General features: G+C 68.1%; 99 protein-coding genes, 1 other RNA gene and 1 pseudogene (2 of these 101 running past the window's edge). 47 read left to right on the forward strand and 54 right to left on the reverse strand.

Annotation, left to right across the window (positions count from 1 at the left end; translation table 11 throughout):
- From edd to AB4850_RS15480, 4 genes are all read left to right on the forward strand, one after another.
- A protein-coding gene (gene edd, locus AB4850_RS15465) for a phosphogluconate dehydratase (protein ID WP_414443913.1) crosses the window boundary here: on the forward strand, positions 1–1,575 show its 3' portion. The gene continues 291 nt to the left of window position 1, outside the view; the window shows 1,575 of its 1,866 coding nt (coding positions 292–1,866); its start codon lies beyond the left edge, outside the window; the stop codon is at positions 1,573–1,575.
- Positions 1,576–1,675: 100 nt separating this feature from the next.
- Positions 1,676–2,302, forward strand: coding sequence for a bifunctional 4-hydroxy-2-oxoglutarate aldolase/2-dehydro-3-deoxy-phosphogluconate aldolase (gene eda, locus AB4850_RS15470; RefSeq protein WP_414443914.1), 627 nt, complete (start codon positions 1,676–1,678; stop codon positions 2,300–2,302).
- Between the two features lie 388 nt (positions 2,303–2,690).
- Positions 2,691–4,055 (forward strand): gluconate:H+ symporter, encoded by a 1,365-nt coding sequence (locus AB4850_RS15475; RefSeq protein ID WP_414443915.1) that lies wholly within the window; start codon positions 2,691–2,693, stop codon positions 4,053–4,055.
- A 19-nt stretch (positions 4,056–4,074) separates the two neighbouring features.
- Positions 4,075–4,578 (forward strand): gluconokinase, encoded by a 504-nt coding sequence (locus AB4850_RS15480; protein WP_414443916.1) that lies wholly within the window; start codon positions 4,075–4,077, stop codon positions 4,576–4,578.
- 139 nt (positions 4,579–4,717) lie between these two features.
- On the opposite strand, the gene purB is transcribed toward AB4850_RS15480, so the two are convergent.
- The gene (gene purB / locus AB4850_RS15485) at positions 4,718–6,106 is read right to left on the reverse strand and encodes an adenylosuccinate lyase (RefSeq protein ID WP_414443917.1); all 1,389 of its coding nucleotides are present in this window, start codon (positions 6,104–6,106) and stop codon (positions 4,718–4,720) included.
- A 354-nt stretch (positions 6,107–6,460) separates the two neighbouring features.
- Positions 6,461–7,852, reverse strand: coding sequence for an MFS transporter (locus AB4850_RS15490; protein ID WP_414443918.1), 1,392 nt, complete (start codon positions 7,850–7,852; stop codon positions 6,461–6,463).
- Between the two features lie 325 nt (positions 7,853–8,177).
- Between AB4850_RS15490 and AB4850_RS15495 the strand changes: the two genes are divergently transcribed.
- The 6 genes from AB4850_RS15495 to AB4850_RS15520 all read left to right on the forward strand — a co-directional run bounded on the left by AB4850_RS15495 (position 8,178) and on the right by AB4850_RS15520 (position 14,007).
- A complete protein-coding gene (locus AB4850_RS15495) occupies positions 8,178–9,134 on the forward strand; it encodes a LysR family transcriptional regulator (protein WP_414443919.1) in 957 nt (318 codons plus the stop codon).
- Positions 9,135–9,346: 212 nt separating this feature from the next.
- Positions 9,347–10,651, forward strand: coding sequence for a Glu/Leu/Phe/Val family dehydrogenase (locus tag AB4850_RS15500; protein WP_414443920.1), 1,305 nt, complete (start codon positions 9,347–9,349; stop codon positions 10,649–10,651).
- A gap of 235 nt (positions 10,652–10,886) precedes the next feature.
- A complete protein-coding gene (locus AB4850_RS15505) occupies positions 10,887–11,780 on the forward strand; it encodes a glutamate/aspartate ABC transporter substrate-binding protein (RefSeq protein ID WP_414443921.1) in 894 nt (297 codons plus the stop codon).
- Between the two features lie 87 nt (positions 11,781–11,867).
- Positions 11,868–12,608, forward strand: a complete 741-nt coding sequence (locus AB4850_RS15510; protein ID WP_414443922.1) for an amino acid ABC transporter permease — start codon at positions 11,868–11,870, stop codon at positions 12,606–12,608.
- The gene (gene gltK, locus AB4850_RS15515; RefSeq protein WP_414443923.1) at positions 12,608–13,285 is read left to right on the forward strand and encodes a glutamate/aspartate ABC transporter permease GltK; all 678 of its coding nucleotides are present in this window, start codon (positions 12,608–12,610) and stop codon (positions 13,283–13,285) included. The genes AB4850_RS15510 and gltK overlap by 1 nt, the downstream gene beginning before the upstream one ends.
- Positions 13,282–14,007 (forward strand): amino acid ABC transporter ATP-binding protein, encoded by a 726-nt coding sequence (locus AB4850_RS15520; protein WP_414443924.1) that lies wholly within the window; start codon positions 13,282–13,284, stop codon positions 14,005–14,007. The genes gltK and AB4850_RS15520 overlap by 4 nt, the downstream gene beginning before the upstream one ends.
- A gap of 107 nt (positions 14,008–14,114) precedes the next feature.
- Here the strand turns inward: AB4850_RS15520 and AB4850_RS15525 are convergent, their stop codons facing one another.
- Positions 14,115–15,050, reverse strand: a complete 936-nt coding sequence (locus AB4850_RS15525; protein WP_414443925.1) for a class II glutamine amidotransferase — start codon at positions 15,048–15,050, stop codon at positions 14,115–14,117.
- 203 nt (positions 15,051–15,253) lie between these two features.
- On the opposite strand from AB4850_RS15525, the gene pyrC reads away from it, so the two are divergent.
- The 3 genes from pyrC (at position 15,254) to rnpB (ending at position 17,713) form a co-directional block, all read left to right on the forward strand.
- Positions 15,254–16,324 carry a dihydroorotase gene (gene pyrC, locus AB4850_RS15530; protein ID WP_414443926.1) on the forward strand — a complete coding sequence of 357 codons (1,071 nt, stop codon included), beginning with the start codon at positions 15,254–15,256 and terminating at the stop codon, positions 16,322–16,324.
- Positions 16,309–17,154 (forward strand): DUF3025 domain-containing protein, encoded by an 846-nt coding sequence (locus AB4850_RS15535; RefSeq protein WP_414445527.1) that lies wholly within the window; start codon positions 16,309–16,311, stop codon positions 17,152–17,154. The genes pyrC and AB4850_RS15535 overlap by 16 nt, the downstream gene beginning before the upstream one ends.
- Before the next feature lie 147 nt (positions 17,155–17,301).
- An RNA gene (gene rnpB / locus AB4850_RS15540) (RNase P RNA component class A) lies at positions 17,302–17,713 on the forward strand.
- Between the two features lie 78 nt (positions 17,714–17,791).
- Here the strand turns inward: rnpB and AB4850_RS15545 are convergent.
- Positions 17,792–18,214: an OsmC family protein gene (locus AB4850_RS15545; protein ID WP_414443927.1), complete on the reverse strand. Its 423-nt coding sequence runs from the start codon at positions 18,212–18,214 to the stop codon at positions 17,792–17,794.
- Positions 18,215–18,560: 346 nt separating this feature from the next.
- Between AB4850_RS15545 and AB4850_RS15550 the strand changes: the two genes are divergently transcribed.
- The 4 genes from AB4850_RS15550 (at position 18,561) to erpA (ending at position 20,266) form a co-directional block, all read left to right on the forward strand.
- Positions 18,561–18,863: a hypothetical protein gene (locus AB4850_RS15550; protein WP_414443928.1), complete on the forward strand. Its 303-nt coding sequence runs from the start codon at positions 18,561–18,563 to the stop codon at positions 18,861–18,863.
- Entirely contained in the window at positions 18,835–19,263 is a 429-nt protein-coding gene (gene rplM, locus AB4850_RS15555; protein WP_414443929.1) for a 50S ribosomal protein L13, read from the forward strand. The genes AB4850_RS15550 and rplM overlap by 29 nt, the downstream gene beginning before the upstream one ends.
- 10 nt (positions 19,264–19,273) lie before the next feature.
- On the forward strand, positions 19,274–19,666 hold the full coding sequence (gene rpsI, locus AB4850_RS15560; protein WP_414443930.1) for a 30S ribosomal protein S9: 393 nt from the start codon (positions 19,274–19,276) through the stop codon (positions 19,664–19,666).
- Positions 19,667–19,891: 225 nt separating this feature from the next.
- Positions 19,892–20,266 carry an iron-sulfur cluster insertion protein ErpA gene (erpA, locus tag AB4850_RS15565; protein ID WP_206129224.1) on the forward strand — a complete coding sequence of 125 codons (375 nt, stop codon included), beginning with the start codon at positions 19,892–19,894 and terminating at the stop codon, positions 20,264–20,266.
- A 138-nt stretch (positions 20,267–20,404) separates the two neighbouring features.
- Here the strand turns inward: erpA and AB4850_RS15570 are convergent, their stop codons facing one another.
- Complete coding sequence (locus tag AB4850_RS15570; RefSeq protein WP_414443931.1) at positions 20,405–21,589, reverse strand: anhydro-N-acetylmuramic acid kinase; 1,185 nt, start codon at positions 21,587–21,589, stop codon at positions 20,405–20,407.
- Between the two features lie 157 nt (positions 21,590–21,746).
- Between AB4850_RS15570 and tyrS the strand changes: the two genes are divergently transcribed.
- The 3 genes from tyrS to AB4850_RS15585 are packed head-to-tail and all read left to right on the forward strand — an operon-like array spanning position 21,747 to position 24,149.
- Positions 21,747–22,988: a tyrosine--tRNA ligase gene (gene tyrS, locus AB4850_RS15575; protein WP_414443932.1), complete on the forward strand. Its 1,242-nt coding sequence runs from the start codon at positions 21,747–21,749 to the stop codon at positions 22,986–22,988.
- On the forward strand, positions 22,985–23,446 hold the full coding sequence (dtd, locus tag AB4850_RS15580; protein ID WP_414443933.1) for a D-aminoacyl-tRNA deacylase: 462 nt from the start codon (positions 22,985–22,987) through the stop codon (positions 23,444–23,446). The genes tyrS and dtd overlap by 4 nt, the downstream gene beginning before the upstream one ends.
- A gap of 40 nt (positions 23,447–23,486) precedes the next feature.
- Positions 23,487–24,149, forward strand: coding sequence for a histidine phosphatase family protein (locus AB4850_RS15585; protein ID WP_414443934.1), 663 nt, complete (start codon positions 23,487–23,489; stop codon positions 24,147–24,149).
- 108 nt (positions 24,150–24,257) lie between these two features.
- Here the strand turns inward: AB4850_RS15585 and AB4850_RS15590 are convergent, their stop codons facing one another.
- The 4 genes and pseudogenes from AB4850_RS15590 to ruvA all read right to left on the reverse strand — a co-directional run bounded on the left by AB4850_RS15590 (position 24,258) and on the right by ruvA (position 28,547).
- Complete coding sequence (locus AB4850_RS15590; RefSeq protein WP_414443935.1) at positions 24,258–25,343, reverse strand: ParB/Srx family N-terminal domain-containing protein; 1,086 nt, start codon at positions 25,341–25,343, stop codon at positions 24,258–24,260.
- Positions 25,344–25,833: 490 nt separating this feature from the next.
- Positions 25,834–26,781: pseudogene (locus AB4850_RS15595) on the reverse strand (oxygenase MpaB family protein); the annotation flags it as partial.
- Positions 26,782–26,797: 16 nt separating this feature from the next.
- Positions 26,798–27,844 (reverse strand): Holliday junction branch migration DNA helicase RuvB, encoded by a 1,047-nt coding sequence (gene ruvB, locus AB4850_RS15600; RefSeq protein WP_414443936.1) that lies wholly within the window; start codon positions 27,842–27,844, stop codon positions 26,798–26,800.
- A 121-nt stretch (positions 27,845–27,965) separates the two neighbouring features.
- The gene (ruvA, locus tag AB4850_RS15605; RefSeq protein WP_414443937.1) at positions 27,966–28,547 is read right to left on the reverse strand and encodes a Holliday junction branch migration protein RuvA; all 582 of its coding nucleotides are present in this window, start codon (positions 28,545–28,547) and stop codon (positions 27,966–27,968) included.
- 139 nt (positions 28,548–28,686) lie between these two features.
- Here ruvA and AB4850_RS15610 point away from each other — a divergent pair, with 139 nt between their 5' ends.
- Entirely contained in the window at positions 28,687–28,920 is a 234-nt protein-coding gene (locus AB4850_RS15610) for an AbrB/MazE/SpoVT family DNA-binding domain-containing protein (protein ID WP_414443938.1), read from the forward strand.
- Positions 28,917–29,321 (forward strand): type II toxin-antitoxin system VapC family toxin, encoded by a 405-nt coding sequence (locus AB4850_RS15615; RefSeq protein WP_414443939.1) that lies wholly within the window; start codon positions 28,917–28,919, stop codon positions 29,319–29,321. Before AB4850_RS15610 ends, AB4850_RS15615 begins: the two co-directional genes overlap by 4 nt.
- 36 nt (positions 29,322–29,357) lie before the next feature.
- On the opposite strand, the gene ruvC is transcribed toward AB4850_RS15615, so the two are convergent.
- The 6 genes from ruvC to AB4850_RS15645 form a co-directional block, all read right to left on the reverse strand.
- Positions 29,358–29,903, reverse strand: a complete 546-nt coding sequence (ruvC, locus tag AB4850_RS15620; RefSeq protein WP_414443940.1) for a crossover junction endodeoxyribonuclease RuvC — start codon at positions 29,901–29,903, stop codon at positions 29,358–29,360.
- Positions 29,904–30,129: 226 nt separating this feature from the next.
- The gene (gene purH / locus AB4850_RS15625; RefSeq protein WP_414443941.1) at positions 30,130–31,695 is read right to left on the reverse strand and encodes a bifunctional phosphoribosylaminoimidazolecarboxamide formyltransferase/IMP cyclohydrolase; all 1,566 of its coding nucleotides are present in this window, start codon (positions 31,693–31,695) and stop codon (positions 30,130–30,132) included.
- A gap of 60 nt (positions 31,696–31,755) precedes the next feature.
- Positions 31,756–31,989, reverse strand: coding sequence for a Fis family transcriptional regulator (locus AB4850_RS15630; RefSeq protein WP_013696668.1), 234 nt, complete (start codon positions 31,987–31,989; stop codon positions 31,756–31,758).
- 4 nt (positions 31,990–31,993) lie between these two features.
- Complete coding sequence (dusB, locus tag AB4850_RS15635) at positions 31,994–33,034, reverse strand: tRNA dihydrouridine synthase DusB (protein ID WP_414443942.1); 1,041 nt, start codon at positions 33,032–33,034, stop codon at positions 31,994–31,996.
- A gap of 255 nt (positions 33,035–33,289) precedes the next feature.
- Complete coding sequence (locus AB4850_RS15640; protein ID WP_414443943.1) at positions 33,290–34,501, reverse strand: UbiH/UbiF/VisC/COQ6 family ubiquinone biosynthesis hydroxylase; 1,212 nt, start codon at positions 34,499–34,501, stop codon at positions 33,290–33,292.
- 19 nt (positions 34,502–34,520) lie between these two features.
- Positions 34,521–35,945: an aminopeptidase P N-terminal domain-containing protein gene (locus AB4850_RS15645; RefSeq protein ID WP_414443944.1), complete on the reverse strand. Its 1,425-nt coding sequence runs from the start codon at positions 35,943–35,945 to the stop codon at positions 34,521–34,523.
- A gap of 219 nt (positions 35,946–36,164) precedes the next feature.
- On the opposite strand from AB4850_RS15645, the gene AB4850_RS15650 reads away from it, so the two are divergent.
- Complete coding sequence (locus AB4850_RS15650; RefSeq protein ID WP_414443945.1) at positions 36,165–36,779, forward strand: glutathione S-transferase family protein; 615 nt, start codon at positions 36,165–36,167, stop codon at positions 36,777–36,779.
- A gap of 102 nt (positions 36,780–36,881) precedes the next feature.
- On the opposite strand, the gene AB4850_RS15655 is transcribed toward AB4850_RS15650, so the two are convergent.
- The 3 genes from AB4850_RS15655 to AB4850_RS15665 form a co-directional block, all read right to left on the reverse strand.
- The gene (locus AB4850_RS15655; RefSeq protein ID WP_414443946.1) at positions 36,882–38,513 is read right to left on the reverse strand and encodes an FMN-binding glutamate synthase family protein; all 1,632 of its coding nucleotides are present in this window, start codon (positions 38,511–38,513) and stop codon (positions 36,882–36,884) included.
- Positions 38,514–38,706: 193 nt separating this feature from the next.
- Positions 38,707–39,879, reverse strand: a complete 1,173-nt coding sequence (gene mnmA, locus AB4850_RS15660) for a tRNA 2-thiouridine(34) synthase MnmA (protein ID WP_414443947.1) — start codon at positions 39,877–39,879, stop codon at positions 38,707–38,709.
- Positions 39,876–40,385 carry an NUDIX hydrolase gene (locus AB4850_RS15665; RefSeq protein WP_414443948.1) on the reverse strand — a complete coding sequence of 170 codons (510 nt, stop codon included), beginning with the start codon at positions 40,383–40,385 and terminating at the stop codon, positions 39,876–39,878. The genes mnmA and AB4850_RS15665 overlap by 4 nt, the downstream gene beginning before the upstream one ends.
- Before the next feature lie 317 nt (positions 40,386–40,702).
- On the opposite strand from AB4850_RS15665, the gene AB4850_RS15670 reads away from it, so the two are divergent.
- The 3 genes from AB4850_RS15670 to AB4850_RS15680 are packed head-to-tail and all read left to right on the forward strand — an operon-like array spanning position 40,703 to position 43,639.
- A complete protein-coding gene (locus AB4850_RS15670) occupies positions 40,703–41,845 on the forward strand; it encodes a Re/Si-specific NAD(P)(+) transhydrogenase subunit alpha (protein WP_414443949.1) in 1,143 nt (380 codons plus the stop codon).
- 13 nt (positions 41,846–41,858) lie between these two features.
- Positions 41,859–42,188 (forward strand): NAD(P) transhydrogenase subunit alpha, encoded by a 330-nt coding sequence (locus tag AB4850_RS15675; protein WP_414443950.1) that lies wholly within the window; start codon positions 41,859–41,861, stop codon positions 42,186–42,188.
- Positions 42,185–43,639 carry an NAD(P)(+) transhydrogenase (Re/Si-specific) subunit beta gene (locus AB4850_RS15680; RefSeq protein ID WP_414443951.1) on the forward strand — a complete coding sequence of 485 codons (1,455 nt, stop codon included), beginning with the start codon at positions 42,185–42,187 and terminating at the stop codon, positions 43,637–43,639. Before AB4850_RS15675 ends, AB4850_RS15680 begins: the two co-directional genes overlap by 4 nt.
- Positions 43,640–43,683: 44 nt before the next feature.
- Here the strand turns inward: AB4850_RS15680 and AB4850_RS15685 are convergent, their stop codons facing one another.
- From AB4850_RS15685 to AB4850_RS15720, 8 genes are all read right to left on the reverse strand, one after another.
- The gene (locus AB4850_RS15685; protein ID WP_414443952.1) at positions 43,684–44,388 is read right to left on the reverse strand and encodes a helix-turn-helix transcriptional regulator; all 705 of its coding nucleotides are present in this window, start codon (positions 44,386–44,388) and stop codon (positions 43,684–43,686) included.
- A gap of 111 nt (positions 44,389–44,499) precedes the next feature.
- Positions 44,500–44,916, reverse strand: coding sequence for a VOC family protein (locus AB4850_RS15690; protein ID WP_414443953.1), 417 nt, complete (start codon positions 44,914–44,916; stop codon positions 44,500–44,502).
- A gap of 213 nt (positions 44,917–45,129) precedes the next feature.
- Complete coding sequence (locus AB4850_RS15695) at positions 45,130–46,428, reverse strand: THUMP domain-containing class I SAM-dependent RNA methyltransferase (RefSeq protein ID WP_414443954.1); 1,299 nt, start codon at positions 46,426–46,428, stop codon at positions 45,130–45,132.
- A gap of 225 nt (positions 46,429–46,653) precedes the next feature.
- Positions 46,654–48,801: a site-specific recombinase gene (locus AB4850_RS15700; protein ID WP_414443955.1), complete on the reverse strand. Its 2,148-nt coding sequence runs from the start codon at positions 48,799–48,801 to the stop codon at positions 46,654–46,656.
- Between the two features lie 331 nt (positions 48,802–49,132).
- Positions 49,133–49,843, reverse strand: a complete 711-nt coding sequence (locus AB4850_RS15705; RefSeq protein WP_414443956.1) for a membrane integrity-associated transporter subunit PqiC — start codon at positions 49,841–49,843, stop codon at positions 49,133–49,135.
- Positions 49,840–51,489 (reverse strand): intermembrane transport protein PqiB, encoded by a 1,650-nt coding sequence (locus AB4850_RS15710; protein ID WP_414443957.1) that lies wholly within the window; start codon positions 51,487–51,489, stop codon positions 49,840–49,842. Before AB4850_RS15710 ends, AB4850_RS15705 begins: the two co-directional genes overlap by 4 nt.
- The gene (locus tag AB4850_RS15715) at positions 51,482–52,123 is read right to left on the reverse strand and encodes a paraquat-inducible protein A (protein ID WP_414443958.1); all 642 of its coding nucleotides are present in this window, start codon (positions 52,121–52,123) and stop codon (positions 51,482–51,484) included. The genes AB4850_RS15710 and AB4850_RS15715 overlap by 8 nt, the downstream gene beginning before the upstream one ends.
- Positions 52,120–52,791, reverse strand: coding sequence for a paraquat-inducible protein A (locus tag AB4850_RS15720; RefSeq protein WP_414443959.1), 672 nt, complete (start codon positions 52,789–52,791; stop codon positions 52,120–52,122). Before AB4850_RS15720 ends, AB4850_RS15715 begins: the two co-directional genes overlap by 4 nt.
- Positions 52,792–53,067: 276 nt before the next feature.
- On the opposite strand from AB4850_RS15720, the gene AB4850_RS15725 reads away from it, so the two are divergent.
- From AB4850_RS15725 to AB4850_RS15735, 3 genes are all read left to right on the forward strand, one after another.
- Entirely contained in the window at positions 53,068–53,628 is a 561-nt protein-coding gene (locus AB4850_RS15725; RefSeq protein ID WP_414443960.1) for a cytochrome b, read from the forward strand.
- 13 nt (positions 53,629–53,641) lie between these two features.
- Entirely contained in the window at positions 53,642–54,202 is a 561-nt protein-coding gene (locus AB4850_RS15730; protein ID WP_414443961.1) for a YceI family protein, read from the forward strand.
- Between the two features lie 69 nt (positions 54,203–54,271).
- The gene (locus tag AB4850_RS15735) at positions 54,272–54,850 is read left to right on the forward strand and encodes a YceI family protein (RefSeq protein ID WP_414443962.1); all 579 of its coding nucleotides are present in this window, start codon (positions 54,272–54,274) and stop codon (positions 54,848–54,850) included.
- Positions 54,851–55,133: 283 nt separating this feature from the next.
- Here the strand turns inward: AB4850_RS15735 and secF are convergent, their stop codons facing one another.
- From secF to queA, 5 genes are all read right to left on the reverse strand, one after another.
- Positions 55,134–56,084 carry a protein translocase subunit SecF gene (secF, locus tag AB4850_RS15740; protein ID WP_414443963.1) on the reverse strand — a complete coding sequence of 317 codons (951 nt, stop codon included), beginning with the start codon at positions 56,082–56,084 and terminating at the stop codon, positions 55,134–55,136.
- A gap of 16 nt (positions 56,085–56,100) precedes the next feature.
- Positions 56,101–58,146 carry a protein translocase subunit SecD gene (gene secD / locus AB4850_RS15745; RefSeq protein WP_414443964.1) on the reverse strand — a complete coding sequence of 682 codons (2,046 nt, stop codon included), beginning with the start codon at positions 58,144–58,146 and terminating at the stop codon, positions 56,101–56,103.
- 108 nt (positions 58,147–58,254) lie between these two features.
- Positions 58,255–58,581, reverse strand: coding sequence for a preprotein translocase subunit YajC (gene yajC / locus AB4850_RS15750; RefSeq protein ID WP_414443965.1), 327 nt, complete (start codon positions 58,579–58,581; stop codon positions 58,255–58,257).
- Between the two features lie 276 nt (positions 58,582–58,857).
- On the reverse strand, positions 58,858–60,048 hold the full coding sequence (gene tgt, locus AB4850_RS15755) for a tRNA guanosine(34) transglycosylase Tgt (protein WP_414443966.1): 1,191 nt from the start codon (positions 60,046–60,048) through the stop codon (positions 58,858–58,860).
- A gap of 95 nt (positions 60,049–60,143) precedes the next feature.
- Positions 60,144–61,196, reverse strand: coding sequence for a tRNA preQ1(34) S-adenosylmethionine ribosyltransferase-isomerase QueA (gene queA / locus AB4850_RS15760; protein WP_414443967.1), 1,053 nt, complete (start codon positions 61,194–61,196; stop codon positions 60,144–60,146).
- A 149-nt stretch (positions 61,197–61,345) separates the two neighbouring features.
- Here queA and recG point away from each other — a divergent pair, with 149 nt between their 5' ends.
- From recG to ubiA, 5 genes are all read left to right on the forward strand, one after another.
- Positions 61,346–63,754, forward strand: coding sequence for an ATP-dependent DNA helicase RecG (gene recG / locus AB4850_RS15765; RefSeq protein WP_414443968.1), 2,409 nt, complete (start codon positions 61,346–61,348; stop codon positions 63,752–63,754).
- Between the two features lie 198 nt (positions 63,755–63,952).
- The gene (locus tag AB4850_RS15770) at positions 63,953–64,912 is read left to right on the forward strand and encodes a hydrogen peroxide-inducible genes activator (RefSeq protein WP_414443969.1); all 960 of its coding nucleotides are present in this window, start codon (positions 63,953–63,955) and stop codon (positions 64,910–64,912) included.
- 380 nt (positions 64,913–65,292) lie between these two features.
- Complete coding sequence (locus AB4850_RS15775; protein ID WP_414443970.1) at positions 65,293–65,454, forward strand: hypothetical protein; 162 nt, start codon at positions 65,293–65,295, stop codon at positions 65,452–65,454.
- Between the two features lie 159 nt (positions 65,455–65,613).
- Complete coding sequence (locus tag AB4850_RS15780; protein ID WP_414443971.1) at positions 65,614–66,102, forward strand: Dps family protein; 489 nt, start codon at positions 65,614–65,616, stop codon at positions 66,100–66,102.
- Between the two features lie 155 nt (positions 66,103–66,257).
- Complete coding sequence (gene ubiA / locus AB4850_RS15785) at positions 66,258–67,121, forward strand: 4-hydroxybenzoate octaprenyltransferase (RefSeq protein ID WP_414443972.1); 864 nt, start codon at positions 66,258–66,260, stop codon at positions 67,119–67,121.
- A gap of 79 nt (positions 67,122–67,200) precedes the next feature.
- Here ubiA and proC read toward each other — a convergent pair whose 3' ends face one another.
- The 6 genes from proC to AB4850_RS15815 all read right to left on the reverse strand — a co-directional run bounded on the left by proC (position 67,201) and on the right by AB4850_RS15815 (position 74,437).
- A complete protein-coding gene (gene proC, locus AB4850_RS15790; RefSeq protein WP_414443973.1) occupies positions 67,201–68,016 on the reverse strand; it encodes a pyrroline-5-carboxylate reductase in 816 nt (271 codons plus the stop codon).
- Positions 68,017–68,047: 31 nt separating this feature from the next.
- Complete coding sequence (locus AB4850_RS15795; RefSeq protein ID WP_414443974.1) at positions 68,048–68,758, reverse strand: YggS family pyridoxal phosphate-dependent enzyme; 711 nt, start codon at positions 68,756–68,758, stop codon at positions 68,048–68,050.
- Between the two features lie 120 nt (positions 68,759–68,878).
- On the reverse strand, positions 68,879–70,105 hold the full coding sequence (gene glcF, locus AB4850_RS15800; protein ID WP_414443975.1) for a glycolate oxidase subunit GlcF: 1,227 nt from the start codon (positions 70,103–70,105) through the stop codon (positions 68,879–68,881).
- A gap of 7 nt (positions 70,106–70,112) precedes the next feature.
- On the reverse strand, positions 70,113–71,201 hold the full coding sequence (glcE, locus tag AB4850_RS15805) for a glycolate oxidase subunit GlcE (RefSeq protein ID WP_414443976.1): 1,089 nt from the start codon (positions 71,199–71,201) through the stop codon (positions 70,113–70,115).
- Positions 71,202–71,390: 189 nt separating this feature from the next.
- Positions 71,391–72,923, reverse strand: coding sequence for an FAD-linked oxidase C-terminal domain-containing protein (locus AB4850_RS15810; RefSeq protein WP_414443977.1), 1,533 nt, complete (start codon positions 72,921–72,923; stop codon positions 71,391–71,393).
- 98 nt (positions 72,924–73,021) lie between these two features.
- Positions 73,022–74,437, reverse strand: coding sequence for an FAD-binding oxidoreductase (locus AB4850_RS15815; RefSeq protein WP_414443978.1), 1,416 nt, complete (start codon positions 74,435–74,437; stop codon positions 73,022–73,024).
- A gap of 244 nt (positions 74,438–74,681) precedes the next feature.
- On the opposite strand from AB4850_RS15815, the gene AB4850_RS15820 reads away from it, so the two are divergent.
- A complete protein-coding gene (locus AB4850_RS15820) occupies positions 74,682–75,233 on the forward strand; it encodes a cob(I)yrinic acid a,c-diamide adenosyltransferase (RefSeq protein ID WP_414443979.1) in 552 nt (183 codons plus the stop codon).
- A gap of 122 nt (positions 75,234–75,355) precedes the next feature.
- Complete coding sequence (hmpA, locus tag AB4850_RS15825) at positions 75,356–76,576, forward strand: NO-inducible flavohemoprotein (protein ID WP_414443980.1); 1,221 nt, start codon at positions 75,356–75,358, stop codon at positions 76,574–76,576.
- A gap of 146 nt (positions 76,577–76,722) precedes the next feature.
- On the opposite strand, the gene aroG is transcribed toward hmpA, so the two are convergent.
- The 4 genes from aroG to AB4850_RS15845 all read right to left on the reverse strand — a co-directional run bounded on the left by aroG (position 76,723) and on the right by AB4850_RS15845 (position 84,913).
- Positions 76,723–77,796, reverse strand: a complete 1,074-nt coding sequence (gene aroG, locus AB4850_RS15830; RefSeq protein ID WP_414443981.1) for a 3-deoxy-7-phosphoheptulonate synthase AroG — start codon at positions 77,794–77,796, stop codon at positions 76,723–76,725.
- 419 nt (positions 77,797–78,215) lie between these two features.
- Positions 78,216–79,682, reverse strand: a complete 1,467-nt coding sequence (tldD, locus tag AB4850_RS15835) for a metalloprotease TldD (protein WP_414443982.1) — start codon at positions 79,680–79,682, stop codon at positions 78,216–78,218.
- A gap of 58 nt (positions 79,683–79,740) precedes the next feature.
- Positions 79,741–80,568, reverse strand: coding sequence for a carbon-nitrogen hydrolase family protein (locus AB4850_RS15840; RefSeq protein ID WP_414443983.1), 828 nt, complete (start codon positions 80,566–80,568; stop codon positions 79,741–79,743).
- Between the two features lie 55 nt (positions 80,569–80,623).
- Entirely contained in the window at positions 80,624–84,913 is a 4,290-nt protein-coding gene (locus tag AB4850_RS15845; RefSeq protein ID WP_414443984.1) for a YhdP family protein, read from the reverse strand.
- Positions 84,914–85,139: 226 nt separating this feature from the next.
- On the opposite strand from AB4850_RS15845, the gene glnE reads away from it, so the two are divergent.
- Positions 85,140–87,971: a bifunctional [glutamate--ammonia ligase]-adenylyl-L-tyrosine phosphorylase/[glutamate--ammonia-ligase] adenylyltransferase gene (gene glnE / locus AB4850_RS15850; protein WP_414443985.1), complete on the forward strand. Its 2,832-nt coding sequence runs from the start codon at positions 85,140–85,142 to the stop codon at positions 87,969–87,971.
- A 158-nt stretch (positions 87,972–88,129) separates the two neighbouring features.
- Positions 88,130–88,987 (forward strand): hypothetical protein, encoded by an 858-nt coding sequence (locus AB4850_RS15855; RefSeq protein WP_414443986.1) that lies wholly within the window; start codon positions 88,130–88,132, stop codon positions 88,985–88,987.
- A 76-nt stretch (positions 88,988–89,063) separates the two neighbouring features.
- Here AB4850_RS15855 and recN read toward each other — a convergent pair whose 3' ends face one another.
- Both recN and AB4850_RS15865 read right to left on the reverse strand, forming a co-directional pair.
- Complete coding sequence (recN, locus tag AB4850_RS15860) at positions 89,064–90,713, reverse strand: DNA repair protein RecN (RefSeq protein ID WP_414443987.1); 1,650 nt, start codon at positions 90,711–90,713, stop codon at positions 89,064–89,066.
- Positions 90,714–90,732: 19 nt separating this feature from the next.
- Positions 90,733–91,635: an NAD kinase gene (locus tag AB4850_RS15865; protein WP_414443988.1), complete on the reverse strand. Its 903-nt coding sequence runs from the start codon at positions 91,633–91,635 to the stop codon at positions 90,733–90,735.
- Between the two features lie 111 nt (positions 91,636–91,746).
- Between AB4850_RS15865 and hrcA the strand changes: the two genes are divergently transcribed.
- From hrcA to AB4850_RS15880, 3 genes are all read left to right on the forward strand, one after another.
- A complete protein-coding gene (gene hrcA / locus AB4850_RS15870) occupies positions 91,747–92,772 on the forward strand; it encodes a heat-inducible transcriptional repressor HrcA (protein WP_414443989.1) in 1,026 nt (341 codons plus the stop codon).
- A 116-nt stretch (positions 92,773–92,888) separates the two neighbouring features.
- Positions 92,889–93,956, forward strand: coding sequence for a ferrochelatase (hemH, locus tag AB4850_RS15875; RefSeq protein ID WP_414443990.1), 1,068 nt, complete (start codon positions 92,889–92,891; stop codon positions 93,954–93,956).
- Between the two features lie 48 nt (positions 93,957–94,004).
- Positions 94,005–94,412: an RNA-binding S4 domain-containing protein gene (locus AB4850_RS15880; protein ID WP_414443991.1), complete on the forward strand. Its 408-nt coding sequence runs from the start codon at positions 94,005–94,007 to the stop codon at positions 94,410–94,412.
- Here AB4850_RS15880 and AB4850_RS15885 read toward each other — a convergent pair.
- Positions 94,384–94,545, reverse strand: coding sequence for a hypothetical protein (locus tag AB4850_RS15885; protein WP_414443992.1), 162 nt, complete (start codon positions 94,543–94,545; stop codon positions 94,384–94,386). The genes AB4850_RS15880 and AB4850_RS15885 overlap by 29 nt on opposite strands.
- 365 nt (positions 94,546–94,910) lie before the next feature.
- Between AB4850_RS15885 and grpE the strand changes: the two genes are divergently transcribed.
- The 4 genes from grpE to pabB all read left to right on the forward strand — a co-directional run bounded on the left by grpE (position 94,911) and on the right by pabB (position 101,066).
- Positions 94,911–95,465 carry a nucleotide exchange factor GrpE gene (grpE, locus tag AB4850_RS15890; RefSeq protein WP_414443993.1) on the forward strand — a complete coding sequence of 185 codons (555 nt, stop codon included), beginning with the start codon at positions 94,911–94,913 and terminating at the stop codon, positions 95,463–95,465.
- A gap of 401 nt (positions 95,466–95,866) precedes the next feature.
- The gene (dnaK, locus tag AB4850_RS15895) at positions 95,867–97,819 is read left to right on the forward strand and encodes a molecular chaperone DnaK (protein ID WP_414443994.1); all 1,953 of its coding nucleotides are present in this window, start codon (positions 95,867–95,869) and stop codon (positions 97,817–97,819) included.
- Between the two features lie 214 nt (positions 97,820–98,033).
- Complete coding sequence (gene dnaJ / locus AB4850_RS15900) at positions 98,034–99,170, forward strand: molecular chaperone DnaJ (RefSeq protein ID WP_414443995.1); 1,137 nt, start codon at positions 98,034–98,036, stop codon at positions 99,168–99,170.
- Positions 99,171–99,203: 33 nt separating this feature from the next.
- Positions 99,204–101,066, forward strand: coding sequence for an aminodeoxychorismate synthase component I (pabB, locus tag AB4850_RS15905; protein WP_414443996.1), 1,863 nt, complete (start codon positions 99,204–99,206; stop codon positions 101,064–101,066).
- 86 nt (positions 101,067–101,152) lie between these two features.
- On the opposite strand, the gene panB is transcribed toward pabB, so the two are convergent.
- Genes panB through hda form a run of 6 tightly spaced genes read right to left on the reverse strand, consistent with a single transcriptional unit; the run spans position 101,153 to position 106,292 of the window.
- A complete protein-coding gene (panB, locus tag AB4850_RS15910; RefSeq protein WP_414443997.1) occupies positions 101,153–101,968 on the reverse strand; it encodes a 3-methyl-2-oxobutanoate hydroxymethyltransferase in 816 nt (271 codons plus the stop codon).
- A 46-nt stretch (positions 101,969–102,014) separates the two neighbouring features.
- Positions 102,015–102,713, reverse strand: coding sequence for a deoxynucleoside kinase (locus tag AB4850_RS15915; RefSeq protein ID WP_414443998.1), 699 nt, complete (start codon positions 102,711–102,713; stop codon positions 102,015–102,017).
- Positions 102,710–103,243 (reverse strand): 2-amino-4-hydroxy-6-hydroxymethyldihydropteridine diphosphokinase, encoded by a 534-nt coding sequence (folK, locus tag AB4850_RS15920; protein WP_414443999.1) that lies wholly within the window; start codon positions 103,241–103,243, stop codon positions 102,710–102,712. The genes AB4850_RS15915 and folK overlap by 4 nt, the downstream gene beginning before the upstream one ends.
- A 29-nt stretch (positions 103,244–103,272) precedes the next feature.
- Positions 103,273–104,850: a polynucleotide adenylyltransferase PcnB gene (gene pcnB, locus AB4850_RS15925; RefSeq protein WP_414444000.1), complete on the reverse strand. Its 1,578-nt coding sequence runs from the start codon at positions 104,848–104,850 to the stop codon at positions 103,273–103,275.
- Complete coding sequence (locus AB4850_RS15930; protein WP_414444001.1) at positions 104,847–105,533, reverse strand: HAD family hydrolase; 687 nt, start codon at positions 105,531–105,533, stop codon at positions 104,847–104,849. Before AB4850_RS15930 ends, pcnB begins: the two co-directional genes overlap by 4 nt.
- 21 nt (positions 105,534–105,554) lie before the next feature.
- Positions 105,555–106,292 carry a DnaA regulatory inactivator Hda gene (gene hda, locus AB4850_RS15935; protein ID WP_414444002.1) on the reverse strand — a complete coding sequence of 246 codons (738 nt, stop codon included), beginning with the start codon at positions 106,290–106,292 and terminating at the stop codon, positions 105,555–105,557.
- Between the two features lie 300 nt (positions 106,293–106,592).
- Here hda and purM point away from each other — a divergent pair, with 300 nt between their 5' ends.
- Entirely contained in the window at positions 106,593–107,648 is a 1,056-nt protein-coding gene (purM, locus tag AB4850_RS15940) for a phosphoribosylformylglycinamidine cyclo-ligase (RefSeq protein WP_414444003.1), read from the forward strand.
- 98 nt (positions 107,649–107,746) lie between these two features.
- Here purM and miaA read toward each other — a convergent pair whose 3' ends face one another.
- The gene (miaA, locus tag AB4850_RS15945) at positions 107,747–108,724 is read right to left on the reverse strand and encodes a tRNA (adenosine(37)-N6)-dimethylallyltransferase MiaA (protein ID WP_414444004.1); all 978 of its coding nucleotides are present in this window, start codon (positions 108,722–108,724) and stop codon (positions 107,747–107,749) included.
- Positions 108,721–110,775: a DNA mismatch repair endonuclease MutL gene (gene mutL / locus AB4850_RS15950; RefSeq protein ID WP_414444005.1), complete on the reverse strand. Its 2,055-nt coding sequence runs from the start codon at positions 110,773–110,775 to the stop codon at positions 108,721–108,723. Before mutL ends, miaA begins: the two co-directional genes overlap by 4 nt.
- 192 nt (positions 110,776–110,967) lie before the next feature.
- On the opposite strand from mutL, the gene AB4850_RS15955 reads away from it, so the two are divergent.
- Entirely contained in the window at positions 110,968–111,654 is a 687-nt protein-coding gene (locus tag AB4850_RS15955) for a VTT domain-containing protein (RefSeq protein ID WP_414444006.1), read from the forward strand.
- A 105-nt stretch (positions 111,655–111,759) separates the two neighbouring features.
- On the opposite strand, the gene AB4850_RS15960 is transcribed toward AB4850_RS15955, so the two are convergent.
- Both AB4850_RS15960 and AB4850_RS15965 read right to left on the reverse strand, forming a co-directional pair.
- Positions 111,760–112,575 (reverse strand): mechanosensitive ion channel family protein, encoded by an 816-nt coding sequence (locus AB4850_RS15960; protein WP_414444007.1) that lies wholly within the window; start codon positions 112,573–112,575, stop codon positions 111,760–111,762.
- A 104-nt stretch (positions 112,576–112,679) separates the two neighbouring features.
- On the reverse strand, positions 112,680–113,406 hold the 3' portion of the coding sequence (locus AB4850_RS15965) for a class II glutamine amidotransferase (protein ID WP_414444008.1). Its footprint extends 125 nt past the window's final position; 727 of the gene's 852 nt are visible here — the last part of the coding sequence; the start codon falls outside the window, past its right edge; the stop codon is at positions 112,680–112,682.

Below are 113,406 nucleotides of genomic sequence, written 5' to 3' on the forward strand. Positions count from 1 at the left end.
GCGCGCGAGAACGGCGGCGTCGCGCAGTTCGCGGGCGGCGTGCCGGCCATGTGCGATGGCGTCACGCAGGGCAACCCGGGCATGGAGCTGTCGCTGTTCTCGCGCGAGACGATCGCGATGAGCACCGCGATCGCGCTGACGCACAACATGTTCGACGCGGCGCTGTGCCTCGGCATCTGCGACAAGATCGTGCCGGGCCTGCTGATCGGCGCGTTGCAATTCGGCCATCTGCCGACCATCTTCGTGCCGGCCGGCCCGATGACGAGCGGCCTGTCGAACGACGACAAGGCCAAGATCCGCCAGCAGTTCGCCACCGGCCAGGTGGGCCGCGACGCGCTGCTCGAAGCCGAATCGGCCGCCTATCACGGCCACGGCACCTGCACGTTCTACGGCACCGCCAACAGCAACCAGATGCTGATGGAAGTGATGGGTCTGCATCTGCCGGGCTCGGCGTTCGTGCATCCGCACACGCCGCTGCGCGACGCGCTGACGGCCGCGGCCGCGCACCGCGTGCTCGACCTGACGGTCGAGCGCGGCAGCTACACGCCGATCGGCCATGTAGTCGACGAGAAGGCGGTGATCAACGGCATCGTCGCGCTGCTCGCGACGGGCGGCTCGACCAACCACACGATGCACCTGGTGGCGATCGCGCGCGCGGCCGGCATCCTGATCGACTGGGACGATTTCGACCAGTTGTCGGCCGTGGTGCCGCTGCTCGCCAAGATCTACCCGAACGGCAAGGCCGACGTGAACCATTTCCACGCGGCCGGCGGCGTGGCGTTCCTGGTGCGCAACCTGCTCGAAGGCGGCCTGCTGCACGAGGACGTCACGACCGTGGCCGGCAAGGGTCTGTCGCACTACACGCATGAGCCGAAGCTGATCGACGGCAAGCTCGAATGGGTGCCGGGCGTGGCCGAGAGCCAGGACCCCAAGGTGCTGCGCCCGATCGCCGAGCCGTTCCAGGCCGATGGCGGCCTGCGGTTGATGCAGGGTCGTCTCGGCCGCGGCGTGATCAAGATTTCGGCCGTCGCGCCCGAGCACCGCAAGGTGGTCGCGCCGGCCATCGTGTTCGAATCGCAGGAGGCCGTGCAGGCCGCGTTCGACGCTGGCGAACTGAAGCGCGATTTCGTGGCGGTGGTGCGCTTCCAGGGCGCGCGCGCCAACGGCATGCCCGAGCTGCACCGTTTGACGCCGCTGCTCGGCGTGCTGCAGGATCAGGGCTTCCACGTCGCGCTGGTGACCGACGGGCGCATGTCGGGTGCGTCGGGCAAGGTGCCGGCGGTGATCCACGTCTCGCCCGAGGCGCTGCTCGACGGCCCGCTGGCCAAGGTGCGCACCGGCGACACGATCGTGATCGATGCGCAGGCCGGCATCCTCGACGTCGACGTGGACGCCCAGGCCTGGGCGGCGCGCGAACTGGTGCGCCCGATGCATCAGGCCGACAACGAAGTGGGCTTCGGCCGCGAACTGTTCGGCGTGTTCCGCGCGGCGGCGATGCCGGCCGAGGCGGGCGCCTCGGTGTTCGGCGCGCTGGTGGGCGAAACCGCCCGCGCCGGCGTGACGAGCGCGCACTGAGGCCTGCACCGAAGCCCGCATCGAGGCCCTATCGCCCACACAGCTCGCATCGCGGGCATCGAACCCGGCGAGATCCATCCCGTTACAGGAGAAGCAGCAGATGAAAACCATCCACGACATCGTGAAACTCGGCCCGGTGATTCCGGTCCTCGCGTTCGAGACGGTCGAGCAGGGCGAGCATGTCTCGCGCGCGCTGCACGCGGGCGGCGTGAAGGTGCTGGAAATCACGTTGCGCACCGAAGCCGGCCTCAAGGCGATCGAGCGCGCGAGCCAACTGGCCGACGACATCGTGGTCGGCGTGGGCACCATCACGAAGCCCGAGCACTGCGCGCTCGCCAAGAAGGCCGGCGCGCAGTTCGGCGTGTCGCCGGGCCTGACCCGCGCGATGCACGAGGCCGCCCAGGACGCGGGCCTGCCGCTGCTGCCGGGCGTCATGACGCCGACCGATATCATCGCCGCGCTCGAACTCGGCTATGAATTGGTCAAGTTCTTCCCGGCCCAGCAAGCCGGCGGCATTCCGATGCTGCAGGCGTTCCACGGCCCGTTCCCGACGCTGAAGTTCTGCCCGACGGGCGGCATCAGCGCGCAGTCGGCGCCCGATTTCCTCAAGCAGCCGAACGTGGTGTGCGTCGGCGGCTCGTGGCTCACGCCGAAGGCGGCGCTGGCCGCGCAGGACTGGGCCGAAGTCACGCGCCTCGCGCAGGCGGCCAGCCAACTGACGCGCTAAGGCGCGCCGGCTCGCTTCTGAAGTCGAGCGGGACCGATGGTTGCATCCGCGACCATCGGTCCCGCCGCGCTGTGGCCGCGCCCGCCGCCTCTGCCTCCCGAGCCTCGCATTCGCGAGGCGAAACCGGCCGCCATCCCCTATAGTTGAGCCGCGAGATTGCGACATGACGCCGCACTTCCGAGGCGCGGCGCAACTCGCCCGATTCTTCAGACTTTCGGCCTTTTTCTAGGGGTTTATGCGCATGGAACCGGTTCTATCGCGCCGATTAAAACGAAAGTAGAATTCAGCGTCCTGTCGGGCGCGTCAGGTTCGCGCGCGCAGGCCCATAGAAGAATGGCCGGGTGTCGTGGTGCGTCGGCCCGGTTCCAATAATCGCTAGGAGGAGTTCATGGGTGCTGTTCAAGGCAGCGGGCTGCTGTGGTGCACGGTGATCGCGATCGTATTGCTGATCGTGATGATCGCACGCTTCAAGATCTATCCGTTTCTGGTCCTGATCATCGTGTCGCTCGGCCTGGGCGCCGTGGTCGGCATGCCGATGGACAAGATCGTCAAATCGTTCGAAACCGGCAACGGCGGCACGCTGGGTCACATCGCGATCGTGGTCGGCCTCGGCACCATGCTCGGCAAGATGATGGCCGAATCGGGCGGCGCCGAACGGATCGCCGTCACGCTGATCGGCTGGTTCGGCGAGAAGAACATTCACTGGGCGATGATGTGCGTGGCCATCATCATCGGCTTGCCGGTGTTCTTCGAAGTGGGCTTCGTGCTGCTGATCCCGATCGCGTTCAACGTCGCCAAGCGCACCAATAAATCGCTGCTGCTGGTCGGCCTGCCGATGGTGGCCGGCCTGTCGGTCGTGCACGGGCTGATCCCGCCGCACCCGGCCGCGCTGCTCGCGGTGCAGGCGTTCCACGCCGACATCGGCAAGACCATCGCCTACGGCCTGATGGTCGGTGTTCCCACCGCCATCGTCGCCGGCCCGCTGTTCGCGCTGCTGATCCACAAGCACGTCAAGCTGCCGGCGAACAACCCGCTGGCCTCGCAGTTCGTCGATTCGGGCGACCAGGCCAAGCACGACCGCCAACTGCCGGGCTTCGGCATCACGTTGTTTACGATCCTGCTGCCGGTGGTGCTGATGCTGGTCGGCAGTTGGGCCGATCTGGTGTTCGAGCCGAAGACGGTGCCGAACAACCTGCTGCGCTTCGCCGGCAACTCCGACGTGGCGCTGCTGATCGCCGTGCTGGTCAGCTTCTGGACGTTCGGCGCGAAGCAGGGCTTCAACCGTGATCAGATCCAGAAGTTCTGCAGCGAGTGCCTGGCGCCGATCGCCGGCATCACGCTGATCGTCGGCGCGGGCGGCGGCTTCGGCGGCATCCTGCGCGACAGCGGCATCTCCACCCAGATCGTCGAAACGGCCAAGGCCGCGCACCTGTCGCCGCTGCTGCTCGGCTGGTTCGCCGCCGCGCTGATGCGCCTGGCAACCGGCTCCGCCACCGTGGCGATGACGACGGCCTGCGGCATCGTCGCGCCGATCGCCGCGGCCTCGGCCTCGACGGTCAAGCCGGAACTGCTGGTGCTGGCCACCGGCTCGGGTTCGCTGATCTTCTCGCACGTCAATGACGGCGGGTTCTGGCTGATCAAGGAATATTTCGGAATGACGGTCGGTCAGACGTTCAAGACCTGGTCCCTGCTCGAAACCATCATTTCGCTGATGGGCCTGGGTCTGACGATGGCGCTGGCCACCGTCCTGTAACAGCAACAAGGGGTAGTCAATGATTTTGATCGCAATGGGCGTCTCGGGCGCCGGCAAGTCGCGCATCGGCGAGCTGCTGGCGGAGCGTCTCGGATGTACGTTCACCGACGGCGACGCGTTTCACAGCGCCGCCAACAAGGAGAAGATGCATCAGGGCATTCCGCTGACCGACGACGACCGCTGGCCGTGGCTGAAGTCGATCCGCACGGCGATCGAGGCGAAGCAGCAGGCCGGCGAAACGGCCGTGTTCACCTGCTCGTCGCTCAAGCGGGCGTATCGCGACGTGCTGCGCGGTGGCGACCGCGACGTGCGCTTCGTCTATCTGCACGGCAGCTTCGAGGTGCTGACCGAGCGACTGAAGACGCGCACCGGCCACTTCTTCGATCCGAAGCTGCTGAAAAGCCAGCTCGATACGCTCGAAGTGCCGGGCGACGACGAAGCGGTGCAGGTCAGCATCGAGCAGACGCCCGAGCAGATGGTAGACGAGGTGCTGAAAAAGCTCGGCCTTTCCGCGCAATCCTGAGCGTTCCGGCGATCGGAATCGGCGTGGCCCATCGCGGGCCGCGCTCATGAAAAAAGCGCCCGGCGGCGAAAGCCCCGGGCGCTTTGTCTTTGGCGCGAACGGCGTGCGGCCCGGCCGGCGACGGCGGGCCGCGCCGGTGTTACGCGATGCGCTTGGCCAGTTCGACGGCCTTGCCGATGTACGAGCCGGGCGTCATGGCCAGCAGCAGGTCCTTGGCGTCTTGCGGGATCGCCAGGCCGCCGACGAATTCCTGCAGCGCTTCGCGTGTGATGCCCTTGCCGCGCGTCAGTTCCTTCAGTTGCTCGTACGGGTTCTCGATGCCGTAGCGGCGCATGACCGTCTGCACCGGCTCGGCCAGCACTTCCCAGCAGTTGTCGAGATCTTCGTTCAGGCGCGAGGGGTTCACCTCGAGCTTGTCGAGGCCGCGCGTCAGCGCGTCGTAGGCGAGCAGCGAGTAGCCGAACGCGACGCCGATGTTGCGCAGCACCGTCGAATCGGTCAGGTCGCGCTGCCAGCGCGACACCGGCAGCTTCTCGGACAGATGGCGCAGCGTGGCGTTGGCTAGGCCCAGGTTGCCTTCCGAGTTCTCGAAATCGATCGGGTTGACCTTGTGCGGCATGGTCGACGAGCCGATTTCGCCGGCCTTGGTGCGCTGCTTGAAGTAGCCGAGCGCGATGTAGCCCCACACGTCGCGGTCGAGGTCGAGCAGGATCGTGTTGGCGCGCGCCACGGCGTCGAACAGCTCGGCCATGTAGTCGTGCGGTTCGATCTGGATCGTGTACGGGTTGAAGCTGAGCTTCAGGCGGTTTTCGACCACGTCCTTCGAGAACGCTTCCCAGTCGAACGTCGGGTAGGCCGACAGGTGCGCGTTGAAGTTGCCGACCGCGCCGTTCATCTTGCCGAGCAGCTCGACCTTGGCGATGCGATCGATGGCGCGCGCCAGGCGGGCCGCGACGTTGGCGATTTCCTTGCCGAGCGTGGTCGGGCTGGCCGGCTGGCCGTGGGTGCGCGACAGCATCGGCTGTTCGGCCTGGGCGTGCGCGAGCGCGACGAGGCGCTGATGCACGGTGCGCAGCGCCGGGACGATCACGTTGTCGCGCGCGCCGGCGAGCATCATGCCGTGCGAGGTGTTGTTGATGTCTTCCGAGGTGCAGGCGAAGTGGATGAATTCGCTGGCGCGCTCCAGCTCCGGCTGGCCCTTGACCGATTCCTTGAGCCAGTATTCGACGGCCTTCACGTCATGGTTCGTGACGCGCTCGATATCCTTGATGCGCGCCGCGTCGTGGGCCGTGAAGCGCTCGACCAGTTGCAGCAGGAATTGCTCGGACGCTTCCGAGAAGCGCGGCACTTCGGCGAAACCGGCGCGCGACAGCGCGATCAGCCAATGGACCTCGACGGTCACGCGATGGCGCATGAACGCCGCTTCGGAGAGCCAGTCGCGCAGGGCTTCCGTCTTGCTGGCGTAGCGGCCGTCGAGCGGCGACAGCGCGGTGAGGGCGAAAAGGGTGTCGGGGCGGGTGTCGGACATGATGGGGCGGCCGGTCGGGCGTGGAGAAGGTAACCCGGAATTTTACCATCGGCGGGGGGCGGGTCCGGCGGCGCATCATGCGGGCTGCCCGGTGGGGGGCGGTTGTTGGCGCGGGGAAGGCTGCCGGGGCGTGGCTTGATCGGAGCCGGGTGGCAGTCGGAAGGCGGCCGGGTCGTGGCTCGGTCGGAGTCGGGTGGCAGTTGGAAGGCGGTCGGGTCGTGGCTCGGCCGCGGTCGGTTGTCAGTTGGGCGGCGGCTGGTTGATGGCTCGGTCATGGCCGGTTGATGGCCTCGCCCACAAAAATGCGGACAGGCCCCCTCGCCGCAGCCAACCGGCCGCCTTCCCCGGCGAGGCCTACTCGGTCGCGTGCGCCGTATGCAGCGCGCCGCCGGCCGCGCCGCTCGACGCCGTGCTGGCCCAGCCGAGCCATTGCGTGCGCAGCATCACCACCAGCCCGCAGGCGACGGTGGCCAGCGCGCCGAACGTCGCGAAGCCGAGCTGGTAGCTGCCGGTGCTTTCCTTGGCGATGCCCATGATGACGGGCAGATAGAAGCCGCCGATGCCGCCGGCCGCGCCGACGATCCCCGACAGCAGCCCGGTGCGGCCGCGCCAGCGGTGCGGCACGAGCTGGAACGTCGAGCCGTTGCCGAGCCCGAAGGCCAGATACAGGCACACCAGCAGCGCGATGCCCCCCGCGAGCGGCGGCATCCAGGCGGCGAACGCGAAATCGGCCGCCGCGATCGCGGCCAGCAGCACGATCAGCGCGCGCACGCCCGTCACGCGGTCGGCCAGATAGCCGCCGAACGGCCGCACGATCGCGCCGAGAAACGCCAGCAGCGACATGAACAGGCCCGCTTCGATCTTCGGCATCTGATAGAGGTTGGTCAGCAGCAGCGTGACGTACGAGGACATGCCGACGAAGCCGCCGAACGTGATGCTGTAGACCAGCATCACGACCCACGTATCGCGTTCGGCCAGCACCTTGCGGTAATGCGCGGGCAGCACCAGGATCGCCAGCAGCGCGCCGAGCACCGGCAACAGCAGCACGCCCGTCTTGCCCGCGCCGAACAACCCGGCGTGAACCGCCAGCACCAGCGCCAGCAGGCCGGCCAGCGAGATCGCGAACGCCGCGAGCGCGCGCGGCGTGCTGCCGCTTTTCTCGCCGCGATCCTCGGCCCACGCGAACAGCGCGAAGCCGGCGATCGCCAGCAGCGGCAGCGCGGCGGCGGTCGACATCTTCCAGCCGAGCGCGGCGGCCAGATGCGGGAACAGGAAACCGTCGAGCACCGCGCCGATGTTGCCGGCCGCGGCCAGCCCGAGCACCAGCCCCTGCACCTTCGGCGGATAGCTGCTGCCCGCCATCGGCAGCGCCACCGCGAAGCTCGCGCCGCCGATGCCGAGGAACACGCCGAGCACCAGCAGCAGCGTGTAGGACGGCGCGCCCGGCACGAACGGCAGCACCACGGCCGGGATCGCCGACAGCAGCACGCCCATCAGCGCGATGCGTCGGCCGTCGGTCGACTGATAGAGGTTGCCGAGCGTGACGCGCAGGATCGCCGCCGCCAGCACCGGCACCGCGACCAGGAAGCCCTGCTGGGCCGCCGTCATCGTGAGGTCCTTGCCGATGAACGGCGCGAGCGGGCCGTACAGCACCCAGACCGTGAAGCCCGTGTCGAAATACAGGAAGCAGGCCAGCAGGGAGCGCCAGTTGCCGCTCGCGAGCGAAGCGCGGAGGGAAGTCGTCATCGGGGGCCTCTGAAATGGGCGGTCGGTCGATGGGCGGATCGGCGAAACCGGACGCCGCTGCCCGAGGCCGCTATCCGCAAGCTTCATGCCATTGGCGTGCATGTTTCGAGGGGTCGGTGCGGGATCGCGCGCGGGGGGCGGATTACGGCCCGGACAGCGAGGCGGGCCGGGATACGCGCGGCCGTTGCGGCGCCCGCTTCGCGCACCATGCCCGCCGGGTGGCTGCGCGAACCTGGCGCGCGTGCGGCACCGCACCAGTGCAGCCGGATCGCTTCGGTGCGCGGCTACAATGCGGGCTCCACACTCGTCGCGCAGCAAGGTCCGCATGGAACTGAAATGGCTGGAAGACTTCGTCTCGCTCGCGGAGACGCGCAGCTTCAGCCGGTCGGCGGAGCTGCGGCACGTCTCGCAGCCGGCGTTCTCGCGGCGCATCCAGGCGCTCGAAGCCTGGCTCGGCACCGAGCTGATCGACCGTTCCGTCTATCCCACGCGGCTCACGCAGGCCGGCCAGGTGTTTCTCGAACAGGCGCTGACCATGCTGTCGCAGGCGCACGAGGCGCGCACGCTGCTGCGCGGGCACGCGGTGGCGCCGGTGCCGACCATCGAGTTCGCGGTGCCGCACACGCTCTCGCTGACCTATTTCCCGTTCTGGCTGCAGCGCATCGAGGCCAAGCTCGGGCCGGTGCATACGCGGCTGCGCGCGCTGAACGTGCACGATGCGGTGCTGTCGCTGGTGGAAGGCGGCTGCGACCTGGTGATGGGCTATCACCATCCGAGCCACCCGGTCGCGCTCGACCCGGCGCGCTACGACATGCTCACGCTCGGCATGGAGCCGATCAGCCCGTTCTCGGCGCCGCTGCGCGCCGGGCGGCCGCGCTACACGCTGCCCGGCGACGCCGATGCGCCGGTGCCGTACCTCTCCTACACGCCGAACGCCTATCTGGGCCGGATGACCGAGGTGATCATCGCCAATGCGCGCGAGCCGCTGTATCTCGATCGTGTTTATGAGACGGACATGGCCGAAGGGCTGAAGGCGATGGCGCTGGCCGGGCACGGCGTGGCGTTCCTGCCGCACAGCGCGGTGGAGGATGCCGTGGCGGGCGGCGCGCTGATCCGGCTCGATCGGCCGGCCCGCGCCGGCGCCGCGCAGCCGTTCACGCTGAACATGGAGATCCGGCTCTACCGCGACAAGCTCGCCGCGCAAGGCGACGATGCCCGCCACGCGCTGGTGCGCGCGCTGTGGGATGCCGTGAGCGAGGAACTGGCGCAGCGCGCGCGCTGAATCCCGCGCGGCCGGTGAGGTTACTCGGCGCGCACCGCCCGCGTGCGTCGGTTCGAAGGCATGCGGATTGCTGGCGTTCATGCCGGGAACACGCGCTTTGCCCAGCAATAGCGCGATCATGCAAAAAACGCATAATCGAATAAGCAAACGGCATTGGATTTCGAAAATGCGTTTTTCGACAATGGCGTCATTCGCTGACCGTTGGAGAATCCATGTCTTCGCAACCGCAGTCCCCGTCCCCCGTGCAATCCGTGCCGTCCTACCTGAACGCCGAGGCGTTGGGCCCGTGGGGCAACTACCTGCAGCAGGTCGATCGCGTCGCGCCGTACCTCGGCTCGCTGTCGCGCTGGCTCGAAACGCTGAAGCGCCCGAAGCGCATCCTGATCGTCGACGTGCCGATCGAACTCGATAACGGCACGGTGGCCCACTTCGAGGGCTATCGCGTGCAGCACAACGTGTCGCGCGGCCCGGGCAAGGGCGGCATCCGTTATCACCAGGACGTGACGCTGTCGGAAGTGATGGCACTGTCGGCGTGGATGTCGGTCAAGAATGCGGCCGTCAACGTGCCGTACGGCGGTGCGAAGGGCGGCATCCGCGTCGACCCGCGCAAGCTCTCGCGCGGCGAGCTCGAACGCATGACGCGCCGCTACACCAGCGAGATCGGCATCATCATCGGGCCGAACACGGACATTCCGGCGCCCGACGTCAACACCAATGAACAGGTGATGGCGTGGATGATGGACACCTACTCGATGAACCAGGGCCAAACCGCCACCGGCGTCGTGACCGGCAAGCCGATCACGCTGGGCGGCTCGCTCGGCCGTCGTGAAGCGACCGGCCGCGGCGTGTTCGTGGTCGGCTGCGAAGCGGCCAAGAAGAAGGGCGTCGCCATCGAAGGCGCGCGCATCGCCGTGCAGGGCTTCGGCAACGTCGGCGGGATCGCCGGCCGGCTGTTCCAGGAAGCGGGCGCGAAGGTCATCACGGTGCAGGATCACACCGGCACGATCTATCAGCCGGCCGGCCTCGACGCGTACAAGCTGCTCGATCATGTGGCGCGTACCGGCGGCGTGGCGGGCTTCGGAGGCGCCGAATCGATTCCGAACGACGAGTTCTGGACCATCGAAACCGAAATCCTGATCCCGGCCGCGCTGGAAAACCAGATCACCGAGAAGAACGCCGGCAAGATCCGCACGAAGATCGTCGTGGAAGGCGCGAACGGCCCGACCACCACGGCGGCCGACGACATCCTGGCGGCCAACGGCACGCTGGTGATCCCCGACGTGATCGCCAACGCCGGCGGCGTGACCGTGTCGTACTTCGAATGGGTGCAGGATTTCTCGAGCTTCTTCTGGACCGAGGACGAGATCAACCTGCGTCTCGAACGCATCATGCGCGAAGCGTTCGGCGGCGTCTGGGCGGTGTCGGAAGAGCACGGCGTGACGGTGCGTACGGCCGCCTTCATCGTGGCGTGCAAACGCATCCTGCAAGCGCGCGAAATGCGCGGTCTCTACCCCTGATCGACGCCTTCGGGCGACGATCCACCCGGTGCCGCGGCTACCCGCCGAGGCACCTTCTCGAAGCGGGCAGCGCCGAATCCGGCGCTGCCCGCTTCGGCGCATCTATATGGCCGACTTGGGCGCATTTCACGCGGCTGCGAACGGTCGTTGCACAATAAAAACAGTGGTTAACAATAATTACTTTCAAAAAAATTACTTTGCTAGACTGGCGCCGGTTAGCCCAAGGAGATACCAGATGAATTTCAAAAAAGCGCTGCTGATGGCCGCCGCTCTCGCCACGTTCGCGGGTGGGGCCGTGGCGCAAGAAACCGGGACGCTGAAGAAGATCAAGGACACCGGCGTGATCGCTCTCGGCCACCGCGAGTCGTCGATCCCGTTTTCGTACTACGACCAAAGCCAGAACGTGATCGGGTACGCGCGTGACTTCCAGATGAAGATCGTCGACGCCGTGAAGAAGAAGCTGAGCCTGCCGAACCTGCAGGTGAAGAACATTCCGGTCACGTCGCAGAACCGCATTCCGCTGGTGCAGAACGGCACCGTCGACATCGAATGCGGCTCGACCACCAACAACCTCGACCGCCAGAAGCAGGCCGCCTTCTCGACCACTTACTTCGTGATCGGCACGCGCCTGATGACCTCGAAGGATTCGGGCGTGAAGGACTTCGCCGACCTGAAGGGCAAGACCGTCGTGACGACTGCCGGCACCACGTCGGAACGCCTGCTGCGCGCGATGAACAACGACAAGCAGATGGGCATGAACATCATCAGCGCGAAGGATCACGGCGAATCGTTCCAGACGCTGGAAACGGGTCGCGCCGTGGCGTTCATGATGGACGACGCGCTGCTGGCAGGCGAACGCGCCAAGGCCAAGAAGCCGGACAACTGGGTGATCGTCGGCACGCCGCAATCGGAAGAAGCCTACGGCTGCATGATGCGCAAGGACGATCCGGCGTTCAAGAAGGTGGTCGACGATTCGATCACCGAACTCGAGAAGTCGGGCGACGCCGCCAAGCTCTACACGAAGTGGTTCGAGAATCCGATTCCGCCGAAGGGCCTGAATCTGAACTTCCCGCTGTCGGATTCGATGAAGAAGCTGTACGCGAACCCGAACGACAAGGCGCTCGACTAAACCCGAGCCGGTTTCACACCTTGCTCTGACGCAACGGAAGAGGCGCTCCGCTTCTTCCGTTTTCTTTTTGCTGGAGTCTTGTCCATCATGTCTTACCACTGGAACTGGGGCATTTTCCTGAGTCCCGTTTCGACGGGCGAGCCGACCACTTACCTCGGCTGGCTGCTGTCGGGCTTCGGGGTGACGATCAAGGTCTCGCTCGCGGCCTGGGTGGTCGCGCTGATCGTCGGCTCGCTGTTCGGCGTGCTGCGTACCGTGCCCGACCGGCGGCTGTCCGCGATCGGCACGCTGTACGTGTCGATCTTCCGCAACATCCCGCTGATCGTGCAGTTCTTCGTCTGGTATCTGGTCATACCCGAGTTGCTGCCGGCATCGATCGGCACCTGGATCAAGCAGCTGCCGCCGAGCACGCAGTTCTTCACGGCGTCGATCGTCTGTCTGGGCCTGTTCACCGGCGCGCGCGTTTGCGAGCAGGTGCGCTCGGGCATCAACGCGCTGCCGAAGGGCCAGCGCGGGGCCGGCCTGGCGATGGGCTTCACCGAATGGCAGACCTACCGCTACGTGCTGCTGCCGGTGGCGTATCGCATCATCGTGCCGCCGCTCACCTCCGAGTTCCTGAACATCTTCAAGAACTCGGCCGTGGCCTCGACGATCGGCCTGCTCGATCTGTCGGCCCAGGCGCGCCAGCTCGTCGACTACACCGCGCAAACCTACGAGTCGTTCATCGCGGTCACGCTCGCGTACGTGATCATCAACCTGGTCGTGATGGCCTTGATGCGCTGGATTGAGGCGAAAACGCGCCTGCCCGGCTATATCGGAGGCAAGTGATGCACGATTTCGACTGGAGCGGTATTCCGGGCGCGCTGCCCGCGCTGTGGACAGGCGCCATCGTCACGTTGCAGATCACCGTGCTGGCGATCGTGGTCGGCATCGTGTGGGGCACGCTGCTCGCGCTGATGCGGCTGTCCGGCGTGAAGCCGCTGCAATGGTTCTCGCGGCTCTACGTCACGGTGTTCCGTTCGATCCCGCTGGTGATGGTGCTGCTGTGGTTCTTCCTGATCGTGCCGCAGGTGTTGCAGGGCGTGCTCGGGCTGTCGCCGACCATCGATATCCGGCTTGCCTCGGCGATGATCGCGTTTTCGTTGTTCGAAGCCGCGTATTATTCCGAGATCATCCGCGCCGGCATTCAGGCGGTGTCGCGCGGCCAGGTGAACGCGGCGTTCGCGCTCGGCATGAGCTACGCGCAGGCGATGCGTCTCGTGATCCTGCCGCAGGCGTTCCGCGCCATGGTGCCGCTGCTGCTGACGCAGGCGATCGTGTTGTTCCAGGACACCTCGCTCGTCTACGTGATCAGCCTCGCGGATTTCTTCCGTACCGCCAGCAACATCGGCGATCGTGACGGCACCACCGTCGAGATGGTCCTGTTCGCCGGCGCCTGCTATTTCGTCGTGTGCGTGATCGCCTCCGCACTCGTCAAGGGTCTTCAGAAAAAGGTCACAAGATGATTTCCATCAAGAACGTTTCGAAGTGGTACGGCCAGTTCCAGGTGCTGACCGACTGCACGACGGAAGTGAAGAAGGGCGAAGTGGTGGTGGTGTGCGGGCCGTCGGGCTCGGGCAAATCCACGCTGATCAAGACGGTGAACGGCCTCGAACCGTTCCAGCAGGGCGAGATCCTCGTCAACGGCGATTCGGTGGGCGACAAGCGCACCAATCTGTCGAAGCTGCGCTCGAAGGTCGGCATGGTGTTCCAGCACTTCGAACTGTTTCCGCATCTGTCGATCACGGAAAATCTGACGCTCGCGCAGATCAAGGTGCTCGGCCGCAGCAAGGACGAAGCCAACGAAAAGGGCCTGCGCCTGCTCGACCGCGTGGGCCTGAAGGCCCATGCGCACAAGTTCCCGGGGCAGCTTTCGGGCGGTCAGCAGCAGCGTGTGGCGATTGCGCGCGCGCTGTCGATGGATCCGATCGCGATGCTGTTCGACGAGCCCACCTCGGCGCTCGATCCCGAGATGATCAACGAGGTGCTCGACGTGATGGTCGAGCTGGCGCAGGAAGGCATGACGATGATGTGCGTGACGCACGAAATGGGCTTCGCGAAGAAGGTGGCCCATCGCGTGATCTTCATGGACAAGGGCGCCATCGTCGAGGACGACCGCAAGGACGAATTCTTCGCGAATCCGAAGTCGGATCGCGCCAAGGATTTCCTCGCGAAGATCCTGCACTGAGTGTCGCGCCGAGCCGCGCTTGCGCGGCGGCAGCGTTCCAATGAAAAACGCCCGGCATCGCGCCGGGCGTTTTTCATTGCAGCGGGGAATGTGTTGCGTGCGCCGCCTCAGAAATCGACGGGATCGTCGCCGGTGGCCATCGCAGCGGCTGCCGCGGCGAGCGTGGTGTCGCCGGCAGTGGCGGCGGTGCGGCGGCAGTTTTGCGAGGACGACGGGTCGAGCGACGGATTGCGCAGCTTCTCGAGCACGATCTCGGGCACCTTCACGCGCGTTTGCGCGGCCACGTCGCCGCACTGGAACATCATCAGCTCGCCCGGCTCGAACGCGGTCCAGACTTCGTCGTCGGTCAGCGGCTGGGTGGCGATCACGGCGACGCGATCCTCGGGCGTGGTGTACTTCGCGAAATCGATCGAGAGATCCTCGTCGATCAGGTGCGCGGTGGAGAACGGCCAGCGGCGCACCAGATAGTGCAGCCGCGTCGAGCAGTGCGCGAACAGCGCCTGGCCGTTCGACAGCAGGAAGTTGAACACGCCGTAGGCGGTGATCGCCTCGGTCAGCTCGGCGAGCCGCTCGAACAGTTCGGGCAGCGGCGGCTGCGCGCCGGGGAACGTGTCGCGCAGGCCTTGCATCAGCATGCAGAACGCCTGCTCGCTGTCGGTCGTGCCGACCGGTTGATACACGCCGTCGCTCAGTTCGGGCGCATAGCCGGGCAGGTCGCCGTTATGCGCGAAGATCCAGTGGCGCCCCCACAGCTCGCGCATGAACGGATGGCTGTTCTCGAGCAGGATGGCGCCCTGGGTGGCCTTGCGGATATGGGCGATCGTGTTCTTCGACTTGATCGGATAGCGCTTCACCATTTCGGCGATCGGCGAGGTGGCCGACGACTGGTGATCGAGGAACAGGCGGCAGGCTTTATCTTCGAAGAAGGCGATGCCCCAACCGTCCGCGTGATGATCGGTCAGCCCGCCGCGGGCCGCGAAACCGGTAAACGAGAAGGTCACGTCCGTCGGCTCGGCGCAGTTCATTCCGAAGAGTTGGCACATAGATGTTGCGGCAGGTCTGGCGGGTAGGGACACCGGGCGGAACCGGTACAATAGTGGTTTCAAGCATACACCCAGCCCCGGGCGGCCAAAAGCGGAACCGCGCGCACACGACACCGTGTTGCGGTTTTCCGTCACTTGGCGCCGCGGGGCGCGGCTGCAGCAGCCATCTCGCTGCTGGTTGCCCGCCTTACCCCTACGACGCCATGACCGCCCAGAACGCCGCCTCCGCTCCCGTCTCCTCGCTGACTCTCGCCCGTCCCGACGATTGGCACCTTCACGTGCGCGACGGCGCGATGCTGGCGGCCGTGCTGCCGCACACCGCGCGCCAGTTCGGCCGCGCGATCATCATGCCGAACCTGAAGCCGCCCGTGACCACCACGGCGCAGGCCGAAGCCTATCGCGCGCGCATCCTGGCCGCGCTGCCGGCCGGCATGACGTTCGAGCCGCTGATGACGCTCTACCTGACCGACAACACGCCCGGCGACGAGATCCGCCGCGCCAAGGCGAGCGGCTTCGTGCACGGCGTGAAGCTGTATCCGGCGGGCGCCACCACCAATTCGGACGCGGGCGTGACCGACCTGCGCAAATGCGCGAGCGCGCTCGAGGCGATGCAGGACGTGGGCATGCCGCTGCTCGTGCACGGGGAGGTGACCAATGCCGATATCGATCTGTTCGATCGCGAGAAGGTCTTCATCGACCGCGTGATGACGCCGCTGCGCCGCGATTTCCCGGCGCTGAAGGTGGTGTTCGAGCACATCACCACCAAGGACGCGGCCGACTACGTGCGCGACGCCGATGCCGCACCGGGCACGCTCGGCGCGACGATCACGGCGCATCACCTGCTCTACAACCGCAACGCCATCTTTACCGGCGGGATTCGTCCGCATTACTACTGCCTGCCGGTGCTCAAGCGCGAGACGCACCGCGTCGCGCTGGTCGAAGCCGCCACCTCGGGCAACGCGCGCTTCTTCCTCGGCACCGACAGCGCGCCGCACGAGAAGGACGCGAAGGAAGCCGCCTGCGGCTGCGCGGGCTGCTATACGGCGCTGCATGCGCTCGAACTGTATGCCGAGGCGTTCGATCAAGCCGGCGCACTCGACAAGCTCGAAGGCTTCGCGAGCTTCTTCGGCGCCGATTTCTACGGCCTGCCGCGCGCCACCGACACCGTCACGCTGCTGCGCGACACCTGGCAACTGCCGGCCACGGTGCAAGCGGGCGACACCTCGGTGGTGCCGCTGCGCGGCGGCGAATCGATCGGCTGGCGTCTCGCGTGACATCGGCGGCCGGCGGCCCGCGCGCGGCCGGATTCGACTCGATCGACTGGGCCGCGCCGTGGCTGGCGCCGTTCGCGGCGCGCGGCCCGCGCTGGCAGGCTGCGGCGCTGGCCGGCGAAGCCGCCTGGCTCGCGGCGCTCGGCGATGACGCCGCCACGGCCGGCCTGACCACCGGGCGCGGCCATCCGCTGCATTTCATCGAGCAGGCCGGGCTGCCGGCCGGCGTCGCCTACGAAACGCAGATCGCCGCCACCGGCGGCGTGCCCACTCGCCACAATCTCCACGATTTCTTCAATGCGCTCGTCTGGTTCGCGTATCCGCGGATCAAGGCGGCGATCAACGCACGCCAGTCGGCCGCCATCGATGCGCTCGGCGTGGGCGGCGAGCGCGGCGGCGTGCGCGACGCGCTCACCTTGCTCGACGAGAACGGCGCGCTGTTCGTCACCGCCGATCCGGCGCTCGGCGCCGCGCTGCGCGACTTCGGCTGGCAGGCGCTGTTCGTCGAGAACCGCGCCGCCTGGGGGCGCGCCTGCGAATTGCGGCTGGTCGGGCATGCGCTGCTCGAAAAGCTCGTGCAGCCGTACAAGGCGTGCACGGCGCATGCGTGGATCGTCGAGGCGCCGCCGGCGTTCTTCGACTGGGACGAAGGCGCGCGGCGAGGCTGGCTCGATGCGCACGTGGCGGCCGAGTTCGACGCGCGGCTGCCGTCGAGCCGCGGGTTCGCGCCGCTGCCGGTGCTCGGTGTGCCGGGCTGGTGGCCGGCCAATGCCGATGCGGGCTTCTACGACGACGCGCAGGTGTTTCGCGCGGGGCGGCGGGCCGCGCCGTAATCCGGCGTGGCGGGGCGTGGAGTCGATCGATTGCGATTCGATCCCCGTTTCTCTTGTGATCCCATCCCGATGGCACTGATGCCCGCAGGCGGTTTCCGCACCCCGCGGCTCGCGGTGCGGCGGCGCGGATGCTAGAATCCGCGTCGCAAAGTGGGCCAGGCAGTCGCGGCCTGCGCGGTTTCGGCCGCGCGGGGCGAGGAAAGTCCGGACTCCGCCAGGGCAGGGTGATGGCTAACGGCCATCCGTGGCGACACGCGGAATAGGGCAACAGAGAACAGACCGCCGATGGCCCGGCGCAAGCCGGGATCAGGTAAGGGTGAAACGGTGCGGTAAGAGCGCACCGCGGCTGCGGCGACGTACGCCGGCACGGTAACCTCCACCCGGAGCAATTCCAAGTAGGCAGGCGCGCATCTTCGAGATGCAGGACGGTGCCCCCGTCTCGTCTGCGGGTAGGAAGCTTGAGCGCGTCAGCAATGGCGCGCCTAGAGGAATGGCTGCCACGTCGTGCGCGTCCTGCGCGCACGATGCACAGAATCCGGCTTATCGGCCCGCTTTGCCCCGATTCAAGCTAAAAGGCCGGCGCCCCCGAAGGGTGCCGGCCTTTTTCATGGGCGCTCGCCGCGCCCGAAAGCCTGCCTCAACCGGCGACGATATCGAAGCCGTGCGTCAGTTCGGCCGTCTTGGCGATCATGATCGACGCCGAGCAGTATTTGTCGTGCGACAGGTTGATCGCGCGCTCGACCGTGGCCGGGTTCAGGTTGCGGCCCGTGACGGTGAAGTGGAAGTGGATCTTGGTGAACACCTTCGGATCCTCGCTGGCGCGCTCGGCCTTCAGCGTGACCGAGCAACCCGTCACTTCCTGGCGGCTTTTCTTCAGGATCAGCACGACGTCGTATGCGGTGCAGCCGCCGGTGCCGAGCAACACCATTTCCATCGGGCGAGCGGCGAGGTTGTGGCCGCCGCCTTCGGGCGCGCCATCCATCGTCACGAGGTGGCCGCTGCCCGTCTCGGCGACGAACGCCATGCCTTCCTGGCCCATCCAGCTAACTTTGCATTCCATGCGTGTGCTCCCGTCTTTCCGGCTTCGATTGCGAACCGGCATTGTAGCCCGCATGGCAACTGTCGGCTGATGCAGTGCGGGAATGGAAAGAATCGGAGGAGATGGTCGCGCGTGCGGCCGCTCCACTAGGGTGCCGGGACGGGCAAGGTGCCGCGCGTTCCGGGGCTTTCATGCCCGGCAGATAGCGGCTAAGTGACTGATTTCAATGGGGCCGAGCGGCAACCGAGGCATCGATATGGAAATTTCGCATGATGGTATATGTTTTTACCATATGGATTGACTTGAATTTCGGCGACGGGCTTCCTATCATTCAGACCATTGATTGCCGCGCTGCGGCAATCCCCTTATGTCTCCTCCACCCTTCTCCAAAGGTGGATTCAGCCCGAACGACGGTTCGGGCTTTTTTTCGTGGATCGCGGCGCACCGCCTGCCGATCGCTCAGGGCTCCGTCGACAATCGTCGATTTGTTTGTCCGCTTGCCAAAATTTCCTTTATAATTCTCGGTTTTCCGCATTCATGCCCGCGGAGAAGAATCAGGGAGAGCCTGCACAGCGCCCAGAGCGCAACCAAATCCAAGCAGGAAAAAAACAAGGGCAGCAGTCATTATTTTTGGATCGATCATGAAGACGTTTTCCGCAAAAGCCCATGAGGTGACGCGCGAATGGTACGTGATTGACGCGACGGATAAGGTTCTCGGCCGTGTTGCCAGCGAAGTGGCACGCCGTCTGCGCGGCAAGCACAAGCCTGAGTTCACTCCGCACGTCGACACCGGTGATTTCATCATCGTCATCAACGCGAGCAAGTTGAAAGTCACGGGCAACAAGACGCTGGACAAGAAGTACTACCGCCACTCGGGCTACCCGGGCGGTATCTATGAGACGACGTTCGGCAAGATGCAAGAACGCTTCCCGGGCCGTGCGCTCGAGAAGGCGGTCAAGGGCATGCTGCCCAAGGGCCCGCTCGGTTACGCGATGATCAAGAAGCTCAAGGTCTACGCAGAAGCGACGCATCCGCACTCGGCCCAACAGCCGCAGGCGCTCGAGTTCTAAGGAGACCCACATGATCGGTAACTGGAATTACGGTACGGGCCGCCGCAAGAGCGCCGTTGCACGTGTCTTCATCAAGGCAGGCAAGGGCGACATCATTGTCAACGGCAAGCCCATCGCCGACTACTTCTCGCGCGAAACGTCGCTGATGATCGTGCGCCAACCGCTGGAGCTCACGAGCCACGGCCAAACGTTCGACATCAAGGTGAACGTGACGGGCGGCGGCGAAACGGGTCAGGCAGGCGCAGTGCGTCACGGCATCACCCGCGCGCTGATCGACTACGATGCAACGCTCAAGCCGCAACTGTCGACCGCCGGCTTCGTGACGCGCGATGCGCGTGAAGTCGAGCGTAAGAAGATGGGTCTGCGCAAGGCACGTCGCGCAAAGCAGTTCTCGAAGCGTTAAGCGCTTCCGGCTCGTCGCCCTCGGGCGATGCCGCCGACGAAAACCGCCAGTCCTCGACTGGCGGTTTTTTTATGCGCGCTTCGATTCCCGTGGAATCGGGGCGCGACCCGTATCGATCCGATCCCGCCGGTGCGCGATGCGCATGTCCCGCTTGATTTCGTGGACTTCGGCACGATCTTCGGAACAGCCCTACAATAGCGGCTAGTGCTTTTTGGAGAGTTCGTCATGAACGCTGTCACTGAATCCGCGGTAAGCACCGCCACCGAAATGCCGACCCCGTTCGTCTTCACCGACTCGGCGGCCGACAAAGTCAAGCAACTGATCGACGAAGAAGGCAATCCCGAACTGAAGCTGCGCGTGTTCGTGCAAGGCGGCGGCTGCTCGGGCTTCCAGTACGGCTTCACGTTCGACGAAGAAGTCAACGAAGACGACTCCGTGCTGGTCAAGAACGGCGTCCAACTGCTGGTCGATTCGATGAGCTACCAGTATCTGGTCGGCGCAGAAATCGACTACAAGGACGACCTGAACGGCGCGCAGTTCGTGATCAAGAACCCGAACGCCACGACCACCTGCGGTTGCGGCTCGTCGTTCTCGGTCTGAGCGCCTAGGCGTTTCAGCGTTGCAGCGCCCCATTGGGGCGCTTGCCGTTGGTGCCATGAAAAACCCCCACGCGTGCGTGGGGGTTTTGTCGTTTCCGGCGTTTCGAGTGCGCGGGCTGCCTGAAGCGCCGCGCCCGATTCAGCGCGGATACAACGCGCCGAGCACGCGCTCGCCGGCCGCGCCCGTCACGCCGGCGATATTGCCGGGTTCGCGAGCCGTGAAGCGCCACGCGAGCCAGGCGAACGCGATCGCCTCGACCTGCTGTGGCGGCACGCCGAGCGCGGCCGTGGTGTCGACGGCCGCTGCCACGCCGGCCTCGGCCAGCGCGTCGGCAAGCGCCTGCATCAACGCCGGATTGCGGGCGCCGCCGCCGCAGACATAAACAGCGCGGCAATCCGGTGCATGTCGGCCGATTTCGCGCGCGATCGTCACGGCCGTGAGCGTGGTCAGCGTGGCCTGCACGTCCTCGGGCGAGACATGCGCGAACGCCTGCAGCCGCGCGTGCAGCCAATCGGGATTGAACAGGTCGCGGCCGGTGCTTTTCGGCGGCGGCAGGTCGAAATACGGCTCGGCGAGCAGGGCCGCCAGCAGCGCGGTGTCGACCGTGCCGCGCGCGGCGAACTGGCCGCCCTCGTCGAACGGCTTGCCGAGATGGCGCAGCGCCCAGGCATCGAGCAGCGCGTTGGCCGGGCCGCAATCGAAGCCGCGCACGCCGGCGCCATGATGCGCGCCCTCGGCCGGCAGGATCGTGATGTTGCTGATGCCGCCGAGGTTGCAGACCACCCGCGTTTCGTCGGCCGCGCCGAACACGGTGGCGTGAAACGCCGGCGCGAGCGGCGCGCCCTGGCCGCCGGCCGCGATGTCGCGGCTGCGGAAATCGGCGATCACGTCCACGCGCGTCAACTCGGCGAGCAGCGCCGGGTTGTTGATCTGGCGTGTGTAACCGCGCTCGGGACGGTGGCGCACGGTCTGGCCGTGCACGCCGATCGCGCGCACCGCATCGGGCGAGAGATGCGCGGCGCGCTGCAATTCGTGGCAGCACACCGCGTAGCGCGTGGCCAGCGCGTTGGCGGCCAGCGATTCGCGCTCGATCTCGTTGTCGCCGGGCTGCTGCAGCGCGAACAGCGCCTCGCGCAGCGCACCGTCGAAGCCGACGAAGGCCTCGGCCAGCACCTCGGGCGTCGAGCCGGCCTCGAAGCGCACGGCGATGCCGTCGCAGCCGTCCATGCTGGTGCCCGACATCAGGCCGAAGTAGACGCCATCGGCCGGATCGGCGTCGTGCGTGTCGGCGCGCTGGCCGGACTGCGTGGGATTGGGCGCCACGGTTTCGCTCCTGTTCTGTCGTCGCGCACGCGGGCAACATGCCCGCGCCGCGGTGCCCCGATTATCCGCGCAAGCCGCCGCGCCGTTAAGCGATACCGGTCCGCCCGCGAGTTATGGGAAAATCCTTCTTTTTTCGACTTTCCTCTTTCTCGCACCGATGAGCCAAGATCCCCAAACGAAGCCCGCGCTCCCGATCACCGACGGCGTGCGCGAAGCGCTCGCGATCACGAAACGCGGCGTCGACGAACTGCTGATCGAGGACGAGTTCGCGCAGAAGCTCGCGCGCAGCGAAGCCAGCGGCACGCCGCTGCGAATCAAGCTGGGCCTCGATCCGACCGCCCCCGACATCCACATCGGCCACACCGTGGTGCTGAACAAGATGCGTCAGCTCCAGGATCTCGGCCACACGGTGATCTTCCTGATCGGCGATTTCACGTCGCTGATCGGCGATCCGTCGGGCCGCAACGCCACGCGTCCGCCGCTCACGCGCGAGCAGATCGAGCACAACGCGAAGACCTACTTCGAGCAGGCCGCGCTGGTGCTCGACCGCGAAAAAACCGAAATCCGCTACAACAGCGAATGGTGCCTGCCGCTCGGCTCGGACGGCCTGATCAAGCTGGCGTCGCGCTACACGGTCGCGCGCATGATCGAGCGCGAGGATTTCACCAAGCGCTTCCAGGGCGGCGTGCCGATCTCGATCCATGAATTCCTGTACCCGCTGATGCAGGGCTACGATTCGGTCGCGCTCAATGCGGACCTAGAGCTCGGCGGCACCGACCAGAAGTTCAACCTGCTGGTCGGTCGCGAACTGCAGAAGCAATACGGCCAGGAACAGCAGTGCATCTTGACGATGCCGCTGCTCGAAGGGCTCGACGGCGTCGAGAAGATGTCGAAGTCGAAGCACAACTACATCGGCATCAGCGAGAAGCCCAACGACATGTTCGGCAAGCTGATGAGCATTTCCGACGTGCTGATGTGGCGTTACTTCGAACTGCTGTCGTTCCGTCCGTTGGGCGAGATCGAGAAGTTCAAGGCCGAGATCGAGGGCGGCCGCAACCCGCGCGATTTCAAGGTGCTGCTCGCGCAGGAAATCGTCGCGCGCTTCCACTCGCAGGCCGATGCCGAACGCGCGCTGGAAGATTTCAACCACCGCGCCAAGGGCGGCGTGCCCGACGACATTCCGTCGGTCGTGCTGACCGGTGCGCCGCTCGCGATCGGCCAGTTGCTCAAGCAGGCCGGCCTCGTGCCGTCCACCAGCGAAGCGCTGCGCAACATCGAGCAGGGCGGCGTGAAGATCGACGGCGCCACCGTGTCCGACAAGGGCGTGAAGATCGAAGCCGGCGAATACGTCGTGCAGGTCGGCAAGCGCCGCTTCGCGCGCGTGACGCTCGGCGCATGATCGCGCTGATCCAGCGCGTGAAGCGCGCCGACGTGCGGGTGGGCGAGCGCGTCACCGGCGAAATCGGCGCGGGCCTGCTCGCGCTGGTGTGCGCCGAGCGCGGCGACACCGAGGCGGTGGCCGACAAGCTGCTCGCCAAGGTGCTCGGCTACCGCGTGTTCAGCGATGCGGCCGGCAAGATGAACCTGCCCGTCACCAACCTCGACGGCGAAGGCCGCGCCGGCGGCCTGCTGCTGGTCTCGCAGTTCACGCTGGCGGCCGACACGCAAAGCGGGATGCGGCCGAGCTTCACGCCGGCCGCGCCGCCCGATGAAGGCGCCCGGCTGTTCTCCCATTTCGTCGATGCGGCACGCGCGCGCCATCCGGTCGTCGAGACCGGCGAGTTCGGCGCGGACATGCAGGTCTCGCTCGTCAACGATGGCCCCGTCACGTTCTGGCTGCAGGTGCGTCCGTCGTGATGCCCTGCGGCCGTCGGCTCTTCTCTCGCTTCGCCACACGATGACTACCACGCAAATCCTTTTCATTCGTCACGGCGAAACCCCGTGGAACCGCATCAAGCGCATCCAGGGCCATATCGACATTCCGCTCGCGGAAAGCGGCGTCGAGCAGGCGGCGCAACTGGCCGAACGGCTCGCGCGCGAGGCCCGCGAAGGCCAGCGGCTCGATGCGATCTATTCGAGCGACCTGCAACGCGCGCGCCAGACGGCGCAGCCGTTCGCCGACGCACTCGGCCTGCCGGTGGTGCTGAACGAAGGGCTGCGCGAGCGCAACTACGGTGCGTTCCAGGGGCACGACAGCGCCGAGATCGCCGAGAAGTTTCCCGATGCCCATGCCCAATGGCAGACGCGCGACCCCGGTTTCGAGCCGGCCGGCGGCGAATCGCAGCGCGCGTTCTACCACCGCGTGCTGCATGCGCTCGAACCGATCGTGGCGGCGCATCCGGGCGGCCGGATCGCCGTGGTGGCGCACGGCGGCGTGCTCGATTGCGTCTATCGGTGGGCGATTTCGCTGCCGCTCGACGCGCCGCGCCAGTATGCGCTGCTGAATACCAGCATCAACGTGGTGGAGTTCGACGGCAACGCGCCGCGCATCGTCCGTTGGGCCGATGTCGATCATCTCGGTGGAGAGAGCGAGGACGACGGTTATCGCAAGGTGATGTAACGTTGCGCCCGCCAGCCCAGAAAAAAGCCTCGCATTCGCGAGGCTTTTTTTCGCCGCCTCGCTCGTGCGGGCGGCGTCATGGTGCGTTGGCCGGCGGGCCGAGACGGCTTACTGGATGTTGTGGCGCGACTTGTAGTCGAGCGCGTAGGCGAGCTTGCCCGGCTTCGAGGCGGTGATCGCCGCGCTGAGGTCGCCGAAATTTCCCTTCGTATAAGCCTTGCCGACGTTGATCTGGGCGAGGCGGCCGAGTTCGGCGCCCGTCTTGCCGTCTATCACCGGGTCGGTGGTGGCGACCATCTTCACCGACGCGTTCCAGGTGGCGTTCAGGTAGCCGGTATCGGCCGTGGCCGGATCGGGGCTGACCGTGCCGAGCTTGGTCAGCGTGTAGCCCGACAGCGGGAAGTTGGCGCGCAGCCAGTCGGCCCAGAAGAATTCCAGGAAGTCGGTCGACGGCGTCGGTTTGCTGTAGCCGATGTCGCGCGTGAAGTAGACGAGCGAGCGGTAGACGTCGTTCTGCATGCCGTGCGTCAGGCCGAGTGCGGTGGGCAGCTTGTCCGGCGTGATGGCCGCGCCGTTGGCGTCCTTCAGGCGCGTGAAGCCGCCGGTCTGCATCATCGACCAGAACGTGCTGCCGGCGTAGCTGCTGAAGTTCGCCTTGACCAGCACGTGGACGTGCAGCGCGGGGCCGCCGTCGGACGTTTCGTAGTAGGTCGACAGGCCGTGGTGGCCGTCGGTCAGGTAGAGCGTGCTGCCGTTCGGGCCGATCACGACCGGGTTCAGCACGGTGGTGTCGCGCTTGGTCAGGTCGGTGGTGGTGCAGGTGTAGGTGGTGGCGTCGGTCAGCTTCGAGGTGGTGGTCGAGCTGCCCGAGACGAGGCCGCCGAGGCCTTCGTCGGCGCAGAAGTCGTCGAACTTCTTGGTCGGATCGAGTTCGTAGCGGCCGAGCTTGTAATAGATCTGGTCGTAGCCGAGCGCGTCCTGGCTCGGGTGCAGGTCGCTCAGTGCGACGTCGAGGATGTCGCCGGGCGCGGCCGCGGCCCATTTGCCCGGGGTGGTCGTGGGCGTCGAGGAAGCCGGCGCCGGCGAGGTGGCGAGCGAGGACGAGGCCAAGGTGCCGTCGCCACCGCACGCGGCAAGCGCGATCAGCAACGAGAACGAGGCGGCCAGCGCGATTCGGTGGAGCGAAGGAATCATCGGGGTAGCAATCGGTAAGAGTTGGAAGGCAGATGCAAGAAAAGGCGCAAGCTTGCCGATGGGATGTGACAGCGATTTGAAATATGACAAATCGATGAGGCGGGCGGGGCGGTGGAGCGGCGGTGTCTGGCCGTGAAAGCGAGGGCGGTCGGGCGTTGAACGAGCGGTGTTATTCGTCGACGGCCGGGGTGCGGTGCGGGGCGGATTGAGGGGCTGCGGCCGTGCGAGGTGGCTCGGTTTGCTGGCGCGGCGGCGCGGATTCGGCTGTTGCGGGCGCTGTCGGTACCGATTTCGGCGCTGATACTGACTCCGATGTCGATGTCGATGTCGATGTCGATGTCGATGTCGATGTCGATGTCGATGTCGATGTCGATGTCGATGTCGATGCCGATGCCGATGTCGATGCCGATGTCGATGTCGATGCCGATGCCGATGCCGATGCCGATGCCGATGCCGATGCCGATGCCGATGCCGATGCCGATGCCGGGGCCGGGGCCGCGGCCCGGCGCCGCGAACGCTTCGACGCGCCGTTGACGAGCGCCCAGCGCATCACCGGCCCCATGAGCCGCACGCCGGGGATGGCAACCATTCGCCGCATCGGTGCGAGGGCCGCGAGGCCGAGCTGCCGTTGCGCCCAGTCGGGCAGCAGATCCACGCCCGCGTGGAACAGCATGGCGGACGCCGGGCGCATCACCGCGCGCGGCACCGGCGCCTCGCGCAGCACGCGGATCACTTCATGGGTGCGCTCGCTGGCCACCAACTCGCCGCGCATCCGTTCGAGATAGGCGGCGATTTCCGCGCGCGAACACGGCACGTCGGCCGCCCCGAGCATCACGGCGATGCGCGAGGTTTCGGCGTAGTAGCGATCCTGCTCCTCGCCGGTGAGCGCCGGATTCACGTAACGCAGGTACCCGGCCAGGAAGCTCGACACCTCGGCCACATGCACCCAGGTCAGCAGCGCGGGATCGCTGGCGCGGTAGGGGCGGCCGTCGGGGGCGGTGCCGGTCACGCCGTCGTGAATGGTCTTGACGCGCTCGATCAGGTGCAGCGCATCGGCGCGGCTCGCGAACGTGGTGCCGGCCACGAACGTGGCGGTGCGGCGCAGCCGGCCGAGGATGTCGGTACGAAACGAGGAGTGATCCCAGACGCCCGCCAGCGCGAGCGGATGCAGCGCCTGCAACAGCAGCGCGGCGATGCCGCCCGCCATCATCGAGGTGAAATCGGCGTGCACCCGCCAGCACACGGCGTCGGGGCCGAACAGGCCGGGGTCGCCCGGCGGCGACGAATAATCGATCGACGGCCCGCCGCCGCCCGAGGTCAGCATCGTGACGCCGGCCGCGAGCCGTGCGCGCAGCAACCCGGCGAGGCCGCCGGACGAAGGCGCGGCCTGCGCGGAAGGCTCCCGCTTGCGATCCCGATCCGGTGGTGGCCGCGACATGGCTGGGTGCCGCGAGCTAGCGCGGCGTGGTGTCGTTGCCCGACTCGGGCACCGGCAGGCCGAAGTGGCGGTAGGTCAGCAGTGTGGCGACGCGCCCGCGCGGCGTGCGTTGCAGGAAGCCCTGCTGGATCAGGTAAGGCTCGAGCACGTCCTCGATGGTATCGCGCTCCTCGCCGATCGCGGCGGCGAGGTTGTCGACGCCGACCGGGCCGCCGTCGAACTTGTGCAGGATCGCTTCGAGCAGCTTGCGGTCCATCACGTCGAAGCCGACCGGATCGACATCGAGCATCGCCAGCGCCGCATCGGCCACTTCGGCGGTGATCGCGCCGTCGGCCTTCACCTCGGCGTAATCGCGCACGCGGCGCAGCAGGCGGTTGGCGACCCGCGGCGTGCCGCGCGAGCGCCGCGCGATCTCGAACGCACCGTTCGGATCGATGCGCGCATTGAGCAGCGAGGCCGAGCGCTGGACGATCCGCGACAACTGGCCCGCATCGTAGAACTCGAGCCGCGCGACGATCCCGAAGCGGTCGCGCAGCGGGTTGGTCAGCATGCCGGCGCGGGTGGTGGCGCCGACCAGCGTGAACGGTTGCAGATCGAGCTTGACGCTGCGCGCGGCCGGCCCCTCGCCGATCATGATGTCGATCTGGTAATCCTCGAGCGCCGGATACAGGATTTCCTCGACGACCGGCGAGAGCCGGTGGATTTCGTCGATGAACAGCACGTCGTTCGCTTCGAGGTTGGTCAGCAGCGCGGCGAGATCGCCCGGGCGTTCCAGCACCGGGCCGGAGGTCTGCCTCAGGTTCACGCCCATCTCGCGCGCGATGATGTGTGCGAGCGTGGTCTTGCCGAGGCCCGGCGGCCCGAACAGCAGCACGTGATCGAGCGCTTCGGCGCGGCGCTTGGCGGCTTCGATGAAGATTTCGAGCTGGCCGCGCACTTTTTCCTGGCCGACGTATTCGTCGAGCTGGCGCGGCCGCAGCGCACGTTCGAACGCCTCCTCGTGCGACGAGGCGGGCGTGGCGGCGATGATGCGCTCGCCGGCGAGTTTGTCGGTTTCGATCATGCGCGCATTGTACCGCGCGGCCCCGCGCCGAAGAATCGGCCGAACGGCCGACTCGCGCGGCCGGGCGCGGCATGAGATCGTGGTGGTGCCAGGCCGGCCGCGTGCTGCCGCCGGCCGGCGATCAGGCCTTCGAGAGCGCCTTCAGCGAGATCTTGATGCCCTCGGACACGCCGGTGCCGGCCGGCACGTTCTTGATCGCGGCCAGCGCTTCCTTTTCGGAATAGCCGAGCGAGATCAGCGCGTTGAGGATGTCCGCGGCGTGGTCCGATTGCGAGGCCTGGCCGGCCAGTTCGCCGAGGTCCGCGCCGAGCTTGCCCTTCAGTTCGAGCAGCAGGCGTTCGGCGGTTTTCTTGCCGATGCCGGGCAGGCGCGTGAGGCGCGCGGTGTCCTGCATCGTCACGACCTGCGAGAGTTCCTGCACGCTCATGCCGGACAGCACCGCGAGCGCCATGCGCGCGCCGATGCCGGTGATCTTCAGCAGTTCGCGGAACGTGGTGCGTTCCGGCGGCGTGAGAAAGCCATACAGCAGGTGGGCATCTTCGCGCACGATCATCTGCGTGAGCAGCACCACGCGCTCGCCCGTGTTCGGCAGGTTGTAGAACGTGCTCATCGGCACATCGAGCTCGTAGCCGACGCCGTTGCAGTCGACCAGCAGGTGGGGTGGGTTTTTTTCGAGGAGGGTGCCGGCAATGCGACCGATCATGGCGAGGACAACGAAGGACCGAAAGCGCGAGTGTAGCGCACGCCACGCCGTACGACGCGAACCGGCCGACATCGTGTCGCTTGTCGCTCCGAGGTTGAAGTATTACGCTCTCGATTTCAGGTATTACTCGGGAGCGACGATGTCGACGATGACCGTGAAGGGGCAGGTGACGATTCCGAAGGCCGTGCGCGAGCGCCTCGGCCTCGTGCCGGGCATGGAGGTGGATTTTCGGATGGAGAGCGACGGCCGCGTGACGGTGCAGCGGGCGGGTGGTGGCGCGCCCGCCTCGCGTTTTGCCGAGCTGCGCGGCTCGCTCGATGCGCCGATGAGCACCGACGAGATCCTCGCCCTCACGCGGGGCGACGGCGCATGATCTTCGTCGACACCAACGTGCTGCTCGATCTGGCGACCGACGATCCGGTCTGGGCCGGCTGGTCCCAGCATCAGCTCGAAGCCGCTTCGCTGCACGGGCCGCTGTCGATCAACGAGGTCGTTTATGCGGAACTTGGCGTGGGGTATGCGCGCATCGAGGCGCTCGATGCGTTCGTGGCGAGGGCCGGGCTGCGCATCGAACCGATGCCGCGTGCCGCGCTGTTCCTGGCCGGCAAGGCGTTCGGGCTATACCGGCGCACGGCCGGCGCGAAGGTCGGCGTGCTGCCCGATTTTTTCATCGGTGCCCACGCCAGCGTGCTCGGCGTGCAACTGCTGACGCGGGATATCGGCCGCTATCGCACCTATTTCCCGAAGCTCGCGCTGATCGCGCCGCAGGCGTGAAGTGTGAGACGTGAAGCGCAGGCGCCCGCGCCCGCCTCAGCCCACCAGCCGGCCGCGCCGCACGCGAAAGCCCTTCTTGACCAGCGAGGGGGCGAGGCCGCCGAGCGCTTCGAGCGTGCCGCCGCCGTGCGCATGGCAGATCGCCACGCCGAGCGCATCGGCCGCGTCGGTGCCGGGCAGGCCCGACAGCGCGAGCAGGCGCACCACCATCTGCTGCATCTGCTCCTTGGTGGCGCGGCCGTAGCCGACGATGGCCTGCTTCAGTTGCGTCGGGGTGTATTCGGCCACCGGCAGCGCACCGGCCACCAGCCCGCAGATCGCCGCGCCGCGGGCCTGGCCGAGCAGCAGGGTGGATTGCGGATTGACGTTGACGAACACTTTCTCGATCGAGGCCTGGTCCGGCGCATGTTCGCGCACGAGCGTGGATACGCCGTCGAAGATCACGCCGAGGCGCACCGAGAGATCGGCGGCGGACGGGGTACGGATCACGCCGCTTGCCACGTAGGCGAGCTTGCTGCCGTGCACGTCGATCACGCCGAAGCCGGTGACGCGCAGGCCGGGGTCGATGCCGATGATACGCATGAAGAGCGGGTGGGAAAGCGGGTGAGGAGCGCAGGGGAAATCAGCGGAATGCGCCGATGGTACAACGATCGCCGCGTGGGTTGGGCAACGGCGGGCGCGGTTCGCACCACGTCGCGCCATGAAAAACGGCGGCGAGGAAAGCCTGCGCCGCCGTTTCGCGGGGCGGTGGCGGTTGCCCGCTCGCCCCGGTTTGCCGCCTGTCGAGCGCCGTGGCCGGCGCGGGCGATCAGTGACGGAAGTGACGGATGCCCGTCAGCACCATCGCGATGCCGTGCTCGTCGGCTGCCGCGATCACTTCGTCGTCGCGCATCGAGCCGCCCGGGTGGATCACCGCGGTCGCGCCGGCGGCCACCACCACGTCGAGGCCGTCGCGGAACGGGAAGAACGCATCCGACGCCACGGCCGAGCCGGTCAGCGTGAGGCCGGCGTTCTGCGCCTTGATGCCGGCGATGCGGGCCGAATCCACACGGCTCATCTGGCCGGCGCCGACGCCGAGCGTCATGCCGTTGCCGCAGAACACGATCGCGTTCGACTTGACGAACTTCGCGACGCGCCAGGCGAACAGCAGATCGTCGAGTTCCTTCGGCGTCGGCTGGCGCTTCGTCACCACGCGCAGTTCTTCGGGTTGCACGTTGCGCGAGTCGAGCGACTGCACCAGCAGGCCGCCGCCGACGCGCTTCAGGTCGAACGCGTTGAAGCCTTCGCCGAGCGCGATTTCGAGCAGACGGACGTTCTGCTTGGCCGCGAACACCTGTTTGGCCGCTTCCGAGAACGACGGGGCGATCAGCACTTCGACGAACTGCTTGGCCACGGCTTGCGCGGTCGCTTCGTCCACTTCGCGGTTGAACGCGATGATGCCGCCGAACGCCGAGGTCGGATCGGTCTGGAATGCCTTGGCATAGGCTTCGGCCGGGCTGGCGGCCACCGCCACGCCGCACGGGTTGGCGTGCTTGATGATCACGCAGGCCGGGGCGTCGAAGGTCTTCACGCATTCCCAGGCCGCGTCGGAATCGGCGATGTTGTTGTACGACAGTTCCTTGCCCTGCAACTGGCGGTAGTTCGCCAGCGCGCCGGCCGGGGTGGCCAGGTCGCGGTAGAACGCGGCCGTCTGGTGCGGATTCTCGCCGTAGCGCAGGTCCTGCACCTTGTCGTACGCCAGGTTCAGCGTGGCCGGGTACGGCTTGCGCGTGGCGTGCTGCAGCTCTTCGGTCAGGCTCGTCAGGTAGTTCGTGATCGCGCCGTCGTATTGCGCGGTGTGCGCGAACACCTTGGTGGCGAGGCGGAAGTTGGTGGTGTAGCCCACCGTGTTGCCGTTCGCCTTCATTTCGTCGAGCACCACGGCGTAATCGGCCGGATCGACGATCACCGTCACGTCGCGGTGGTTCTTCGCGGCCGAGCGCAGCATGGTCGGGCCGCCGATGTCGATGTTCTCGATCGCGTCGGCCAGCGTGCAGTCGTCCTTCGCGATGGTCGCGACGAACGGGTACAGGTTCACCACCAGCAGGTCGATGGTTGGGATGCCGTGCGCGTCGAGCGCCTGCATGTGTTCGGGAAGGTCGCGGCGCGCCAGGATCCCGCCGTGCACCTTCGGGTGCAGCGTCTTCACGCGCCCGTCGAGCATTTCCGGGAAACCGGTGTAGTCGGCCACTTCGGTGACGGGCAGGCCCGCGTCGGCCAGCAGCTTCGCGGTGCCGCCCGTCGACAGCAGCTTGACGCCCTGTTGCGAGAGGGCCGTCGCGAATTCGACGATGCCGGTTTTATCGGAAACGGAAAGGAGCGCTTGCTTGATCATGATGGGGAGCACCAGTAGCCAGGGAAACGGGGGACGGAAGCGGCCGGTCGTGCAACGGCCTTACAGCAGGCCGTGCTGCTGCAGCTTCTTGCGCAGCGTGTTGCGGTTGATGCCGAGGTACTCGGCGGCGAGCGACTGGTTGCCGCCCGCCTGTTCGAGCACGACCTCGAGCATCGGCTTCTCGACGCACGACATCACCATGTCGTAGACGTCATGCGGGTTGGACCCGTCGAGATCCCGGAAATACACGTCCAGGCTGTCGCGGACACATTGTTCGATGTTGTGCTTGCTCATGCTGCTATTGAATAGGGTCGGATGCGCCGCCGTCGTCGACATAGACGAGATGGTCGGACAGCGCGCGCTGCGCGTCGAAATAATCGTTGACGGCGGCAAGCTGGTCGCGTGTGGAATCGAGCGTATTCATCCGGTGCCGGAACGCGTTGGCGCCGGAAAGGCCGCGAGTGTACCAGCCGATGTGCTTGCGCGCAGTACGTACGCCGGTAAATTCGCCGTAGAACGCGTAATGATCTTCCAGGTGCTCGTTGAGCAGGTGCTGGATCTCGTCGACGCTCGGCGGCGGCAGGGTTTCGCCGGTTCGCAGGAAATGCTCGATTTCGCGGAACAGCCACGGGCGGCCTTGCGCGGCGCGACCGATCATCAGCGCGTCGGCGCCGGTGGCGTCGAGCACGGCACGTGCCTTGGCCGGCGAGGTAATGTCGCCGTTCGCCACCACTGGAATTTTCACCGAGGCCTTCACGGCGGCGATCGTGTCGTATTCGGCGTCGCCCTTGTAGAGATCGGCGCGCGTGCGGCCGTGCACGGTCAGCATCGCGATGCCGGCGTCCTGCGCGAGCCGCGCGATGGTCAGCGCGTTCTTGTGCTCGCGATCCCAGCCGGTGCGGATCTTCAGCGTGACGGGCACCGCGTCGGGGCCGGTGCCCACGGCCGCTACCACGGCCGAGACGATCCGCACCACCAGCGGTTCGTTCTGCAGCAGCGCCGAGCCGGCCGCCACGTTGCAGACCTTCTTGGCCGGGCAGCCCATGTTGATGTCGATGATCTGCGCGCCGTTCGCCACGTTGTAGCGGGCCGCCTCGGCCATCATCGCCGGATCGGCGCCGGCGATCTGCACCGCGATCGGCTCCACCTCGCCCGTGTGGTTGGCGCGGCGCATGGTTTTCTCGCTTTTCCAGAGTTGCGCGTTCGACGCGACCATCTCGGACACCGCGTAGCCGGCGCCCAGCCGCTTGCAGAGCTGGCGGAACGGGCGATCCGTGACGCCGGCCATGGGGGCGACGAACAGGTTGTTGCGCAGGACGTGAGAGCCGAGAACGGGCATTGCAATGGCAGCGCCCGCGCGAGGGCGCGGGCAACGATCGGACGGTGGGAAAACGCGCATTTTACCGTAAGCGCCGGGGGGGCCGGGCGATCGCGATTGTCGACAAGCGTCAAATCGAGATGAAGCTTCGGTGAAATTCCGGTGACGGTGTCACGGTGGGGCAGGGCGACCACGCCGGCCGGCCGCTGCCCGGGTGTTGGCCGGGTATGCCCGGATGTTGTGCCGATGCCGCCCGACCCGCACGCCGGCGCGGAGTCAGCGGCGCTGGCCGAACATCATCTGCCGCGCGATCACCGCCTTGAGCGGCGGCACGAATTCGAGCGCGGTCAGGGCGGCCCCGCGCAGCGCCGCGAGCGGGCGCGATTCGATCGTGAACAACCGCGCCAGCAGGTCGGTCGCGCCGATCGTCAGGCGCCGGTCGAGCACGCGGCGCCCGTTGAACGCGGCCAGCGCGAGCGGCGTGGCGCCGTGTTCGGATAGCGCGTCGACCAGCGTGTGCGCGTCGCGCAGGCCGAGGTTGAGCCCTTGTCCCGCCACCGGATGCAGGGTTTGCGCGGCGTTGCCGACGCTCGCCACGCGGCCGCTGACCAGCGTGGGCGCGGCGGCCAGCCCGAGCGGGAACGCGGCGCGGCCGGCGATCTGCGTGAAACGGCCCATGCGTGTTCCGAACGCGATGCCGAGTTCGGCGAGGAACGCCGCGTCGGGCAGCGCGGCGCGGCGCGCGGCTTCGTCCGGCGAGCAGCACCAGACGAGCGCGTAGTCGGCCTGGTTCGGGCCGCCGAGCGGCAGCAGCGCGAGCGGGCCTTCGGGCGTGAAGCGTTCCCAGGCCACGCGCGGCTGCGGCGCGGCCACGCTGACGGTGCCGACGATGGCGGTTTGCGCGTAATCGCGGCGGTGGCGTTCGTCGCGCACGCCGTTGCGCGGGGTGTCCTGGAACAGGCCGCCCTCGGCGTTGACGAGCGTGCGCACGCGCAGTACGCGTTCGCCCTGGGGCGTGTCGAGCGTGACGCTCACGCCGTCGGCGTCCTGTTGCGGCGCGCGCGCGGTGGTCGAGGTCAGCCATTGGACCGGCGTGGCGTGGACCGCGCGCGCCAGCGTGCCGACCAGCGAGCCGTAGCGCGCCACGTAGCCGAGCGCATCGACGCCGTGTTCCTCGCGGTCGATCAGCGTGCGGCCGAAGTGGCCGCGCTGCGAAACATGGATGTGTTCGATCGGCGTCGCGTCGCCGGGCCAGCCGAGTGCGCCGAGCAACACGCGGCTGCCGTGCGAGACGGCGATCGCGCGCGGGTCGCCGGCGCTGGCCGACGGGTCGCGGGCATCGACCAGCACCACCGACAGCGCCTGCGTCGCGCTGCGGCGCGCGAGCCAGCCGGCCAGGGCGAGGCCGACCGGGCCGGCGCCGATGATGGCGACATCGGCGTCGAATGGCGTGTCGAACGGGGCGGTAGGAGCGGGAGCGTGCGTCATCGTGCGGGTTCGCCTGCGCTCAACGTGCGACGGGCACGACGGGCACGACGGCCGCCGCACCCCGAGCGTCGCGCATCAGCGCCTCGATCTCGTCGGCGGCCACCGGCACGTCGCGCGTGATCAGTTCGCAGCCGTCGGCGGTGACGAACGCGTCGTCCTCGATGCGGATGCCGATGTCGTGGAATTCGGCCGGCACGTCGTCGGCCGCGCGCACGTAGAGGCCCGGCTCGATGGTCAGCGCCATGCCCGCGCGCAGCGTGCGCCACGGCAGCGCGCCGTGGGCGTCGCGTTCGGCGCCGCGCTCGCGGTAGTCGCCGCAATCGTGCACGTCCATGCCGAGCCAGTGGCCGGTGCGATGCATGTAGAAGCGCGAGTAGGCGCGCTCGGCGATCACGTCGTCGACGCTCGCGAAGCGCGACTTCGGCACGATGCCGGTGTCGAGCAGGCCCTGCGCGAGCACGCGCACCGCCGCGTCGTGCGGCGCCTCGAACGGCACGCCGGGGCGCGTGGCGGCGGCCGCCGCCTCCTGCGCGGCCAGCACGATGTCGTAGAGCGCGCGCTGCGGGCCGGAGAAGCGGCCGTTCGCGGGGAACGTGCGCGTGATGTCGGAGGCATAGCCTTCGAGTTCGCAGGCCGCGTCGATCAGGATCAGGTCGCCGTCCTGGGCCACGGCGTTGCCGGCCGGGTAGTGCAGCACGCAGGCGTTCGCGCCGGCCGCGACGATCGAGCCGTAGGCCGGCCCGGCCGAGCCGTGGCGGCGGAATTCGTGCAGCAGTTCGGCCTCGATCTCGTATTCGCGGATGCCGGGGCGCGTGACCGCCATCGCGCGTCGGTGCGCGCTCGCGGAAATCACGCCGGCGCGGCGCATGATCGCCTGCTCGTGAACGTCCTTGACGAGGCGCATCTCGTCGAGCAGCGGCGTGAGATCGTGGGCCGAGGCCGGTGCGGCGACGCCGGCGCGGCTGCGTGCGCGCACGGCGTCGAGCCAGCCGGCCAGTTGCCGGTCGAACTCGGCCGATGCGCCGAAGCGATAGTGCACCGCGCCCGCGTCGCCGAGCAGGCGCGGCAGTTCGGTGTCGAGCACGTCGTTGGCGAACGCGGCGTCGAAGCCGAACGTCTCGCGCGCGGCGTCGGGGCCGTAGTGGAAGCCTTCCCAGATCTCGCGGTCGGGATGCTTCGCACGACAGAACAGTATCGATTCCGGTTCGCCGCCGGCCGCGCGCGCGTCGAGCACGAGCAGCGCGTCGGGTTCGGTGAAGCCGGTCAGATAATAGAAGTAGCTGTCGTGGCGGTAAGGATAGCCGGCGTCGCGGTTGCGCATCGCTTCGGCGGCGGTGGGGACGATCGCGACGCCGCCGCCCGTCGCGCGCAGCGCGGCGAGCACGCGCGCACGGCGCTGGCGGTAGACGTCGGGGGCGAGGGCGGTTTCGGTGGGCGCGTTCATGGCGCGATTGTAGCGCTGTCGGGAGGGGCGCGCGTTGGCCGGCGTGGTCGGCCGATGGCCGCCTGGCCTTGTCGCAAGCGGCGTCGCGACGCTGTTGCATCCGGTCCACAGGCTGTCCGGGCGACTTGCACCGAGTGCCGGGTGGGCGGTTATGATCGTCGCCGACGTCTGACGACGTATACTCTCGGGCGGTATTTACTTGGCAGGCAGGCAAGCAGGATGATCAAACTCATCGGTTCGCTCGGCAGCCCCTACGTGCGCAAGGCGCGTATCGTGCTGGCCGAAAAGAAGATCGATTACCAGTTGGAACTCGAGAACGTGTGGGGGCCGGACACCACGATTCACGGCTCGAATCCGCTCGGCAAGGTGCCGTGTCTCGTGATGGACGACGGCGCGGCCGTGTTCGATTCGCGCGTGATCTGCGAATACGCCGATACCTTGTCGCCGGTCGGCAAGCTGATTCCGCCGTCGGGGCGCGAGCGCGTCGAGGTGCGGTGCTGGGAAGCGCTCGCCGACGGCGTGCTCGATGCAGCGGTCAACATTCGCGTCGAACACACGCAGCGCACGCCGGAACAGCGCAGCGAGGCCTGGATCGCGCGCCAGCAGCGCAAGATCGACGACGGCCTGGTGGCGATGTCGCAAGGCCTCGGCGGCAAGCCGTGGTGCGTCGGCAATCACTACACGCTGTCGGATGTCGCGCTCGGTTGCGCGCTCGGCTATCTCGACTTCCGCATGCCCGAACTCGCCTGGCGCGAGCGGCATCCGAACCTCGACAAGCACTTCGTGAAGCTCTCGCAGCGGCAGTCGTTCATCGATACCGTGCCGCAGAACTGATCGCCCGTCGGGCATCCCAACGAGCAGCATCAAAAAAACGCCCCGCCGGGCATCGCACTGGCGGGGCGTTTTTACGCGTGCGGCACCACGGCCGCGCGGGGCTTATTCGTCGTAGGCCGCCCACGCTGCGTAAGCCGCGTCGCCGATCGAGAACGAATCGCTGCGCGCCGCCGGCCACCATGTGTCGTAGAGCGTCAGGCCGAGCTTCTCGCCGGTCAGCAGCGCGCCCGGCTTCACGTACTTGAGCAGTTGCGACATCAGCCGCACCTCGTGCGGGGCGACGCGCTGCACGATGTGATGCGCGTGCAGGTCGGCCGGATGCGCGAGGCCGGCGGCCTGCACCAGCTCCTGCAGCGCATGCAGCGTATTGCGGTGGAAGTTGTAGACGCGCTCCGACTTGTCTGGCACCACCAGCGCGCGCTGGCGCACTTCGTCCTGGGTCGCCACGCCGGTCGGGCAGCGGCCGGTATGGCAGGTCTGCGCCTGGATGCAGCCCACCGCGAACATGAAGCCGCGCGCCGAGTTGACCCAGTCCGCGCCGATCGCGAGCGTGCGCGCGATGTCGAACGCCGTGATGATCTTGCCGCTCGCGCCGATCTTGATGCGCTCGCGCAGGCCGATGCCCACCAGCGTGTTGTGCACCAGCAGCAGCCCTTCCTGCAACGGCACGCCCACGTGGTCGGTGAATTCGAGCGGCGCCGCGCCGGTGCCGCCCTCGGCGCCGTCCACCACGATGAAGTCCGGCACGATGCCGGTTTCGAGCATGGCCTTGGCGATGCCGAAGAATTCCCACGGATGGCCGATGCACAGCTTGAAGCCAGTGGGCTTGCCGCCCGACAGCGTGCGCAGCTTCTCGACGAATTCGAGCAGGCCGCGCGGCGTCGAGAATTCCGAATGCGAGGCCGGCGAGATGCAATCCTTGCCCATCGGGATGCCGCGCGTCTCGGCGATCTCGGGCGTGATCTTGGCGGCCGGCAGCACGCCGCCGTGGCCCGGCTTGGCGCCCTGCGAGAGCTTCACCTCGATCATCTTGACCTGCGGATCGGCGGCCTGCTTCGCGTATTTGTCCGCGTTGAACGTGCCGTCGTCGTTACGGCATCCGAAGTAACCCGAGGCGATTTCCCAGATGATGTCGCCGCCGTGCTCGCGGTGATATTTCGACAGCGAGCCTTCGCCGGTGTCGTGCGCGAAGCCGCCCTTCTTGGCGCCGAGGTTCAGCGCGCGGATCGCGTTCGCCGACAGCGAGCCGTAGCTCATTGCCGAGACGTTGAAGATGGAAATGTCGTAGGGCTGGGCGCGCTCGGCGCCGACGCGAATCCGGAAATCGTGGTTCGCGAGCCGGGTCGGCACCAGCGAGTGGCTGATCCACTCGTGCGCGACTGCCTTGACGTTCAGCTCGGTGCCGTACGGCCGGTTGTCGGCCACGTTCTTGGCGCGCTGGTAAACCACGCTGCGCTGCGCGCGCGAGAACGGCTTCTCGTCGGTATCGTCCTCGACGAAATACTGGCGGATCTCCGGGCGGATGAACTCGAACATGAAGCGGAAGTGGCCCCAGAGCGGGTAGTTCCGCAGGATCGCGTGGTGATCCTGTTGCAGATCCCACAGGCCGAGGCCGACGAGGGCGGCGGGGATCAGGATCCAGGGCCAGGCGATCAGGTGGGACAAGGCGAGGAGGGCGAGCAGAACGAGCACGAGCGTCGCGCACCACATCGCGAGATAGCGTCTTGCAAACATGGGGGATTCCTTATTCTTCGGTTGGCCGCCATGGCGAGGCCGTCAAGGCCGCGGCCGGCGGCGCACGGCGCCGGCCGCCTGCTGGTGCGGCGGCCGATCGTCGCGTGCCGCAAGTCTAAACCGATAATGTGTCAGGCCGCTTCGAAGCCGGCCCCACTAAAGGCGGTTGAAAGGCGCGAGAAAGCGGCCCGATTCAGATCGCCACGCCGCCGGCCGTCTCGCGCGCGAGCGCCGCGCCCACTGCGTCGGCCGAGCCGGGCTGGCCCGTTGCGACCCCCTCGATGATGCCGCCACCCAGGCAGATTTCGCCGTCGTAGAGCACGGCCGACTGGCCCGGCGTGACGGCCCATTGCGCGGCCTCGAACGCCAGCGAGAAGCGCGCCTCGCCGGCCTCGCCCGGCTTGGCGCGGCCGAACGCGCAGGCCGCGTCGGCCTGCCGGTAGCGCGTTTTCGCGCCGCACGTGAAGCCTTCGGCGGGCGGCTCGCCGGCCACCCAACTGACGTTGCCGGCCACCAGCTCGTGCGACAGCAGCCACGCATGATCGTGCCCCTGCGCGACGTACAGCGTGTTCGACGCGATGTCCTTGCCGGCCACGAACCACGGCTCGCCGCTGCCGTCCTTGCTGCCGCCGAGGCCGATACCCTTGCGCTGGCCGAACGTGTAGAACGCCAGGCCGATGTGCTCGCCCACGCGCCGGCCGTCGGGCGTCTTCATCGGGCCGGGCTGGGTGGGCAGGTAGCGGTTCAGGAAATCGCGGAATGGCCGCTCGCCGATGAAGCAGATGCCGGTCGAATCCTTCTTCTTCGCGTTCGGCAGGCCGATCTGTTCGGCGATCTCGCGCACGCGCGTTTTCGGCATCTCGCCCAGCGGGAACAGCGTTTTCGAGAGCTGCGCCTGATTGAGCCGGTGCAGGAAGTAGGACTGATCCTTGGTGTGGTCGAACGCCTTGAGCAGCTCGAAGCGGCCGGCGCGTTCGCGCACGCGCGCGTAGTGGCCGGTGGCGATGGTTTCCGCGCCGAGCGACATCGCGTGATCGAGGAACGCCTTGAACTTGATCTCGGCGTTGCAGAGCACGTCCGGGTTCGGCGTGCGGCCGGCCGAGTATTCGCGCAGGAATTCGGCGAACACGCGGTCCTTGTATTCGGCGGCGAAATTGACGGCCTCGACGTCGATGCCGATCAGGTCGGCCACCGACACCACGTCGATCCAGTCCTGACGGGTCGAGCAGTACTCGCCGTCGTCGTCGTCTTCCCAGTTCTTCATGAACAGGCCGACCACGTCGTAACCCTGTTCCTTCAGCAGCCACGCGGTGACCGACGAATCGACACCGCCCGACATGCCGACCACGACACGTTGCTTCTTCATTTGCTGACAGCCTGATGTTCGGGCGTCGCGCGGTAGGGCGCGACGGAATGCGTATGGACGAACTCCAGCGGCACGCGGCGGCCGGCGAGGTAATCGTCGACGCACTGCATGACCGCGGGCGTGCGGTGGCGATGCGAGGCGGCGCGCAGCTCGTCGGCCGTCATCCACAGCGTGCGGACGATGCCGTCGTCGAGCGCGCGGCCCGCCACTGCCTCGCCGGCCCGCCCGCAGAACGTGAAGCGCAGGTAGGTCGCGCCGCCCTTGCCGGGCCGCTCGAAGTGCGTCTGATAGACGCCCACCAGCGCTTCCGGCTCGAACGGGTGCGCCGTTTCCTCGAGCGTTTCGCGGATCACGGCCTCGACGAGCGTTTCGCCGGCCTCGAGATGGCCGGCGGCCTGATTGAGCCGCAATCCTGCCGACGTGTGTTCCTCGATCAGCAGGAAGCGGCCGTCGCGTTCGACGATCGCGGCCACCGTGACGTGCGGGGTCCAGAGTTCGGGTTTCATGGGCGAGCATTTTACCGGTTGCGCGGCGCGGCTGCCGAAGCGCAAGCGGGGCGGCGGCCCCGGCACGGGCGGCGATCCGGCCCCAAACCCTGCGGCAAGCCAGTCGCAAGCCAGTCGCAAGCCGGCCACCACCGTGCCTGTCCGATCTGCAGCCGTTTGTCCAGCCGGGAAAGGGCCGGATGCGGCGCGGCGGCGGCGATCGGGTACATTGGCGCGTTGACCATGCCCTTGCCCCGAGCCGGTCGTCGTCGTCCGGAAATGCTCCGGCTCGCCTCGCAGTCGAAATCAAGAATCAGAAAGCCAGCTGGAGGATCACGATGCAGATCGGAGTGCCCGTCGAGACGCGGGCTCATGAGGCGCGCGTGGCCGCGACGCCCGAAACCGTCAGGAAATACGTGGCGGCCGGCCACGCCGTCAGTGTCGAGCATGGCGCCGGCACGGCCGCGAGCTACCCCGACGACGCCTATGCGGCGGCCGGCGCGACGCTGGCCGAGCGCACAGCCGTCTACGCCGCCGACCTGGTGCTGAAGGTGCAGGCGCCCGACGCGGCCGAGCTGGCGCTGATGCGCCGTGGCGCGGTGCTGGCCGGCATGCTCGATCCGTTCAACACCGAGCAGGCCGCGCAGCTCGCGGCAGCCGGCGTGACCGCGTTCGCGCTGGAGGCCGCGCCGCGCACCACCCGTGCGCAAAGCCTCGACGTGCTGTCTTCCCAGGCCAATATCGCCGGCTACAAGGCCGTGCTGCTGGCCGCCTCGCTCTATCCGCGCTTCCTGCCGATGCTGATGACGGCTGCCGGCACCGTGAAGGCGGCCCGCGTGCTGGTGCTCGGCGCGGGGGTGGCCGGCCTGCAGGCGATCGCCACCGCCAAGCGGCTCGGCGCGGTGATCGAGGCGTCCGACGTACGGCCCGCCGTCAAGGAGCAGATCGAATCGCTCGGCGCGAAGTTCGTCGATGTGCCGTTCGAGACCGACGAGGAACGCGAGGCCGCGCAGGGCACCGGCGGCTACGCGCGGCCGATGCCGCCGTCGTGGCTCGCGCGGCAGGCGGCGCTGGTGCACGAGCGCGCCAAGCAGGCCGACATCGTGATCACCACCGCGCTGATCCCGGGCCGCGCCGCACCCACGCTGATCCAGGCCGAGACGGTGGCCGCCATGAAGCCCGGCGCGGTGCTGGTCGACCTGGCCGCCGGCCGCGGCGCGCCCGGCCCGGACGGACGGCGTGGCGGCAATTGCCCGCTGACCGTGGCCGACGAAGTGGTGAACGTGCACGGCGTGACGATCGCCGGCCACACCAACCTCGCCGCGCAGGTGCCGGCCGATGCCTCGGCGCTCTACGCACGCAATCTCGCCGACTTCCTGAAGCTGATCGTCACGCAGGAAGGCGTCCTGAACATCGACATGAACGACGACATCGTCGCCGCGACGCTGCTGTGTCGCGACGGCGACGTGGTCCGCAAATAAGGGGGCGATCGCGATGGAAGTGATCAATCACACGGTGATCAACGTGATCATCTTCGTGCTGGCGGTGTACGTCGGCTATCACGTGGTCTGGAACGTCACGCCGGCGCTGCATACGCCGCTGATGGCCGTCACCAACGCGATTTCGGCGATCGTGATCGTCGGTGCGATGCTGGCCGCCGCGCTGACGGTCGGCACCACCGGCAAGGTGTTCGGCACGATCGCGGTGGCGCTGGCCGCCGTCAACGTGTTCGGCGGCTTCCTCGTCACCAGGCGAATGCTGGAGATGTTCCGCAAGAAGACGCCGAAGGACGGCGCCAAGGGCAAGACGGAGGGTGCGCGATGAGCCTGAACGTCGTCACGCTGCTGTATCTGGTCGCCTCGGTGTGCTTCATCCAGGCGCTCAAGGGGCTGTCGCATCCGCGCACCGCGCGGCGCGGCAACCTGTTCGGGATGGTCGGGATGGCGATCGCGATCCTGACCACGCTCGCGCTGATCGTCCGGCAGGCGGCCTGGCTCGGCGCCAACCTGCCGCTCGGGCTGGCGCTGGTGCTCGGCGCGCTGGTGGTCGGCGGCGCGGTGGGGGCCTACGTGGCCGCGCGCGTCGAGATGACCAAGATGCCCGAGCTGGTCGCCGCGATGCACTCGCTGATCGGCCTGGCTGCCGTGTGCATCGCCTATGCCGTGGTGGCCGAGCCGGAAGCGTTCGGCCTGGTGCCGCAGGACGCGGCGGCGGCCAACTTCATCCCGTTCGGCAACCGCATCGAGCTGTTCATCGGCACCTTCGTGGGCGCGATCACGTTCTCGGGGTCGGTGATCGCGTTCGGCAAGCTGTCGGGGAAATACAAGTTCCGGCTGTTCCAGGGCGCGCCGGTGGTGTACGCGGGCCAGCATCTGATCAACCTGATGCTGGCGCTCGGCATGCTCGGCTTCGGCATCCTGTTCTTCGTGACGCAGGCGTGGCTGCCGTTCATCGTGATGACGGCGATCGCGTTCGCGCTCGGCGTGCTGATCATCATCCCGATCGGCGGCGCCGACATGCCGGTGGTGGTGTCGATGCTGAACTCGTATTCGGGGTGGGCGGCGGCCGGCATCGGTTTCTCGCTGAACAACCCGATGCTGATCATCGCCGGCTCGCTGGTCGGCTCGTCGGGCGCGATCCTGTCGTACATCATGTGCCACGCGATGAACCGCTCGTTCTTCAACGTGATCCTCGGCGGCTTCGGCGGCGAGGCGGGCGCGGGCGACGCGGCCGGTGCGAAGGAGCAGCGGCCGGTGAAATCGGGCTCGGCCGACGACGCCGCGTTCATGCTCGCCAACGCCGAAACGGTGGTGATCGTGCCGGGCTACGGGCTGGCGGTGGCGCGCGCGCAGCATGCGCTCAAGGAGCTGACCGACAAGCTGATCGAGAAGGGCATCGACGTGCGCTACGCGATCCACCCGGTGGCCGGGCGCATGCCGGGGCACATGAACGTGCTGCTGGCCGAGGCCGAGGTGCCGTACGACCTGGTGTTCGAGATGGAGGACATCAACAACGCGTTCGGCCAGACCGACGTGGTGCTGGTGCTCGGCGCGAACGACGTGGTCAACCCGGCCGCGAAGAACGATCCGAAATCGCCGATCGCGGGCATGCCGATCCTGGAGGCGTACAAGGCGCGCACCGTGATCGTCAACAAGCGCTCGATGGCCTCGGGTTACGCGGGGCTCGACAACGAGCTGTTCTACATGGACAAGACGATGATGGTGTTCGGCGACGCGAAGAAGGTGGTCGAGGACATGGTCAAGTCGGTCGAGTAGCCGATCGAGTCGTCGCTCGAGTCGCGCGGCGGCCGGCGCGGCGTTCAGCCCGCCGGCCAGTCCTTGCCGCATTCGCGTTCGAGCGTGCGCAGGAAATCGGCGAGCCGGCGCCCGTCGATGTCGGGGTGGACCTCGCAGGCGGTCGCGCCGCGCATGCGGGCCACGTCGAAATTGCGGAAATTGTCGCGCAGTTCGCACCACGCGGACACCGTCCATTGCCCGCCCCAATAGGCCAGGCCGAGCGGCCAGATGCGCCGCTCGCTGGCCGCATCCTTCTTGTCCCGATAGCGGAAATGCACGACGCGCCGTTCCTCCAGCGCGCGGTGCAGCACGTCCATCGTTTCGGAGTAGGCGGCATCGACGCGCTGCGACGGCGCGAACACCGGCAGGCGGTCCAGCACGATGCGCTTGTCGGCCGGCATCGCCGAGGCGATCTTGGCCAGTGCCGAGCGCGCGCCGCCGGCAAAGCGCGTGCCGCCCCACGATTCGAGCATTCGCGCGCCGGCCGCGAGCGCGGACAGCTCGTCGGCCGTGAAGGTCAGCGGCGGCAGGCTGGCCGCGCGATTCAGCCGGTAGCCGATGCCGGCCTCGCCCTCGATCGGCACACCCGACAACTGCAGGTCGCGGATGTCGCGGTAAACGGTGCGCGGCGAGATCGCGAGCCATTCGGCCAGTTGCTGCGCGGTCGTCAGGCGGCGGCCGCGCAGCAATTCGGCGATCTGGAACAGGCGGTCGGCGCGGCGGGTCATGGCGTGGGTGCGGCGAAAGTGTGGACGGTGCCGCGATGATAGCGCCGCGCATGCGGCGCGGCGCAGGTCATCGCGTGGCCGTGGCGCAGGCGTGGCGGGGCGGTGACGCGTTCAGTGCGCGCTGGCGTGCAGGCCGACGCGGTTGCCTTCGGTGTCGAACACGTAGGCGATGTAGCCGATGCCGCGCGGCAGCTCATGCACCGGGCCGTCGACCGCGCCGCCCGCGCGCTTGGCGCGCTCGATCGCGCCCGTCACCGAGTCGCCGGCGCCCAGGTAGACGACCGGGCCGGCCTTGGCGGGCTTGCTGCCGTGCGGGTCCTGCACCAGCGCGCCGCTGGTCGCGCCTTCGCCGTCGAACACGGCGATCGGCGCGCCGCCGAAGTTCTCGCGGCGCAGGCGGATCTCGAGCATCGTCTCGTAGAAGCGCGTGGCGCGGTCGAGATCGACGGTCGGGATCTCGAACCAGGTGATCGGGCGGCGCGTGAGCGGGGTGTCGGCGGCGGTGGGGGTAGCGGTGGCGGTCGTCATGGGGCGTCTCCGGAAGAGGAAGTGGCGGGGAGGAGCGCATCGCGTCGGATGCGTGAGACGCAGTGTGGCGGGGGGCTGCTGACAGCGTGTTGTCAGCAGCCGGCAACAACCTGCCGCAGCAAATGAAGGGTGCCCCGGAAATGCGACAGGGCCGGAAAATCCGGCCCTGTCGGGTGAGGCGCACGATGCGCGGGGGGGCCGCGCGGTGCCGGTTTATTCGTCCGTGCCGGCTTCGCCCGGCTGCCGGCGCACGCTGCCCGCCATCATGTCGAAGCGGAACAGCCGGCATTCGAGCGCGCCGTTGAACAGCGGCGTCTTGGCCGATTCGCGCAGGCGCAGCAGGCCCGGCAGCGAGCGGTCGGAGGTCAGCAGGAACGCCTGCCAGCCCGTGAAGCGCTGCTTGAGCGCCGTGCCAAGCGCGATGAAGAACTCGTTGTCGGGCGGCGCGTCGGTGTGGGTGCGGCGGAACGCGTCGTCGGCGCCACGGTTGCGGCCCGTCTCGCGCACTTCGCCACGCGCGTTGCGTCCGCGCACCTCGATCCGCTCGCCGTACGGCGGGTTCGCGATGATCAGGCCCGGCGCGTCGCACGGCGGCGCCATGAAGCGCGCATCGACCTGCTTGAGCGAGACGCCCGGCGCGCCGGCCCGTTCGATGTTGGCGCGCGCCTTGTCGAGCATGTCGCCCGAGATGTCGCTGCCGTACACCTGCAGCCCGTCGCGGCGGCCGCGTGCGGCGCGCTTGGCGTCCATCGCGGCGACCTTCAGCGTTTGCCACGCGCTGATGTCGTATTGCTTGAGCTTCTCGAAGCCGAAGCGGCGTTCGACGCCCGGCGCGACGTCGAGCGCGATCTGCGCGGCTTCGGCGAGGAACGTGCCGCTGCCGCACATCGGATCGTACAGCGGGACTTCCGGCGTCCAGTTGGCCAGGCGCAGGATGCCGGCGGCGAGGTTCTCGCGCAGCGGCGCGGCGCCCTTGTCGAGCCGCCAGCCGCGCTTGAACAGCGGTTCGCCCGAGGTGTCGAGATACAGCGTGCAGTGCGTGGCGGTCAGGAACGCGAACACGCGCACGTCGGGCAGTGCGGTGTCGATGCTCGGGCGCGAGCCGGTTTTTTCGCGCAGGCGGTCGCAGATCGCATCCTTGACGCGCAGCGTGGCGAATTCGAGGCTCTTGAGCGGCGACTTGATCGCGGTGATGTCGACGCGCAGCGTCTGGGTGGGCGCGAACCAGCGCTCCCAGGCTTGTTCGAGCGCGAGCGCGTAGACATCCTGTTCGCTGCGGTACGGGCGGTCGGCGATGTTCAGCAGCACGCGGCTGGCGATCCGCGAATGGAGGTTCGCCGCCATCGCGGCCATCCAGCCGCCGCGGAAGTGGACACCGCCCGGCACCTGGGCGCCAACCTCGAACGGCGCGCCGCCGGTGCGGCGGGTGCCGATCTCGGCCAGCTCGGCGGCCAGGGCGGCCTCGAGCCCGCGGGGGCAGGGAGCGAAGAAATCGAAGTCGGAAGAGGACATTAGGCGGGGCGGTGCGTGCAAAAGCCGTCATTGTACGCGGCCCGGGGGCTGTCGCCGGGGCGAATCGGCATGAGGGCGGGCGGGGCGGGTGCGCGCCGTCGGGCCGCTATCGTTCAAGGAGGGGGCTTGCGGGTCGCCGAGGGCGCTCCGCGTGTCGCGGAGCAGGCCGGAGCAGGCCGGAGCAGCACGAAACCGCCCAAAGCCGCCGCCGTGCCTCACGGCCCCTCAATGCGACCGCGGCCCCGGCGCGCCGTCATCCTGGCCGCGCGCGGCCTGCGGCCAGATCAGGCTGGCCGGGTTCGCGCGCACGGCGCGCCAGATCGCGGCGATCAGCGCGCGCACCTTGGTCGGCCGCAGCGCGCGCGAGCGCACCGCCATCGTGAACGCCAGCGCGAAGCTCACGGCCACGTTGAGCACCGCCATCGACAGCACCCCGGCCATCGCCCACCACAGCTCGCCCGAGCCGAGCGCACGCTCGCCGATCACGCCGAGCGCCACGCCGATCGAGCCGGCCGACAGCGTGACGTGGCGCACTTCGAAGCCGAACGCGAACGCGCTGACGATCGCCGGCACCAGCCCGAGCATCATGCCGAGGCCGACGTTGCCGATCACCCCGGCCACGTTGCTGCGGCAGAAGCGCGCCAGCCGCGCCGCGCCGGCCACGCCGAGCGTCAGGCGCAGGCGGCGGTGCCAGGCGATCGCGTCGCCGACGCGATGCAGCACGAACCAGTTGTCGGCCCATCCCGCCACCAGGCTCGACGCCCACAGCAGCACGCCGGTCAGCGCCGCATAGAACGGCGTCGGCCCGAGCAGCGAGAACGAGCGCAGCGTGGCGTGCGCTTTCTCGACGGAGATCACGTCGGCATGCAGCCAGGCGTGCGCGCCGAGCTGCACGGCCAGGCAGACGGGCAGCACCGCCAGCACGTTGCCGGAGATCGCGGCCGCCTGCGTGCGGATCAGCGCCACCACCGACGCCACGAAGCGCCGCACGCCTTCCTCGTGGCCGATGTCGTCGAGTTCGCGCGCGAGCGTCGGCGCGGTCATCGCCGGCTGCTTGGTGGCCAGCGTGAAATGCAGGAAGTGCATCAGCGTGAAGCTGGCCGCGTAGTTGATGCCGGCCAGCACGCCCTCGACCATCGATTGCAGGTGCGCGCCGGTGATCCAGAACTTCACGCAGACGGTGGCCACCGTCACCAGCCCGCCGCCGGCCGCCATCCGCATCATCTTCAGATAGTCGGCGCGGCCGCGCGTGATGTAGTGCTCGCCGGTGTCGGCGTTGGTTTCCACCAGCTTGCGCGCGAACAGCGAGAAGTTGCTGCGCACCAGGTGCGAGACGCTCTGGCTGTTCTGGTTCGCGTCGATCAGCGCGGCGGTCAGGCGCGCGAGGCCGCGCGGGTCGCTGCGCGCCATCCACGCGTCGAGCAGCGCCTCGGCGCGCTGGATCCGCATGCGCATGCGCTCGACCTGGAACACGATGTCGACCGACACGCCATTGCGATAGAGATGCGCGGACACGTCGTCGGCCGATTGGCGGCATTCGTCGAGCAGCACGCGCAGGTAGTTGACCTCGTGCAGCAGCCGGGCCGGCTCGGCGTGGCCGGTGTCGTCCTGCGCGGCTTCCACGGCCAGCATCGCGCGCGTGAGCCGGTAGAACGGCTGCGCCTCGGCGGGCTTGCGCGCGTCGTCGTCGGACAGGCGGCTGCGCACGGTGTGCGACAGCCCGGTCGAGCTGATCTGCAGCGTCAGGTTGTGCAGCGCGGCCAGCAGGTCGCGCGAGAACGAACCGGGCTGGTGGCGCTCGGTGTCGGAGATGTCGTGGGCGAACAGCGCCTGCAGGCGCGCGAGCAGATCGGCCGGCAGCGCCTCGATCGATGCCGCGTCGCCGGGTGCGGGAAACATCAGCGTGAACAGCGCGGCCAGCTCGCGGCGGTTCGGCGCGGGTGGCACCAGCGACGCGTCGATGCGTTCGAACAGCGCGCCGAAGAAGCCCGAATGCACGGGCATGCCGGCGTCGCAGAGCAGCGAGATGCCGTCGCTTTCGCGCAGCAGCGCGCGCAACATGCGCGCGACGTGGGTCTTCCAGGCCGGGTTGCGGTCGAGCACGTGCAGCACGTAGCGCAGCCGCGCGTGCGAGGCGAAGCGGCGGGGGGCGTCGTCGTCGCCGGTTTCGGTGGGGCGGGCCGGCGATTCGGCCTCGGCCGGCTGCTGCACGCCGCCTTCGCGGCGCAGCCAGTGCGTGAGTTCGATCAGCCATTCGCTGCGCTCGGCGTAGGGCGCAGCGGCATCGGCGGAGGCGAGCAGCGCGTCGAGTTGCTGGCTGGCGCTGCGCGAGGCGCGCCATTTCTTCAGGAGCGTGGCAAGGGAACGGAACATGGCAGCGGACGGTCAGGCGCCGCGGGTGGCGGCGCGGGTCGGTCGGACGGAGGGGCGGCACATGCCGCGCCGGATGGGCGGCGGCGGTGGCTTCCGGAGCGTGGTGCGGCGGGCGGCGCGCCGTGAGGAGCTTGCCGTGTGCGGCCCGGGCGCGTCAATCGGTCAGAAATGCGTGCGGTGGGCGATGGGGCGGCCACCGCGTGGGTGGATTATCGGGCCGGCGGATGGGCGGGGGATGACAAGGATTGTCAAATTGATGCAGTGGCGTGAGGTGCGGAGAGCGGTGCACCGGGCCGAGCGGCCCGATTTCCGAATCCGCCGGGAAGCAGCGTCAACCCGCCGCTTCCACCGGGCACCGCACCGCCACCGGATTCACCCCCCCGCTCTTCGACGCAGCCGGCGCCGGCGCGGCCGCCATCGCGCGCACGCCCACCGCGATGCGCCCGGCCAGCTCGCCGATCGCCTTGCGGTGGCCGGCCACCAGCGCGTCATAGCCCGCGCCGACCGGCTCGACCAGCGCGGTGCGGCAGGTCATCACCGATTGCGTGCTCAACGAACGCACGCTCCACACGGCGTCGATCGCGGCCTTGCTGTCGGGCCAGGATTCGAAACGCTGCACATCCACGCTGACGCGATACACCGGCACGCCCGGTGGCACGGCCGAATCGGCCACGTCGATGGTGTCGAGGCGGCGCGTCAGCGCAGCCGACAGCGCACGGCGAATTTCGTCGGCCGGCGTCGAGGCCCAGCGGTGTTCCTCGAGCACGTCCACGTGCGCGTCGCCGCGCTGCACGACGAGTTGCGGCTTGGCGACCTGCTCGGGCACGTTGACGGCCGGCACCTGGATCAGGAACGCCGGATTGGCCGGCATCGCGCGGCCGGCGCTCAGCTTGCCGGCGTCGCCCGACAGCGTGTAGAAGTGCGAGCTCGGCGAGGCGCAGCCGGTGGCCAGCGCGACGCCGGTGGCGGCGGCCAGGGCGGCCAGCGCCTTCAGGCCGGCGCGCGCGGCGCGGCGAGTCGGACGGGGCGTGGATGCGCTCATTTCTGGTCTCCGGGTTTGCCGCGGAGCAGCGATTCGGGATGGCGCTCCATGTAGTCGGCGAGGTTGTTCAGCGATTGCAGCGTACGCGTCAGCTCCTTCAGCGCGCCGCGCACGTCCGATTGCAGCGGCGAATCCTGCTGCAGCGTGGCCTCGGCCGTCGTGAACGTCTGCTTGGCCGCCGACAGCGTGTCGCGCGCTTGCGGCGCGACCTGCGTGTCGAGCTGCTGGAACAGCGTGTCGGCGTGCTTGAGCGCGTCGTTGAGGTTGTTGCCGATCTGGTCGAACGGGATCTTGTCGAGCTTCTTGGCGATGTCGGCCACCTGCAGTTGCAGCTCGTCGAGCGTATTCGGCACGGTCGGCAGTTCCACCGGCTTGCGGTTCAGGTCGACCTTGGCCGGCGCGGCCTTCGGGAAGAAGTCGAGCGCCACGTAGAGCTGGCTGGTCAGCAGGTTGCCGGTGCGCAACTGGCCGCGCAGCCCGTGCTCGACCAGGCGCGTCAGGATCTCGCGCTGGCCCGCCTCGCCCTGCTTGGCCACCAGTTCGCGGAAGGTCTTGCCGAGCCGCTCCGGATAGATGTTCATGGTGACCGGCATCATGAAGTTCTTGGCCTTCGGGTCGTAGTCGATCGCGATGTTCGTGACGTTGCCGAGCACGATGCCGCGGAAATCGACCGGCGCGCCCACCGACAGCCCGCGCAGCGACTGGTTGAAGTTCATCACCACCGCCACCGGCTGGCCGTCCGGATCGCGCATCGCATCGGCTTCGTCCGAGCCGAGCCGGAACGTCGCGCCGTTGCGCACCGTGCTGCCGGCCGACTGGTTCGGCGGCGACTGGAACGCGAGGCCGCCGAGAATCACCGTCGCGAGCGACTGCGTGTTGAGCTTGAAGCCGCTCGAATCGAGGCGCAGGTCCACGCCGCTCGCCTGCCACCAGCGCGAGTTCGAGCCGACGTACTGGTCGTACGGCGCATTGACGAACACGTTGAAGGTCACGCCCGTGCCGTCCTTGTCGAGCGAGAAGCCCACCACCTGGCCGACCTGCACGCGCCGGTAATAGACCGGCGAGCCGATGTCGACCGAGCCGAGCGAATCGCCGTGCAGCACATAGGAACTGCCTTTTTCGTCGCCCGTGACGGGCGGCGGTGTTTCGAGGCCGGTGAAATCGGTCTGCGAATCGGGCGAGCGGCCCGCATCCACGCCGATGTAGGCGCCCGACAGCAGCGTGCCGAGGCCCGACACGCCGCTCACGCCGACGCGCGGCCGCACCACCCAGAAGCGCGTGCCCTTGACGGCGAAATCCTCGGCTTCCTTCTTGAGCTGCACGTTGACGAGCACGTGCGAGAAATCCTTCGAGAGCTTGATGGTCTTGACCGTGCCGATCTCGACGTCCTTGTATTTCACCTGGGTCTTGCCCGGCTCCAGCCCTTCCGCGTTGCGGAAGCTGATGGTGACCTCGGGGCCGCGGTCGAATACCGACTTGACCACCAGCCCGATGCCGATCAGTGCGGCGACCAACGGCACCAGCCACACCAGCGACGGCAGCCAGCCGGTGCGGCGCGCGACGACGGCGTCCGGCAGGTCGAGCGGGTTGGGGGGCGTGGAGGGCGCATCGTTCGGGTCGTGTTGCGGGCCTTGCGGACTATTCATGGTGTTTTCCAGAGGTGACGACGTAGTCCCAGATCAGGCGCGGGTCGAACTGCATCGAGGCGAGCATGGTGAGGATCACCACCGAGCCGAACGCGATCGCGCCGGGGCCGGCGGTGATCTCGGCGAGCGAGCGGAAGTGGACGAGCGCGACCGTCAGCGTGACGACGAAGATGTCGAGCATCGACCAGCGGCCGATCCGCTCGACGATCCGGTACAACCGGGTGCGCTGTATCGGCCGCCAGCTCGAACGGCGCTGCGCGGTGATGACGAGGATGGTCAGTGCGCCGAGCTTGAGCATCGGCACCAGGATGCTGGCGACGAATACCACCAGCGCCAGCGGCCAATCGCCCGAGGTCCAGAAATAGACGACCCCGCTCATGATGGTGTCTTCCTGCGAGCCGACGATCGAGGCCGTGCGCATGATCGGCAACAGGTTCGCGGGAATATACAGGATCGCGGCCGCGATCAGCAGCGCCCAGGTGCGCATCACGCTGTCGGGCGTGCGCAGATGCAGCGCGGTGCCGCAGCGCGCGCACGGCTCGGGCGGATGCGCAGCGGGGCGCTCGAGCTTCTGCACGTGGCCGCAGGTGTGGCAGCTCGCCATGCCCTGGCTGGCGGCGGTGGTGATCTTCATTGGCGCGGCACTCCGGCGTGAGCGTGTTCATGCGGGCCGGCGCGGCCTTTCGCCTGGCGGCGAGCGCGGATCTCGTCGGCGATGTCCCACAACGTGTGCGGATCGAACATCACCACCACGGCCAGCATCAGCGTCAGCGCGCCGAACGCGAACAGCGCGGCCTCCGGCACCACGCGGGCGAGGCTCACCATCTTCACGATCGTCACGAGGATGCCGAGCATGAACACCTCGATCATCCCCCACGGACGCACCAGATGGATCGCCCGCATCACGGCGTTGAAGGCCGGCGGCACGGTGCCCGCGCGCAGCGCGAACAGCACGTAGAGCAGCGCGGACATTTCGATCAGCGGGAACAGCAGCGTCGAGCAGAATACGATCACCGCCACCACCTGCATGCCCTGGTCCCACAGCGCGCCGAGCGCGCCGACCAGGGTGGTCTGGACGCGCATGCCGTTGACGTCCATTTCGAGGATCGGAAAGGTTTGAGCGATGACGAAGGTGATCAGCGCGGTCAGCGTCAGCGCGCAGATGCGTTCGAGATGGCTCGCCGTAGCGCGGTAGAGCAGGGCGTCGCAGCGTGGGCAGCGGGCCGCTTCTTTGCCGCTAAGCTGCGTTTTGTGCAACAGTGCGTCGCACTCATGACAGGCAATCAGTTCGTTTGTTTCCATATTGGAAGCCGGTTGCGCGGCATTGCGAGGACGCGGGGGCGGGCGGGAAGCCGCGCCAATCTTACCAAAAGGGCATTTTCCCGGTGTCAAGGCCCGGTTACGGGAACGTAACGGCGCATTACGCCGGCTTGGCGACACCCTGCCCGATTCTGACCGGTTTGCCAGTTTTCAGTTGCATCGGGCGCCAGATTGTTGGGTTAGGATGGCGGCCTTGAATCCGTCGAATCTGCCGCCGAGGCAGGCGACGCTCCACCGTCATTCCCTGGGCTCCGACACATGGCATCGTCCCTCACGCTGAACCGGCCGGCCGCCTACACGCGCACCGCGATCGCGCTGCACTGGCTGATCGCCCTGCTGATCGTCTGCGGCTTCGCGCTCGGTTGGGTGATGACCGACATCCCCGGCTTCACGCCCACCAAGCTCAAGTATTTCTCGTGGCACAAGTGGATCGGCGTGACCGTGTTCGCGCTGGCCGTGATCCGCGTGCTGTGGCGCGCCACGCATGCCGCGCCGCCGTTGCCGGCCGGCACCTCGAAGCTGGTCACGGGCGTGGCGCACGCGGTGCACGGGCTGCTCTACGTGCTGATGCTGGCGATCCCGATCACCGGCTACCTGTACAGCTCGGCCTCGAACATCCCGGTCGTCTATCTCGGCCTGATCCCGCTGCCGCGCCTGATCGATCCCGATCCGGTGCTCAAGGAAACGCTGAAGACGCTCCACATCACGCTGAACTACACGCTGCTCGCGATTGTTGCGCTGCACGTGCTGGGCGCGCTGAAGCACCAGATCGTCGATCGCGACGGCGTGCTGGCCCGCATGCTTCCGTTCCTCAAATAACAAAAGGAAAGCCATGAAGATCTCGTTCCATCGCACCGTGCTGGCGGCCGTGGCCGCCGCCGCGCTCGCCGTGTCGGGCAGCGCGCTCGCGCAGGTCGACGTCGCCAAGAGCAAGGTGTCGGCCGTCTCGAAGCAGATGAACGTGCCGACCGAAGGCGTGTTCAAGAAATTCAGCGCGAACCTGAAGTTCGATCCGGCCCACGCCGCGCAAGGCAGTGCGCAGGTCACGATCGACATCGCCAGCTTCGACCTCGGCGACAAGATGTACAACGACCAGGTGGCCGGCAAGGAATGGTTCGACGCGAAGGGCTTCCCGCAGGCGAGCTTCGTGTCGTCGTCGATCGCGCCCGCGGGCGGCAACAAGTACAACGTCGCCGGCAAGCTGACGATCAAGGGCAAGACCGAGGCCGTCACGGTGCCGGTCACCATCGCCGACAGCGGCAACACGCGCGTGTTCGACGGCGTGCTGCCGATCAAGCGCTCGACGTTCGAGATCGGCACGGGCGAGTGGAAGGACACCTCGATCGTGGCCGACGAAGTGCAGATCAAGTTCCATCTCGTCGCCGCCAAGTAAGGCCGGCGAATCGCATCCGGAAGCCGCAACTCGCTGCGGCGTCCGTTCAACGTTAGTTAGGAGAATGAATTGAACAAGACCCTGATGATGGCTGCGGGCGCACTCGCCGCGGCGCTGTCGATCCCGGCGATGGCCGCACCGGTGACGTACCAGCTCGACCCGAGCCACACGTACCCGAGCTTCGAGACCGACCACTTCGGCGGCCTGTCGGTCTGGCGCGGCAAGTTCGACACGTCGAGCGGCACGGTCACGATCGACAAGGAAGCCAAGACGGGCTCGGTTGAAGTCACGACCAAGATCGCCTCGATCCACACCGGCAGCGCCAAGCTCGACGAGCACGTGCAGACGGCCGAGTTCTTCGACGCCGCCCAGTACCCGGACGCGACGTTCAAGGGCGACCTGAAGTTCAAGGGCGACAAGCCGGTGGCCGCCGTCGGCACGCTGACGATGCACGGCGTGACCAAGCCGCTGACGCTGAAGATCGATTCGTTCAAGTGCATGCAGCACCCGATGCTCAAGCGCGAAGTGTGCGGCGTGGACGCCGTCGGCGTGTTCAACCGCGACGAATTCGGCCTCGACTACGGCAAGGCCTACGGCTTCAAGATGCAGACGAAGCTGCTGATCACGGCGGAAGGCGTGGCGCAGTAAGCGTTTCGGTTTCCTGCAGAAAAAACCGCCGCAACCCGGGAACGGGTGCGGCGGTTTTTGTTTTGTGGCGAGCGCACAGGCGCATGAAGATGGCCGACTCACGGCGCTTGTCCCCAGGCGCCTGTGCAAAAGCGCTGTGCGAACGGAATCCATCCCCCGTCGCGGCAGCCGAACGACGCGGACCGCCTGCGCAAATGCCCGGCGCGCTTCGGCCACCGCGCGCAGACGAAAAAAAACCGGCCAGGGCGGCCGGTTTTTTCATGCAGCGCGAGCACGGTGAGGATCAGACCTGCGCGCCCGCGTTCGGGTCGCCCGGATCGTGCGCACTCTTCTTGTCGCGGATCAGATCCTCGCGGCGGATGCCGAGCCACATGGCCAGCGAGCCGGCCACGAACACCGACGAGTAGATGCCGAACATGATGCCGACCGTCAGCGCCAGCGCGAAGTAATGCAGCGTCGGGCCGCCGAAGAAGAACATCGACAGCACCATCATTTCGGTCGACGTGTGGGTGATGATCGTGCGCGACATCGTGCTGGTGATGGCGTGGTTGATCACTTCCTGCACGGTCATCTTGCGTTCGCGGCGGAACGTCTCGCGGATCCGGTCGAAAATCACCACCGATTCGTTGACCGAGTAGCCGAGCACCGCGAGCACGGCGGCCAGCACCGACAACGAGAACTCCCACTGGAAGAACGCGAAGAAGCCGAGAATGATCACCACGTCGTGCAGGTTGGCGATGATGCCCGCCACCGCGTATTTCCACTCGAAACGGAACGACAGGTAGATCACGATGCCGATCACCACGCAGGCCAGCGCGAGCAGGCCGTCGGTGGCGAGTTCCTTGCCGACCTGCGGGCCGACGAACTCCACGCGCTGCAACTGCACGTCGGGGTTTTGCGCCTTCAGGCCCGCCATCACCTGATCGCTCTGCTGCGCCGAGGTCAGGCCCGACTTCAGCGCGAGGCGGATCAGCACGTTGCGCGAGGTGCCGAAGCTCTGCACCTGCGCGTCGCCGTAGCCGAGCTTGCCGAGCGTGGCACGCACCGGTTCGAGTTCGGCGGCTTGCTGGTACTGCACTTCGAGCACCGTGCCGCCGGTGAATTCGACCGACAGGTGCAGGCCGCGATGCACGAGGAAGAACACGGCGGCCAGGAACGTCACGAGCGAAACCACGTTGAAGATCAACGCGTGCCGCATGAACGGGATGTCTTTACGGATGCGGAAAAATTCCATGTACGTTCTCCGGCGCTTAGTTGGAGGAGCCGGGCGTCTTCGGCGGCACGCCGGGGCCGGTGCGGCGACGCGCCACCGGCTTGGCATTGCCGCGCGCAGCACCCTGCTTGGCGCCTTGCTTCGAGGCCTTGGCGGACGAACCGGCGACGGCCTTGGCCGTGTCGGTGCTGGCGTCCTGCTCGAGGATCGGCAGGCCGGCGGCTTCGGCGGCCGGCGCCTTCCAGACCTGGCCGATCGCCACCGACTTGAGCTTCTTGCGGCCGCCGTACCAGAGGTTCACGAGGCCGCGCGAGAAGAACACGGCCGAGAACATCGAGGTCAGGATGCCGATACAGTGCACGATCGCGAACGCGCGGACCGGGCCCGAACCGAACGCGAGCAGCGCCAGACCGGCGATCAGGGTGGTCACGTTCGAGTCGAGAATGGTCGCCCAGGCGTGCGCGTAGCCTTGCTGGATCGCCACTTGAGGCGCCGCACCGCCGCGCAGTTCCTCGCGAATCCGCTCGTTGATCAGCACGTTCGAGTCGATCGCCATGCCGAGCGCGAGCGCGATGGCGGCGATGCCGGGCAGCGTGAGCGTGGCCTGCATCATCGACAGCGCGGCCACCAGCAGCAGCAGGTTCAGCGACAGGCCGATCACCGACACCACGCCGAACAGCATGTAGTACAGCACCATGAACACCGCGATCGCGACGAAGCCCCACACCACCGAGTGCACGCCCATGCGGATGTTGTCGGCGCCGAGGCTCGGGCCGATCGTGCGTTCCTCGATGATGTCCATCGGCGCGGCCAGCGAACCGGCGCGCAGCAGCAGCGCGAGGTCGGTGGCGGCCTGCGAGGTGGGCTGGCCGGTGATCTGGAAGCGGTCGCCGAGCTCGGACTGGATCGTCGCGACCGTCAGCACCTCGCCCTTGCCCTTCTCGAACAGCACCATCGCCATCGGCTTGCCGATGTTCTCGCGTGACACGTCGCGCACCGAGCGGCCACCGGCGGCGTCGAGGCGGATGTTGACGGACGGGCGCTGGTGATCGTCGAAGCCGGCCGACGCGTCGATGATGCGGTCGCCGGTGAAGATCACCTGCTTGCGCAGCAGCACCGGCGCCTGCGCGCCTTGCGTGAACAGCTCGTCGCCCGGCGGCACCGGGTCGGTGGGGTTCGGATGGAGGTTGACCGGATCGGCGAGGCGCGCTTCGAGCGTGGCCGTGCGGCCGATGATGTCCTTCGCCTTCGCCGTGTCCTGCACGCCCGGCAGCTCGACCACGATGCGATCCTTGCCTTGCTGCTGGAGGATCGGCTCGGACACGCCGAGTTCGTTGACGCGGTTGTGGAGCGTGGTCAGGTTCTGCTTGAGCGCGGCGTCTTCCACCGCGGCCTGCACGGCCGGCGAGAACGTGCCGACCACCTGGTAACCGCCGCCGCCCGGCTGGGTGGCCCATTGCAGTTCGGTGATCGAACCCGTCAGCAGGCGACGCGCCTGTTCGGCGGTGTCCTGGTCGGCGAAATTCGCCACGACCGACAGGTCGACGCGGTTCACGCCGCCGTCGCGCACGCCCTTGTCGCGCAATTGCGTGCGCGCGTCGGTGGCATCCGAATCGAGCTTCTTGGTCAGCGCGCCGTTCATGTCGACCTGCAACAGGAAGTGCACGCCGCCGCGCAGATCGAGGCCGAGGTACATCGGCAGCGCGTGCAGGGCGGTCAGCCAGCGCGGCGAGGCGCTTTGCAGGTTCAGGGCGACGACGTACTGCGGATCGCTCGGGTCGCTGTTGAGCGCCGTCTGCAAGAGATCCTTGACGCGAAGCTGGGTGTCGGTGTCCTTCAGGCGCACGCGGATGTTCGCGTTGCTCGCCGAATTGTCGAAGGTGATGTCGTCCGGCGTGATCTTCGCGCCCGCGAGGGCGGTTTGCACATCGGACAGCGTGCCCGTGTCGATCTTGACCGTGGCCTTGCCGCTCGACACCTGCACCGCCGGCGCTTCGCCGTAGAAGTTGGGCAATGTGTACAGAAGGCCGATCGCGAGCGCGACGACCATCACGACATATTTCCAGATTGGGTAACGATTCATGAGGGGGCCGAACGGGAAAGTTGGCTTGAAAAGCGTCGCGTCCGGCCGCCGTGCCGCCCGCGCTTCATGACGCGGGCCGGCCCGGATGCCGGACGCTCGGTGTACCTCTTACAGCGACTTGATCGTGCCCTTCGGCAGGATCGTCGTCACGGCCGACTTCTGCACCGTGATCTCGGTGCCTTCCGACACTTCGACGCCGACATAGGCTTCGCCGACCTTCGTGACCTTGCCGACCAGGCCGCCGTTCGTCACGACCTCGTCGCCCTTGGCCATGGCCGAGAGCATGTTGCGATGCTCTTTCTGTCGCTTCATCTGCGGACGAATCATGATGAAGTAGAGCACCGCGAACATCAGGACGAGCGGCAGAAAGCTCATCAGGCTCGATTCGGCGCCACCGCCGGTACCTTGCGCGAATGCATTGGAAATGAACGACACCTTGGTCTCTCCGTTGGGGAAAATCAGAAAAATAGCCGGGTATTCTACCACCGGCGAAAACCGCGACATCACAGCAAATGCGCTTTTGGATCAAGCAATTAAGCCGAATCGGGGCGCATGAGCGTGTTTTGCGAAAGGCGATTGTAATGTGCCGGTTGGGCGATGCGTGCGAAAAATGCAATCCCCAAGGATCGCCGCATCGTTCGACACCGGTGTGACGAACGCCGCGCGCCACGCGTTTCGGGCCGCGCGGCCGCCCCGGCGCACCTGCCGGCGCTACTCGCGCTGCTCGACGCCGCGCGCCCGATCGGCCGCGAAACGGGCGCGAAACGCGTCGAACGTGCCGGTTTCGATCGCTTCGCGGATCTCGCTCATCAGCGTCAGGTAGTAATGCAGGTTGTGGATCGTGTTCAACTGCGCGCCGAGGATTTCGCCGACGCGGTGCAGGTGGTGCAGGTAGCCGCGCGTGAAATTTCGGCAGGTGTAGCACGTGCAGCTTTCGTCGAGCGGCTTCAGCGAATGCTTGTGGGTGGCGTTGCGGATCTTCACGTCGCCGAAGCGCGTGAACAGCCAGCCGTTGCGCGCATTGCGGGTGGGCATCACGCAATCGAACATGTCGATGCCGTTCGCCACGCCTTCCACCAGATCTTCCGGCGTGCCCACGCCCATCAGGTAATGCGGCTTGTGCGCCGGCAGCTTCGGGCCGGTGTGCCGCAGCACGCGCATCATGTCTTCCTTCGGCTCGCCGACCGACAGCCCGCCGATCGCATAGCCGTGGAAATCGAGCTCGGCCAGGCCGGCCAGCGATTCGTCGCGCAGATCCTCGAACATGCCGCCCTGCACGATGCCGAACAGCGCGTTCGGGTTGCCGAGCGCGTTGAATTCGTTCAGCGAGCGCTTGGCCCAGCGCATCGACATGCGCATCGATTCGGCCGCTTCCTTGTGGGTGGTCGGCACGTTGTCGGTGGCGTACGGCGTGCATTCGTCGAACTGCATGACGACGTCCGAATTCAGCACCTTCTGGATCTGCATCGACACTTCCGGCGACAGGAACAGCTTGTCGCCGTTGATCGGCGACGCGAACGTCACGCCGTCCTCGGTGATCTTGCGCAGATCGCCGAGCGAGAACACCTGGAAGCCGCCCGAATCGGTCAGGATCGGCTTGTTCCAGCCCATGAAGCGGTGCAGGCCGCCGTGCGCGGCGATGGTTTCCAGGCCCGGGCGCAGCCACAGGTGGAACGTGTTGCCGAGGATGATCTGCGCGTGCATCTCGTGCAGCTCGCGCGGCTGCACCGCCTTCACGGTGCCGTAGGTGCCCACCGGCATGAAGATCGGCGTCTCGACCACGCCGTGGTTCAGCGTGACGCGGCCGCGGCGGGCGTGGCCGTCGGTGGCGAGCAGTTCGAATTCGAGCCCGTTCTCGGGCGGGACGTGCGATTGCACGGGTTCCGGTTGGCGATCGGTCATCGCGGGACTCCTTGGCTACCGAAGAACAGTTCGGCGCGCGTTAGCGGCGCCGCGGCGGAATGCGCCACGGCGAATTTTCATGAGGAAAGGCAGGCTTATTCGGGCTCGCGGCGCGTCAGCAGCATCGCGTCGCCGTAGCTGAAGAAGCGGTAACGCTCGGCGATCGCGTGGCGGTATACCTCGCGGATCGTCTCGACGCCCGCGAATGCCGACACCAGCATCAGCAGCGTCGACTTCGGCAGGTGGAAATTCGTCACGAGCCGGTCCACCACGCGGAAGCGGTAGCCGGGCGTGATGAAGATGTCGGTTTCGGCGCGGGTGGCCGCGAGCGGGCGGCCCGCGGCTTCGGCGTCGCGCGCGGCCGCTTCGAGCGCGCGCATCGAGGTGGTGCCGACCGCGATCACGCGGCCGCCGCGTGCACGCGTGGCGGCGATCTGCGCGACCAGCGCGTCGGTCAGTTCGTACCACTCGCTGTGCATCTTGTGCTCGGCGATATCGTCGACGCGCACCGGCTGGAACGTGCCCGCGCCCACGTGCAGCGTGAGCGTGGCGGTTTCCACGCCGCGCGCGCGCAGCGTGGCGAGCAGCGCGTCGTCGAAATGCAGGCCGGCGGTGGGCGCGGCGACCGCGCCGGGGTTGCTGGCGAACACGGTCTGGTAACGCGTTTCGTCGGTCGCGTCGGGATCGTGCTCGATATACGGCGGCAGCGGCAGGCGGCCGTGCTGCTCGATCAGCGTCAGGCAATCCTCGGGGAAGTGCAGCGTGAAGAACGGCTCGATGCGCTCGCCGACGGTGACGTCGAACGCATCGGCCAGCCGCAGCGTGGTGCCGGTCACGGGGCTCTTGCTGGCGCGGATCTGCGCCAGCGCCGTACGCGGGCCGGTGATGCGCTCGACCAGCACCTCGATGCGGCCGCCGCTGGCCTTCTGGCCAAAGAAGCGGGCCTTCAGCACCTTGGTGTCGTTGAACACGAGCAGGTCGCCCGCGCCGATGCAGTCGGGCAGCTCGGTGAAGCGGCGGTCGGTGAGGCGCGCCGGGCTGGCGCTGCCGTCCACCTCGAGCAGGCGGCTCGCGCTGCGCTCGGCGAGCGCCGTTTGCGCGATCAGCTCGGGCGGCAGATCGAAATCGAAATCGGAAAGCTTGAACATGAGAAATGGGGGCGAAGCGGCGCGGGAGCCGCGTCATCGCCGACGCGAGCCGCTATGATGGCGGGGTCGCGCGGCTCGCGGGCGCCGCCCGGTCGGGCGACGTCAAAGCCGTTATTGTACTTGCTTGTCCCTTGCGAAATCCCGATCCGATGCCTGTACCCGCCCGCCGCTCCGTTTCCGTCGATGCCGCCGCCGATGCCGATTCCGGCAATCCGCCCACGCACGACGAGGCGCAGCCCGCGCCGCGCGCCCGCACGCCGCGGCGCGGCGCCGACGGGCGGCTCGCCGCACCGGCCGTTGCGGCGGCCGACATGGGGCGCGCCGAGGCCGGCGAAACCGAGGAAATCGTCCCATCCGCCGACGGCGACGCCGCACCGCTGCCGGCCCGGCGCGGGCGCAAGAAGGCCGTGCCGGCCGATGGCGATGCGGGCGAACCCGGCGATGCGGGCGACGCCGCGCACGGCAAACCCGCCAAGGGCGCCAAAGCCACGAAGGCCGCACCTAAGCTCGTCAAGACCGCCGACAAGCTCGCCAAGCTCGGCCTCACGCGCTCGATCGATCTCGTGCTGCATCTGCCGATGCGCTACGAGGACGAAACCACGCTGACGCCGATCCGCGAACTGCTGCCCGGCGAGATCGCGCAGACCGAAGGCGTGGTGTACGACAACGAGGTCGCGTTCCGGCCGCGCCGCCAGTTGCTGGTGCGCCTGCGCGACGACGCCGGCGACGAGCTGGTGCTGCGCTTCCTCAATTTCTACGGCTCGCAGGTCAAGCAGATGGCGGTCGGCCAGCGGCTGCGCGTGCGCGGCGACATCCGCGGCGGCTTCTTCGGGCTGGAGATCGTGCATCCGGCGGTGCGCGTGGTCGACGAGGATACGCCGCTGCTGCAGGTGCTCACGCCGGTCTATCCGAGCACGGCCGGGGTGTCGCAGGCCTACCTGCGCAAGGCGATCGACAACGCGCTCACGCGCACGCCGCTGCCCGAGTTGCTGCCGCCCGACGTCGAGGCCGCGTACCTGCGGCCGCTCGGCGTGCCGGCGCTGGCCGAGGCGGTGCGCCAGTTGCATCACCCCGGCGTCGAATCGGACGAAACGGCGCTGATCGACGGCACGCATCCGGCCTGGACCCGCATCAAGTTCGACGAACTGCTCGCGCAGCAGCTGTCGCTCAAGCGCGCCCACGAGGAGCGCCGCACGCGCGCGGCGCCCGCCATGCCGCGCAGCACCTCCGCCGATGCCGGCTCGCTGGTCGCGCGCTTGCTGGCGGCGCTGCCGTTCTCGCTGACGCAGGCGCAAACGCGCGTGGTCGATGAAATCGCCACCGATCTGACCATGCCGCACCCGATGTCGCGGCTGCTGCAGGGCGACGTCGGCAGCGGCAAGACGGTGGTCGCGGCGCTGGCCGCCGCGCAGGCGATCGACGCCGGCTACCAGGCCGCGCTGATGGCGCCGACCGAAATCCTGGCCGAGCAGCACGCGCGCAAGCTGCGCGGCTGGCTCGAACCGCTCGGCGTGACGGTGGCCTGGCTGGCCGGCAGCCTGAAGGCGAAGGAGAAGCGTTCGGCGATCGAGGCGGCGGCGCTCGGCACCGCGCAGCTCGTGATCGGCACCCACGCGATCATCCAGGACACCGTCGAATTCAAGCGGCTCGGCCTCGTGATCGTCGACGAACAGCACCGCTTCGGCGTGGCGCAGCGGCTCGCGCTGCGCGCCAAGGCCGGCGGCCCGGCCGGCTTCCAGCCGCATCAGTTGATGATGTCGGCCACGCCGATCCCGCGCACGCTGGCGATGACCTATTACGCCGATCTCGAAGTGTCGACCATCGACGAGCTGCCGCCCGGCCGCACGCCGATCGTCACCAAGCTGGTGGCCGACGCGCGCCGGGCCGAGGTGATCGGCCGCGTGAGCGACGCGGCGCTCGGCGGGCGGCAGGTGTACTGGGTCTGCCCGCTGATCGAGGAAAGCGAGACGCTGCAGTTGCAGACGGCCGTCGAGACCTACGAGACGCTCGCGGCGGCGCTGCCCGGCATCAACGTCGGGCTGGTGCATGGCAGGTTGTCGCCGCTGGAGAAGGCCACCGTGATGGAGGCGTTCTCGCGTAACGAGGTGCAGTTGCTGGTGGCGACCACGGTGATCGAAGTGGGCGTGGACGTGCCGAACGCATCGCTGATGGTGATCGAGCACGCGGAGCGTTTCGGCCTGGCGCAATTGCACCAGTTGCGCGGCCGGGTCGGGCGCGGCACGGCGGCGTCGGCCTGCGTGCTGATGTACAGTGGCCCGCTGTCGATCGCCGGCCGCGCGCGGCTCAAGACCATGCGCGAAACCAACGACGGCTTCGAGATCGCCCGCCGCGATCTCGAAATTCGCGGCCCCGGCGAATTTCTCGGGGCGCGGCAATCGGGCGCGGCCATGCTGCGCTTCGCCGACCTGGAACTCGACGGTTGGCTGATCGACCCGGCACGCGAAGCGGCGGCTGCACTGATCGCGCATTATCCCGATGTCGTCACGCAGCATCTCGCGCGCTGGCTCGGCGCCCGCGAGCAATTCCTGAAGGCCTGACGTTCGCCTGAAATCCGCCCGACATGCAGCGAACCAGGCTGGCCGGTCTGGCGGCGCATGCGTTGGCGGGCGCTGTTCGGCTTGGTTTCCCGCCGACATTAAATGGGGCGTGAGCTATTGCCGCGAAGAACGCTGGCGAAACCGCGCTATCCGGTGTATAAATTAAAACTATCGTTTGCATCCCCGTGATTGACCTAAATGACGCTTACTGAACTGAAGTACATCGTCGCCGTCGCCCGCGAGCGGCATTTCGGCCGTGCGGCCGAAGCGTGCTTCGTGAGCCAGCCGACGCTGTCGGTTGCGATCAAGAAGCTCGAGGACGAGCTGAACGTGCAGATTTTCGAGCGCGGCGCGAGCGAAGTGAGCGTGACGCCGATCGGCGACCAGATCGTCACGCAAGCGCAGCGCGTGCTCGAACAGACCTTCGCCATCAAGGAAATCGCCAAGCAGGGCAAGGATCCGCTGGTCGGTCCGTTCCGTCTGGGCGTGATCTACACGATCGGGCCGTACCTGCTGCCCACGCTGGTCAAGCAGATGATCCATCGTGTGCCGCAGATGCCGCTGATGCTGCAGGAAAACTACACGCTGAAGCTGCTCGAATTGCTCAAGCAGGGCGAGATCGACGCGGCCATCATGGCGCTGCCGTTCCCCGAAACGGGCCTGATGGTGCGTCCGCTGTACGACGAGCCGTTCGTGGTCGCGCTGCCGTCGAGCCATCCGTGGTCGAAGCGCCGCAAGATCGACGCCGCCGACCTCAAGCAGGAAACCATGCTGCTGCTCGGCAACGGCCATTGCTTCCGCGATCACGTGCTCGGCGTGTGCCCCGAGCTGATGCACTTCTCGCAAACGGCAGACGGCATCCAGAAGACCTTCGAAGGATCGTCGCTGGAAACCATCCGCCACATGGTCGCGAGCGGGGTGGGCATCACGGTGCTGCCGCGCATGTCGGTGGGCGAAGTGGGGCCGCTGGCCAACAACTCCGATTCGGATCTGCTGTCCTACGTGCCGTTCGACGAGCCGGTGCCCGACCGCCGCGTGGTGCTGGTGTGGCGCAAGAGCTTCACGCGGATGCCGGCCATCGACGCGATCAGCGAGGCGATCACCGCCTGTTCCCTGCCGGGCGTGGCCAAGCTCGACATGCCCGCCACGCTGAACTGAGCGCGGCCTGGCTGTTGACGTGAACTGACCGGGGTGCGGCTTGCCCCGGTTTTGTTTTGCCTATCGTTTATATAAATTCTATTGAATTTACTGATTCGATAGCGTTCCGTAGGATGGCATGCATGGGCTGGCGCAACGGTGATCGATTCGCCGTATGGGCCGGCCCGGACCGGATCGCCGGTCTTTCGCATCCCGCTTGCCGAACCCCGGAGCCGCCATGAACCGAATCTCGCAACAGATCGACGCCGAACGCACGGCCCATCGCGCGCGAGCGCTGTTCCGGCAGCTTCGCCCGCTGGCCGTCGCGTATTTCGCCGGCCGCCTGCTCGGCGCCTGAGCTCAACCCGATTCCCGATTCCCGATTCGAAGGAGAACTCATCATGCAGATCGCCCGTCCCGTTTCCGCGCCTGCCGCCGCCGCGACCGCCGTCGTCAACCGCGCCGCCACCTCGGCCTTTCGCCAGACCTTCGGTTTCGCCATCACGTTCGCCGGCGTGCTGACGCTCGCGGCGCAGGCGATGGCCCATCTGAACGGCGCCTGAGCGCGGTGCGGTGCGCCTGAGGCCTGCCGCGCCATCCGTCCCCGTGCAGCGATCTACGCTACACTGAGCCGCGCTCGGGGGCGCTCATTTCAGGCAGGACAAGTGGGCGATCCCGAGGCGTTTCAAGCCGGTTCAACTCATCGACAAGGAGTCAGCAACATGGCCAAAAAAGGCAACGCAACGCAGATCAACATCGGCATCGGCGACAAGGACCGCAAGAAGATTGCGGACGGCCTGTCGCGGCTGCTGGCCGATACGTTTTCGCTGTACCTGAAGACCCATTATTTCCACTGGAACGTGACCGGGCCGATGTTCAACACGCTGCACCTGATGTTCGAGGAGCAGTACAACGAACTCTGGCTCGCGGTGGATGCCGTGGCCGAACGGATCCGCACGCTGGGTGTGGTGGCGCCGGGCACCTACGGCGATTTCGCGAAGCTGACGGTGGTGCCGGAAGCCTCGGGCGTGCCGGCCGCGGAAGAGATGATCCGCCAACTCGTGGAAGGGCACGAAGCCGTCACGCGCACCGCGCGCGAGATCTTCCCCGATGCCGATTCGGCCCGCGACGAGCCGACCGCCGACCTGCTGACGCAACGCATGCAGATCCACGAAAAGACCGCCTGGATGCTGCGCTCGCTGCTGCAATAAGCCGGCGCGGTGGTTCGCGCGGCACGAGGCCTCCCGCGTCGGCGGGAGGTTTTTTTCGTCCGCGCGCGGCAAGCCACGGAGGGTCGCTCGCTCGCGCGGGCCGGCCGCCGTCGCGCGTTACAATGCCGCCATCGTTTTCGCGGCGGAATTCCGACATGTTTGCCCGTTTCCCCCTGTATCTGCGCCTCGTCCGGATGGACAAGCCGATCGGCAGCCTGCTGCTGCTGTGGCCCACGCTGAACGCGTTGTGGATCGCCTCCGGCGGTCGTCCCACGCTCTCGCTGCTCGCGATCTTCATCGTCGGCACTTTGCTGATGCGCTCGGCAGGCTGCGCGGTCAACGATTACGCCGACCGCGATTTCGACCGCCACGTGAAGCGCACCGTCGACCGGCCGCTGACCTCGGGCAAGATCCGGGCGTGGGAGGCGATCGCGATCGCCGTAGTGCTCGCGCTGCTGGCGTTCCTGCTGATCCTGCCGCTCAACGGCCTGACCAAGGGGCTGTCGGTGGTGGCCGTGTTCGTGGCCGGCAGCTATCCGTTCATGAAGCGCTTCTTCGCGATTCCGCAGGCCTATCTCGGCATCGCGTTCGGCTTCGGCATTCCGATGGCGTTCGCGGCCGTGCAGGACACGGTGCCCCCGATCGCCTGGGTCATGCTGATCGCCAACGTGTTCTGGTCGGTGGCCTACGACACGGCCTACGCGATGGTCGATCGCGACGACGACCTGCGCATCGGCATGCGCACCTCCGCGATCACGTTCGGCCAGTACGACGTGATCGCGATCATGTTCTGCTATGCGGCGATGTTCGCGATCTACGTGTGGATCGGCATGGTCGAGCATTTCGGGCCGGTATTCTGGCTCGGCTGGGCGGTGGCGGCCGGCTGCGCCGTCTACCACTACACGCTGATCAAGGATCGCGACCGCATGAAGTGCTTCGCTGCGTTCCGCCACAACAACTGGCTCGGCGGCGCGCTGTTCGCGGGCATCGCGCTGCATTACGCGCTGGCCGGCGCCTGAGCCCGGCCGCGCACCGCAGCCGCCAAGAAAAAAGCGACCGTCGAGGTCGCTTTTTTCGTTGATGACGCTGTTTCGCGCGTCAGGCCTGGCCCAGCTCGTCGCCGAGTTCCTTGGCGCGCGCATCGGCGGCCAGCACGCCGCGCACGATCGCATCCTTCAGTTGCTGGGCGTCGAACGCGGCCAGCGCGGCGGCGGTCGTGCCGCCCTTCGAGGTCACGCGCTCGCGCAGCACGGCGGCCGGCTCGCCCGATTGCGCGGCCAGTTGCGCGGCGCCGGTGAAGGTGGCCACGGCCAGCGCGCGGCCCTGTCCGTCGTTCATGCCGAGTTGGCGCGCGGCTTCCTGCAGCGCCTCGATGAAATAGAACACGTAGGCCGGGCCGCTGCCCGAGATCGCGGTGACGGCGTCGAGCTTCGATTCGTCGTCGAACCACACGGTATCGCCCACTGCGCCGAGCACGGCCGAGGCCAGCTCGCGGCCGGCCGCATCGACGCCGGGCAGCGCCGCCAGGCCCGTCACGCCCATCCCGACCAGGGCCGGCGTGTTCGGCATGGTGCGCACGATGCGCGTGTTGCCGCCGAGCCAGCGCGACAGATCGGTGGCGCGGATGCCGGCCGCGATGCTGATCACGAGCGCGCGGCCCGCGTGCGGCGCGAGCGCCTTCGCGACGTCGCTCAGCACCTGCGGCTTGACCGCCAGCACGATCGCGTCGTAGCCGGCCAGCGTGGCGTCGATCGCCTCGCCGGTCTGCACGCCCGAGGTGTCGCGCAGGCGCTGGCGGGTGCTGTCGTTGGGGTCGATCACGTAGATGTCGGCGGGAGCCGCAGTGCCGCGCTTGACGATCCCGCCGATCAGCGCGGCCGCCATGTTGCCGCCGCCGATGAATGCAATTTTCATGATGAGTGCGAGTGAGGAAAGGTTCGGAAGCTCAGGCGGCGCGCGGCGTGGAATAGTCGCGCGCGCCGAAGATCGCGGTGCCGACGCGCACCAGCGTGGCGCCTTCGAGCACGGCTGCCTCGAGGTCGGCCGACATGCCCATCGATAAAGTATCGAGCGCCAGCCCGCCCGCGTTCAGCGTATCGAACAGTTCGCGCAGCCGCCGGTGCGGCGCGCGCTGCGCGTCGAGATCGCCGGCCGGCTCGGGAATCGCCATCAGCCCGCGCAGCCGCAGCGACGGCAGCGCCGCCACCGCGCGCGCGAGCGCGGCCGCCTCGGCCGGCTCGACGCCGCTCTTGCTGGCCTCGCCGCTGACGTTGACCTGCACGCACACGTTCAGCGGCGGCAGGTGCGCGGGCCGCTGCTCGGCCAGCCGTTGCGCGATCTTCAGGCGGTCGACCGAATGCACCCAGTCGAATTGCTCGGCCACCGGGCGCGTCTTGTTCGATTGCAGCGGGCCGATGAAATGCCATTCGAGCGTGTCGCGCAGCGCGGCGAGCGCGGCGATCTTGTCGAGCGACTCCTGCACGTAGTTTTCGCCGAACGCGCGCTGGCCGGCCGCGTGCGCGTCGCGCACGGCGTCGGCGGGGAAGGTCTTGGACACTGCGAGCAGCGCCACGTCGCCGGGCGCGCGCCCGGCGGAACGGGCCGCGTCGTCGATGCGGCGGTGAACGGAAGCGAGGCTGGCGGCGAGATCGGACATACGCGGCGGAAGACGGACGAAGAGGCGGACGAAGGCGTACAAACAGCGCAAACGGAAACGATGCGCTGCCGCCCGGAGGCAGCGCGCCTCATTATACGGATCGCGCCGCGGGCGCAGGCGTCAGTCGTCGATCAACTGCTCGACGAGCTGGATCCAGTGCATGACGGGCGTGCTGGTGCCGCTTTGCAGATGCGAGATGCAGCCGACGTTGCCCGACACGATCAGGTGCGCATCGAGCTCGCCGAGCCGGGCGAGCTTGCGGCGGCGCAGTTTGTAGGACAGCGAGGGTTGGGTCAGCGAATAGGTGCCGGCCGATCCGCAGCACAGGTGGCTGTCGGTCGGCACGCGCAGGTCCACGCCGAGCGCGCCGAGCAGCCGCTCGACCTTGCCGCGCGATTGCTGGCCGTGCTGGAGCGTACAGGGCGGGTGATAGGCGACGGGCTGCATGCCGCGCCGTTTCGCGAGCGCGACGAGCCGCGCCTCGAAGCCGGCCAGCAATTCGGAGATGTCGTGCGTCAGCTCGACCACGCGCCGCGCCTTGTCGGCATAGGCCGGATCGTCGCGCAGCAGGTGCGCGTAGTCGAGCACGGTTGCGCCGCAGCCGCTCGCGTTCATGACGATCGCCTCGGCGCCGGCCTCGATGGCGGGCCACCACGCGTCGATATTGCGGCGCGCGTCGGCCCGCGCCTCGTCGCGGTAGTTCAGGTGCAGCCGGATCGCGCCGCAGCAGCCGGCTTCGGGCGCAACCACGGTTTCGATGCCGAGTGCGTCGAGCACGCGCGCCGTGGCGATGTTGACGTTCGGCATCATGCTGGGTTGCACGCAGCCGGCCAGCATCAGCATCTTGCGCGGATGCCGCGCGGTGGGCCACGCGAGCGGCCGCGTGCGCAGCGGCACCTTGTCGCGCAACTGGCGCGGCAACAGCGGGCGGATCTGCTGGCCGAGCCGCATGGCCGGCCCGAATAGCGCGCCGTTCGGCACGAAGCTCGCGAGCGCGCGCCGCATCAGGCGCTGCGACAGCGTGCGCGGCACGCGTGTTTCGAGTTGCTGGCGGCCGATTTCGACGAGCCGCCCGTATTGCACGCCCGACGGGCAGGTGCTTTCGCAACTGCGGCAGGTCAGGCAGCGGTCGAGATGCTGCTGGGTGCTGCGCGTGACGGGCGCGCCCTCCAGCATCTGCTTGATCAGGTAGATGCGCCCGCGCGGGCCGTCGAGTTCGTCGCCGAGCAGTTGATAGGTCGGGCAGGTCGCCGTGCAGAAGCCGCAATGCACGCACTTGCGCAGGATCGATTCGGCTTCGTCGCCATCGGGCGTGCCGCGAATGAAATCGGCGAGATTCGTCTGCATGAGCGGCTCAGAGATCGGGGTAGAGCCGGCCGCGGTTGAACACCCGGTCCGGATCGAAGGCGGTTTTCAGGCTGCGGTGGATCGCCAGCAGCGGCGTGGCGAGCGGCGTGAACACGGGCACGCCCTGCGCGTAGCCGGTGGCGGCGCGGAACAGCGTGGCGTGGCCGCCGGCCTGCTTGGCGCTCATGCGCACCGCGGTGGCGTCGGCGTCGGTGATCCACCAGCGCTGCGCGCCGCCCCATTCCATCATCTGCGAGCCGGGCAGATGCAGCGGTTCGGTGATCGACGGCAGCGACAGCCGCCACAGCGCCTGGCCTGGCGCGAGCGCGTTGAAGAACGGATCGTTCTGCTCGCGCACGCCTTCCCAGAAGCGCTGGGCCTCGACCGCGTCGACCGCCTCGCCGCCGAGCATGGTCTTGGCCGACTTGACGGCCGCCTCGGCGCCCGACAGCCGCAGCACCAGCGTGCCGAACCGCCAGGCGCTTGCGCTGAGCGGAAACGGGTGGCCCGACCATTCGTTGAGCTTGCGCACGGCGTCGGTGGCGCTCATCTCGAACTTGACGGTCAGTTCGGCGACCGGGCGCGGCAGCACCTTGACCGACAGGTCGAGCATCAGCCCGAGCGTGCCGAGCGAGCCCGCCATCAGGCGCGCGACGTCGTAGCCGGCCACGTTCTTGACGACCTGGCCGCCGAAGCGCAGCACGTTGCCGCGGCCGTTCATCAGCGTCACGCCGAGCACGAAATCGCGCACCGCGCCGGCGCTGGCGCGGCGCGGCCCCGACAGCCCGGCCGCGATCGCGCCGCCGAAGCTGGCCTGCGGGCCGAAGTGGGGCGGCTCGAACGGCAGCATCTGGTTGTGGGCGGCGAGTTCGGCCTCGATCTCGTGCAGCGGGGTGCCGGCGCGCGCGGTGACGACCAGTTCGGCCGGATCGTAGGCGACGATGCCGCGCCAGGCGCGCGTGTCGAGCAGTTCGCCGTCGACCGCGTGGCCATACCAATCCTTGGTGCCGCCGCCGCGAATCCGCAGGCCGTGGCCTGCTGCGCCCGCCGCGCGAATGCGCTCGGCCCAGTGCGCGACGATGTCGTCCTGTTCCATCCGGTGCCGGCTCCTCCCAGGTTTGTTCTGTGTCGATTGTACCGACGCCATGCGCGCCGACAGTCGGGCGAAGTCCCTAGAGACGCGCGGCCCGGCAGCCGCGCCGGGTATCTCGGAAAGGCCGCCCGGCGAGGCCGGCGCCTTGCCGGCAAGCGCGCTGCCGGTGCGCCTGAACGCGCGCGCGGCGGCTCAGAAACGCGGCAGATCGGGGTGCGGCAGCAACCCGCCGCGCACGTGCATGCGACCGTATTCGGCGCAGCGCGCGCGGCTCGGGATGCCCTTGTCGGGGTTCAGCAGGTTGGCCGGATCGAACGCGCGCTTGACGGCGAAGAACGTGTCGCGCTCCTCCGGCGAGAACTGGACGCACATCGAATTGAGCTTTTCGACGCCGACGCCGTGCTCGCCCGTCACCGTGCCGCCCAGTTCCACGCAGCTTTCGAGGATGTCGGCGCCGAACAGCTCGGCGCGGTGCAGCTCGTCCGGCTCGTTGGCGTTGAACAGGATCAGCGGGTGCATGTTGCCGTCGCCCGCATGGAACACGTTGATGCAGCGCAGCCCGTAGCGCGTTTCCATCTGCTCGATGCGCGCGAGCAGCGGGCCGATCGCGCGGCGCGGCACGGTGCCGTCCATGCAGTAGTAATCGGGCGAGATGCGGCCGGCGGCCGGGAACGCGTTCTTGCGGCCCGACCAGAAACGCAGCCGCTCGCTCTCCGAGCGCGACACCTGGATGCGCGTCGCGCCGCTGGCCTTCAGCACGGCCGTCACGCGCGCGATTTCCTCGGCGACCTCGTCGGGCGTGCCGTCCGATTCGCAGAGCAGGATCGCGGCCGCGTCGAGGTCGTAGCCGGCCTGCGTGAAGGTTTCGACGGCTTGCGTGGCGGGCTTGTCCATCATCTCCAGCCCGGCCGGCACGATGCCCGCGGCGATGATCGCGGCCACCGCCTCGCCGCCCTTCACGACGTCGTCGAAGCTGGCCATCACCAGTTGCGCGGCCTGCGGCTTGGGGATCAGCTTGACGGTGATCTCGGTGACGATCGCGAACATGCCCTCGCTGCCGATCATGATGGCCAGCAGGTCGAGGCCCGGCGTGTCGAGCGCGAGCGAGCCGAATTCCACCACGTCGCCGTCGATCGTCACGGCGCGCACGCGCAGCACGTTGTGCACGGTCAGCCCGTACTTGAGGCAGTGCACGCCGCCCGAGTTCTCGGCGACGTTGCCGCCGATCGTGCAGGCGATCTGCGACGACGGATCGGGTGCGTAATAGAGGCCGTACGGCGCGGCCGCCTCCGAAATCGCCAGGTTGCGCACGCCGGGCTGCACGGTGGCCGTGCGTGCGTACGAATCGACCTCGACGATGCGCGTGAAGCGCGCCAGCGACACCACGATGCCGTGCTGGTTCGGCAGCGCGCCGCCCGACAGGCTGGTGCCCGCGCCGCGCGGCACGATCGGCACGTTCAGGCGGCGGCAGATCTGCACGATCCGCTGCACCTGCGATTCGGTTTCGGGCAGCGCCACGGCCAGCGGCAGGCGCCGGTAGGCGGCCAGGCCGTCGCATTCGTAGGCGGCGGTATCTTCGTCGCGATGGAGCAGGCAGTGGGTCGGCAGCACGGCCATCAGCGCCTGCACCACCTCGCGCTGGCGCTGCGCGCGCGCGGCCGGGCCGAGCGGCGGGGGTTCGGCGCTCGCGGTGGCGGCGGCCTGCGCGTCGGTGTTGGCGTTCATGTCTCCTCCTGGGGCGGCGGCGGCCGTGGTCGGCCGTTTCGTGTCGTGCTCGGTCTTGAGGGGCGGTGCGGCGGGTTGCCCGCGCGCCGCCGTGCGCCTCATGCGTCGAGGCTGAAGATCTTGCCGGGATTCATCAGGTTGTGCGGATCGAGCGCGAGCTTGATGGCGCGCATCGCGTCGATCGCGTTCTCGCCGTGCTCGGCCGTGAGGAAGCGCATCTTGTGCAGGCCCACGCCGTGCTCGCCGGTGCAGGTGCCGCCCATGCGCAGCGCGCGTTCGACGATTCGCTCGTTGATCCGCTCGGCTTCCTGCAATTCCTCGGGACGGGCGGGATCGATCAGGATCGCGACGTGGAAATTGCCGTCGCCCACATGCCCGACGATCGGGCAGGGCAGCGTGGAGGCGCGCAGGTCGACCTCGGTTTCCTCGACGCAGGCGGCCAGGCGCGAGATCGGCACGCACACGTCGGTGGTCACGGCGCGGCAGCCGGGCTTCAGTTGCAGCATGCCGAAGAACGCGTTGTGCCGTGCCGACCAGAGCCGCGTGCGGTCTTCGGGGCGGGTGGCCCATTCGAAGCCCTGGCCGCCGTTCTGCGCGGCGAGTTCCTGCACGCGTTCGGCCTGTTCGCGCACGCCGGCCTCGGTGCCGTGGAATTCGAAGAACAGCGTCGGCGCTTCGGCGAGCGTCAGGTTCGAGTGGCGATTGATGGCGCGGATGCCGAGCGCATCGATGAACTCGACGCGCGCGATCGGCACGCCGGTCTGGATGGTTTCGATCACGCTGCGTACCGCGTCGCCCATCGACGGAAACGTGCAGGTGGCGGCCGATACCGCCTCGGGCAGCGGATGCAGGCGCAGCGTGATCTCGGTGATCACGCCGAGCGTGCCTTCGGAGCCGACCAGCAGGCGCGTCAGGTCGTAGCCGGCCGACGATTTGCGCGCGCGGCTGCCGGTCTTGATGAGGCGGCCGTCGGCCAGCACGGCGTTCAGGCCCAGCACGTTCTCGCGCATCGTGCCGTAGCGCACGGCATTGGTGCCCGAGGCGCGGGTGGCGGCCATGCCGCCGATGCTGGCGTCGGCGCCCGGATCGATCGGGAAGAACAGGCCGGTGTCGCGCAGCGTTTCATTGAGCGCCTTGCGCGTGATGCCCGGCTCGACCGTGACGGTCAGGTCGTCGGCATCGATCGACAGCACGCGGTTCATGCGCGAGACATCGAGCGAGACGCCGCCGCGCACCGCCAGCAGATGGCCTTCGAGCGAGGAGCCGGCGCCGTACGGAATCAGCGGCACGCCATGTTGCGCGCAGAGCGCGACCACGGTGCGCACTTCATCGGCGCTTTGCGCGAACACCACGGCGTCGGGCAGCTCGGGGTCGAACGGGGATTCGTCGCGGCCGTGATGGGTGCGCACGGCTTCGGAGGTGGACAGGCGCTCGCCGAACGCAGCGGCCAGCGCGTCGCGCAGCGCATCGGGGAACGGACGGCGCAGCGACGCCGGCGGGGCGGGATGGTTCACGCGTGTCTCCTGGAACGGCTTGTGGGGGCGTGCAGTCGCGGGCCGGCAAGACGTGCGCCGGTGCGACGATGGGGAAATCATTCTACGCGCAAAGGCCGTCGCCTTGAGCGGGGCCGCCGCTGGGATAATCGGCGTTCGCGCGCGTGCGCCGGCCTTTCTCCGTGGCGGGGAAGGGCACGGTCGCCGCGCTGTCACATCACCGGCCGGGCCGCGCCGCGCGCCCGCACACGACGAGGATCGAACCATGGGCAACCGCCTGAGCAAGATTGCAACCCGCACCGGCGACGACGGCACCACGGGCCTGGGCGACGGCAGCCGCGTCGCCAAGGACGCGGCGCGGATCGCTGCGATCGGCGACGTCGACGAACTCAATTCGCAGCTTGGCGTGCTGCTGGCCGAGCCGTTGCCGGAAGATATTCGCGGCGCGCTGTCGGCGATCCAGCACGATCTGTTCGACCTGGGCGGCGAGCTGTGCATCCCGGGCCATGTGGCGATGACCGACGCGCATCTGGTCCGGCTCGACGACTGGCTCGCGCACTACAACGCGCAACTGCCGCCGCTCAAGGAGTTCATCCTGCCGGGCGGCGCGCGCACGGCGGCGCTCGCGCATGTCTGCCGCACCGTGTGCCGGCGCGCCGAGCGATCGATCGTCGCGCTGGGGGCGGCCGAAGCGGTCGAGGCCACGCCGCGCCGCTACGTGAACCGGCTCTCCGATCTGCTGTTCGTGCTGGCGCGCGTGCTGAACCGCGCGGCCGGCGGCAGCGACGTGCTGTGGGAGCGTGGCCGGCCCGAATGAGGGCACGATCGCTTCGATCGTTATCGATGGAAGCGATGCGTCAATTTGTCCATGTCGACGTGCGGTTCTTAAAGATGTATTGTTTGTGCATCTTTTAAGAACAACCCCCATGGAGAACACGCATGACGACGCTCACCGCCGATCAGATGGCCCGGGTCAAGGCCACCGCTCCCGTTCTTGCCGCCCACGGCACGACCATCACGCAGCACTTCTACCAGCGGATGTTCAAGCACCGCCCGGAAGTGCGGAACCTGTTCAACCAGACCCACCAGACCGCGGGCGGCGGGCAGCCGGAGGCGCTGGCGAAGGCGGTGTACGCGTACGCGGCGAACATCGACAACCTCGCCGTGCTCGGCAGCGCCGTGTCGCGCATCGCGCAGAAGCACGTGAGCCTGGCGATCCGGCCCGAACACTATCCGATCGTCGGCGAGCATCTGCTGGCGTCGGTCGTCGAGGTGCTCGGCGATGCCGTCGATGCGGACACGGTCGCGGCCTGGCAGGCGGCCTACGCGCAGCTCGCGGAGCTGCTGATCGGCGTCGAGGCAAAGCTGTACGACGCTGCGCCGTGGAGCGGCTATCGCCCGTTCCGCGTCGCGCGCAAGGAGCGCGAAAGCGACGAAATCACCTCGTTCTATCTGGAGCCGACCGACGGCGGCGCGGCGCCGAAGTTCGAGCCGGGCCAGTTCGTGTCGATCAAGCGCCATGTGGGCGATCTCGGCGTCGATCAGCCGCGCCAGTACAGCCTGTCGGACGCGCCGAACGGCAAGTGGCTGCGGATTTCGGTGAAGCGCGAGGCCGGGCGCGCCGCGGGCAGCGAGCCGGCGGTGCCGGCCGGCAAGATCTCGGTGCAACTGCACGACGGGGTGGAGGTGGGCGCGATCGTCGAGGTGACGGCGCCGGCCGGCGATTTCACGCTGTCGCGCGAGGCCGGCAAGCCGGTCGTGCTGATTTCGGGCGGGGTCGGCATCACGCCGATGGTGTCGATGGCCACGACGCTGGCGGCCTCGGGCGGCACGCGGCCGATCCGCTTCGTGCACGCCTGCCGTTCGGGCAGCGTGCATGCGTTCCGCGACTGGCTCAATGCGCTGGTCGAGGCATATCCGGATGCGAAGCGCGAGGTGTTCTACGAAATCGTCGGCCCCGGAGATCGCGCGGGCATCGATCACGATCGCGAAGGGCGTCTGACGCCGGACGTGTTGCGCGCCTCGGTGCTGCCCGACGCCGATTACTACATCTGCGGCCCGGTGGCGTTCATGAACGCGCAGCGCGATGCGCTGCTGGCACTCGGCGTGGCGCGTGAGCGCGTGCATGCGGAAATCTTCGGTTCGGGCGCGATCGACTGATCGGCCGAACTACCTATCGAGCGCGGTAAACGACATCGCCCGGGAGCCTTGATGTTCCCGGGCGATGTGTGTATTTCAGCGGTTCGGCGATTCAGCGGCCTGGCGGCGGCGCTTCAGACACGCCCCGCCAGCCCCGCCTGCGCGCCTCAGTTGCCGCTGCCGCGCGCCACGCGGCGCGCCCGCACCGCTTCGGCCAGGCCGTCGAGCAGCGTGACGCTGTCGTCCCAGCCGATGCAGGCGTCGGTGATGCTCTGGCCGTAGGTCAGCGGGCAGCCCGGCGTCAGGTCCTGACGGCCTGCCACCAGATGCGATTCCACCATCACGCCCACGATGCGGTCGTCGCCGGCTGCCAGTTGGCGGCCGATGTCGGCGCACACGGGAATCTGGTTCTCGTGCTTCTTCGAGCTGTTCGCGTGGCTCGCGTCGATCATCAGGCGCGCGGCGAGGCCGGCCTTGCCGACATCGGCGCAGGCGGCGTTCACGCTTTCCGCGTCGTAGTTCGGCGCCTTGCCGCCGCGCAGGATCACGTGGCAATCCTCGTTGCCGGCGGTCGAGACGATCGCCGAGTAGCCGCCCTTGGTCACCGACAGGAAATGGTGCGGCTGCGAAGCGGCCTTGATCGCGTCCACGGCGATCTTGACGTTGCCGTCGGTGCCGTTCTTGAAGCCGACCGGGCACGACAGGCCCGACGCCAGCTCGCGGTGCACCTGCGATTCGGTGGTGCGTGCGCCGATCGCGCCCCACGACACCAGATCGGCGATGTACTGCGGGCTGATCATGTCGAGGAATTCGGTGCCGGCCGGCAGGCCCAGCGAGTTGATCTGCAGCAGCAGCTCGCGCGCGGTGCGCAGGCCTTCGTTGATCTTGAAGCTGTTGTCGAGTTGCGGATCGTTGATCAGCCCCTTCCAGCCCACCGTCGTGCGCGGCTTCTCGAAGTACACCCGCATCACGATTTCCAGGTCGTCCTTGTGCTTGCGGCGCAGGTCGACGAGCTGGTTCGCGTATTCGACCGCGGCCTTGGTATCGTGAATCGAGCACGGGCCGATCACCACCACGAGCCGGTCGTCCATGCCGTGCAGGATCCGGTGCAGCGAACGGCGCGTCGAGTAGATCAGCTCGGCCACGGTTTCCGAGCACGGGAATTCGCGGATCAGATGGGCGGGCGGCGTGAGTTCTTTCAATTCGCGGATACGGACATCGTCGGTGTTGTGCGGGGGCATGGCTATGTTCTCCAGTGTCGCTTTGCCGGTTCGGGCTTGCGTCGGGCCGTTGCGGATATCGTGGGTTGAATGGGCGGCCGGTGGTTCATCGGGAGCCGGAGCGACGCCGGCGGGGCAAAAAAAAACCGCCGGGTTCGCCGGCGGTCTTTTCAGGAATTCGGTTCGCGCTTTACGCGCTATCACTCCTCTCGATCCGCCAACGGTCTGAGATACCAAAAAAAGTAAAAATAAAACTTGGCGGACATGGCGTGTTCGATGTGTTGTCGAGCAGAGGATTGCAACTTTATACCCGGGCTGCACGCGATGTGCAAGCCTGGGCCGTGAAAAACGCGGATGATCCGCGCGAAATCAAGAATTAATGAGGAAATTCTGCATGGCGATGCGGGCTTGCCGCATCGCACCATGCGATCCGGCCCGGCTTACGCGGTGCCGCCCACCGTCATCGAATCGATTCGCAGGGTCGGCTGGCCGACGCCCACCGGCACGCTCTGGCCTTCCTTGCCGCACACGCCCACGCCCGAATCGAGCTTCATGTCGTTGCCGATCATGCTGACGTATTTCAGCGATTCCGGGCCGCTGCCGATCAGCGTCGCGCCCTTGACGGGGTACGTGATCTTGCCGTTTTCGATCATGTAGGCCTCGGAGGCCGAGAACACGAACTTGCCGTTGGTGATGTCGACCTGGCCGCCGCCGAAATTGACCGCGTACAGGCCGTTCTTGACCGACGCGATGATTTCCTGCGGGTCCTTGTCGCCGTTCAGCATGTAGGTGTTGGTCATGCGCGGCATCGGCAGCGCCGCGTACGATTCGCGGCGCGCGTTGCCGGTGACGGGCATCTTCATCAGGCGCGCGTTGAGCGTGTCCTGGATGTAGCCCTTCAGGATGCCGTCCTCGATCAGCGTGGTGCACTGCGTCGGGTTGCCTTCGTCGTCGATGTTCAGCGAGCCGCGGCGGTTCGGCAGCGTGCCGTCGTCCACCACCGTCACGCCCTTGGCGGCGACGCGCTCGCCGATCTGGCCGGCGAACGCGGATGAGCCCTTGCGGTTGAAGTCGCCTTCCAGGCCGTGGCCGATCGCTTCGTGCAGCAGCACGCCGGGCCAGCCCGAGCCGAGCACCACCGTCATGGTGCCGGCCGGGGCCGGCCGTGCGTCGAGGTTGACGAGCGCCGCGTGCACGGCGTCGTCCACATATTTCGACAGGACTTCGTCGCTGAAATAGCCGTAGTCGAAGCGGCCGCCGCCGCCGCCCGAGCCGATTTCGCGGCGGCCGTTCTGTTCGGCGATCACCGTGACCGACACGCGCACCAGCGGGCGGATGTCGGCGGCCAGCACGCCGTCGCTGCGCGCCACCAGCACCACGTCGTATTCGCCGGCCAGGCCCGCCATCACCTGCGTGATGCGCGGGTCGCGGCCGCGCGCCATCTGCTCGACGCGCTCCAGCAGCTTGACCTTGGCGGTGGCGTCGAGCGAGGCCAGCGGATCGGACGGCAGATACAGATCGCGTCCCGATACGCCGGTCAGCGACGAGGCGACCTTCACCTTGCGCCGGCCGCCGCCTGCCGCGGCGATCGCCTTGGTGGCCGAGGCCGCCTGGCGAATCGCCTCGGGCGAGAGGTCGTCCGAGTAGGCGAATGCGGTGCGGTCGCCGGCCACGGCGCGCACGCCCACCCCCTGGTCGATGCTGAAGCTGCCCGATTTGACGATCCCTTCCTCGAGGCTCCAGGCTTCGCTTCGCGTGGCCTGGAAGTACAGGTCGGCGTAGTCGACGCGATGCGTGAAGATGTCGGCGAGCGTGCGCTTGAGCAGCGATTCGTCGAGGCCGTACGGCGTGAGCAGGATGTCCTTGGCGAGGGCGAGATTGCGGATGCCGGGTTCGATGATGTTCATGCGGTATCGGGGTTCTTAGCAGGTGACTCGGGGATGTCTCGTAATGGGGGCGGTGCGCTCAGCCGAGCACGCGATGCCGCCACGCGGGCAGGCTCTGGCGAACTTCGGCGATGCGCGCCGCGTCGAGCGGGCCGGCCACGACGCCGGCGCCTTCCTCGCGCACGGCGACGATCTCGCCCCAAGGATCGATCAGCAGGCTGTGGCCCCAGGTGCGGCGGCCGTTCTCGTGCTTGCCGCCCTGCGCGGCCGCCAGCACGTAGCACTGGTTCTCGACTGCCCGCGCGCGCAGCAGCGTTTCCCAGTGCGCGCGGCCGGTGGTGTACGTGAAGGCCGACGGCACCACCATCAGGGCGCAATCGCCGAGCTTGCGGTACAGCTCCGGGAAGCGCAGATCGTAGCAGACCGACAGGCCCACCTTGCCGAACGGGGCGTCGAAGGTTTGCACGGCCTCGCCGGGGCGGATCGTGCGAGCCTCGTCGAACGATTCCTCGCCCTTCTCGAAGCTGAACAGGTGGATCTTGTCGTAGCGCGCCGCTTCGCGGCCCTCGGGATCGAACACCAGCGTGGTGTTCAGCACCCGCGACGGTTCCGGCGCGGCCAGCGGCAGCGTGCCGCCGATCACCCAGATGCCGTGGCGTTTCGCGGCGTCGGCCAGGAAGCGCTGGATCGGACCGTCGGGGTGGGGCTCGGCGATCGCGAGCTTGTCGGTATCGCGGTGGCCCATGAAGCAGAAGTATTCGGGCAGCAGCACCAGTTGCGCGCCGTCGGCGGCCGCCTCGGCGATCAGCCGGCCGGCCTCGTCGAGGTTGCGGACGACGTCGGGCGTGCTGACCATCTGCAGCGCGGCGACCGTGAACGGGGAAACGCGATCGGGTCGGTCGGTCATCGAGGAAGCTTCGTCGAGGAGTAAAAAGGGTGCGGCCCGGTGGCGGCGCGGCGCATCAGCGCTGGGCTTCGCCGTCGGGCGTGCGGATCATCTTACCCCGATCGCCGGTCACTCGCTGAATCCGCGGATGCGCCCACGAGCCGGTGATCGCGTAGTCGAACGCGAACGCGTGGGACAGCGTTTGCGACAGTGCGAGGTTGGCGGCCAGCACGCCGAGGCCGAGCAATGGGTTGATCACGGCCGCGCCCACCGCCGCCGCGCTGGCGCTGACCTTCGGCGCGATGTGCGCGTGCAGGTCCTGCGTCTCGTGGGCCAGATCGACCGTGCCCTTGACGGTCACGCGCGCCGGCGCGGTAACCATGCGGAAATCGTCGGTGGTGGCGATGCCGTCGTCGATCCGGCTGGTGCCCTGGATCGAGTCGAACGGCAGGCCCTTGCCGATCACGTCGCGGAAATCGAGCGTCAGGAAGCGCGCCAGCCCTTGCAGGCTCAGCACGCCGAGCAGCTTGGCCGCACCCGGATCGACCTTGAGGATTTGGCCGTGGGCGAGATCGATGGCGAGCCGGCCGTCGAGCGACGGGTAATCGATGGCGGTCGGGCCGCCGCGCCAGCCGACCTTGCCTTCCAGCGTGCCGCGGCCGTTCGCGACCGTGCGCGGCAGGCCGACGCGGTCGAGCAGCGCGCCGGCGTCGTCGATCGCCAGCTTGAAGTCGAACACGGTGCGGCGCGGCGCGTCGTCCCCGTCGGCGCCGTGCGCGATGGCGCGCCGCGAGGTGCGCCAGTTGGCGGTGGCGGTGAGCTTGGCGGCCGGGTTGGCCAGTTCGAGCTTGTCGAGCTGCCAGACCGGGATGCCGTTTTCGTCGAAGTTGTGCGCGTTGACCTGCAGCCGGCCGATGTCGTGCCCGCGCGCCACCACCTGGTCGACCACCAGATCGATGGCCGGCATCGCGCGATCGGTCGGCATGTTCATCGCGCCACCCACCAGGTCGTGATCGGCGCTGTCGGGGATCACCAGCTTGGCGAGCCGCGCGTTGAGCACGCCCGCGCTGTTCTGGCCGCCGCGCGGCTCCCACGACAGGTAGCCCGACACCTGGTTCGAGGCCACGTTGGCCTGCCAGAGGTCGTCCACGTGCGAGGCGCCGACGATCACGTTTTCCCAGTTGCGCTTGATCAGCTTCAGCGTGCCGAAGTGCAGCGCGAAGCGTTTCGGCGCGAAGCTGGCGAGATCGACGCGCGCGGCCGGCAGCGGTGCGCTCGCGGCGGCGGGCGCCGACGCGGAAGTGGGCGCGGACGGCGCAGTCGGGCCTTTGTCGGCCACCGCGGCGGCGGCCACCGGGGCCGCGACCGCGCGCGTGCCGGCGGTCGGGCGCAGCGTCTTGGCGAACGCGAGCCAGGCGTCGGCGTCGAGCGCGGAGGCGTCGACCACGGCCGTCACGCCGTCGTGCGGCAGGTCGGGCATGCGGTTCATGCCGAGCGCGCCGCGCACCGCGCGCACCGGCTCGCCGTGTGTCGCATCGAGCAGATAGGTGGCCGCCACGGGGCCGAGCTTCAGGTCGGCCTGGCCGAGCGTGCGGCGGCCGTCGGGCGGCAGCGGGCGCAGCGTGAAGCTGAACGGCATGGCCGTGCCGGCCGGCTTGGTGAACGGCGCGGGGAAATCGAGCGCGAGGCCGGTCAGGTCGGACGACGCGCTGACGTCGGGCAGGCCGCCCTTCGTGCCGCGCACCGACAGCCGGTAAGGCGCGTCGCCGACCACCCGGCCGAGCAGCGCCGCCGCCGGCCCGTGCAGGTTCAGCCCGCGCGCCGAATCGACGGCGATCCGGCCGTCCACGTCGACATCGTAGTTGCCGCCGTGACGGAAGCCGCCGTTGGCGTGCACTTCGCCGCCGAGCAGGCGCGCCGAAAGCCGGTCGAGCGAGGCGCTCTGCTGCGTGAAGCGCACCGTGCCGCGCAGTTGCGACAGCGGCGGCAGGCCGTCCGCCTCCAGCGTGTTGCCGCCGAACGCGAGCGCGCCGGCGACCTGCGTGTGCGGCTGCTTCTGGCGCTGCGGGATGGTCAGTTTCAGCGCCAGCGAGGCCGGCCCCTGCGCGCGCAGGCGCTGGCCGACGTGGCCGGACAGGCCGCCGAGCGTGCTGTTGTCGGCGTAGTCGATCAGGTCGGCCAGCGGGCCGTGGGCGTGGCCCTCGATCACGAGCGGCGATTTGAGCGGATGGCCGAGATCGTCGATGCGGCCGACCACGCCGGTCAGTTGCACGCCCTTGTAGTGGGCGCGCGGAATGTCGAAGCGCAGCTTGTTCTGCTGCATCTCGAACACGCCTTCGATGCCGTCGAGCGCCGGCCACACGCTCAACGTGCCGTTGGCGAGCCGGCGCGGCGGCTGCGGCGTCGGCTCGAAGCGCCCGCCCGTGAACGGCGCGTGCACGTGGAAGATGCCCTGATCCGGCGTGTATTCGTAGGGGAAGGTTTCGAGCGGCCCCTTGGCGATGATGGTCGCGCCCTTCGACACCGTGCCGGCTTGCAGCGCGTGGCCGAGGTACAGGTGCAGGCGATCCGACATGCTGGTCGGCAGGTAGCGGACGATGCGCGCCACCGCCGCACGGGCGAAGTCGGCCTTCAGGTCGAGGTTGCCGCGCCCGTGGCCGGGGTTCGTGTAGCTGCCGGTCACGGTGATCTCGGCATCCGGGTTGGCCACGTACAGCGACGGCACCTGCACCTCGATGCGCGGCCGCCGTTCGCCCGGCGCGGGCTGGGCCGCGATGGTCCAGGCGGTTTGCGCGCGGATCCGGTCGAACGTCAGGCGCGGATCCTCGAACACGCCCGGCACCGTGACGGCGGCATTGACCGTGTCGATCTGCGCCTGTCCGCCGCGCTCGCTCGCATCGATATGGCCCCAGAGGTTCTCGAAGCCCGGTATCCCGGCGCGCGGATGGCCGCGCGGCGACAGGCCCGGCCCGGGCTCCTGCGCCTCGAAGCTGATGCCCTGCAGATCGCCCGTCGCGTGGTAATGCACGATCGGCGCGGCATGCGCGGTGTCGTCGCCGGCCAGCTCGGCGCGGCTCGGCGCGGCGCGCTCGGCTTCCATCACGTAATTGGCGACCAGCCCGCGCGGGTCGACGCGTACCAGTTCGTTGCGGAACCGTGCGGGCAGCGGCAGGCCGCGGATGAATTCGGCGAGGATGCCGAGATCGACGCGGTCGCCGGCCACCCGGATCAACTGGCCGTGCTGCGCGTCGGGCACGCGATAGCGCGCGGTCAGCGTCGAGAACGCCAGCGAGCGCGACAGCGGCGTGCCGTCGTCGAGCGGCGGCTGGCCCAGCTCGGCGTGCAGGTTCGAGAGGCTCAGCGTGTAGTCGTGGCCCGGATCGAGCGCGAGATCCCAGCCGAACTTCGCGACCGGGATATCGAGGCGGGGCTGCGTCGGCCGCACCCGCAGCGCCAGATCGGCGCCGTTCAGGCTGCCGTGCGCGTCGAACAGCCGGCCGTTGTGGAAACCGATCCAGATCGTGTTGTCGATGCGGCCCGCGTAGGCGCGCAGCGGCACCGGCAGGTAGCGCGCGAGCGTCGGCAGGTCGACCGCGCCGGTGGATACGTAGGCGTCGCCCGTCCAGTTGGCGGGCCGGCCGATCGCGGCCAGCGGCTTGTGGGTGAAGCGCGCGCGGAAATCGAGCGGGCCGGCGAACAGCGTGCCGTTGGCCGGCGCCTGCAGCGCGAGCCGGTGCACCAGGCCGTCGTTGAGCACCGCGAGCCGGATGCCGGTCAGCGTCAGCTCGGGCGCGTCGCGCTGGGCGTCGAGCCAGCGCAGCGTGCCGCCGCGCAGCACGATCGCCTGCTGGCGCAGCAGCCAGGTGCTGAACGTGTCGTTGCCGCCGGTGTGCACGGTCGGCACGGTCACGCCCGCCACCGACAGCGTGCCGTCGCGCGCGCGCGCGATCAGCAGGTCCGGGGCGTCCACCACGAGGCTCGACAGGGCCGGCGAGAACTGGATCAGCGAGCGCCACGAGATCGCGGCGGTGGCGTGCGGCACGTTCAGCGCCGTCTTGCCGTCCTTGCCGCGAATCGTCAGCGCCGTGATGTCGACGCCGGGCTGCATGCCCGACCAATGCGGCGCGAGCTTGCCGATCCGGACTTCGGTATGGAGCTTGTCGGAAACGAAGGTTTCGATGCGGGGCCGCAGCGTGTCGACCTGCGGCAGCAGCACGTAGCGCAGGCCGAGGTAGCCGGTGGCGGCGACGAAATAGAGGGTGGCGCCGCTCACGATGGCGACGCGGAGCACGCGACGCAGCACCGGATGATCGTGCTCGGGAGGTCCGGCTTCTTGACTGGCTGCGGATTCCTGGCGGTCGGGCATGCGGCGGAGGGGCGGCGATGTGATAGCGTTGCGGACTGACGCTGGAATGTAACACAGGGGTGCGCCGGAGCGGCCGTATGGCCGGCTTGCGCACCTCCGCCGCCGGAAAATCGTAGCGCGGGCGATAGCCGCCGCGCGCCGGCTTATCCGGCCTGTCTCCTGCTTGCCTCCTGGCGCCGCGCGCATCGCGCCGGCGCTCCGACCGCCTTCCTGCCGCGCCGCCGCCATGACCGACGCCTCCGCCCTGATCAGCACTGCCTATTCCCGCTACCTTGCACGCGCCGCCGTCGCGCGCCCCGAACTCGCCGCGCGTATCGCCGCCTGGGCCGCCGCACCGGTGGGGCGCGCCGCGATCGAGGCGCGGCTCACCGAGCTGCTCGACGCGGCCGCGGGCGGCCCGGGCCACCCGATCGGCGAGGAGCCGCTGCGCCGCGCCTTGCGGCAGTTGCGCATCGAGGTGTTCGGCGCGGTGGCCGAGCGCGATCTGGCCGGGCTGGCCGACGTCGCCGAAGTCACCGCCGCGATGACCGACCTGGCCGAAGCCACGCTGCAACGCTCGCTCGCCGTGCTGTCGGCCGAACTGGAAGCGCTCTACGGCGAGCCGCGCGGGCCGTCGGGCGAGCGCCTGACGCTCGGCGTGGTCGGCATGGGCAAGCTCGGCGGGCGCGAGCTGAACGTGTCGTCCGACATCGATCTGATCTTCGTCTACGAAGACGACGGCGAGACGGCCGGCGGCACGCGCGCCGCGCTGGCCACCCAGGAATATTTCACGCGGCTCGGCCGGCGCCTGATCGGCGTGATGTCCGACGCCACCGCCGACGGCTACGTGTTTCGCGTCGACATGCGCCTGCGCCCGAACGGCGATTCCGGCCCGCTGGTCTGCAGCCTCGGCATGCTGGAGGAATACTTCTACGTGCAGGGCCGCGAGTGGGAGCGCTATGCGTGGATCAAGGGGCGGCTCGTGTCGGAGCCCGACAGCGAGCCGGCGCAACGCCTGGCGAAACAGCTCGATGCGATCGTCAAGCCGTTCGTCTACCGGCGCTACCTCGATTTTGGCGTGATCGGCGCGATCCGCTCGCTGCACAGCCAGATCCGCCAGGAAGCGCAGCGGCGCGCCTCGATGCGCCCCGACAAGGCCGACGACATCAAGCTCGGCCGTGGCGGCATCCGCGAGATCGAATTCAGCGCGCAGGTGTTCCAGTTGATCCGCGGCGGCCAGGATGCCGATTTCCGGATCCGGCCGACGCTCGCGGTGCTGGCGCACGCCGTCACGCGCGGGCTGGTGGCGGCCGACGTGGCCGAGCGCTTCGCCGAGGCCTACCGGTTCCTGCGCGTGATCGAGCACCGCCTGCAATACCGCAACGATGCGCAGACCCACGCCATGCCGGTGGACCCCGACGATCGCGCGGCGCTGGCGGCCTCGCTCGGCTATGCCGATTACGCCGCGCTGCTGGCCGAACTCGACCGCCATCGCGGCTTCGTCGAGGCGCAGTTCGATCAGATCTTCTCGAACCGGCTGGCCGACGAGCCGGGCGGCAACGGCCACGGCGACGACGGTGCGTCGGCCTGGATCTGGAGCGAGGCGCTGGCCGACGACGGCGAGGACGACGCGCTGCTCGCGCGCCTGTCCAGCCTCGGCTTTGCCGACCCGGCGGCCGTGCTGGCGCGGCTGCGCGGTGTGTGGCGCTCGTCGCGCTACGCCGGGCTGCCCGAAAGCAGCCGGCAGCGTTTCGATCGCGTCGCCAAGCGCGCGCTCGATGCGGCCCCCGGCATCGATGCCGCGCATCGCGGCGACACCGTCATCCGTTTCTTCGATCTGCTGGAGACGGTCGGCCGGCGCGGCGCCTATCTGGCGTTGCTGACCGAATACCCGGCCGCGCTGGAGCGCGTGCTGTCGGTGCTCGGCGCGACGCGCTGGGGCGGCGGCTACCTGATCCGCCATCCGCAACTGCTCGACGAGCTGCTCGACGACGAGGCGATCGCCAGCCCGTTCGACGTGACGCTGTTCAAGGACACGCTGCGCGCGCGGCTCGCCGCCGCCGACGGCATGGAACAGCAGATGGACCTGCTGCGCCACGCGCAGCACGCCGAGGTATTCCGGATTCTGCTGATCGATCTGGCCGGCAAGCTGTCGGTCGAGCATGTCAGCGATCGGCTCTCGGAGCTGGCCGACGCCGTGCTCGACGTGACGCTCGGCGTGGTCTGGTCGCAACTGGCCAAGCGCCACCGCGACGCGCCGCGCTTCGCCGTGATCGCCTACGGCAAGCTCGGCGGCAAGGAATTGGGCTACGCGTCGGACCTCGACGTGATCTTCCTCTACGACGACCCCGACGACCGCGCCGCCGACATCTACACCACCTACACGCGCCGGCTGATCACCTGGCTGACCACCGCCACCGGCGCCGGCGCGCTGTTCGATCTCGACCTGCGGCTGCGGCCGAACGGCGAAGCGGGGCTGCTCGTCACCGATCTCGACGCGTTCCGCCGCTATCAGTTGCGCGAGGGCGACGGCGCGAACACCGCCTGGGTCTGGGAGCACCAGGCGCTCACGCGCGCGCGCTTCAGCGCGGGCGATCCCGAGATCGGCGCGGCGTTCGAGGCGATCCGCGAGCAGGTGCTGACCACGCCGCGCGACGGCGAGCTGCTGGCGCGCGAGATCGTCGGCATGCGCGACAAGGTGACGGCCGGCCACCCGAACACGAGCGAGCTGTTCGACCTCAAGCACGATCGCGGCGGCATGGTCGATATCGAGTTCATCGTCCAGTACTGGGTGCTGCTGCATGCGGCGAGCGATCCGGCCCTGATCCGCAATACCGGCAATATCGCGCTGCTGCGCGAGGTGGCGCGTTTCGGCCTGATGGACGACACCGAGGCCGAGACGGTGGGCGCCGCCTACCGGGTCTATCGCAAGCGGCAGCATCAATTGCGGCTCGACGGCATGGAGAAGGCGCGCGTGCCGGCCGAGGCCGTGGCGGCCGAGCGCGCGGCCGTGCAGGCCTTGTGGGAGCGGGTGTTCGGCGGGGTGACGCCGGCCGCGGCGGGGGACGCAGCGGGCTGAACGCGGCTGGCGAGCCGGCCGGCGCGGCCCGGTTTGCCGCGCCGGAACCGTCAGATTGATGCGTTGGGTGACAGGCGCTGGAAAGCCGGAAACGGCGGTGCTACGATGCGCCGATCTTCCCCCGTCCAGCACTCCAATGAAAACGGCGATCTTGGTGTATGTGGACCACCAGCAGCCAGATGGTGGAGGAGTTTTCCTGGCTGTTCAAAAGCGTGATCCATTCGCGCGTGCTCGACGGCGGCGGCGCGCTGATCGCCGTCTGTCATCCCGACGTGGCCGGCCAATTGCCTGCCGACCCGCGCCTGATCGTGATGCCCGAGCCGCCGCACGCCGCATCGCATCCCGAATGGGCCGGCTATCCTTACATCAACTCGGTCGCCAACCTGTCCCGGCCGGCCGTGCTCGATGCCTGCGCCGGGTTCGACACGGTGCTCAAGACCGATTGCGACACGTTCGTTACGCCGGCCCTCGCTCGGTTCGAGCCGACGGCGCTGTGCTTCGGCTTCGGCGCCTATGCCTACGAGGATTCGGTACGCCGCAAGCTGGTGGAATGCAGCGCGCGCTGGGGCTTTCCGCATTCGGGTCTGCATAACGTCGGGGCATCGGTGCTCGGGCCGTCGGAGATGGTCCGGCACTTCCTGGTCGCGCAGATGGAGTATTGCAACCGGCTGCTGGCCGAGGAATTCGCGCAGTTCGAGGGGCAGTGGCCTGGCTGGTGCAAGAACGTGCTGACCATGTACGCGGGTGAACTGGCCTTGCGCCAGACCTACCCGCAGCAATGTTCGCTCGGCCTGCTCGACCATTTCCCGAGCGCGGCGCGGCGCCTGGGCGGTGACGTATTGCACATCCACGCCTGGCATACCGACGCCTATTTTTCGAAGCACGCGTTCCGCGCGGGCGATTACACCGGCATCGATCCGGCCACGATCGACCGCGGCACACTGGCCGGTTATTGCCATTGGCTGGCGGTGGCGGCGCTGCACGAAGTCGAGCCGGCGCCCGCGCTGGCGGCGTAGCGGCTGCGCTGGCTGCTTCAGCGGTTTGGGCCGCCCCCGCCGATTCCCCCATTCCGCTATTTCTACCGCCCCGGCCTCAGGCGGCCAGCATTTCCTTGGCGTGCTTGCGCGTGGTGGCGGTGATTTCGAGGCCGCCGAGCATGCGCGCGACTTCCTCGACGCGGCTCGCGCGGTCGAGCGGCGTGACCGTCGAGACGGTGCCGCCCGCGGTGTCCCGGCCCTTGGCGACCTGGAAGTGATGATCGCCGCGCGCGGCCACTTGCGGCAGGTGCGTCACGCACAGCACCTGGCGGTCGCGGCCCAACTGATGCAGCAGCCGCCCGACCACCTCGGCCACGCCGCCGCCGATGCCGGTATCCACTTCGTCGAAGATCAGCGTGGGCGTGAGGCTGGCCGCGCTGGCGATCACTGCCAGCGCGAGGCTGATGCGCGCCAGCTCGCCGCCCGAGGCGACCTTGGTCAGCGGGCGCAGCGGCACGCCCGGATGGCCGGCCACGCGGAATTCGATCTGTTCGAGGCCGTGCGCGCCGCCTTCGGCGAGCGGCACCAGCGTGACGTCGAAGCTGCCGCCCACCATCGACAACTCCTGCATTGCGGCCGTGACCGCGCCGCCGAGCGCGGCGGCCGCATCGGCGCGCGCCGCCGACAGCGTGCGCGCATCGTCCAGATAGGCCTCGCGGGCGCGGTCGGCCGCGACCTGCAGGTTGCTCAGGTCGGAGGCCGCGTCGAGCGCGGCAAGCTGCTCGCGGCGCGCCAGGTGTTCGTCGTGCAGCGTGTCGGGCGGCAGCCGGAAGCGGCGCGCGGCCGAATGCAGCGCGTCGAGCCGCATCTCGACCTGCGCGAGCCGGCCCGGATCGAGTTCGAGCCGCTGTGCGTAGTGCGACAGTGAATACGAGGCCTCGCGCAGTTGAATTTCGGCCGGATCGAGCGAGGCCAGCACGTCGTTGAGCGCCGGGTCGAGCGTGGCCAGATGGCGCACGTTCGAGAGGACCGCGCCCAGATGCCCGAGCATCGATTGATCCGATTCGGAGATCGCCAGCAGCGCACCCTGCACGCCTTGGCTGAGGTTCGCCGCATGCGTGAGGCGCCCGTGCTCGCTGTTGACCTCGTCCCATTCGCCCGGTTGCGGCGCGAGCTTGTCGAGTTCGGCGAGCTGCCAGGCCAGCTTTTCGCGTTCGAGCTGCAGTTCGCGCTCGTGGGTTTGCGCGAGCTCGATCTGGTGCAGCGCGTCGCGCCAGGCGCGCCAGGCGCGTGCGACGGCGGCCGCGTCGGCCGTCAGGCCCGCGTGCGTGTCGAACATCTCGCGCTGGGCGTCGGGCCGCATCAGCAACTGGTGCGCGTGCTGACCGTGCACGTCGACCAGCATCTCGCCCAGCTCGCGCAACTGCGAGAGCGTGGCGCTGGTGCCGTTGATGAACGCGCGCGAACGGCCGTTGGCGTCGATGACGCGGCGCAGCATGACCACGTCGTCGGCATCGAACGCATGCACGTCGAGCCATTGCGCGACACGGTCGTGCGGCGTGAATTCGGCGGTGATGTCGGCGCGCTGGCAGCCGGCGCGCACGACGCTGGCGTCCGACCGCTCGCCGAGCGCGAGCGCGAGCGCGTCGATCAGGATCGACTTGCCGGCGCCGGTTTCACCGGAGAACACGCTGAAGCCGGCGTCGAATTCGAGGTCGAGCCCGGCGACGATGACGAAGTCGCGAATCGAGAGATGGCGGAGCATGGTGGGTGGCGCGGCCGCGTCAGGATTCCGGATCGTCGTCGTGCGACGGATGCTCGTTCCAGTGCAGCTTCTTGCGCAGCGTCGTGTAGAAGCTGTAGCCGACCGGATGCAGGAACGGCACCGTGTGGCGCGAGCGGCGCACCTCGATGGTGTCGTTCAGTTGCAGCGCCGTGAACGACTGCATGTCGAAGTTCACGTTGACGTCGCGCCCGCCGATGATCTGGATGCCGACCTTGACGTCGTCGGGCAGCACGATCGGCCGGTTCGACAGCGCGTGCGGGGCGATCGGCACCAGCACGATGCCCTGCAGTTGCGGATGCAGGATCGGGCCGGCCGACGACAGCGCGTAGGCCGTGGAGCCGGTGGGGGTGGCCACGATCAGGCCGTCCGAGCGCTGGTTGTACATGAAGCGGCCGTCCACCGAGACCCGCAATTCGGCCATCCCGGAGAAGCCGCTGCGGTTCACCACCACGTCGTTGAAGGCCAGCGCGTGATAGATCGGCTCGCCGTTGCGCACGATGCGCGCCTCGAGCAGCGTGCGTTCCTCGCGCTCGAAGCTGCCCGACAGCATCAGCGGCACCAGGTCGAGCATCTCGGAGGCCGAGATATCGGTGATGAAGCCCAGCCGGCCATGGTTGATGCCGATCAGCGGGGTGCGGTAGGGGGCAAGCTGGCGGCCGATGCCGAGCATGGTGCCGTCGCCGCCGAGCACGATCGCGACGTCGGCGCGCGCGCCGATTTCGGTGGGTGTCAGCGCCGGATGGCCCTTGATGCCGTATTCTTGCGCGGTGGCTGCCTCGAAGACGACTTCGAGCCCTCGCTTCACGATGGCAGCGGCCAGCGCGGCGAGCGGTTCGGCGATGCCGGGGGTGTTGCTGCGCCCGACGAGCGCCACGGTCTGGAACTGGTTGCCGGTATTCATGGCGGCATTACACCATAGCTGGATGACGAAAAGGAACCGGCCGGGAGGCCGAGGGCGCCTCGGCGCCGCAACCCTCGCGGGCGCCGCGCGCTTGCGCTAGAATTTTCGACCATGTTAGATCCCCGCGCACGCACCCTCCTGAAAACCCTGATCGAACGGTATATCGCCGACGGTCAGCCGGTCGGCTCGCGCACGTTGTCCCGGTATTCCGGGCTCGAGCTGAGCCCGGCCACCATCCGCAACGTGATGTCCGACCTGGAGGAGCTTGGCCTCGTTTCGAGCCCGCACACCTCCGCCGGGCGCGTACCGACGCCGCGCGGCTATCGGCTGTTCGTCGACACCATGCTGTCGGTCGAATCGCCGATCGACAGCGACGCGCTCACACGGCTCGTGCAAACCACCCTGCAGGCGGGCGAGCCGCAGCAGAAGGTGGTGGCCGCCGCCGCCAGCGTGCTGTCCAACCTGTCGCAGTTCGCCGGCGTGGTGCTGACCCCGCGCCGCAGCCATGTGTTCAAGCAGGTCGAATTCATGCGGCTGTCCGACAAGCGAATCCTGCTGATCATCGTCACGCCCGAGGGCGACGTGCAGAACCGCATGATGGCCACCCAGCGCGATTATTCGCCGTCGCAACTGACCGAGGCCTCGAACTATATCAACGCCAATTTCGCCGGGCTGTCGTTCGACGAGGTGCGCCGCCGTCTGCGCGAGGAAATCGACGCGCTGCGCGACGACGTGACCGCACTGATGCACGCCGCCGTCACGGCCAGCACCGAAACGCCCGACGACGGCGACACGCTGCTGATCTCGGGCGAGCGCAACCTGCTCGAAGTGGCGGATCTGTCGTCCGACATGGCGCGGCTGCGCAAGCTGTTCGACGTGTTCGACCAGAAAACCAGCCTGCTGCAACTGCTCGACGTGTCGAGCCATGCGCAGGGCGTGCAGATCTTCATCGGCGGGGAATCGACGCTGGTGCCGATCGACGAGATGAGCGTCGTCACCGCGCCGTACGAGGTGAACGGCAAGATCGTCGGCACGCTCGGCGTGATCGGGCCGACGCGGATGGCCTACAACCGCGTGATCCCGATCGTCGACATCACGGCGCGGCTGCTGTCGCTGACCTTGAGCGGCAACCAGTAAGCCGTTCGCTATTGCCCCGATTGGCGCGTCGGCCTTTCGCCGGCTCGTGTCGCCGGGTCGTGGGCCGTCGCTATAATGAGGCTCGTTCGATCCGGTGCCCAGGCCCATCCCCGTTCATGCGTTTTGATCTCGAGCCGCCGTCGCAACACGCGCCGGCGCATCGCATCGCTGTCCTGCTCGTCAATCTCGGCACGCCCGACGCGCCCACGCCGGGCGCCGTGCGGCGCTATCTGGCGCAATTCCTGTCCGATCCGCGCGTGGTGGAAATCCCGAGCATCGCCTGGCAGCCGATCCTGCGCGGCCTGATCCTGCCGTTCCGCTCGCGCGCCTCGGCGAAGAAATACGCGACCGTCTGGACGCCCGAAGGCTCGCCGTTGCGCGTGCACACCGAGCGTCAGGTCGAAGGCCTGCGGCCGCTGTTCGCCGCCAACGGCTATCAGGTGATGGTCGATTACGCGATGCGCTACGGCACGCCCGACATCGGCACGGTGCTCGGCCAGTTGAAGCACGCGGGCGCGGAACGGGTGCTGCTGATGCCGCTGTATCCGCAGTATTCGTCGTCCACCACGGCCACCGCGTTCGATGCGGCGTTCGCCGCGCTGGGGCGCATGCGCAACCAGCTCGAAGTGCGCACGGTGCGCCACTACGCCGACCATCCCGCCTATATTCATGCGCTGGCCGAGCAGGTGCTGCATTACTGGGCCGAGCACGGTCGCCCCGATTTCTCGGCCGGCGACAAGCTGGTGCTCAGTTTCCACGGCGTGCCGAAGCGCACGCTCGACCTCGGCGATCCGTACCATGACCAGTGCCAGCAAACGGCGGCGCTGCTGATCGCCACGCTCGGTCTCGGCTCGCTCGAATGCCTCGTCACGTTCCAGTCGCGCTTCGGCAAGGCCGAATGGCTGCAACCGTACACGGCGCCGACGCTGCGCGAACTCGGCGCGGCCGGCGTCAAGCGCGCCGACGTGTTCTGCCCCGGCTTCACGTCCGATTGCCTCGAAACCATCGAGGAAATCGGCATGGAAGTGCGCGACGAATTCCTGCATGCCGGCGGTGGCGCGTTCCACCGCATTCCGTGCCTGAATGCGTCGCCGGCCTGGATCGACGCGCTGGGCCAGATCGTCGCGGAAAACCTGCAGGGCTGGCCGGCGCGCGTGGCGGTGCCGGCCGAGACGGCCGCCTGAACCGGGGCGCCCGAGCCTCATTCACCGTCACGAAGCGGAATCAAGCCGATGAACTACCGGATTTCGACCGAACCGGGCGCCAAGCTGCGGATCGACAAATGGCTATGGGCGGCGCGCTTTTTCAAGACGCGCTCGCTGGCCACCGACGCCGTCGAGAAGGGCCGGGTGCGGATCGGCGGCGCGGCCGTCAAGCCGTCGAAGGACGTGCGGGTGGGCGATCGCGTGGAAATCACGATCGAAACGGTGGTCTGGCAAGTGGAAGTGCTCGGGATCTGCGACCTGCGCGGCCCGGCCAGCATCGCCCAGACCTTGTATTCGGAAACCGCGGAAGGGCGGGCGAAACGGCTTGCCGAACTCGATCGGCGGCGGCATTATCGCGAGCCGGCCGCCGAGATGCACGGCCGCCCGACCAAGCGCGACCGACGGATCATCGACAAACTTTCGAATGGGCGCTGAAGGTGGGCTCGAACGTCGCCCGCGCGCTGCCGTATTCGGTGGTGCGATCGGTGACGGCGCCCGACATGCAGATGGTGGTGGTGCCGGCCACGAGTACCAGCGCGACCACCGAAATGACAAAGGTCAATTTCACGGTACTCCCCTTGGGACGGCCAGCGGAACGGGTCCGCAATCGGAAGGCGGCGGCCGGTGAGTGGTGCGCGCGCGCTGTGCGTCGTTCGAAACGATCCGACGAATCGGGCCGCGCCGGGGTGGGTCCGGGCAGCCTCAGACGCAGTGTAGTTCAGCGTCCGGGGCCGATCCAGTGGGGCGGTGGTAACGGTTGTTACGGCCGGTTGCGGGTCGATCCTGCCGATCGAACGCGAACCGCCGAAAGACCCTCTTGAAATTGTTGTTTTCGGCCCTATGTGGGTTTCAGTTGCTCGGCAGGCAGGCCACGGGCCTTGTCCGCAACGTGCCGCCGGGCTGGCTTTCATTCACCCAATCGATTTCAGCGACATGGAAAACACGCAAGAGAATCCGGCTGCTCAACCGGCCGACGAAACCGGCCGCGATGCACAGGCTGCTCAGCCGGCCCAGGCCGACGTGCCTCAGGCCGCCGAAGCCGACGCCGCGCTGGCCGAAGCGCAAGCCAAGGTTGCCGAGCTGCAGGAGCACTTCCTGCGCGCGAAGGCCGAAACCGAAAACGCGCGCCGCCGTGCACAGGAAGACGTCGCCAAGGCGCACAAGTTCGCCATCGAAAGCTTCGCCGAGCACCTGCTGCCGGTGATCGACAGCCTCGAAGCGGCTGTGGGCGACACGTCGGACGACGTCGCGAAGATTCGCGAAGGCGTCGAACTGACGTTGCGCCAGCTCAACAACGCGCTCGAAAAGGGCCGTGTGAACGTGATCAACCCGGTGGGCGCGAAATTTGATCCGCATCAGCATCAGGCGATCTCGATGGTGCCGGCCGAGCAGGAAGCCAACACCGTCGTCAACGTGTTGCAAAAGGGCTATACGATTGCCGACCGCGTGCTGCGCCCGGCGCTCGTGACGGTCGCGCAGCCGAAGTAAGCAAAAAGGAAGGCGGCGCGCCCCGAGCGCGCCCCTCAGGTTGGGGAGGCCGGCGGGAAAGCCGGCCGGCGGCGCGTGGGTCCTGATCCGCGCCGCGATGAAGCCGGTTCGCACTCGGCGAACCGCAAGGCGATGCCGCCGGCTGGCCCGACATGGATCGCCCCGTGCGTCGTTTCCTCGCTTGCCCGTTGTCGTTTTTCGGGGTCGGATTGTTTCGGCCCCGATCGCCGTTCGGCCGCGTGCCGCCGGCGATTGAAAAAATTGAATAGCCGCATCGCGTTCGGGGTCTTGAAAACGGCGCGGTCGCACCTATTTCGTGTGCAGAGTTGAATTCGGCGCGGCAAAACCGGGAAAAAGCCCCGAAAAGCCGCAGCAAACAGCGTTTCTGGAGATTACGAAAAATGGGAAAGATCATCGGTATTGACCTCGGCACCACGAACTCGTGCGTGGCCGTGATGGAAGGCAATCAGGTCAAGGTCATCGAGAATTCGGAAGGCACCCGCACCACGCCGTCGATCATCGCTTACATGGACGACAACGAAGTGCTGGTCGGTGCGCCCGCCAAGCGTCAATCGGTGACCAACCCCCGTAACACCCTGTTCGCGGTCAAGCGCCTGATCGGCCGTCGCTTCGAAGAGAAGGAAGTCCAGAAGGACATCGGCCTGATGCCGTACGCCATCGTCAAGGCCGACAACGGCGACGCCTGGGTCGAAGCGCACGGCGAAAAGCTGGCGCCGCCGCAGGTGTCGGCCGAAGTGCTGCGCAAGATGAAGAAGACGGCCGAAGATTACCTCGGCGAAACCGTCACGGAAGCCGTGATCACGGTGCCGGCGTACTTCAACGACAGCCAGCGCCAGGCCACCAAGGATGCCGGCCGCATCGCCGGCCTCGAAGTGAAGCGCATCATCAACGAGCCGACCGCGGCCGCGCTCGCGTTCGGCCTGGATAAAGCCGAAAAGGGCGACCGCAAGATCGCCGTGTATGACCTGGGCGGCGGCACGTTCGACGTCTCGATCATCGAAATCGCCGACGTCGACGGCGAAATGCAGTTCGAAGTGCTGTCGACCAACGGCGACACGTTCCTCGGCGGCGAGGATTTCGACCAGCGCATCATCGATTACATCATCGGCGAGTTCAAGAAGGAGCAGGGCGTCGACCTGTCGAAGGACGTGCTCGCGCTGCAACGCCTGAAGGAAGCCGCTGAAAAGGCCAAGATCGAGCTGTCGTCGAGCCAGCAGACCGAAATCAACCTGCCGTACATCACGGCCGACGCATCGGGCCCGAAGCACTTGAACCTGAAGATCACGCGCGCCAAGCTGGAAGCGCTGGTCGAGGATCTGGTCGAGCGCACCATCGAGCCGTGCCGCACCGCGATCAAGGATGCCGGCGTCAAGGTGTCGGACATCGACGACGTGATCATGGTCGGCGGCCAGACGCGCATGCCGAAGGTACAGGAGAAGGTGAAGGAATTCTTCGGCAAGGACCCGCGCCGTGACGTGAACCCGGACGAAGCCGTCGCGGTTGGCGCGGCGATCCAGGGCCAGGTGCTGTCGGGCGACCGCAAGGACGTGCTGCTGCTCGACGTGACCCCGCTGTCGCTCGGCATCGAAACGCTCGGCGGCGTGATGACGAAGATGATTAACAAGAACACCACGATCCCGACCAAGCACGCTCAGGTCTACTCGACGGCCGACGACAACCAGGGCGCCGTGACGATCAAGGTGTACCAGGGCGAACGCGAGATGGCCATCAGCAACAAGGCGCTCGGCGAGTTCAACCTGGAAGGCATTCCGCCGGCACCGCGCGGCGTGCCGCAGATCGAAGTGACGTTCGACATCGACGCGAACGGCATCCTGCACGTCGGCGCGAAGGACAAGGCGACCGGCAAGGAAAACAAGATCACGATCAAGGCGAACTCGGGCCTGTCCGACGCCGAAATCGACCAGATGATCAAGGACGCCGAAGCGAACGCGGCGGAAGATCAGAAGCTGCGCGAGCGCGCCGATGCCCGCAACCAGGGTGACGCGCTGGTCCACAGCACGAAGAAGGCGGTCGCGGAATACGGCGACAAGCTCGACGCGGGCGAGAAGGATAAGATCGAAGCGGCACTGAAGGAACTGGAAGACGTGCTGAAGGATCACGCGGCCGAGAAGGACGTGATCGACGCGAAGGTCGAAGCGCTGTCGACGGCCTCGCAGAAGCTCGGCGAGAAGATGTACGCCGACATGCAGGCGCAGCAGGCAGGCGCCGCGGCAGCCGGCGGTGCAGCCGGTGCGGAAGGTGCCCACGCGGGTGCCGCGAACGCGGCCGACGATGTCGTCGATGCCGACTTCAAGGAAGTGAAGAAGGACTAAGTCGGGCCGCGGCCGTGCCGCGCGGCACGGCCGCCACCGATTCGATCCGTCACTGCCGGACGGTCCGGATCACCCTGCGCCTGGCGGGCCTCACGGCCCTCCGGGCACATTTGTTTTATGGCGGGACGGTGCGCGAGCGCCGTTCTACAGGTCGCAAGACTTTACTGGAAGCGAGAGGAGCCGCTCGCGCATCGCGTGTGGCGGCATTACCGATATGGCGAAACGGGATTACTACGAGGTTCTGGGCGTTGCGAAGAACGCGAGCGACGACGAAATCAAGAAGGCATATCGCAAGCTCGCGATGAAGTACCACCCCGACCGCAATCCGGACAGCAAGGATGCGGAAGAGCGTTTCAAGGAGGGCAAGGAAGCCTATGAAATGCTCTCGGACGAACAGAAGCGTGCCGCGTACGATCAGTACGGCCACGCGGGCGTCGATCCGAACATGGGCGGTGCCGGCGCACAGGGCTTCGGCGGCTTTGCCGACGCATTCGGCGACATCTTCGGCGACATCTTCGGCCAGGCCGCGGGCGGCGCTTCGCGCGGCGGCCGTGGCGGCCCGCAGGTGTATCGCGGCGCCGACCTGCGCTACAGCATGGAGATCACGCTCGAACAGGCCGCGCACGGCTACGAGACACAGATCCGCGTGCCGAGCTGGGTATCGTGCGAAGTCTGTCACGGCAGCGGCGCGAAGCCGGGCACCAAGCCCGACACCTGCCCGACCTGTCATGGCCAGGGCTCGGTGCGCATGTCGCAGGGCTTCTTCAGCATCCAGCAGACCTGCCCGAAGTGCCATGGCACCGGCACCTACATTCCCGATCCGTGCGCGCACTGCCACGGCTCGGGCAAGGTGAAGGAAACCAAGACGCTGGAAGTGAAGATCCCGGCCGGCATCGACGACGGCATGCGGATTCGCTCGGCCGGCAACGGCGAGCCGGGCATCAACGGCGGGCCGTCGGGCGATCTGTATGTGGAAATCCACATCAAGTCGCACTCGGTGTTCGAGCGCGATGGCGACGATCTGCACTGCCAGATGCCGATCGCGTTCACCACGGCTGCGCTGGGTGGCGATATCGAGGTGCCGACGCTGGCCGGCCGCGCATCGTTCCCGGTGCCGGAAGGCACGCAGTCGGGCAAGACGTTCCGTCTGCGCGGCAAGGGCATCAAGGGCCTGCGTTCGAGCATTGCCGGCGATCTCTACGTGCACGTGCAGATCGAAACGCCGGTCAAGCTGACCGATTCGCAGCGCGATCTGCTCAAGCAGTTCGAGAAGTCGCTGGCTGAAGGCGGTGGCCGTCACAGCCCGCAAGGCAAGAGCTGGTTCGACCGCGTGAAGAGCTTCTTCGAGTGATCGACGCGCGGCCGGCATCATGATTCTCGCCACATGACTCACGACGAAGCGGGCGCGCCGTTCGCGCTCCTCGACGATTGCGACTCGACCGCGTCCGCGCGGTCGAGTCGTTTGTACACGGGCTATGTGCACGAACGGACGTGCACCGACCCGGCGCAGCTCGATGCGGTGTGCGCGGCCGTGGCCGCCGATCTCGACGGCGGGCTGCATGCGCTGGTGCTCGGCGATTATGCGTTCGGCCGCAACCTGCAGCGCGGCGTGGCGGGCAGCGCACCGCTGCGCTTCCTGCTGTTTGCCGGGCTGCAGCGGCTCTCGCGCGACGAGGCCGATGCGTGGCTCGCCGCGCATGATGAGCACGCAGGGCAGGATGCAGCCGAGCCGTCGGCGGCCGGCGTGGCGCGCTTGCAAAAGAGCGTCACGCGCGAAGCCTTCGATGTGTCGATCGACGCGATCCATGCCGCGCTGCGCGCCGGCGATTCCTATCAGGTCAACTACACCTACCGGCTCGGCTTCGACGCCTACGGCTCGCCGCTCGCGCTGTATCGGCGGCTGCGTGCGCGGCAGGCGGTGCGTTACGGCGCGCTGATCGCGTTGCCCGACGCGCGCTGGATTGTCTCGTGCTCGCCCGAACTGTTTGTCGAGAAGGCGGGCGCGCGGCTGCGCACGCGGCCGATGAAGGGCACCGCGCCGCGTTCGGCCGATGCGGCCGCCGACGCACGCGCAGCCAGCTTTCTCGCCAACGACGCAAAGAACCGCGCCGAGAACGTGATGATCGTCGACCTGCTGCGCAATGACGTGTCGCGCGTCGCGGTCACGGGATCGGTGGGCGTGCCGGCGCTGTTTACGGTCGAGCCGTATGCGTCGGTGTGGCAGATGACCTCGACCGTCGAGGCCGAGGCGCGGCCCGACGCCGGCTTCGCCGACATGCTGCGCGCGCTGTTTCCGTGCGGCTCGATCACCGGCGCGCCCAAGCACGCTACGATGGCGCTGATCGATGCGATCGAATCGACGCCGCGCGGGCTGTACACCGGCGCGCTCGGCTGGCTCGACGCCGCGCCGGCCGGCAGCGCGTGCGGCGATTTCTGTCTGTCGGTGACGATCCGCACGCTGTCGCTCGATGCGCCGCGTGCCGACGGTTACCGGCCCGGCATGATGGGCGTCGGCGCGGGCATCGTGCTCGACAGCGCGGCGGCCGACGAATATGCGGAGTGCGAATTGAAAGCGAAATTCCTGACCGATGCCGACCCCGGCTTCCAGTTGTTCGAAACGATGCAGGCGACGCGCGCCGGCGGCGTGCGCCATCTCGATCGCCATCTCGCGCGGCTTGGCGCCAGCGCCGAGGCGCTCGGCTTCGCGTTCGACGCGACGGCCGTGCAGGCGCGGATCGCGGCGCAGGTGGGCGCGATAGATGGTGACGATGCGTATCGCCTGCGCGCGGCGCTGTCGAAAGACGGCACGCTGGCCCTGACGGGCGCGGCGCTCGCACCGCTGGCTTCGCCCACCGTTGCGGTGCTGCTGGCGAGCGAGCACGGTTTCGCGCCGATGCGCTCGTCGGATCTGCTGCTCGCGCACAAGACCACGCGCCGCGCCGAATACGATCGCGCCTGGCGCGAGGCCGAGGCGGCGGGCGCGTTCGACATGCTGTTCGTCAACGAGCGTGGCGAGCTGACCGAAGGGGGGCGCAGCAACGTGTTCGTGCGGCTCGACGGCCGCTGGTTCACGCCGCCGCTGGCCAGCGGCCTGCTGCCGGGCGTGATGCGCGCGGCGCTGCTCGACGATGCCGGGTTCGGCGCCAGCGAACGGGTGCTGACGCCCGACGATCTGGCGCGTGCCGATGGCCTGCTGATCTGCAACGCGTTGCGTGGTGCGGTGGAGGCGACGTTGCGGCGCATTTGAACCACCCGGATCACGGCACCATGAAAAAAGCGCGGCACCCGGTCAGGGTGCCGCGCTTTTTTATCCGCAGCGGCCGCCGCGCTCGCTCAGAACGAATGCTCGGGGCCGGGGAAGCTGCCGTCCTTGACGGCGCGCACATAGGCTTCGACCGCCGCGAAGATGCTCGGCTGGCCGTGCATGAAATCCTTGACGAAGCGCGGGCGCTTGCCGGGAAACACGCCCAGCATGTCGTGCAGCACCAGCACCTGGCCCGAGCAGCTCGCGCCGGCGCCGATGCCGATGGTCGGCGTGGTGATTGACTGCGTCAGTTCCGAGGCGAGCAGCGTCGGCACCGCTTCGAGCACCATCAACTGGCCGCCGGCCTGCTCCAGCGCCTTCGCGTCGCGCAGCAGTTGCGCCGCGCCGGCCTCGGTCTTGCCCTGCACCTTGAAGCCGCCGAACGCGTGCACCGATTGCGGCGTGAGCCCGAGGTGCGGACACACCGGAATCGCGCGCTCCACCAGGAAGCGCACCGTCTCGGCCAGCCATTCGCCGCCTTCGAGCTTGACCATCTGCGCGCCCGCGCGCATCAGCTTCACCGAGCTGTCGAACGCCTGGGCCGGCGTGCCGTAGGTGCCGAACGGCAGGTCGGCCACGATCAGCGCGCGCGGTTGGGCGCGCGCCACGCAGGCCGTGTGATACGCGATCTCGTCGAGCGTGACCGGCAGCGTGGTGGCCTGGCCTTGCAGCACGTTGCCGAGCGAATCGCCGATCAGCAGCGCGTCGACGCCGGCGCGGTCGAGCAGCGCCGCGAAGCTGGCGTCGTAGCAGGTCAGCATCGCGATCCGGTCGCCGGCCTCGCGCATCTGCTGCAGCTTCGGCACGGTAACGGCCGGTCGGCTCGATTCCTGGAGATAGGTCATGGGGAGATCCGGTTCGTGAGAAAACACAGGCGGCCACCGACGCGTTTCAGCGGTCGGCGCCACCCTTGACGAAGGATTCCTTGCGGCCGCGCATGGTTTCGATGCGGGTCATCAGCAGTGCAAGGTCGTCGGGCGAGTCGAGCGGATTCAGGTGTTCCGCGGCGACGGTGAGGACCGGCGTGCGGTCGTAGTGGTAGAAGAATTCGTTGTAGGCGTCGCACAGCGAGCGCAGGTAGGCGTCGCCGATCTGCAGCTCCATCGGGATGCCGCGCTTCTGGATGCGCGCGTAGAGCACCTCGGGGCTGGCCTGCAGATACACGACCAGATCGGGCGCCGGGGCCGGCACGTCGATCCGTTCGGCGAGCGTGCGATAGAGCTGCCATTCGTCGTCGCCGAGCGTGAGCCGCGCGAAGATGTCGTTCTTCTGCGGCATGAAATCGGCCACCAGCGCGAGGCCGGCGGCTTGAGCCGCAGCCAGCTCCTGCGCCTGCTGCGCGCGCTGCAATGCGAACGACAACTGCGCCGGCAGCGCATGACGTGCGCCTTCGCGGTAGAAGCGTTCGAGAAACGGGTTGTCCTGCGGGCGTTCGAGCAGCGTGCGCATCGCCCAGCGTTCGGCGATCAGCTGCGCGAGCGTGGTCTTGCCGACGCCGATCGGCCCTTCGACCGCGATATGGCGATAGGGCGGGCGCGAATCGGGCGGTGTGACGGTCAGCGGTGCGGCAGTCGACGGCGTGGCGTTCATGGGCAGCGGCTTTTGTCGTTCGCGGCCTTCATCGCCATCAGGCACTGGCAGGTTTGGACCTTCTCGATGCGCTGATCCGACACCGCCGTCAGGAATGCCTGCGCGCTGCCGTGGATCGGGATCGCCAGCGCCGGATCGAGCTCGATCAGCGGCACCAGCACGAAGGCGCGGCCCGTGAGGCGCGGATGGGGCACCACCAGGTCGGGTTCGTCGATGGTGTGTTCGCCGTACAGCAGGATGTCGATGTCGAGCGTGCGCGGCGCGTTGTGGAACGGCCGCTCGCGGCCGAAGTGGTGCTCGATCTGCTGGCACAGCTTCAGCAATTCGCGCGCCGGCAGCCGCGTCTCGATCTTGACCGCGCAGTTGTAGTAATCGTCGCCGCCCGCGTCGATCGGGGCCGTACGATAGAGGCTCGATTTGCCGAGCACGACGACCGCGCCGCACTGTTGCGCGAGGCAGACCACCGCATCCTTCAATGCCTGGCGCGCATCGCCGAGATTCGCGCCGAGCCCGAGATAAGCAACCGTCATGGCATCCACTTCCTGCGTCGTCCGGCGGCTCAGTCGTCCGCGTCCGCTGCCGGCGTATCCGTTGCCGGTGCGGTGCCGTCGTCGGGCCGCCGGTTACGCACGCCGCCACGGCGGCGGCGCTTGCGCGGGGCGGCCGCGGCGGGGTCGCGCGGCGTGCCCGAGGTCAGCAGCGCTTCGCGAGCGGCGACATCGCCGTCCATGAAATCCGTCCACCACTGCGCCACCGATTCGTCCAGTTCGCCGGACTCGCAGCGCAGCAGGAGGAAATCATACCCCGCTCTAAATCTTTGGTGTTCCAGCAGCCGGATCGCGCCGCGGCCCGAGCGCTTCTCGAGGCGCAGTTGCAGGCCCCAGATTTCACGCATGTCGGCCGAGTAGCGCTTGTGGATCGCGAGCTTCTCGGTCTGCATTTCGAGCACGTCGTCCATCGCGCGTTGCAGTGCGGGCACCGGGAACTCGCCGTTCGCGACGTTCTGGTTCCAGCGCTGGCGCATGTCGTGCCAGAGCAGCGTGGCGAACAGGAAACCCGGCGAAACCGACTTGCCGGCGCGCACTCGCGCATCGGTGTTGTTCAGCGCGAGCGTGATGAACTTCTCGCCCTGCGGCTGTTCGAGCACCACGTCGAGCAGCGGCAGCAGGCCGTGATGCAGGCCCTCGCTGCGCAGTTGCTTGAGGCAGGCCAGCGCGTGGCCCGACAGCAGCAGCTTCAGCATTTCGTCGAACAGGCGCGCGGCCGGGACGTTGCCGATCAGGTCCGCCAGCGGCTTGATCGGGTCGCGCGTATGGGGTTCGATGTCGAAACCGAGCTTGGCCGCGAAGCGCGCCACGCGCAGCATCCGCACCGGATCTTCACGATAGCGCGTGGCCGGATCGCCGATCATGCGCAAGAGTCGTGCGCGCATGTCGGCCATGCCGTCGTGGTAATCGAGCACCGTTTGCGTCGCGGGGTCGTAGTACATCGCGTTGATCGTGAAGTCGCGGCGGGCCGCGTCTTCGTGCTGCTCGCCCCAGACGTTGTCGCGCAGCACGCGGCCGCTCGCGTCGACCGCGTGGGTGCGGCGGTCGAGCTCGTCGCGCTTCAGGCGGCGCGGCGGGGCGGCATCGTCGGCGGGCGCGGGGGCCGAGGCGGGGGCGTCGGCCGGCGCATCGACGAGCGCGCGGAACGTCGACACCTCGATCAGCTCCTGGCCGAACTGCACGTGGACGATCTGGAACCGGCGGCCGATCACGCGGGCGCGGCGGAACAGGCGCTGCACCTCGGTGGGCGTGGCGTCGGTGGCGACGTCGAAATCCTTCGGTGCGATGCCGAACAGCAGGTCACGTACCGCGCCGCCTACGATGAAGGCGCGGAACCCGGCCTGCTGCAGCGTGTCGGTCACGCGCACGGCGTTGCGCGAGATCAGCGAGGGATCGATGCCATGCACGGCGGCCGGCACGATGGTGGGATCGGTGCGACTCGCGGCGACCTTGGCGGCGTCGCGTGCGGCCTGCTTTTTCGCTGCGGCGATGGCCTCAGGCGAGGAATCGGGGGCGCCGGAATGCGGGGCGTCGTCGTGGGCGGCGGTGTCGTCCTGCCCGAGCAGCTTGCGGATGAATTTTTTGATCACGAGGCTTGGAAGAGTTCGAGGATGCGCCAGCCTTGCTCGCGGGCATGGGCGCGCAGCGTGTCGTCGGGGTTGGTGGCGATCGGGTCGGTGACTTTCGCGAGCAGCGGAATATCGTTGTGCGAATCGCTGTAGAAATAGCTGTGTTCGAAATCGGCCAGCGATTTGCCGAGCGAGGCGAGCCACGCTTCGGTGCGCGCGATCTTGCCTTCGCGAAAGCTCGGCAGGCCGGTGGCGCGGCCGGTCAGGTCGGAGGCCGGGTGGCCGTCGACGGTTTCGACTTCGCAGGCGATCAGCGTTTCGACGCCGAAGGCCGTGGCGATCGGCCGCGTGACGAAGGCGTTGGTGGCCGTGACGATGCAGCACAGATCGCCGGCTTCACGGTGCTGGCGGACCAGATCGACGGCGGCCGGCAGCATGGCCGGGCGGATCACCTCGTGCATGTACTGCTCGTGCCAGGCGTCGAGCTGGGCGCGCGGATGCTTCGCGAGCGGCGCCAGCGCGGCGGCCAGATAGGCGTGGATGTCGAGCGTGCCGGCTTTGTAGTCGGCGTAGAAGCGGTCGTTTTGCGCGCGGAAGCGCTCCGCATCGACGAGGCCGAGCTTGATCATGAAGCGACCCCATTCGTGGTCGCTGTCGGTGGGGATCAGCGTGTGATCGAGGTCAAAGAGTGCCAGATTTGTCATGGAGGGGCATTTTACTTGAAGCTACTTGATCCGGCCGGAAGCGCCGGCCGCGACGGCCGCTTCGCGCTCCAGCGTGGCCAGCAGCGTACGCAGCAGCGGCAGCGTCACGGCGCGTTTCTGTTCGAGCGAGAAGCGATCGAGTGCATCGAGGAGGGCCATCAGGCTCGGCATGTCGCGCCGGTAATGGGTGAGCAGGTAGGCGGGCACGTCGTCGGCGATCGCGATGCCGCGATCCTTGGCGGCCCGCTTGAAGACGGCGGCCTTGTCGGCGTCCGACAGCGGCGCGAGATGGAACACCAGGCCCCAGCCGAGCCGCGTGCGCAGGTCCTCGCGCACGTCGAGCGCGAGCGGTGCGGCCGGCCCCGCGCCGACGAACGCGCTCGACGGATGGGCGCGCACCTCGTTGAACAGGTTGAACAGGGCGATCTGCTGGGTGTCGCTCATCGCGTCGATGTCGTCGACCGCATACAGCGAGACGCGCGGGTCGAACGCGATCGCGCCGAGCGGGCTTTGCGGCGTCAGGTAGCGCGCGCTGCCGTAGGAGGTGTCGTAGACGAGCGCTTGCAGCAGATGGCTGCGGCCGCTGCCGGCCTCGCCCCAGACGTAGAACGAACGGTCGGCCACCGGGCCGGCCGCGAGCGCGAGATCGAGCCGGCGCAGCCGCGACACGAGTTCGTGGTTCGCGCCGATGGTGAAATTCTCGAAGGTCCGGGGCGGCGGGGTACCGAGGTCGAGCGTCAGTTGACGGGTGGCGGTCACGATGCGGATCGGTCGAGGTCGGGCGCGCGCCATGCGCCGGCGGCCGTGCCGGAGCCGCCGCGCCGATGCGCAAACGCCACGGCGCAGGCAACCGCACGCGGCGTGCCGCCAGGGCGCGCAGGCCCTGAACGGCGCGGCCCGCGCGGCGGCGCATGGCGCGGCGCGGCGGGCACGATGGCCTGCGATGAAATCGGGGACGATTCGGACACGATGGTTTCCGTCGAAAGATCGGCGCGGTAATTCGGCCGGGCGTCCGGCTTCGGGTAAAATCGCATTTTACCGACCTTCTCGCATTCCCCCATGACTTCTCCGAAATCCGCTCCCGACGCCCAAGGTCTTTCCTACCGTGATGCGGGCGTCGACATCGACGCGGGCGACGCGCTCATCGACAAGATCAAGCCCTTTGCGAAGAAAACGCTGCGCGAAGGCGTGCTCGGCGGGATCGGCGGATTCGGCGCACTGTTCGAAGTGCCCAAGCGTTACAAGGAACCGGTGCTCGTGTCGGGCACCGACGGCGTCGGTACCAAGCTGAAGCTGGCGTTCCACCTGAACCGCCACGATACGGTCGGCCAGGATCTGGTCGCGATGAGCGTCAACGACATCCTCGTGCAAGGCGCCGAGCCGCTGTTCTTCCTCGATTACTTCGCGTGCGGCAAGCTCGACGTCGACACGGCCGCCGACGTGATCAAGGGCATCGCGAAGGGCTGCGAGCTGTCGGGCTGCGCGCTGATCGGCGGCGAAACCGCGGAAATGCCGGGCATGTACCCGGATGGCGAATACGATCTGGCCGGCTTTGCCGTCGGTGCGGTCGAAAAGAGCAAGATCATCGACGGCAGCACGATCGCCGAGGGCGACGTGGTGCTGGGCCTGGCGTCGAGCGGTATCCACTCGAACGGCTTCTCGCTGGTGCGCAAGATCATCGAGCGCGCGAATCCCGATCTGAACGCCGAATTCGACGGCCGCACGCTGGCCGATGCGCTGATCGCGCCCACGCGCATCTATGTCAAGCCGCTGCTCGCGCTGATGGCGAAGCTGCCGGTCAAGGGCATGGCCCACATCACCGGTGGCGGCCTGGTCGAGAACATCCCTCGCGTGCTGCGCGAAGGCCTGACGGCCGAGCTCGACCAGAACGCATGGACGCTGCCGCCGCTGTTCCAGTGGCTGCAACAGCACGGCGGCGTGGCCGACGCGGAAATGCATCGCGTGTTCAACTGCGGCATCGGCATGGCCGTGATCGTGTCGGCAGCGGATGCCGATGCGGCCGTGGCCGACCTGAGCGCCGCCGGCGAGCAGGTCTGGAAGATCGGCAAGGTGCGTGCGACGCGCGAAGGCGAGGCGCAGACGGTGGTGGTTTGACGCATGCCGGTGTGATGGCTGCATGAAATGCAGAAGGGCCGCGATGCGAATCGCGGCCCTTCTTGTTTGCCGGCACGCCCGCGCAATCGCCGGGCGCTTCAGCCGTTCGCGGCGAGCACGCGTTCGACCGCATCCACCGCGCGCGCCGGCGCATCGTCGGCGCAGCAATCCACCACGATCCGCTCGGGCATCGAGCGCAGCCAGGTCAATTGACGCTTGCAGAGCTGGCGCGTGGCGAACACGCCCTTGTCGCGCATCGTCGTGTAATCGGTTTCACCGTCCAGATATTCCCAGGCCTGCCGGTAGCCGACGCAGCGCATCGACGGCAGCCCCAGATGCAGATCCTCGCGGCGGCGCAGCCGTTCGACCTCATCGATGAAGCCGGCTTCGAGCATCGCGTCGAAGCGCGTGGCGATGCGCGCGTGCAGGACCGAGCGGTCCGACGGTTCGAGCGCGACCGGCACGAAGCGGTAGCGCCGCGCGGCATCATCCTCGCGCGGCGGCGCGGCGAGCAGCGCCGACATCGGCTGGCCGCTCAGCATGAACACCTCGAGCGCGCGCTGGATGCGCTGCGCGTCGTTCGGCGCGAGCCGCGCGGCGGTGGCCGGGTCGATGTCGGCCAGCCGCGCATGCAGCGCGGGCCAGCCGTCGCGCGCGGCGTCCTCGTCGAGCTGCGCGCGCACGGCCGGGTCGGCGGCGGGCAGATCGTTGAGGCCCTGCGTCAACGCCTTGTAGTACAGCATCGTGCCGCCCGCGAGCAGCGGCAGCCGCCCGCGCGCGACGATCTCGCCGACCAGCCGCAGCGTGTCGGCGCGGAAATCGGCGGCGGAATAGGCGTCGGCGGGATCGATGATGTCGATCAGGTGATGCGGCGCGCGTTCGCGCTCATCGCGGCTCGGCTTGGCCGTGCCGATATCCATGCCGCGATAGACCAGCGCCGAATCGACGCTGACGATCTCGACCGGATGGCGCGCGGCCAGTGCGAGCGCGGCGGCGGTCTTGCCCGAGGCGGTGGGGCCGAGCAGGCAGGCGACCGTGAGGCGCGCGGGGGCGTCGGGGCGGTGCGGCGCGCTCATTGACCGCGCATGAACAGGCGGTCGAGATCGCCGAGCGTCAGTTGATACCAGGTCGGGCGGCCGTGATTGCACTGGTCGGCGCGTTCGGTGGCTTCCATCTGGCGCAGCAGCGCGTTCATTTCGTCGAGCGTGAGGCGGCGGTTGGCGCGCACCGCGTGATGGCAGGCCAGCGTGCCCAGCAGTTCGTGCTGGCGCTCGGTCAGCACGCGCGAGCCGCCGAATTCGTGCAGATCGGCCAGCACGGCGCGCGCGAGCGTCTGCAGGTCGGCATCCTTGAGCAGCGCCGGCACCGCGCGGATCGCGAGTGTGGTGGGCGACAGCACGGCCAGATCGAAACCGAGCGCGTCGAGCGTCTCGCGTTCCTCTTCCACCACGCCGATTTCCACCGGCGTGGCCGCCATCGATACCGGCAGCAGCAGCGGCTGCACGGCGATCGCCTTGTCGGTCAGCGCGTTCTTGAACTGCTCGTAGAGAATCCGTTCGTGTGCCGCGTGCATGTCGACGATCACGAGCCCCTGCGCGTTCTGCGCCAGCACGTAGATGCCGTGCACCTGGCCGAGCGCGAAGCCGAGCGGCTGGTCGTCGTGCGCGGCATGCGCCGGCAGCGTGCCGGGCGTCGCGCCGAACGGGGTGGGCGACGGTTCGGCGGCCAAGGCGTTGCCGGCCGAGGACGTGCCGGTGGCGTCCTTGCGGCCGTACAGGGCGTCGTAGAGCGCGAGCGGTTGCGCGACCGGCAGCGTGCCCTGGGTCATGCGCGACTGGCGCATCCAGTTGCTGCCGGCGTGGTTGCCGGCAGCGCCGCCGCCGCCGAAGCCACCGCCAAGGCGGCTCTCGGCCAGATTGCCGATGCCGCCGGCGCCGCCAGCCGCATTGCCCGCCGTGCTGTCGCCAGCCCCCGCGCCCAGCGCGAGCGCCGGGCGCTCGAACACGGCCGGCGCGCCCGACGGCGTCAGATGCGCGGCATGGCCGCCCGCCGTGGTTTCCGGCGAAGCGCCCGCGTGCCGTGCCAGCGCGCGCTGCACGGCGTGGAACACGTATTGGTGGATCGAGCGCGAATCGCGGAACCGCACCTCGATCTTCGACGGATGGACGTTGACGTCGACCGCTTCCGGCGGCAAATCGAGGAACAGCACGTAGGACGGATAGCGGTCGCCGTGCAGCACGTCCTCGTAGGCCGCGCGCACCGCGTGCGTGAGCAGCTTGTCGCGCACGAAGCGGCCGTTGACATAGAAATACTGCTGATCGGCGCGCCCGCGGCTGGCCGTGGGCAGGCCCGCGCAGCCGTAGACGGCCAGCGGCCCGGCCCGTTCGTCGAGCGGCAGATGGGCAGTGGCGAAGCTGTCGCCGAGGATCTTCGAGACGCGCACCGGCGGTTCGCTCGCGTTCCAGTGCTCGACGGCCTTGCCGTTGTGCAGCACCGAGATCGCCACATCGGGCCGCGCCAGCGCCGCGCGGCGGATCATTTCGAGGCAATGGCCGAACTCGGTCTGCTCGCTCTTGAGGAACTTTCGGCGCGCCGGCGTGTTGAAGTAAAGCTCGCGCACTTCGATCGTCGTGCCGCGCGTGCCGGCCGCCGGCGACAGCGCGCCGGTGTCGGCGTCGATGCGCGTGGCGTGCGACGCCTGCTCGGTGCGGCTCGTGATCGACACGTCGGCCACCGACGCGATCGAGGCCAACGCCTCGCCGCGAAAGCCCAGCGTGGCGACCGATTCGAGTTCGTCGAGCGAGCGGATCTTGCTGGTCGCGTGGCGCATCAGCGCGAGCGGCAGTTCGTTTTCGGGGATGCCGCAGCCGTCGTCGGTGATCGAGATGCGCTTGACCCCGCCTTCGTCGAGCACGATGCGCAGGCTCGATGCCCCGGCGTCGAGTGCGTTTTCGAGCAGTTCCTTGACGACGGATGCGGGACGCTCGACCACCTCGCCAGCCGCGATCTGGCTGATCAGCTGGTCGGGCAGCGGCTGGATCGCACGCAGCGGGCGCGGGCCGGGCGCAGGCACGGCCGGGGAGGCGGTGCCGGCGTCATCGGCGGCGGAATCGGTGAATTCGGACATGGCGGAATTATAACGACGCCGCGGCCGGCTCACCGACGGCGCATCCGGCCCCTTGCATCCATCCGCTTGCATCCTTATCTCGCGGCGTTTTTTTCACGGGCCCTTAAGCTTCTTTCGGTATCATTCCCGCGGTCGCGCTTGGTCTTCAGGCGCTGCCGCTCCTGCACTGTCTCGAATTTGAGGGAAACGCATTTGGATACGCTGCTCCATTTTTTCGGTCTCGTCCTGCACATCGATGCGTTCCTCGGCCAGTTCATCCGGCAGTACGGCGCCTGGGTGTATCTGGTGCTGTTCCTGATCGTGTTCTGCGAGACCGGGCTGGTGATCCTGCCCTTCCTGCCCGGCGATTCGCTGCTGTTCATCGCCGGCGCGTTCGCCGCCTCGGGCGAGATGAGCCTGGCAGGCCTGATCGTGCTGCTGCTGGTGGCGGCCACGCTCGGCAATACCGTCAACTACCTGATCGGCCGCGCGATCGGCCCGAAGGTGTTCGACACGCGGGTGCCGGTGCTCGAGCGCTTTCTCGACCGCGCCGCGCTGCAAAAGACGCACAACTTCTACGAGCGCCATGGCGGCAAGACGCTGGTGGCCGCGCGCTTCATTCCGGTGGTGCGGACCTTCGCGCCGTTCGTGGCCGGCGTGTCGCAGATGGGTTTCGCGCGCTTCCAGTTCTTCAATATCGCCGGCGCGTTGCTGTGGGTGCTGCTGCTCACGCTGCTCGGCTATTTCTTCGGCAACATCCCGTTCATTCGCCACTACCTGAACGTGATCGTGCTGGTCGGGATCGGCGCGGCTGCCGTGCCGGTGGTGATCGGCGCGCTGTGGAAGCTGTTTCGCGGCCGCTCGAATGCGCCGCGTACCGGCGAGCAGGGACGCGGCTGACGGTCCGCACCGCGCCCGTATCGCGCAACGCACGCCGTGCAATCGACAACGCCCGCTCTGATCGAGCGGGCGTTGTTTTATGTGGCTTCCGGGTAGCCGCCGGCGTCAGTCCGCCGAGCGCTGGATCGTCGGCGTTTCGGGCGTCGGATAGCCTGCGTCGCGCAGCGTATCGAGGATCGCGTGCTGGCCGTCGCAATAGACCTGCCAGTAGGTGCCCGGCGGCGTGCTCGGGCGCACGAACAGCAGCGGGCCTTCCGGCGTGAACTGCAGGATGCCGATGTCGGGCGCGGGTGCCGTCATCACGTTCGGGATCTTCAGGATCGCCTCGCGCAGCTTGGCGATCGCTTCCACCGCATCGACGCCGTTCGCGATCTTCGCGGTCAGATCCACGCGACGGTGCGTCGTCGCACTGTAGTTCGAGATCGTGTCCGAGAAGATCTTGTTGTTGCCGACGATCGTGACGACGTTGTCGCCCGTCAGCATCGTCGTGCTGAACAGGCCCAGTTCCTTGACGGTGCCGCTGACGCCCGCCGCCGAGATCGAATCGCCCACCTTGAACGGGCGCAGCACCTGCAGGAACACGCCTGCCGCGAAATGCGCCAGCAGGCCGCCCCAGGCCGTGCCGACCGCGAGGCCGATGCCCGCCAGCAGCGCGGCGAACGAGGTCGTCTGGACGCCGAACACTTGCAGGATCGCGAGGATCAGGACGACCGTCAGCAGCACGCTGACCACCGAGGACAGGTAAAACGCGAGGGTCGTGTCGACCTTGCCGCTGCGCTGCACGAGCCGGCCGAGCAGGCGCGTGGCGAGCCGGATCAGCCAGCGGCCGACGATCCACAGCGCGATCGCCGCGATCACCTTGAGGCCGAAATCCATGCCGCGCGTCAACAGGAATTGCTGCGCGTTTGCGAGATCCACCATACGTTCTCCTGAACGATGAAATCGGGGCGCGACATGCGCCCGGCTACGCAGTTATACCTGCGCGAGCCGGCCGGAGCAACCGGCCGAGATCGATCGTGATGGAGTCAGCGATGCGCGCCGTTGTGCGGGGTGCGCGGCGTGAACGGCACCTGTTCGACGGTGCCTTGGTGCGCGACGATCGCCGTGCTTTCGGGGATCTCCTCCCAGGCGTTCGGCAGATCGACGAGCGGCTCCGACAGCACCAGGAACGCGTCGTCGCCCACCGCCGCGATGCGCGGATCGTCGGGGTAGAGCTCGTGCAGATGGCGGAACGAGGTGCTGTGGAACAGCGTGCGCGACTGGCGCTCGCTCGAATAGCGCACCGCGACGATGCGTTCGCCGTCGGTGGCGCACACCGTCATGTTGATCGGGTTCTCGACGCGGTGTCGCGCAGCCGCTTCCTCGATCGCGCCGACCATCCGCTCGAGCGCCGGCAGCGGCGTGTGTTCGAGGCCGAACGTCAGCGCCAGGTGGAACATCACTTCGGAGTCCGTCGAACCTTCGACCGAGTGGAACAGCGCCGGATCGATGCGCATCATCAGGTCATGACGCAGCTTGTGATAGCGGCGGATCAGGCCGTTATGGACGAACAGCCAGCGGCCGTGCCGGAACGGGTGACAGTTGGTTTCCTGGATCGGCGTATCGGTGGCCGCGCGAATGTGCGCGACGAAGTGTGGCGAGTGGATCGCGCGCGCCGCTTCGCGCAGGTTGCGATCGTTCCAGGCCGGGTGGACCGAGCGGTAGCGGAACGGGATTTCGTCGCGACCGCCGTACCAGCCGATGCCGAAGCCG

It is taken from the genome of Burkholderia sp. 22PA0106, from assembly GCF_047497155.1.
Taxonomy (GTDB): Bacteria; Pseudomonadota; Gammaproteobacteria; order Burkholderiales; family Burkholderiaceae; genus Burkholderia.

Bases quoted from the DNA above. Each gene is read 5' to 3' on its own strand.
- tgt (WP_414443966.1), bottom strand. From the start codon at position 60,048: ATGACCGATCGCCAACCGGAACCCGTGCAATCGCACGTCCCGCCCGAG.
- AB4850_RS15675 (WP_414443950.1), top strand. From the start codon at position 41,859: ATGGAAGTGATCAATCACACGGTGATCAACGTGATCATCTTCGTGCTG.
- secD (WP_414443964.1), bottom strand. From the start codon at position 58,146: ATGAATCGTTACCCAATCTGGAAATATGTCGTGATGGTCGTCGCGCTC.
- folK (WP_414443999.1), bottom strand. From the start codon at position 103,243: ATGACGGTTGCTTATCTCGGGCTCGGCGCGAATCTCGGCGATGCGCGC.
- pabB (WP_414443996.1), top strand. From the start codon at position 99,204: ATGACTCACGACGAAGCGGGCGCGCCGTTCGCGCTCCTCGACGATTGC.
- AB4850_RS15590 (WP_414443935.1), bottom strand. From the start codon at position 25,343: ATGATTCCTTCGCTCCACCGAATCGCGCTGGCCGCCTCGTTCTCGTTG.
- purH (WP_414443941.1), bottom strand. From the start codon at position 31,695: ATGATCAAGCAAGCGCTCCTTTCCGTTTCCGATAAAACCGGCATCGTC.
- miaA (WP_414444004.1), bottom strand. From the start codon at position 108,724: ATGAGCGCGCCGCACCGCCCCGACGCCCCCGCGCGCCTCACGGTCGCC.
- rpsI (WP_414443930.1), top strand. From the start codon at position 19,274: ATGATCGGTAACTGGAATTACGGTACGGGCCGCCGCAAGAGCGCCGTT.
- AB4850_RS15795 (WP_414443974.1), bottom strand. From the start codon at position 68,758: ATGTCCGATCTCGCCGCCAGCCTCGCTTCCGTTCACCGCCGCATCGAC.
- AB4850_RS15490 (WP_414443918.1), bottom strand. From the start codon at position 7,852: ATGACGACTTCCCTCCGCGCTTCGCTCGCGAGCGGCAACTGGCGCTCC.
- AB4850_RS15930 (WP_414444001.1), bottom strand. From the start codon at position 105,533: ATGACAAATCTGGCACTCTTTGACCTCGATCACACGCTGATCCCCACC.
- AB4850_RS15615 (WP_414443939.1), top strand. From the start codon at position 28,917: ATGATCTTCGTCGACACCAACGTGCTGCTCGATCTGGCGACCGACGAT.
- AB4850_RS15545 (WP_414443927.1), bottom strand. From the start codon at position 18,214: ATGGAATGCAAAGTTAGCTGGATGGGCCAGGAAGGCATGGCGTTCGTC.
- AB4850_RS15775 (WP_414443970.1), top strand. From the start codon at position 65,293: ATGCAGATCGCCCGTCCCGTTTCCGCGCCTGCCGCCGCCGCGACCGCC.
- ruvB (WP_414443936.1), bottom strand. From the start codon at position 27,844: ATGATCGAAACCGACAAACTCGCCGGCGAGCGCATCATCGCCGCCACG.
- gltK (WP_414443923.1), top strand. From the start codon at position 12,608: ATGCACGATTTCGACTGGAGCGGTATTCCGGGCGCGCTGCCCGCGCTG.
- AB4850_RS15650 (WP_414443945.1), top strand. From the start codon at position 36,165: ATGATCAAACTCATCGGTTCGCTCGGCAGCCCCTACGTGCGCAAGGCG.
- AB4850_RS15610 (WP_414443938.1), top strand. From the start codon at position 28,687: ATGTCGACGATGACCGTGAAGGGGCAGGTGACGATTCCGAAGGCCGTG.
- eda (WP_414443914.1), top strand. From the start codon at position 1,676: ATGAAAACCATCCACGACATCGTGAAACTCGGCCCGGTGATTCCGGTC.
- AB4850_RS15700 (WP_414443955.1), bottom strand. From the start codon at position 48,801: ATGTTCCGTTCCCTTGCCACGCTCCTGAAGAAATGGCGCGCCTCGCGC.
- dnaJ (WP_414443995.1), top strand. From the start codon at position 98,034: ATGGCGAAACGGGATTACTACGAGGTTCTGGGCGTTGCGAAGAACGCG.
- purB (WP_414443917.1), bottom strand. From the start codon at position 6,106: ATGTCCGACACCCGCCCCGACACCCTTTTCGCCCTCACCGCGCTGTCG.
- AB4850_RS15550 (WP_414443928.1), top strand. From the start codon at position 18,561: ATGTCTCCTCCACCCTTCTCCAAAGGTGGATTCAGCCCGAACGACGGT.
- AB4850_RS15695 (WP_414443954.1), bottom strand. From the start codon at position 46,428: ATGTCCTCTTCCGACTTCGATTTCTTCGCTCCCTGCCCCCGCGGGCTC.
- AB4850_RS15845 (WP_414443984.1), bottom strand. From the start codon at position 84,913: ATGCCCGACCGCCAGGAATCCGCAGCCAGTCAAGAAGCCGGACCTCCC.
- dtd (WP_414443933.1), top strand. From the start codon at position 22,985: ATGATCGCGCTGATCCAGCGCGTGAAGCGCGCCGACGTGCGGGTGGGC.
- dnaK (WP_414443994.1), top strand. From the start codon at position 95,867: ATGGGAAAGATCATCGGTATTGACCTCGGCACCACGAACTCGTGCGTG.
- AB4850_RS15495 (WP_414443919.1), top strand. From the start codon at position 8,178: ATGGAACTGAAATGGCTGGAAGACTTCGTCTCGCTCGCGGAGACGCGC.
- AB4850_RS15505 (WP_414443921.1), top strand. From the start codon at position 10,887: ATGAATTTCAAAAAAGCGCTGCTGATGGCCGCCGCTCTCGCCACGTTC.
- hmpA (WP_414443980.1), top strand. From the start codon at position 75,356: ATGACGACGCTCACCGCCGATCAGATGGCCCGGGTCAAGGCCACCGCT.
- pyrC (WP_414443926.1), top strand. From the start codon at position 15,254: ATGACCGCCCAGAACGCCGCCTCCGCTCCCGTCTCCTCGCTGACTCTC.
- AB4850_RS15690 (WP_414443953.1), bottom strand. From the start codon at position 44,916: ATGACGACCGCCACCGCTACCCCCACCGCCGCCGACACCCCGCTCACG.
- AB4850_RS15960 (WP_414444007.1), bottom strand. From the start codon at position 112,575: ATGGTGGATCTCGCAAACGCGCAGCAATTCCTGTTGACGCGCGGCATG.
- AB4850_RS15880 (WP_414443991.1), top strand. From the start codon at position 94,005: ATGAACTACCGGATTTCGACCGAACCGGGCGCCAAGCTGCGGATCGAC.
- queA (WP_414443967.1), bottom strand. From the start codon at position 61,196: ATGTTCAAGCTTTCCGATTTCGATTTCGATCTGCCGCCCGAGCTGATC.
- AB4850_RS15915 (WP_414443998.1), bottom strand. From the start codon at position 102,713: ATGAACGCCACGCCGTCGACTGCCGCACCGCTGACCGTCACACCGCCC.
- AB4850_RS15630 (WP_013696668.1), bottom strand. From the start codon at position 31,989: ATGAGCAAGCACAACATCGAACAATGTGTCCGCGACAGCCTGGACGTG.
- grpE (WP_414443993.1), top strand. From the start codon at position 94,911: ATGGAAAACACGCAAGAGAATCCGGCTGCTCAACCGGCCGACGAAACC.
- AB4850_RS15855 (WP_414443986.1), top strand. From the start codon at position 88,130: ATGTGGACCACCAGCAGCCAGATGGTGGAGGAGTTTTCCTGGCTGTTC.
- AB4850_RS15725 (WP_414443960.1), top strand. From the start codon at position 53,068: ATGGCATCGTCCCTCACGCTGAACCGGCCGGCCGCCTACACGCGCACC.
- glcE (WP_414443976.1), bottom strand. From the start codon at position 71,201: ATGGAACAGGACGACATCGTCGCGCACTGGGCCGAGCGCATTCGCGCG.
- AB4850_RS15585 (WP_414443934.1), top strand. From the start codon at position 23,487: ATGACTACCACGCAAATCCTTTTCATTCGTCACGGCGAAACCCCGTGG.
- AB4850_RS15820 (WP_414443979.1), top strand. From the start codon at position 74,682: ATGGGCAACCGCCTGAGCAAGATTGCAACCCGCACCGGCGACGACGGC.
- ubiA (WP_414443972.1), top strand. From the start codon at position 66,258: ATGTTTGCCCGTTTCCCCCTGTATCTGCGCCTCGTCCGGATGGACAAG.
- AB4850_RS15730 (WP_414443961.1), top strand. From the start codon at position 53,642: ATGAAGATCTCGTTCCATCGCACCGTGCTGGCGGCCGTGGCCGCCGCC.
- ruvA (WP_414443937.1), bottom strand. From the start codon at position 28,547: ATGATCGGTCGCATTGCCGGCACCCTCCTCGAAAAAAACCCACCCCAC.
- secF (WP_414443963.1), bottom strand. From the start codon at position 56,084: ATGGAATTTTTCCGCATCCGTAAAGACATCCCGTTCATGCGGCACGCG.
- AB4850_RS15810 (WP_414443977.1), bottom strand. From the start codon at position 72,923: ATGAACGCCAACACCGACGCGCAGGCCGCCGCCACCGCGAGCGCCGAA.
- AB4850_RS15780 (WP_414443971.1), top strand. From the start codon at position 65,614: ATGGCCAAAAAAGGCAACGCAACGCAGATCAACATCGGCATCGGCGAC.
- proC (WP_414443973.1), bottom strand. From the start codon at position 68,016: ATGAAAATTGCATTCATCGGCGGCGGCAACATGGCGGCCGCGCTGATC.
- AB4850_RS15475 (WP_414443915.1), top strand. From the start codon at position 2,691: ATGGGTGCTGTTCAAGGCAGCGGGCTGCTGTGGTGCACGGTGATCGCG.
- AB4850_RS15480 (WP_414443916.1), top strand. From the start codon at position 4,075: ATGATTTTGATCGCAATGGGCGTCTCGGGCGCCGGCAAGTCGCGCATC.
- hemH (WP_414443990.1), top strand. From the start codon at position 92,889: ATGCGTTTTGATCTCGAGCCGCCGTCGCAACACGCGCCGGCGCATCGC.
- glnE (WP_414443985.1), top strand. From the start codon at position 85,140: ATGACCGACGCCTCCGCCCTGATCAGCACTGCCTATTCCCGCTACCTT.
- purM (WP_414444003.1), top strand. From the start codon at position 106,593: ATGACTTCTCCGAAATCCGCTCCCGACGCCCAAGGTCTTTCCTACCGT.
- AB4850_RS15640 (WP_414443943.1), bottom strand. From the start codon at position 34,501: ATGACGCACGCTCCCGCTCCTACCGCCCCGTTCGACACGCCATTCGAC.
- AB4850_RS15720 (WP_414443959.1), bottom strand. From the start codon at position 52,791: ATGGAAACAAACGAACTGATTGCCTGTCATGAGTGCGACGCACTGTTG.
- AB4850_RS15510 (WP_414443922.1), top strand. From the start codon at position 11,868: ATGTCTTACCACTGGAACTGGGGCATTTTCCTGAGTCCCGTTTCGACG.
- AB4850_RS15865 (WP_414443988.1), bottom strand. From the start codon at position 91,635: ATGAATACCGGCAACCAGTTCCAGACCGTGGCGCTCGTCGGGCGCAGC.
- glcF (WP_414443975.1), bottom strand. From the start codon at position 70,105: ATGCAGACGAATCTCGCCGATTTCATTCGCGGCACGCCCGATGGCGAC.
- AB4850_RS15525 (WP_414443925.1), bottom strand. From the start codon at position 15,050: ATGTGCCAACTCTTCGGAATGAACTGCGCCGAGCCGACGGACGTGACC.
- AB4850_RS15710 (WP_414443957.1), bottom strand. From the start codon at position 51,489: ATGAATAGTCCGCAAGGCCCGCAACACGACCCGAACGATGCGCCCTCC.
- AB4850_RS15685 (WP_414443952.1), bottom strand. From the start codon at position 44,388: ATGACCCGCCGCGCCGACCGCCTGTTCCAGATCGCCGAATTGCTGCGC.
- AB4850_RS15705 (WP_414443956.1), bottom strand. From the start codon at position 49,843: ATGAGCGCATCCACGCCCCGTCCGACTCGCCGCGCCGCGCGCGCCGGC.
- hrcA (WP_414443989.1), top strand. From the start codon at position 91,747: ATGTTAGATCCCCGCGCACGCACCCTCCTGAAAACCCTGATCGAACGG.
- erpA (WP_206129224.1), top strand. From the start codon at position 19,892: ATGAACGCTGTCACTGAATCCGCGGTAAGCACCGCCACCGAAATGCCG.
- tldD (WP_414443982.1), bottom strand. From the start codon at position 79,682: ATGAACATCATCGAACCCGGCATCCGCAATCTCGCCCTCGCCAAGGAC.
- ruvC (WP_414443940.1), bottom strand. From the start codon at position 29,903: ATGCGTATCATCGGCATCGACCCCGGCCTGCGCGTCACCGGCTTCGGC.
- AB4850_RS15655 (WP_414443946.1), bottom strand. From the start codon at position 38,513: ATGTTTGCAAGACGCTATCTCGCGATGTGGTGCGCGACGCTCGTGCTC.
- mnmA (WP_414443947.1), bottom strand. From the start codon at position 39,879: ATGAAGAAGCAACGTGTCGTGGTCGGCATGTCGGGCGGTGTCGATTCG.
- AB4850_RS15715 (WP_414443958.1), bottom strand. From the start codon at position 52,123: ATGAAGATCACCACCGCCGCCAGCCAGGGCATGGCGAGCTGCCACACC.
- recN (WP_414443987.1), bottom strand. From the start codon at position 90,713: ATGCTCCGCCATCTCTCGATTCGCGACTTCGTCATCGTCGCCGGGCTC.
- AB4850_RS15665 (WP_414443948.1), bottom strand. From the start codon at position 40,385: ATGAAACCCGAACTCTGGACCCCGCACGTCACGGTGGCCGCGATCGTC.
- dusB (WP_414443942.1), bottom strand. From the start codon at position 33,034: ATGCCCGTTCTCGGCTCTCACGTCCTGCGCAACAACCTGTTCGTCGCC.
- AB4850_RS15500 (WP_414443920.1), top strand. From the start codon at position 9,347: ATGTCTTCGCAACCGCAGTCCCCGTCCCCCGTGCAATCCGTGCCGTCC.
- aroG (WP_414443981.1), bottom strand. From the start codon at position 77,796: ATGCCCCCGCACAACACCGACGATGTCCGTATCCGCGAATTGAAAGAA.
- AB4850_RS15840 (WP_414443983.1), bottom strand. From the start codon at position 80,568: ATGACCGACCGACCCGATCGCGTTTCCCCGTTCACGGTCGCCGCGCTG.
- mutL (WP_414444005.1), bottom strand. From the start codon at position 110,775: ATGTCCGAATTCACCGATTCCGCCGCCGATGACGCCGGCACCGCCTCC.
- AB4850_RS15770 (WP_414443969.1), top strand. From the start codon at position 63,953: ATGACGCTTACTGAACTGAAGTACATCGTCGCCGTCGCCCGCGAGCGG.
- AB4850_RS15645 (WP_414443944.1), bottom strand. From the start codon at position 35,945: ATGAACGCGCCCACCGAAACCGCCCTCGCCCCCGACGTCTACCGCCAG.
- tyrS (WP_414443932.1), top strand. From the start codon at position 21,747: ATGAGCCAAGATCCCCAAACGAAGCCCGCGCTCCCGATCACCGACGGC.
- rplM (WP_414443929.1), top strand. From the start codon at position 18,835: ATGAAGACGTTTTCCGCAAAAGCCCATGAGGTGACGCGCGAATGGTAC.
- AB4850_RS15680 (WP_414443951.1), top strand. From the start codon at position 42,185: ATGAGCCTGAACGTCGTCACGCTGCTGTATCTGGTCGCCTCGGTGTGC.
- AB4850_RS15520 (WP_414443924.1), top strand. From the start codon at position 13,282: ATGATTTCCATCAAGAACGTTTCGAAGTGGTACGGCCAGTTCCAGGTG.
- recG (WP_414443968.1), top strand. From the start codon at position 61,346: ATGCCTGTACCCGCCCGCCGCTCCGTTTCCGTCGATGCCGCCGCCGAT.
- panB (WP_414443997.1), bottom strand. From the start codon at position 101,968: ATGACCTATCTCCAGGAATCGAGCCGACCGGCCGTTACCGTGCCGAAG.
- AB4850_RS15670 (WP_414443949.1), top strand. From the start codon at position 40,703: ATGCAGATCGGAGTGCCCGTCGAGACGCGGGCTCATGAGGCGCGCGTG.